Origin of the sequence: Plantactinospora siamensis (assembly GCF_042434095.1) — a bacterium.
Classification (GTDB): Bacteria; Actinomycetota; Actinomycetes; order Mycobacteriales; family Micromonosporaceae; genus KBS50.
Genome location: NZ_JBHLUE010000026.1, coordinates 451,196 through 564,312, shown reverse-complemented (window position 1 = coordinate 564,312; position 113,117 = coordinate 451,196). Strand labels below are relative to the sequence as shown.

General features: G+C 74.3%; 96 protein-coding genes (1 of these 96 cut by a window edge). 48 read left to right on the top strand and 48 right to left on the bottom strand.

All coding sequences use genetic code 11. The annotated features are described in order from the left end of the window. The 4 genes from ACFFHU_RS27870 to ACFFHU_RS27855 form a co-directional block, all read right to left on the bottom strand. On the bottom strand, nt 1–1,016 hold the 5' portion of the coding sequence (locus tag ACFFHU_RS27870) for a glutathionylspermidine synthase family protein (RefSeq protein WP_377343330.1). It extends 307 nt beyond the left edge of the window; the window shows 1,016 of its 1,323 coding nt (coding positions 1–1,016); it begins with the start codon at nt 1,014–1,016; the stop codon falls past the left edge of the window. After that, on the bottom strand, nt 1,016–1,396 hold the full coding sequence (locus ACFFHU_RS27865) for a hypothetical protein (protein ID WP_377343329.1): 381 nt from the start codon (nt 1,394–1,396) through the stop codon (nt 1,016–1,018). The genes ACFFHU_RS27870 and ACFFHU_RS27865 overlap by 1 nt, the downstream gene beginning before the upstream one ends. An 81-nt stretch (nt 1,397–1,477) precedes the next feature. Further along, on the bottom strand, nt 1,478–1,780 hold the full coding sequence (locus ACFFHU_RS27860; RefSeq protein ID WP_377343328.1) for an STAS domain-containing protein: 303 nt from the start codon (nt 1,778–1,780) through the stop codon (nt 1,478–1,480). Next, nucleotides 1,780–6,030, bottom strand: coding sequence for a SpoIIE family protein phosphatase (locus ACFFHU_RS27855; protein ID WP_377343327.1), 4,251 nt, complete (start codon nt 6,028–6,030; stop codon nt 1,780–1,782). Before ACFFHU_RS27855 ends, ACFFHU_RS27860 begins: the two co-directional genes overlap by 1 nt. A gap of 209 nt (nt 6,031–6,239) precedes the next feature. Between ACFFHU_RS27855 and ACFFHU_RS27850 the strand changes: the two genes are divergently transcribed. The 5 genes from ACFFHU_RS27850 (at nt 6,240) to ACFFHU_RS27830 (ending at nt 10,577) form a co-directional block, all read left to right on the top strand. After that, nucleotides 6,240–6,662, top strand: coding sequence for an alpha/beta hydrolase (locus ACFFHU_RS27850; RefSeq protein ID WP_377343326.1), 423 nt, complete (start codon nt 6,240–6,242; stop codon nt 6,660–6,662). A gap of 171 nt (nt 6,663–6,833) precedes the next feature. After that, nucleotides 6,834–7,511 (top strand): DUF4232 domain-containing protein, encoded by a 678-nt coding sequence (locus tag ACFFHU_RS27845; protein ID WP_377343323.1) that lies wholly within the window; start codon nt 6,834–6,836, stop codon nt 7,509–7,511. Nucleotides 7,512–7,579: 68 nt separating this feature from the next. Continuing rightward, nucleotides 7,580–9,010 (top strand): MFS transporter, encoded by a 1,431-nt coding sequence (locus ACFFHU_RS27840; protein ID WP_377343322.1) that lies wholly within the window; start codon nt 7,580–7,582, stop codon nt 9,008–9,010. A 31-nt stretch (nt 9,011–9,041) separates the two neighbouring features. Then, on the top strand, nt 9,042–9,857 hold the full coding sequence (locus ACFFHU_RS27835; RefSeq protein WP_377343321.1) for an SAM-dependent methyltransferase: 816 nt from the start codon (nt 9,042–9,044) through the stop codon (nt 9,855–9,857). A gap of 9 nt (nt 9,858–9,866) precedes the next feature. Then, nucleotides 9,867–10,577 (top strand): pentapeptide repeat-containing protein, encoded by a 711-nt coding sequence (locus tag ACFFHU_RS27830; RefSeq protein WP_377343320.1) that lies wholly within the window; start codon nt 9,867–9,869, stop codon nt 10,575–10,577. Nucleotides 10,578–10,865: 288 nt separating this feature from the next. Here the strand turns inward: ACFFHU_RS27830 and ACFFHU_RS27825 are convergent, their stop codons facing one another. Beyond that, complete coding sequence (locus tag ACFFHU_RS27825; RefSeq protein WP_377343319.1) at nt 10,866–12,452, bottom strand: DHA2 family efflux MFS transporter permease subunit; 1,587 nt, start codon at nt 12,450–12,452, stop codon at nt 10,866–10,868. 235 nt (nt 12,453–12,687) lie between these two features. Next, the gene (locus tag ACFFHU_RS27820) at nt 12,688–13,110 is read right to left on the bottom strand and encodes a VOC family protein (RefSeq protein ID WP_377343317.1); all 423 of its coding nucleotides are present in this window, start codon (nt 13,108–13,110) and stop codon (nt 12,688–12,690) included. Between the two features lie 198 nt (nt 13,111–13,308). Here ACFFHU_RS27820 and ACFFHU_RS27815 point away from each other — a divergent pair, with 198 nt between their 5' ends. Beyond that, nucleotides 13,309–15,393 (top strand): glycoside hydrolase family 3 protein, encoded by a 2,085-nt coding sequence (locus tag ACFFHU_RS27815; protein ID WP_377343316.1) that lies wholly within the window; start codon nt 13,309–13,311, stop codon nt 15,391–15,393. Nucleotides 15,394–15,516: 123 nt separating this feature from the next. Here ACFFHU_RS27815 and ACFFHU_RS27810 read toward each other — a convergent pair whose 3' ends face one another. Genes ACFFHU_RS27810 through ACFFHU_RS27800 form a run of 3 tightly spaced genes read right to left on the bottom strand, consistent with a single transcriptional unit; the run spans nt 15,517 to nt 18,185 of the window. Beyond that, entirely contained in the window at nt 15,517–16,341 is an 825-nt protein-coding gene (locus ACFFHU_RS27810; RefSeq protein WP_377343315.1) for an SDR family NAD(P)-dependent oxidoreductase, read from the bottom strand. Further along, on the bottom strand, nt 16,338–16,850 hold the full coding sequence (locus tag ACFFHU_RS27805) for an EXPERA domain-containing protein (RefSeq protein WP_377343314.1): 513 nt from the start codon (nt 16,848–16,850) through the stop codon (nt 16,338–16,340). The genes ACFFHU_RS27810 and ACFFHU_RS27805 overlap by 4 nt, the downstream gene beginning before the upstream one ends. 9 nt (nt 16,851–16,859) lie before the next feature. After that, nucleotides 16,860–18,185 (bottom strand): cytochrome P450, encoded by a 1,326-nt coding sequence (locus ACFFHU_RS27800; RefSeq protein WP_377343313.1) that lies wholly within the window; start codon nt 18,183–18,185, stop codon nt 16,860–16,862. 104 nt (nt 18,186–18,289) lie between these two features. Here ACFFHU_RS27800 and ACFFHU_RS27795 point away from each other — a divergent pair, with 104 nt between their 5' ends. The 3 genes from ACFFHU_RS27795 to ACFFHU_RS27785 all read left to right on the top strand — a co-directional run bounded on the left by ACFFHU_RS27795 (nt 18,290) and on the right by ACFFHU_RS27785 (nt 20,581). Continuing rightward, nucleotides 18,290–18,808 carry a hypothetical protein gene (locus ACFFHU_RS27795; RefSeq protein WP_377343311.1) on the top strand — a complete coding sequence of 173 codons (519 nt, stop codon included), beginning with the start codon at nt 18,290–18,292 and terminating at the stop codon, nt 18,806–18,808. An 81-nt stretch (nt 18,809–18,889) separates the two neighbouring features. After that, nucleotides 18,890–19,183 (top strand): hypothetical protein, encoded by a 294-nt coding sequence (locus ACFFHU_RS27790; protein ID WP_377343310.1) that lies wholly within the window; start codon nt 18,890–18,892, stop codon nt 19,181–19,183. Nucleotides 19,184–19,381: 198 nt separating this feature from the next. Next, nucleotides 19,382–20,581 (top strand): molybdopterin molybdotransferase MoeA, encoded by a 1,200-nt coding sequence (locus ACFFHU_RS27785; RefSeq protein WP_377343504.1) that lies wholly within the window; start codon nt 19,382–19,384, stop codon nt 20,579–20,581. 150 nt (nt 20,582–20,731) lie between these two features. On the opposite strand, the gene ACFFHU_RS27780 is transcribed toward ACFFHU_RS27785, so the two are convergent. Continuing rightward, nucleotides 20,732–22,015, bottom strand: coding sequence for an aminotransferase class V-fold PLP-dependent enzyme (locus ACFFHU_RS27780; protein WP_377343309.1), 1,284 nt, complete (start codon nt 22,013–22,015; stop codon nt 20,732–20,734). Between the two features lie 281 nt (nt 22,016–22,296). Here ACFFHU_RS27780 and ACFFHU_RS27775 point away from each other — a divergent pair, with 281 nt between their 5' ends. The 7 genes from ACFFHU_RS27775 to ACFFHU_RS27745 all read left to right on the top strand — a co-directional run bounded on the left by ACFFHU_RS27775 (nt 22,297) and on the right by ACFFHU_RS27745 (nt 30,443). Then, nucleotides 22,297–22,755: a VOC family protein gene (locus tag ACFFHU_RS27775; RefSeq protein ID WP_377343307.1), complete on the top strand. Its 459-nt coding sequence runs from the start codon at nt 22,297–22,299 to the stop codon at nt 22,753–22,755. Continuing rightward, nucleotides 22,752–23,378, top strand: a complete 627-nt coding sequence (locus tag ACFFHU_RS27770; protein ID WP_377343306.1) for an O-methyltransferase — start codon at nt 22,752–22,754, stop codon at nt 23,376–23,378. Before ACFFHU_RS27775 ends, ACFFHU_RS27770 begins: the two co-directional genes overlap by 4 nt. Nucleotides 23,379–23,441: 63 nt before the next feature. Then, on the top strand, nt 23,442–24,686 hold the full coding sequence (locus tag ACFFHU_RS27765) for a cytochrome P450 (protein WP_377343305.1): 1,245 nt from the start codon (nt 23,442–23,444) through the stop codon (nt 24,684–24,686). Continuing rightward, entirely contained in the window at nt 24,683–25,948 is a 1,266-nt protein-coding gene (locus ACFFHU_RS27760) for a condensation domain-containing protein (protein WP_377343303.1), read from the top strand. Before ACFFHU_RS27765 ends, ACFFHU_RS27760 begins: the two co-directional genes overlap by 4 nt. Nucleotides 25,949–26,137: 189 nt before the next feature. Then, on the top strand, nt 26,138–27,199 hold the full coding sequence (locus ACFFHU_RS27755; protein WP_377343302.1) for an ATP-binding cassette domain-containing protein: 1,062 nt from the start codon (nt 26,138–26,140) through the stop codon (nt 27,197–27,199). Continuing rightward, nucleotides 27,196–27,999, top strand: a complete 804-nt coding sequence (locus tag ACFFHU_RS27750; protein WP_377343301.1) for an ABC transporter permease — start codon at nt 27,196–27,198, stop codon at nt 27,997–27,999. Before ACFFHU_RS27755 ends, ACFFHU_RS27750 begins: the two co-directional genes overlap by 4 nt. A gap of 74 nt (nt 28,000–28,073) precedes the next feature. Then, complete coding sequence (locus ACFFHU_RS27745) at nt 28,074–30,443, top strand: lantibiotic dehydratase (RefSeq protein ID WP_377343300.1); 2,370 nt, start codon at nt 28,074–28,076, stop codon at nt 30,441–30,443. A gap of 154 nt (nt 30,444–30,597) precedes the next feature. Here ACFFHU_RS27745 and ACFFHU_RS27740 read toward each other — a convergent pair whose 3' ends face one another. The 9 genes from ACFFHU_RS27740 to ACFFHU_RS27700 form a co-directional block, all read right to left on the bottom strand. Further along, on the bottom strand, nt 30,598–31,779 hold the full coding sequence (locus ACFFHU_RS27740) for a cytochrome P450 (protein WP_377343299.1): 1,182 nt from the start codon (nt 31,777–31,779) through the stop codon (nt 30,598–30,600). Between the two features lie 145 nt (nt 31,780–31,924). Further along, nucleotides 31,925–32,860 (bottom strand): thioesterase family protein, encoded by a 936-nt coding sequence (locus ACFFHU_RS27735; protein ID WP_377343298.1) that lies wholly within the window; start codon nt 32,858–32,860, stop codon nt 31,925–31,927. Between the two features lie 192 nt (nt 32,861–33,052). Then, the gene (locus tag ACFFHU_RS27730) at nt 33,053–34,237 is read right to left on the bottom strand and encodes a cytochrome P450 (protein ID WP_377343297.1); all 1,185 of its coding nucleotides are present in this window, start codon (nt 34,235–34,237) and stop codon (nt 33,053–33,055) included. Next, the gene (locus tag ACFFHU_RS27725) at nt 34,234–35,550 is read right to left on the bottom strand and encodes a hypothetical protein (RefSeq protein ID WP_377343296.1); all 1,317 of its coding nucleotides are present in this window, start codon (nt 35,548–35,550) and stop codon (nt 34,234–34,236) included. Before ACFFHU_RS27725 ends, ACFFHU_RS27730 begins: the two co-directional genes overlap by 4 nt. 476 nt (nt 35,551–36,026) lie before the next feature. Further along, nucleotides 36,027–36,746 (bottom strand): class I SAM-dependent methyltransferase, encoded by a 720-nt coding sequence (locus ACFFHU_RS27720; RefSeq protein ID WP_377343295.1) that lies wholly within the window; start codon nt 36,744–36,746, stop codon nt 36,027–36,029. A gap of 17 nt (nt 36,747–36,763) precedes the next feature. Continuing rightward, a complete protein-coding gene (locus ACFFHU_RS27715) occupies nt 36,764–37,771 on the bottom strand; it encodes an alpha/beta fold hydrolase (protein WP_377343294.1) in 1,008 nt (335 codons plus the stop codon). Further along, nucleotides 37,768–38,043, bottom strand: coding sequence for an acyl carrier protein (locus tag ACFFHU_RS27710; protein ID WP_377343293.1), 276 nt, complete (start codon nt 38,041–38,043; stop codon nt 37,768–37,770). Before ACFFHU_RS27710 ends, ACFFHU_RS27715 begins: the two co-directional genes overlap by 4 nt. Then, complete coding sequence (locus ACFFHU_RS27705) at nt 38,025–39,665, bottom strand: amino acid adenylation domain-containing protein (RefSeq protein ID WP_377343292.1); 1,641 nt, start codon at nt 39,663–39,665, stop codon at nt 38,025–38,027. The genes ACFFHU_RS27710 and ACFFHU_RS27705 overlap by 19 nt, the downstream gene beginning before the upstream one ends. Next, nucleotides 39,662–40,804 carry an acyl-CoA dehydrogenase family protein gene (locus tag ACFFHU_RS27700; RefSeq protein WP_377343291.1) on the bottom strand — a complete coding sequence of 381 codons (1,143 nt, stop codon included), beginning with the start codon at nt 40,802–40,804 and terminating at the stop codon, nt 39,662–39,664. Before ACFFHU_RS27700 ends, ACFFHU_RS27705 begins: the two co-directional genes overlap by 4 nt. Before the next feature lie 781 nt (nt 40,805–41,585). Between ACFFHU_RS27700 and ACFFHU_RS27695 the strand changes: the two genes are divergently transcribed. Next, a complete protein-coding gene (locus ACFFHU_RS27695) occupies nt 41,586–42,566 on the top strand; it encodes a ParB/RepB/Spo0J family partition protein (protein ID WP_377343290.1) in 981 nt (326 codons plus the stop codon). 37 nt (nt 42,567–42,603) lie between these two features. Then, nucleotides 42,604–43,422, top strand: coding sequence for a DUF7064 domain-containing protein (locus ACFFHU_RS27690; RefSeq protein WP_377343288.1), 819 nt, complete (start codon nt 42,604–42,606; stop codon nt 43,420–43,422). Nucleotides 43,423–43,603: 181 nt separating this feature from the next. On the opposite strand, the gene ACFFHU_RS27685 is transcribed toward ACFFHU_RS27690, so the two are convergent. After that, the gene (locus ACFFHU_RS27685; protein ID WP_377343287.1) at nt 43,604–44,707 is read right to left on the bottom strand and encodes an XdhC family protein; all 1,104 of its coding nucleotides are present in this window, start codon (nt 44,705–44,707) and stop codon (nt 43,604–43,606) included. A gap of 80 nt (nt 44,708–44,787) precedes the next feature. Between ACFFHU_RS27685 and ACFFHU_RS27680 the strand changes: the two genes are divergently transcribed. Then, the gene (locus ACFFHU_RS27680) at nt 44,788–46,380 is read left to right on the top strand and encodes a GMC family oxidoreductase (protein WP_377343285.1); all 1,593 of its coding nucleotides are present in this window, start codon (nt 44,788–44,790) and stop codon (nt 46,378–46,380) included. Here ACFFHU_RS27680 and ACFFHU_RS27675 read toward each other — a convergent pair. From ACFFHU_RS27675 to ACFFHU_RS27665, 3 genes are read right to left on the bottom strand one after another with little or no spacing between them, the layout of a single operon-like run. Next, a complete protein-coding gene (locus ACFFHU_RS27675; protein ID WP_377343283.1) occupies nt 46,349–49,117 on the bottom strand; it encodes a molybdopterin-dependent oxidoreductase in 2,769 nt (922 codons plus the stop codon). The genes ACFFHU_RS27680 and ACFFHU_RS27675 overlap by 32 nt on opposite strands. After that, a complete protein-coding gene (locus ACFFHU_RS27670) occupies nt 49,110–49,949 on the bottom strand; it encodes an FAD binding domain-containing protein (protein ID WP_377343282.1) in 840 nt (279 codons plus the stop codon). The genes ACFFHU_RS27675 and ACFFHU_RS27670 overlap by 8 nt, the downstream gene beginning before the upstream one ends. Before the next feature lie 30 nt (nt 49,950–49,979). Next, complete coding sequence (locus ACFFHU_RS27665) at nt 49,980–51,425, bottom strand: 4-hydroxyphenylacetate 3-hydroxylase family protein (RefSeq protein ID WP_377343280.1); 1,446 nt, start codon at nt 51,423–51,425, stop codon at nt 49,980–49,982. A gap of 217 nt (nt 51,426–51,642) precedes the next feature. On the opposite strand from ACFFHU_RS27665, the gene ACFFHU_RS27660 reads away from it, so the two are divergent. Together ACFFHU_RS27660 and ACFFHU_RS27655 are read left to right on the top strand one after the other, a co-directional pair. Further along, the gene (locus ACFFHU_RS27660) at nt 51,643–52,908 is read left to right on the top strand and encodes a cytochrome P450 (protein ID WP_377343278.1); all 1,266 of its coding nucleotides are present in this window, start codon (nt 51,643–51,645) and stop codon (nt 52,906–52,908) included. Further along, nucleotides 52,905–53,957, top strand: a complete 1,053-nt coding sequence (locus tag ACFFHU_RS27655) for a phosphotransferase family protein (RefSeq protein WP_377343275.1) — start codon at nt 52,905–52,907, stop codon at nt 53,955–53,957. The genes ACFFHU_RS27660 and ACFFHU_RS27655 overlap by 4 nt, the downstream gene beginning before the upstream one ends. Here the strand turns inward: ACFFHU_RS27655 and ACFFHU_RS27650 are convergent. Continuing rightward, nucleotides 53,943–54,299 carry an acyl carrier protein gene (locus tag ACFFHU_RS27650; protein ID WP_377343273.1) on the bottom strand — a complete coding sequence of 119 codons (357 nt, stop codon included), beginning with the start codon at nt 54,297–54,299 and terminating at the stop codon, nt 53,943–53,945. The genes ACFFHU_RS27655 and ACFFHU_RS27650 overlap by 15 nt on opposite strands. A gap of 100 nt (nt 54,300–54,399) precedes the next feature. On the opposite strand from ACFFHU_RS27650, the gene ACFFHU_RS27645 reads away from it, so the two are divergent. Further along, nucleotides 54,400–56,043, top strand: coding sequence for an AMP-binding protein (locus tag ACFFHU_RS27645; protein WP_377343270.1), 1,644 nt, complete (start codon nt 54,400–54,402; stop codon nt 56,041–56,043). A 175-nt stretch (nt 56,044–56,218) separates the two neighbouring features. On the opposite strand, the gene ACFFHU_RS27640 is transcribed toward ACFFHU_RS27645, so the two are convergent. The 4 genes from ACFFHU_RS27640 to ACFFHU_RS27625 are packed head-to-tail and all read right to left on the bottom strand — an operon-like array spanning nt 56,219 to nt 63,988. Further along, complete coding sequence (locus tag ACFFHU_RS27640; RefSeq protein ID WP_377343267.1) at nt 56,219–57,412, bottom strand: cytochrome P450; 1,194 nt, start codon at nt 57,410–57,412, stop codon at nt 56,219–56,221. A 41-nt stretch (nt 57,413–57,453) separates the two neighbouring features. Beyond that, entirely contained in the window at nt 57,454–58,242 is a 789-nt protein-coding gene (locus tag ACFFHU_RS27635; RefSeq protein ID WP_377343265.1) for a thioesterase II family protein, read from the bottom strand. Continuing rightward, a complete protein-coding gene (locus ACFFHU_RS27630; protein ID WP_377343264.1) occupies nt 58,239–59,447 on the bottom strand; it encodes a saccharopine dehydrogenase NADP-binding domain-containing protein in 1,209 nt (402 codons plus the stop codon). The genes ACFFHU_RS27635 and ACFFHU_RS27630 overlap by 4 nt, the downstream gene beginning before the upstream one ends. Next, nucleotides 59,444–63,988: a non-ribosomal peptide synthetase gene (locus ACFFHU_RS27625; protein WP_377343263.1), complete on the bottom strand. Its 4,545-nt coding sequence runs from the start codon at nt 63,986–63,988 to the stop codon at nt 59,444–59,446. The genes ACFFHU_RS27630 and ACFFHU_RS27625 overlap by 4 nt, the downstream gene beginning before the upstream one ends. A 354-nt stretch (nt 63,989–64,342) precedes the next feature. On the opposite strand from ACFFHU_RS27625, the gene ACFFHU_RS27620 reads away from it, so the two are divergent. After that, nucleotides 64,343–65,176: an acyl-CoA thioesterase gene (locus ACFFHU_RS27620; protein WP_377343261.1), complete on the top strand. Its 834-nt coding sequence runs from the start codon at nt 64,343–64,345 to the stop codon at nt 65,174–65,176. Nucleotides 65,177–65,185: 9 nt separating this feature from the next. On the opposite strand, the gene ACFFHU_RS27615 is transcribed toward ACFFHU_RS27620, so the two are convergent. Beyond that, the gene (locus ACFFHU_RS27615) at nt 65,186–66,424 is read right to left on the bottom strand and encodes a cytochrome P450 (RefSeq protein ID WP_377343259.1); all 1,239 of its coding nucleotides are present in this window, start codon (nt 66,422–66,424) and stop codon (nt 65,186–65,188) included. 102 nt (nt 66,425–66,526) lie between these two features. Between ACFFHU_RS27615 and ACFFHU_RS27610 the strand changes: the two genes are divergently transcribed. From ACFFHU_RS27610 to ACFFHU_RS27585, 6 genes are read left to right on the top strand one after another with little or no spacing between them, the layout of a single operon-like run. Beyond that, on the top strand, nt 66,527–67,279 hold the full coding sequence (locus ACFFHU_RS27610; RefSeq protein WP_377343257.1) for an SDR family NAD(P)-dependent oxidoreductase: 753 nt from the start codon (nt 66,527–66,529) through the stop codon (nt 67,277–67,279). A 28-nt stretch (nt 67,280–67,307) separates the two neighbouring features. Continuing rightward, on the top strand, nt 67,308–68,483 hold the full coding sequence (locus tag ACFFHU_RS27605) for a pyridoxal phosphate-dependent aminotransferase (RefSeq protein ID WP_377343256.1): 1,176 nt from the start codon (nt 67,308–67,310) through the stop codon (nt 68,481–68,483). After that, complete coding sequence (locus ACFFHU_RS27600; RefSeq protein ID WP_377343255.1) at nt 68,480–69,094, top strand: tryptophan 2,3-dioxygenase family protein; 615 nt, start codon at nt 68,480–68,482, stop codon at nt 69,092–69,094. Before ACFFHU_RS27605 ends, ACFFHU_RS27600 begins: the two co-directional genes overlap by 4 nt. Beyond that, complete coding sequence (locus ACFFHU_RS27595) at nt 69,075–72,752, top strand: non-ribosomal peptide synthetase (protein WP_377343254.1); 3,678 nt, start codon at nt 69,075–69,077, stop codon at nt 72,750–72,752. The genes ACFFHU_RS27600 and ACFFHU_RS27595 overlap by 20 nt, the downstream gene beginning before the upstream one ends. Nucleotides 72,753–72,795: 43 nt before the next feature. Next, entirely contained in the window at nt 72,796–73,560 is a 765-nt protein-coding gene (locus ACFFHU_RS27590) for a thioesterase II family protein (protein ID WP_377343253.1), read from the top strand. A 4-nt stretch (nt 73,561–73,564) separates the two neighbouring features. Further along, nucleotides 73,565–75,814: a non-ribosomal peptide synthetase gene (locus ACFFHU_RS27585; RefSeq protein ID WP_377343252.1), complete on the top strand. Its 2,250-nt coding sequence runs from the start codon at nt 73,565–73,567 to the stop codon at nt 75,812–75,814. 405 nt (nt 75,815–76,219) lie between these two features. On the opposite strand, the gene ACFFHU_RS27580 is transcribed toward ACFFHU_RS27585, so the two are convergent. Beyond that, nucleotides 76,220–77,977 (bottom strand): (2,3-dihydroxybenzoyl)adenylate synthase, encoded by a 1,758-nt coding sequence (locus ACFFHU_RS27580; protein ID WP_377343250.1) that lies wholly within the window; start codon nt 77,975–77,977, stop codon nt 76,220–76,222. A 72-nt stretch (nt 77,978–78,049) separates the two neighbouring features. Here ACFFHU_RS27580 and ACFFHU_RS27575 point away from each other — a divergent pair, with 72 nt between their 5' ends. Further along, a complete protein-coding gene (locus ACFFHU_RS27575; protein WP_377343248.1) occupies nt 78,050–78,640 on the top strand; it encodes a nucleotidyltransferase family protein in 591 nt (196 codons plus the stop codon). A gap of 45 nt (nt 78,641–78,685) precedes the next feature. Then, the gene (locus tag ACFFHU_RS27570) at nt 78,686–79,357 is read left to right on the top strand and encodes a nucleoside/nucleotide kinase family protein (RefSeq protein WP_377343247.1); all 672 of its coding nucleotides are present in this window, start codon (nt 78,686–78,688) and stop codon (nt 79,355–79,357) included. An 83-nt stretch (nt 79,358–79,440) separates the two neighbouring features. Here ACFFHU_RS27570 and ACFFHU_RS27565 read toward each other — a convergent pair whose 3' ends face one another. Continuing rightward, nucleotides 79,441–80,601, bottom strand: a complete 1,161-nt coding sequence (locus ACFFHU_RS27565; RefSeq protein ID WP_377343245.1) for an MFS transporter — start codon at nt 80,599–80,601, stop codon at nt 79,441–79,443. Nucleotides 80,602–80,804: 203 nt separating this feature from the next. Next, on the bottom strand, nt 80,805–81,461 hold the full coding sequence (locus ACFFHU_RS27560) for a class I SAM-dependent methyltransferase (RefSeq protein WP_377343242.1): 657 nt from the start codon (nt 81,459–81,461) through the stop codon (nt 80,805–80,807). Between the two features lie 141 nt (nt 81,462–81,602). Between ACFFHU_RS27560 and ACFFHU_RS27555 the strand changes: the two genes are divergently transcribed. Continuing rightward, complete coding sequence (locus tag ACFFHU_RS27555) at nt 81,603–82,490, top strand: SGNH/GDSL hydrolase family protein (protein ID WP_377343241.1); 888 nt, start codon at nt 81,603–81,605, stop codon at nt 82,488–82,490. Nucleotides 82,491–82,582: 92 nt separating this feature from the next. Here the strand turns inward: ACFFHU_RS27555 and ACFFHU_RS27550 are convergent, their stop codons facing one another. After that, nucleotides 82,583–83,458 (bottom strand): alpha/beta fold hydrolase, encoded by an 876-nt coding sequence (locus ACFFHU_RS27550; protein WP_377343240.1) that lies wholly within the window; start codon nt 83,456–83,458, stop codon nt 82,583–82,585. Nucleotides 83,459–83,857: 399 nt separating this feature from the next. On the opposite strand from ACFFHU_RS27550, the gene ACFFHU_RS27545 reads away from it, so the two are divergent. Next, the gene (locus ACFFHU_RS27545) at nt 83,858–85,336 is read left to right on the top strand and encodes a glycoside hydrolase family 10 protein (RefSeq protein ID WP_377343238.1); all 1,479 of its coding nucleotides are present in this window, start codon (nt 83,858–83,860) and stop codon (nt 85,334–85,336) included. A gap of 65 nt (nt 85,337–85,401) precedes the next feature. Here ACFFHU_RS27545 and ACFFHU_RS27540 read toward each other — a convergent pair whose 3' ends face one another. After that, on the bottom strand, nt 85,402–86,529 hold the full coding sequence (locus ACFFHU_RS27540) for a lectin (protein WP_377343236.1): 1,128 nt from the start codon (nt 86,527–86,529) through the stop codon (nt 85,402–85,404). A 101-nt stretch (nt 86,530–86,630) separates the two neighbouring features. After that, the gene (locus ACFFHU_RS27535; protein WP_377343234.1) at nt 86,631–88,454 is read right to left on the bottom strand and encodes a family 43 glycosylhydrolase; all 1,824 of its coding nucleotides are present in this window, start codon (nt 88,452–88,454) and stop codon (nt 86,631–86,633) included. A gap of 229 nt (nt 88,455–88,683) precedes the next feature. Between ACFFHU_RS27535 and ACFFHU_RS27530 the strand changes: the two genes are divergently transcribed. Next, nucleotides 88,684–89,199, top strand: a complete 516-nt coding sequence (locus tag ACFFHU_RS27530) for a potassium channel family protein (RefSeq protein ID WP_377343233.1) — start codon at nt 88,684–88,686, stop codon at nt 89,197–89,199. 92 nt (nt 89,200–89,291) lie between these two features. Beyond that, nucleotides 89,292–89,951, top strand: a complete 660-nt coding sequence (locus ACFFHU_RS27525; protein ID WP_377343231.1) for an AMIN-like domain-containing (lipo)protein — start codon at nt 89,292–89,294, stop codon at nt 89,949–89,951. Nucleotides 89,952–90,075: 124 nt separating this feature from the next. On the opposite strand, the gene ACFFHU_RS27520 is transcribed toward ACFFHU_RS27525, so the two are convergent. After that, nucleotides 90,076–90,366, bottom strand: coding sequence for a hypothetical protein (locus tag ACFFHU_RS27520; RefSeq protein WP_377343230.1), 291 nt, complete (start codon nt 90,364–90,366; stop codon nt 90,076–90,078). A gap of 28 nt (nt 90,367–90,394) precedes the next feature. Between ACFFHU_RS27520 and ACFFHU_RS27515 the strand changes: the two genes are divergently transcribed. From ACFFHU_RS27515 to ACFFHU_RS27505, 3 genes are all read left to right on the top strand, one after another. Next, nucleotides 90,395–90,829: a DUF5753 domain-containing protein gene (locus ACFFHU_RS27515; RefSeq protein WP_377343228.1), complete on the top strand. Its 435-nt coding sequence runs from the start codon at nt 90,395–90,397 to the stop codon at nt 90,827–90,829. Beyond that, a complete protein-coding gene (locus ACFFHU_RS27510) occupies nt 90,820–91,011 on the top strand; it encodes a DUF397 domain-containing protein (protein ID WP_377343226.1) in 192 nt (63 codons plus the stop codon). The genes ACFFHU_RS27515 and ACFFHU_RS27510 overlap by 10 nt, the downstream gene beginning before the upstream one ends. 182 nt (nt 91,012–91,193) lie before the next feature. Further along, nucleotides 91,194–91,385 (top strand): DUF397 domain-containing protein, encoded by a 192-nt coding sequence (locus ACFFHU_RS27505; RefSeq protein ID WP_377343226.1) that lies wholly within the window; start codon nt 91,194–91,196, stop codon nt 91,383–91,385. Between the two features lie 184 nt (nt 91,386–91,569). On the opposite strand, the gene ACFFHU_RS27500 is transcribed toward ACFFHU_RS27505, so the two are convergent. After that, nucleotides 91,570–92,058 (bottom strand): universal stress protein, encoded by a 489-nt coding sequence (locus tag ACFFHU_RS27500; RefSeq protein WP_377343225.1) that lies wholly within the window; start codon nt 92,056–92,058, stop codon nt 91,570–91,572. A 209-nt stretch (nt 92,059–92,267) separates the two neighbouring features. Between ACFFHU_RS27500 and ACFFHU_RS27495 the strand changes: the two genes are divergently transcribed. The 3 genes from ACFFHU_RS27495 (at nt 92,268) to ACFFHU_RS27485 (ending at nt 95,459) form a co-directional block, all read left to right on the top strand. Then, entirely contained in the window at nt 92,268–94,109 is a 1,842-nt protein-coding gene (locus ACFFHU_RS27495; protein ID WP_377343224.1) for a GAF domain-containing sensor histidine kinase, read from the top strand. Between the two features lie 233 nt (nt 94,110–94,342). After that, complete coding sequence (locus tag ACFFHU_RS27490; RefSeq protein WP_377343221.1) at nt 94,343–94,795, top strand: pyridoxamine 5'-phosphate oxidase family protein; 453 nt, start codon at nt 94,343–94,345, stop codon at nt 94,793–94,795. Between the two features lie 79 nt (nt 94,796–94,874). Next, complete coding sequence (locus ACFFHU_RS27485) at nt 94,875–95,459, top strand: CYTH domain-containing protein (protein WP_377343220.1); 585 nt, start codon at nt 94,875–94,877, stop codon at nt 95,457–95,459. Nucleotides 95,460–95,570: 111 nt separating this feature from the next. Here ACFFHU_RS27485 and ACFFHU_RS27480 read toward each other — a convergent pair whose 3' ends face one another. Beyond that, nucleotides 95,571–96,152, bottom strand: a complete 582-nt coding sequence (locus ACFFHU_RS27480; RefSeq protein ID WP_377343219.1) for a DoxX family protein — start codon at nt 96,150–96,152, stop codon at nt 95,571–95,573. A gap of 159 nt (nt 96,153–96,311) precedes the next feature. Between ACFFHU_RS27480 and ACFFHU_RS27475 the strand changes: the two genes are divergently transcribed. Then, nucleotides 96,312–97,334 (top strand): Acg family FMN-binding oxidoreductase, encoded by a 1,023-nt coding sequence (locus ACFFHU_RS27475; RefSeq protein WP_377343217.1) that lies wholly within the window; start codon nt 96,312–96,314, stop codon nt 97,332–97,334. A gap of 96 nt (nt 97,335–97,430) precedes the next feature. Then, a complete protein-coding gene (locus tag ACFFHU_RS27470) occupies nt 97,431–98,072 on the top strand; it encodes a hypothetical protein (RefSeq protein WP_377343216.1) in 642 nt (213 codons plus the stop codon). 6 nt (nt 98,073–98,078) lie between these two features. Here the strand turns inward: ACFFHU_RS27470 and ACFFHU_RS27465 are convergent, their stop codons facing one another. Beyond that, nucleotides 98,079–98,759: a TetR/AcrR family transcriptional regulator gene (locus ACFFHU_RS27465; RefSeq protein ID WP_377343214.1), complete on the bottom strand. Its 681-nt coding sequence runs from the start codon at nt 98,757–98,759 to the stop codon at nt 98,079–98,081. 68 nt (nt 98,760–98,827) lie between these two features. Between ACFFHU_RS27465 and ACFFHU_RS27460 the strand changes: the two genes are divergently transcribed. From ACFFHU_RS27460 to ACFFHU_RS27445, 4 genes are all read left to right on the top strand, one after another. Next, nucleotides 98,828–99,412 carry a TIGR03086 family metal-binding protein gene (locus ACFFHU_RS27460; RefSeq protein ID WP_377343212.1) on the top strand — a complete coding sequence of 195 codons (585 nt, stop codon included), beginning with the start codon at nt 98,828–98,830 and terminating at the stop codon, nt 99,410–99,412. A gap of 91 nt (nt 99,413–99,503) precedes the next feature. Next, complete coding sequence (locus ACFFHU_RS27455) at nt 99,504–100,277, top strand: arsenate reductase/protein-tyrosine-phosphatase family protein (protein WP_377343211.1); 774 nt, start codon at nt 99,504–99,506, stop codon at nt 100,275–100,277. A 13-nt stretch (nt 100,278–100,290) separates the two neighbouring features. Then, nucleotides 100,291–100,686 (top strand): VOC family protein, encoded by a 396-nt coding sequence (locus tag ACFFHU_RS27450; RefSeq protein WP_377343210.1) that lies wholly within the window; start codon nt 100,291–100,293, stop codon nt 100,684–100,686. 281 nt (nt 100,687–100,967) lie between these two features. After that, on the top strand, nt 100,968–101,090 hold the full coding sequence (locus ACFFHU_RS27445; protein ID WP_377343209.1) for a 50S ribosomal protein L36: 123 nt from the start codon (nt 100,968–100,970) through the stop codon (nt 101,088–101,090). A gap of 82 nt (nt 101,091–101,172) precedes the next feature. Here ACFFHU_RS27445 and hpnH read toward each other — a convergent pair whose 3' ends face one another. The 7 genes from hpnH to hpnC are packed head-to-tail and all read right to left on the bottom strand — an operon-like array spanning nt 101,173 to nt 109,318. Then, nucleotides 101,173–102,171 carry an adenosyl-hopene transferase HpnH gene (hpnH, locus tag ACFFHU_RS27440; protein ID WP_377343503.1) on the bottom strand — a complete coding sequence of 333 codons (999 nt, stop codon included), beginning with the start codon at nt 102,169–102,171 and terminating at the stop codon, nt 101,173–101,175. A gap of 8 nt (nt 102,172–102,179) precedes the next feature. After that, nucleotides 102,180–103,061: a hypothetical protein gene (locus ACFFHU_RS27435; protein ID WP_377343207.1), complete on the bottom strand. Its 882-nt coding sequence runs from the start codon at nt 103,059–103,061 to the stop codon at nt 102,180–102,182. Then, complete coding sequence (gene shc, locus ACFFHU_RS27430; RefSeq protein WP_377343205.1) at nt 103,058–104,989, bottom strand: squalene--hopene cyclase; 1,932 nt, start codon at nt 104,987–104,989, stop codon at nt 103,058–103,060. Before shc ends, ACFFHU_RS27435 begins: the two co-directional genes overlap by 4 nt. Then, nucleotides 104,990–105,967, bottom strand: a complete 978-nt coding sequence (locus ACFFHU_RS27425; protein ID WP_377343204.1) for a polyprenyl synthetase family protein — start codon at nt 105,965–105,967, stop codon at nt 104,990–104,992. Further along, nucleotides 105,964–107,502, bottom strand: a complete 1,539-nt coding sequence (locus ACFFHU_RS27420) for a hydroxysqualene dehydroxylase (protein ID WP_377343203.1) — start codon at nt 107,500–107,502, stop codon at nt 105,964–105,966. The genes ACFFHU_RS27425 and ACFFHU_RS27420 overlap by 4 nt, the downstream gene beginning before the upstream one ends. Beyond that, a complete protein-coding gene (gene hpnD, locus ACFFHU_RS27415) occupies nt 107,499–108,509 on the bottom strand; it encodes a presqualene diphosphate synthase HpnD (protein ID WP_377343202.1) in 1,011 nt (336 codons plus the stop codon). Before hpnD ends, ACFFHU_RS27420 begins: the two co-directional genes overlap by 4 nt. Further along, nucleotides 108,506–109,318, bottom strand: coding sequence for a squalene synthase HpnC (gene hpnC / locus ACFFHU_RS27410; RefSeq protein ID WP_377343201.1), 813 nt, complete (start codon nt 109,316–109,318; stop codon nt 108,506–108,508). Before hpnC ends, hpnD begins: the two co-directional genes overlap by 4 nt. A 137-nt stretch (nt 109,319–109,455) precedes the next feature. Here hpnC and ACFFHU_RS27405 point away from each other — a divergent pair, with 137 nt between their 5' ends. Next, nucleotides 109,456–110,787: a PucR family transcriptional regulator gene (locus tag ACFFHU_RS27405; RefSeq protein ID WP_377343200.1), complete on the top strand. Its 1,332-nt coding sequence runs from the start codon at nt 109,456–109,458 to the stop codon at nt 110,785–110,787. On the opposite strand, the gene ACFFHU_RS27400 is transcribed toward ACFFHU_RS27405, so the two are convergent. Continuing rightward, a complete protein-coding gene (locus ACFFHU_RS27400) occupies nt 110,740–111,537 on the bottom strand; it encodes an SDR family NAD(P)-dependent oxidoreductase (RefSeq protein WP_377343199.1) in 798 nt (265 codons plus the stop codon). The two genes, ACFFHU_RS27405 and ACFFHU_RS27400, sit on opposite strands and share 48 nt — an antisense overlap. A gap of 177 nt (nt 111,538–111,714) precedes the next feature. Next, complete coding sequence (locus ACFFHU_RS27395) at nt 111,715–113,010, bottom strand: MFS transporter (protein ID WP_377343198.1); 1,296 nt, start codon at nt 113,008–113,010, stop codon at nt 111,715–111,717. Between the last annotated feature and the right edge of the window lie 107 nt (nt 113,011–113,117).

Sequence of the window (113,117 nt, the reverse complement as noted above, 5' to 3'; positions counted from 1 at the left end):
TCGTCGCCCTCGAAGTACGCCGGCAGCAGGTAGCGGCTGCGCACCGGATCGTCGCGGAACAGCTCCCACAGCACCGGCAGGATGCCCTTGTTGCTCCACATGAGCTTGTACGGCGGCTCCACCCACACCGTGCCGCCGGACTGCTGCAGGCTCCACAGGGCGGTCTTGCCGAACGGCTCCTCCAGCATCCACTCCCACGGGTAGAGCTTGAAGACCACCCGCATCGGCTCGCCGTCCGAGTCCAGGAAGCTGCCCATCGGGGCGAGGGTGTCGGCGTCCAGCATGGCGTACGACTCGTTGAGGGTCTCCAGCCGGATGTCCTCGATGTACTGCATCTTGACCCGGTAGCCGGCCTGCTCCGCCGCGGCGGCCACCAGCGCGGTGTTCATCCGGTCCTCGCCGGACGCCTCGGCCGCCGTATGGACGAAGTGGACGGTCTCCACCTTCCGGTTGCGCCGCTTTCCGAGCAGCTCGAGGTTGCGGCGCCAGGCCGCGACGAGCGCCTCGAAGGCGTTGTTCCACTGGTCGCCGCGCACGGTGGGGTTGAGCAGCAGCCAGTTCCACTGGGCCCCGGTCGACTCCGGCAGGCAGGTGGGGGTGTCGGCGTTGTATTCCAGCAGCTTGGGATGGGCGAGAGTGGGGTCCCGGGCCAGCAGGGCCGGGTCGTTGCCCCAGCGCAGGTCCATCCGCCCGTACACGCTGGGGTGGTAGCCGGTCGGGTCGTCGTCCGCCCAGCTGCGCACGATGGCCGGCACCGCGAACGGCGGGATGCCGAGGCGGTCGAACAGCTTCTCGGCGATGATGTGGTCACCGGCCTGGATCAGCATGGCGGTCAGCTCGTTACAGGCCGCGGCGAGGTCCTCGGTGTCCCGCTCGGTCACCTGATAGTAGGCGTTCTCCACCCAGTAGGAGATCGTGCCGCCGTCCGCCACGGAGGTGTCGGCGTAGACGACGCCGTCCTGCTTGATGGCCTCTTCCCACAGGGTGCGGCCCGGGCACGGGTGTCGTTCGAGCATCAGCTGCCGCCCCCGTGGTGACCGCTGCTGCTGCCCTTGCCGAATCCCCCGCTGCTGATCTTGGTGCCGCCCACGTTGCCGGTCTTCGGCATCCCGGCCGCCGCCCGCGCCGCCTGGTCCGACGGGTTGATCCGGGTCCGGGTGTAGTCGCCGGGCACGCTCGACCCGACGCCGTAGCGCCGGGAGGCGAGGTAGTACCAGTACGCGGACGAGCGGTCCTCGCAGAACGCCGGGTCGACCACCCGGCCGTTGCGGTCGATGCAGTTGACGTACCGGTCCGACCGGCCGCTGCCACAGCCGGCGAGCCCGGTGGCCAGGAAGGCCGAGACCGCCGCGGCGAGAAAGGCGGGCGGCCGGGTCGAGTCCCGGTGCGGTGACATCAGCTCCCCCGAAAGATATGACAGCCGTACGGGGCACCTTGGTATCACATGCCGGCCAGCGCCGCGCGAGGAGGACGAGGGTTACCGCTGGAGCACCTGGGTGAGGTCCGACAGGCCGGAGACGGTCAGCACCGGCGCCAGCAGCGGGGTGGCCACGATCCGCAGCCGGTCGGTGTGCGCGAACAGCGCGGCCAGGCCGGCGCTGTCGATGTATTCCGCCCGGGTGAGGTCCACCACGAACTGGGCCTCTCCGGCCCGGGCGGCCGCGTCGGTCAGGGCCGCCGCGAAGGTGTCCACGTTGCTCATGTCGATCTCACCGACAACGGCCAGCACGGTGGCGCCGTCGGAACGGCTGCCGGTGGTGAGGGTCAGCGGCGCGGTCATCAGGAAATCCTTGCCTGCATGTCGACGGTGGTCCCGGTGGTGCCGGTGGTGATGGTGACCCGTTGCATCATCGCCCGCATCAGCAGGAGACCGCGACCCCGCCGGGAGTTGGCCTCGGGCCGCGGCGGCTTCCAGCGGCCGCTGTCGATGATGGTGAGGTGGACGTCGTCGGCGGTGGCGCTGGCCCGCAGCCGGATCCGGCCACCGGGACTGTTGCTGTGGCCATGTTCGATGGCGTTGGCGCACGCCTCGCCGGCGGCCACCAGCAGGTTCTGCACCGTGCCGGGGTCCAGCCCGCACCGGCCCAGCCAGCCGCGCAGCTCGCTGCGGACCTTGGCCAGCCGGGTCGCCTCGGCGGGGAACTCGAACTCCAGCGGCTCGGGATGGCGATAGACCAGCAGCGCCACGTCGTCGTCGTAGCCGCCCGGCGGGGTGAGCCGGGCCAGCACGTCGCCCGCGAGCTCCTCGATGGGAGCGGTCCGGCCGGCCTGGATGGCCGCGACGACCTCGGCCACCCCGTCCGTCAACGGCCGGCGGCGGCGCTCGACCAGCCCGTCGGTGTAGAGCAGGAGGGTGGCCCGCGGCGGCAGGAAGCATTCCGCCTGCGGGCGGTCCACCCCCCGGTTGACCGCGAGCGGCCGCGAGTGCCCCTGGTCGAGCAGCAGGGTGCTGCCGTCGGGGTGGGCCACGATCGCGGGTGGGTGGCCGGCGCTGGAATAGCACAGCTTCCGGGTGGCCGGATCGAGCACGCCGCAGAACACCGTCGCGCAGGCCGCGCCCGGCAGCGCGGCGGCGAACCGGTCCAGCGCCAGCAGCGTCTGGGCCGGCGTGGTGTCCTGCAGCAGCAGCGCCCGGCAGGCGCTGCGCAGCTGGCCCATCACGGTGGCCGCGCGCAGGCCGTGGCCGACGCAGTCGCCGACCACGATGCCGATCCGACCGTCCGGCAGCTCGACCGTGTCATACCAGTCGCCGCCCACCTTCAGCGGCCGGGTGGCCGGCTCGTACCGCACCGCGAAGCCCAGCGGCAGCTGCGCCGGGCCGAGGATGGCGCGTTGCAGGGCCAGCGCGGTCTCGCGCTGCTGGTCGATCTGGTGCAGGCGGTGCAGGCCCTGCCCGAGGTGCCCGGCCAGCAGCGCCAGCAGCGTCTCGTCCTCCGAGGTGAACGGCCGGGTGCTGCCCCCCTCGATCCAGATCACCATGGTGCCGTCCGGATGTTCCAGCGCGATGCCCGTGCCCGCCGTACGGTCGGTGGCCGGGGTGAGCGGCGGACCGTCCCGCAGCGCGGTGAGGATCCGCCGCCGCTCCTGGGTCAGGCCCTCCCAGCGCAGCCCCGGGTCGGTGCCGGTGACCACGGGCGCCTTCGATCCCCGGAAGACGGCGGCCAGCACGTAGGCAGGCTGCCACAGCTCCCGCAGCTCGTCGAGGACGCCCGGCAGGAGGTCCTGGACGCTCTCCGCCCGGGCCAGCCGGAGGCTGAGCGCGGCCACCGCGGTGTCGCGCTGCACGGCGTAGTGCTCGGTGGTGACGTCGCGCAGCGTTCCGACGATGACGCGGCGGCCGGTGTCCGGGTCCTCGACCTGGTTGAACGCGGCCGCCACCCACAGCCGGTGCCCGTCGCGGTGGGTCACCGGCACGGTGTACGCGCCGTGCTGCTGGTTGAGCAGCAGGGCGAACGCGTCGACCACCTGCTGGTGGGCCTCGGGGTCATCCTCGCTGGCCGGCCACCACGGCTGGACGGCCGGATAGGGCAGCCCCTCGGGGCCGTAGCCGAGGATGTCGGTGAACTTCGGGTTGATCTCGATGACCGCGCCGTCCTCGTCGCAGACGAAGAACGCCTCCTGCAACGAGTCCACCAGCGCGGTCCGCCAGCGGGCGTGATGGCTGCGCAGCCGGGCCAGCTCGACGTTCGCCCGCACCCGGGCCAGCAGTTCGCCGGCCAGGAACGGCTTGACCAGGTAGTCGTCCGCGCCCGCGTCGAGTCCCTCGATCGCCGCCTCCTGACCGGCACGCGCGGACAGCAGCAGGACCGGCGTGCTCATCGTGCGGGGATCGGCGCGCAGCGCGGCCACCAGCTGCAGCCCGTCCATGCGCGGCATCATGACGTCGCTGACGATCAGCTCCGGACCCTCCGCCCGGGCCGCCTCCAGCGCGGCCTGGCCGTCGACCACCGCGGTCACCCGGTGGCCCGCCGAGCGCAGCAGCCGGGTGAGGTAACCGCGCATGTCCGCGTTGTCGTCGGCGATCAGGATCCGCGCCGCCGCGCCGGCGCCGGTCCGGTACGGGCCGTCCGGATCGCCCAGCTCCGTACGGGTGGCGCTGGCGGCCTCGGTCGCGCCGGTCCCGGCCCGGCCCGGGTCGCCCGCCTCGACCTCGCCCGCGCCGCCGGCCGCGGACCCGTCCGCGCCGCCGGCCTCGGACCCGTCCGCGCCGTCGGGCAGCCACCGCAGGGCCTCCTGCAGGAACGGATCGGCCGTGGCGGAGACGGCGCCGGTGTCGGCGGCCGGGGCGAGGGCGTCGGCCGGCAGGTGGGCGCTGCCGAACGGCAGCCGGATGGTGAACGAGGTGCCCTCCTGCACGCCGCTGTGCGCCGTGATGGTGCCGCCGTGCAGGCCGACGAGCTCCTTGACCAGGGCCAGGCCGATCCCGCTGCCCTCGTTCGAGCGTGACTGGGTGTTCTCGATCCGGTGGAACCGCTCGAACAGCCGCGGCATCTCCGCCTCGGGAACGCCGATCCCGGTGTCGGCGATGGTGACCACCGCGTCCCGCCCGTCGGCCCGCACGGTGACCGTGACGCCGCCGTCGAAGGTGAACTTGAGCGCGTTGCTCAGCAGGTTGAGAACGACCTTCTCCCACATGCCCCGGTCCAGGTAGACCGGTTCGGGCAGCGGCGGGCAGTCCACCTCGAAGCCCAGCTCGGCCCGTTCGATGGCCGAACGGAAGACGCTGGCCAGCTCGGCGGTGGTGGCCGAGAGGTCCACCGGCTCGTAGCGGGCCTGCATCCGGCCCGCCTCGATCCGGGAGAAGTCCAGCAGCGTGTTGACGAGCTTGCCCAGCCGCAGCCCGTTGCGGTGCATGGCCTCCAGCTCGTCCCGCATCCACCCGTCGGCGCCGTCGAGCCGGCCGCGCAGCTCCGCGAGCGGTCCCATGATCAGGCTGAGGGGGGTGCGGAACTCGTGGCTGATGTTGGAGAAGAACGTGGTCTTGGCCCGGTCCAGCTCGGCCAGCTCCTCGGCCCGCCGCTGCTGCGCCTGGTAGCTGCGGGCGCTCGCGAGCCCGGCGGCCACGTGGGTGGCGGCCAGTTCGAGGAAGCCCCGGTAGCCCTCGTCCAGCGGCCGGTACCGGTTCAGCGCGGCCACCACGAAGCCGTGCGGCGCGTCGCCCTGGCGCAGCAGCGGCACCAGCATGGCCTGGGTCGGCGGGTCCGGCCAGTCCCCGCTGGGCAGTTCGGCGAACGCGTCGCCGTCGAGCTGCACCACCTCCGACTCGCCGCGGGCCACCGCCGCGGTCGGCCAGACGCCGCCGGGCTCATCCAACCGCAGCGCGCCGGGCGCGGCCGGGTGCCCGGCGGGAACACCGGTCGAGCCCGCAAGCCGGGCGGACCCGTCCTCGTCGAACAGGTAGGTGAGGGTGAACGGCAGGTCGCGCCGGTTGCCGGCGAGCTGCCGGCTGGAGAAGGCCAGGGTCTCCTGCTCGGTGCGGATCACGCTCGGATCGGAACCGAGATCCCGCAGCGTGGTCATCCGGCGTTCCCCGATGACCCGCTCGGTCTCCTCACTGACGACGCAGAGCATGCCCACCGCCGTCCCGTCATCGTCCCGCAACGGGCTGTAGGAGAAGGTGTGGTACGTCTCCTCCGGGTAGCCGGAGCGCTCGAGGAACAGCAGCAGCGCCTCGTCCCAGGTGGCCTCCCCGGTGGTGAGCACGGTGTCGATCCGCGGGCCGATGTCACCCCAGATCTCCGCCCACACCTCGCTGGCCGGACGGCCCAGGGCCCAGGGATACTTCCGGCCCAGCGTGTCGCGCCGGTACGCCGCATTGCAGAAGAACGTCAGCTCGGGTCCCCACGCCATCCACATCGGGAACCGCGAGGCCAGCAGGATGCTCACCGCGGTCCGGAGGCTCTGCGGCCAGCCGGCCGGCGGCCCGAGGGGGCTGGCCGCCCAGTCCAGCACGGCCAGGTCGCGACCAACCTCGCCGCCCAGGGTGAACACCTCACCCTCGGCCGGCGGCCGATGCTCGACGTCGCCCATCGCGCGGTTTCCCCCTCCAGCTGGCCACCCGGTGACCGGATCACGGGCGTGGAACCCACGGCGGCCCAGCTGCTCCGTAGCACAGCGGCGACCCCGGTCGGTCGCCCGTGTCACCGCCCGTACCCAGAGCCGGGGCCGCCCAATCCCGGGCCGGGAGGCGCGGTGGCCGGCTGGCCTGCGCCGACCCGGTAGCGGCGGCCCGTGGGCGCGTGGCCGGATCCCGCCGCCCTGACCACCTCCGAGCGCGCGATCGAGGCGCCGCGGCCACCGAACGGGCCGCGCGGCGCCGGGCGGCCGTGGCGCCGCACTTCGGCCCGTACTACGCCTGGTACGTCGGGCAGTGCGCCGCCTGGCCGGGCCCCGCGCCGGACCGGTACCTCGGGCCGTGGCGGCGCGCCGCCCGTCCCGGCGGGCTCGTCGTCGGGATGCGGTACGACCCGGTCGCCGACTACGCCGGCGTGGCCCGATTCGCCCGGCTCATCGACGGCGGCCTGCTCACCGTCACCGACGGGCGGGGGCACCTGAGCCTCGGGCAGAGCGACTGCGCGCGGCTCGCGGTCAGCGCGTACCTGGTGACGGCGCGGCGCCCGGCGGACGCCATCGCCTGTACGGCCGATCGGCAGCCCTTCTGATCCGGTCCCGGCCGGTGCGGCCGGGGCTCGCGGACGCGGCCGGTGGGTCCCACGGGGGTGGGCCCACCGGCCGTCGCCGTCCGGGCCGACCCGGTCGATCGAGGGTCGGCCGGTGCGCGCATGATGGTCGGCGACAACCGACCGGCGTCGATGGCGGGAGTGGGAAGCCACATGCGGAGATTCCGGCCGGTGGCCGTGCTGATGATCGCGGTTCTGCTCGCGGCGGCCGGCTGCGGGTCCGGCGGCGGAGCTACCCCGACCACCCCGAGCGGCGCCGCGACCACGGCGGGCGCGGACAGCGGCGGACCGGGCCCGACCGGCTCCCCCGCTCCGACCGGCATCCCCAGCACGGCCGGGGCGTCGACGGAGCCGTCGAACGCGCCGAGCGGTCCCGGCGGCGGAGCGGCGGCACGGTGCGCGCTCCGGCAGCTACGGGTCACGATCGGTCAGGCGGACGCCGGCGCGGGCCACTGGGGACTGCCGCTGGTCTTCACGAACAGCGGTGGGACGGCCTGCGAGCTGAAGGGATATCCGGGCGTGGCCGGGCTGAACGCCGCCGGCCGGCAGGTCACCCAGGCCCGCCGGGAGGCGTCCGGCTACCTCGGCGGGCTGGCCGGCAACGCCACCCCGCCGCTGGTGCGGCTGGCGCCCGGCGCCAGCGCCGCCGCGCTGCTGGAGGGGAGCAATGTCCCGCGCGGCACCGCCACCGACTGCCCGCAGTACGCCGGGCTGCTGGTCACGCCCCCGGACGAGACCCACTCGGTCCGACTGGACACCGGCGCCCGCGGGTGCGATGGCCTGCATATCCATCCGGTGGTGCCGGGCACGGACGGCACCGGCCAGCGCTGACGCCGCCGCCCGCGTACCGGCACGGGTGCGGGCGGACGATGTCGGACCGGCGGGTTAGCGTGCCCGCCATGAGCCGTCCCCTCCCCGACCGCCGGGCCGCGCGCCCATCGCCCTGGCTGCCCCGGCTGGGCCGCGGCGCCTGGCTGGCGCTGGGCATCAACGCGCTCTCGTGCCTGGGCAGCGGTCTCACCCTGCCGTTCCTGATCGTCTACCTGCACCAGGTTCGCGGGTTCGGCCTGCCCACGGCGGGCCTCATCCTTGCGCTGTCCGCGGTCGTCGGTCTGGTCACCACCCCGCTGACCGGGCCGCTGGTCGACCGGGTCGGTTCGTCGCGGGCCTTGGTTGCCGGCCTCGTCACGGGCGGCCTCGGCATCGCGCTGTACGCCCTCGCCACCACCGTTCCGCTCGCGGTCCTCGCGGCGGTGGTCTACGGCTGCGCCAGCGGCCTGATGTGGAACGGCTTCGCCACGCTGCTCACCTCGTTGGTGGCTCCGGCCGAGCGCGGGTCGGTCTTCGCGCTGCGCTACATGAGCGCCAACGTGGCGTTCGGGGCCGGCGCCCTGATCTCCGGATTCGTGACCTTCTCGGCCCGGCCGGGGCCGTACGTGGCGATCCTGCTGGTGGACGCGGCGTCGTATCTGCTCTTCGCCGTGGCGCTGATCCGCCTGCGGTCCCTTTCGACCGGGCCGCCGGCGCCGGCCGGGCAGGACCGCGCGACGCCGGCCGGGCGGGAGCATGCCGCGCCGGGCGGGCCGGAGCACGCGGCGGCGGCCGGGCGGGAGCGCGGCGATCCGGCGCCGGCGGGCGACCGCCGGGAGGGCTACCGCGAGGTGCTGCGCGACCGGGCGTTGCTGGCGGCCCTGCTGGTGCACAGCCTGCTGATGGTCTTCGCGCTGTCGCAGACCAACGTCACGTTCGCGGCGTGGGTCACCGGGGACGGCAGCGGGTCGACCCGGGTCGTGGGCCTCGCGTTCAGCGTCAACATCGCGGTGCTGCTCCTGGCCCAGTTGCCGGCCATCCGGCTGGCGCGCGGGCGGTCCCGGTTCGCCGGCGCGGCCGGGGCCGCCGGGCTCTTCGCGGCCGCCTGGGTGGTGTTGGTCCTGCCCACCACGCTCGGACTGACCGGTCCCGGGCACGACCTGCTGCAGATCGCCTCGCTCGGCGTGTTCGCGCTGGGCGAGGCCATGTTGTCGCCAACACTGCCGGCCCTGGTCAACGACCTCGCCCCGGAGCGCCTCCGCGGCCGCTACAACGCCGTGTTCAGCCTCTCCAACCAGGTCGGCCCGGTCATCGCACCGGTCCTGGCCGGCCTCGCGCTGGGCCATGCCCTCGGCCAGCCCTACCTCTACGCCCTGGCCGTCGCCTGCCTGGCGACCGGCGGCCTGGCCCTGCTGGTGCGCCGGCCCATCCCCCGCTCGGCCGACCTCGGTACCGTCGGGGACCGGCGCCGGCCGGCCCGGCCGGTGGCGGACGGCGCACCGGCCGGCGCGGCCCGATGAGCACGCCCACGACGATCAGGCAGGGAGCACGATGGAACCCATCCCGGACCTGGACACGCCGAGCCCGGCGCGGGTCTACGACTACTTTCTCGGCGGGTCGCACAACTTCGCGTCCGACCGAGCCCTGGCCGCCCGGATGCAGCAGGCCATGCCCGACATCGGCCAGATCATGTGGGCCAACCGGGCGTTCCTGCGGCGCGCCGTCCGGGCGCTCGTCGAGCTGGGCATCCGGCAGTTCGTCGATCTCGGCTCCGGCATCCCGACCGTCGGCAACGTCCACGAGATCGCCCAGCAGGCGGCCCCGGACACCGTCGTGGCCTATGTGGACATCGACCCGGTGGCGGTGGCGCAGAGCCGGGCCATTCTCGCGGACAATCCGCGGACGGTCGTGCTGCACGCCGATCTGACCGACCCGGACCGGGTGCTGGCCGACCCGGCGCTGCGCGGCCTGATCGACCTCGACCGGCCGGTGGCGGTGCTGCTGGTGGGCGTCCTGCACCAGCTCGCCGACGCCAGTCCCGCCGAGGTGATCGGGCGGTACCGGGACCGGATGGCGCCCGGTGGCTATCTGGCGCTCTCGCACGCCTCCTCGGACGAGCGGCCTGACGCGCTCGCCCTACGGGACACCTACAACCGGGGGTACGCCCGGGCGGCGCAGATGACCCTGCGCAGCCGGCCCGAGATCGAACGGCTCTTCGCGGGCTTCGTGCTGATCGAGCCGGGTCTGGTGCAGCTGCCGGAATGGCGGCCCGACTGGCCGGTCGATCCGGCCGACGACACCCGGCGCTTCTCCACGTACTGCGGGGTGGGGCGCCTGGATGAGGTCGTTCGGGCGGCGGTCGGCTAGGTTCCGTGGATGGCTGCGCGCTCGTCGGGTAGGCACGGTGGTCGGGACGGCAGCGGGCGACGACCCCCGGCGGCGCCGCGGCTGCCCTCCGCCTGGGCGCCGGCGCCGGCCGCGGGACCCGCCCTGGCGGAGGAGGCCGACTTCCACCGGCTGGATTTCCGGGATCTCGAGCTGGCCGGGCGGACGGCGGACGGCGCGGCGTTCGAGCAGTGCCGGTTCGCCGGCTCGGACCTGAGCGGGGTCCGGCTGGGCGGCGCGATCTTCACCGACTGCCTGTTCGAGAACGCCAACCTGGCGAACGTCCGGGCCGAACGCTCGGCCCTGAACCGGGTTCGGGTGGGCACGTCGCGGCTGACCGGAGTGCACTGGATCAACGGCTCGCTGCGCGACGTCGCGTTCGTCGAGTGCCGGCTCGACCTGTCGTCGTTCCGGTTCAGCAGGTGCGCCAGAGTGGTCTTCGAGGGCTGCAACCTCACCCGGGCGGACTTCCAGAACGCCGATCTGAGCGGGACGAGCTTCACCCGCTGCGACCTGACGGCCGCCCAGTTCTCCCAGGCCACCATGGCCGGCGCCCGGTTCGTCAACTGCACCCTCGCCGGCATCGGCGGGGTGACGAGCCTACGCGGGGCGACCGTCGCGCCGCAGGATCTCGCGGCCCTCTCGCACACCCTCGCGGGGGCCCTGGGAATCCGCATCGAGAACCCGGCCGACGACGACTGATCCCGCCGGCGCCGGAGGCGCCGGCGACGGCCGACACCCCGCACGGGGCGCCGGCGCTATCGGCAGCCGACGAACCGGGCCGCCTCGATCGGCGCCGCCCGATGGTCGGGCGGCCCGATGGTCGCGCCGCCCGATGGTCGCGCCGCCCGATGGTCGCGCCGCCCGATGGTCGCGCCGCCCGATGGTCGCGCCGCCCGATGGTCGCGCCGCCCGATGGTCGCGCCGCCCGATGGTCGCGCCGCCCGATGGTCGGGCGGCCCGACGAACCGGGCCGCCCGACCGGGCGGGTCAGTGGATCATGACGGGCGTCGCGCTGCGCTCGCCGCCGTCAGCGGGCGGCTCCTCCACCAGCGGCGACGCCTGCCGCTTGCGCGGGAGGAACGCGATCGGGATGAACGTGGCCAGCACCAGCGCGAAACCCACCCAGAAGGTGGTGGCGAACGAGCCGGCCGCGAAGTCCAGCCCGCGCTGGATCACCGCCGGCGGCAACGGCAGCTTGATCCCCTGCTGAACGGCGATGGCCGCCGCCGCCTCCGTGACCGGCTTGCCGGTGCGCGGGTCGGTGAAGCCGGGGATCGGCGTCGACCCGTTGAGCCGGCTGGTGAGGATCACCGACATGACCGCGGAGCCGATCGAGCCACCGATCTGCTGGAGGATGTTGGTCAGCGTGGAGCCGCGCGCCACCTCCTGGTTGCTGAGCGTCCGCAGCGCCGAGGTCATGATCGGCATCATCGTGCCGCCCATGCCGAGGCCCATCACGAACAGGGAACCGCACAGCAGCCAGTAGGAAGTGTCCGTGTCCACCTGGGTGAAAGCGAAGAACCCGACCGCGATGAGCGCCATGGCGAACGGCACTGTGCGACCGACGGGGACCCGGTCGGACAGCGTCCCGGCCAGCGGCATCGTGAGCATCGCGCCGATGCCCTGCGGCGCCATCAGCAGGCCGGCGTGCAGCGTTGACTCGCCGCGGATCTGCAGGAAGTAGCTCGGGAACAGCAGGCCCGCGCCCATGAAGGCGATGATGAACACGAACAGCGAAATGGTCGAGATCCGCAGGCTCCGGTTGCGGAACAGCCGCAGATCGAGCAGCGGATGCCGGACCCGGAGGGAATACAGGATGAAGCCGGTCACCAGGACGGCGCCCAGCAGCATGGTCACCCACACCTTGGTGGCGGTGATCGTGCCGGCCTCCGGCAGCGACGAGACGCCGTAAAGGAACAGGGCCAGGCCGGGCGACAGCATCAGCATGCCGAGGAAGTCGAACGACTCGGACGGCTCGGGGTTGTCCTTGGGCAGCGCGATGAGGGCGTACAGCAGCGCCACGGCCCCGATCGGGACGTTGATCAGGAAGATCCAGTGCCAGTTGGCGGCCTCGATGAGCCAGCCGCCGAGGATCGGCCCGCCGATCGGACCCAGCAGCATCGGGATGCCGAGCACGGCCATCAGCCGGCCGATCCGCTGGGGACCGGCCGCCCGGGTCATGATCGTCATGCCGAGCGGCATGAGCATGCCGCCGCCCAGCCCCTGCAGCACCCGGTAGAGGACGAGCTGGCCGATCGAGTCCGCGGTGGCGCAGAGCGCCGAGCCGGCCGTGAACAGCAGCAGGGCGAGCATGTAGAGCCGCTTGGTGCCGAACCGGTCGGCGGCCCAGCCGCTCAGCGGGATCACCGTGGCCAGCGCCAGGGTGTAACCGGTCATGGTCCAGGCGACCTGGGCGTACGTCGCGTTGAACTCGGTCTGGAACGTCGGCAGCGCGACGCTGACCACCGTGACGTCCAGGATCGACATGATCGCGCCCAGCACGACCACGCCGGCGATCTTGAGAACTGCGGCATCGAGCTTGTCGGGTGGTGCCGCCGCGGCGGGCGCGGTCACATGAGCCTCCAGTGGGCTGCCGGCGGGAGATCGACATGGTGCCCGTCGAGCAGGGCCGGTGTGGAGCACGGCCGAGCGGCGCGTAGTGGCGTCCCCCGTCGCCACTGCTGGCCTGTGCAGCATGACAGCGACCGCCCGTCCCACCCCCGCCGGGCCGGGCGGGGGTGTGCTGAATCACGTCTGTCGCTGCGGAGTCGGACGGAACGTCCCCGCACCGGGTGGACCGACGGCGCGATCACCCGACGAACAGGCAGAACGGGTGGCCCGAAAGGTCGGCGAAGACGTACAACGGCTCCGCCGGGTCATCGGTGCGGTCCAGCAGGAGCCGGGCGCCGAGGGCCTCCGTGCGCTCGCGCTGCCGTTCCAGCTCGGCCACGTCGGGGACCGTGAGGTCCAGATGCATCTGCATCGGAACGTCGTGCTTCGGCCAGGTGGTCGGGGTGAGGCTGTCGACCTGCTGGAAGGCCAGCTCCGGGGACCCGGTGGAGTCCACGAGCACCAGCCAGCCCTCGTCGTCGGCGGCCGTGTCGGCGGCGCCGTCCGCGGGCGGCTCGTCGCCGGGCCGGTAGCGCAGCCCGAGCAGCTCCCGGTAGAACTCGGCGAGCTCCCGGACGTTCGTGGTGTCGAGGACGGTGTGCAGAAGCTTGGGGTACGTCATGGACCCTCCAGTCCCATCGTGCGGCCGATCGACCCACCCTAGGGTCCGGATCCGACAGATCTGTCCGGCGAGCAGGAATGCTGGTCGCTGATCGGGGTCGAACGGAACGCCGGCTCCGTCACCGGCGGCCCGGAGATATGTTCACTTCTGGGTGATTGGAAAGCGACAAAGAACCGCATTCGGGTTCAGAGGGGCAGGGTGCGAAGAGTCGACCCGCGGATGGTGGGTCACCGCTGGCTGGAGGACATCGCCATGTTCCGTCGGGTTCCCGTCGTACGGGCCTCCCTCGCGCTCGCCGCCCTGTCCGGTCTCCTGATCTCGGCCGGCGCATCGGCCGCGGCCGGCATGTCGGCCGAGCGATCGGCCGCGGCTGGCATGCTGCTCGGCCGATCGGCCGCGGCGGCGTCCATCGGTTACCGGGCGGACGCCGGACCGCCCGGCCGGGACGGCGGACCGGAACCGGGCGGTAGAGCCGCTCCGGACGGTGAAGCCGGTCCGGATGGCGCCCCCGGCTCGGACGGCGGGCGCCCGGGGCCGGGCGAGCACCCCGGCATGGGTGGCTCCGTCGAACGGCGGGTCCGGGAGGCCATGGCCCGGATGAGCCTGGCCGAGAAGATCGGCCAGCTGTTCGTCCTCCAGGTGTACGGGGACACCGCCACCACCACGAACCCGACCGACGTGGCGGCCAATCAGGCGCTGTACGGCAGCGACGTGCGCAACGGCGCCGAGTTGGTGGCCCGGTACCACCCGGGCGGGATCATCTACTTCACCGCCAGCAACAACCTGAACAATCCGCAGCAGGTGGCGCTGTTGTCGAACGGCCTGCAGCGGGCGGCGAAGGCCGACCACGGCGTGCCGGTGCAGATCAGCACCGACCAGGAGGGCGGGTTCGTCACCCGGGTCCCGCCGCCGGCGGTGGTCTCCCCCGGCAACATGGCGATCGGGGCCACGTTCGACCGCGACCTGTCCTACTCGACGGCCGCCTCGACCGGCACCCAGCTGCGGGCCATGGGGATCAACATGGACCACGCCCCGGTGGTGGACGTCAACACCAACCCCCGGAACACCGCCGACGGAACCCGCTCGTTCGGCGACCGGACCCGGATGGTGTCGGCGCTCGGCGCCGCGGCCGTCCTCGGGTACCAGACCAGCGTCGCGGCCACGGCCAAGCACTTCCCCGGCCTCGGCGACGCGGAGGCCAACCCGGACACCGGCATCGCGGTGGTCAACGAGACCCGCGAGCAGATTCTGCGGACCGACATCCCGCCGTTCCGCGCGGCCATCGCCGCCGGCGTCAAGTCCATCATGCCGACGGCCGTGATCGTTCCGGCCCTGGATCCCACCGGGACGCCGGCCCTGTTGTCCAGGCCCATCATCACCGGGTTGCTGCGGGACACCCTGGGATACGACGGGGTGGTGGTCACCGACGCGCTGCGCGCCTCGGCGCTGGCCGACATCCCGCAGCCGCGGGTGATCCTCGGCGCCATCAACGCGGGCGACGACGAGCTGCTGCTGCCCACCAACCCCCCGGCCGCCATCGCCACGGTGACGCAGGCCGTCCGCGACGGCAGCCTGAGCGAGCGGCGCATCGACGAGTCGGTCTACCGGATCCTGCGGATGAAGGCCGAACTGGGCCTCTTCGACGACCCGTTCACCACCAGCGAGGCGGTGGATTCCCTGGTGGGCACCGCGGCCGACCAACAGACGATGGCCGAGGCCGCGCACCGCTCGATCACCCTGCTGCGCAACCGCGCCGGCGTGCTGCCGCTGCCGGCCAACTCCGGCCGGCACGTGCTGGTCACCGGCTGGGGGGTGGCCGCGGTCCCCGGACTGGCCACGCAGCTCACCGGCAAGGGCCTGGTGGCTACCCCGATGTGGACCGGCTCACCGAACGCGGGAACCATCCGGCAGGTGGTGGCCGCGGCACGCGCCAGCGACGTCACCGTGGTGCTCACCAACAACGCGTGGGGCGACACCAAGCAGCAGGACCTGGTCAAGGCGCTGCTCGCCGCCGGCGTGCCGGTGGTGCCGGTGGCGGTCGGCGGTCCGTACGACATCGCCTACTTCCGGTCGGCCCGCACGTACGTGGCGGCGTACGGCTACCGGGACGTCTCGCTGGCCGCGCTGGCGAACACCCTGGTCGGCACCGAGCCGGTCGGCCGGCTGCCGGTCACCATCCGCACCCCGGACGGCAAGCGGGTCATCTACCGGTACGGCTCGGGCATCGGCTACCGCGACTGCACCGGCCCGGACTGTCCACGCCGGTCGCGGGTCGGCCGCTGACGACGGGCCAGCCCGGGCGAGCGGCCAGGGGTCAGGCCGGGCCCGGGCGGTGACCACGGGGTCAGCCCGGGCCCGGTCCGGTGACCAGGGGGTCGGCCCGGCCCCGGGCCGGTGGCCGCAAGGTCAGCCCGGGCCCGGGCCGGTGACGTCCGCCGAGGCGCGGGCCATCACCGAGATGGCGGCGCGGCGCGGGAGCAGCCGGGACAGCACCGCCGCCGAGAGCCGCATGCCGAGGCCGGGCACCACCCGCGGGCCGTGGCCGAGGCCGCGCAGCGCGGCCGCCGCGACCTGATCGGGGGTACGGGTGCCGGGCGCCGGCCGGCCCTTGGCGCCGGCCAGGTTGGGGGTGGCCACGGCGCCCGCCACGCAGGCGAGCACGTCGACGCCGGTGCCGCGCAGCTCCGCCCACAGTCCCTCGGCGAGGATCGTCCCGAAGGCCTTGGTGGCGGCGTACACGCTGATCGGTGGGGCGCCCTGGAGGCCCGCGAGCGACGACATGATGATGAGCCCGCCCCGGCGCCGGGCCAGCATCGGCGGCAGGAAGTGGTGGGCCAGCTCCAGCGGCGCCCGGCAGTTCAGGTCGACGGCCCGCCGGGTCTGCTCGGGGTCCAGGTCGGCGAACCGGCCGATCGGCGCGTACGCGGCGTTCGCCACCACCAGGCCGACCTCGCGGCCGCGAGCCGCCTCGGTCACCCGGCGCAGTCCGTCGGCGGTGCCGAGGTCGGCGGCCACCGGCTCGGCGCGGGTGGGCAACCGCCCGGCCAGTTCCGCCAGCGGCTCCGACCGGCGGGCCACCAGGATCAGGTTGAGCCCGCGCTCGGCCAGCTGTCGGGCGAACGCCGCGCCGAGGCCCTCCGACGCGCCGGCCACCAGCGCCCACGGCCCGTACCGCGCGGCGAACCCGGCCGCGCCACCGACGCGGGACCGGCCGGCGGGCGCGGCCGTCACGCGGACACCGGCTCGGGCCGGGTGAACGGGCGGTCGCGGCGCATCCGCGCGATCAGCAGGAGCGGTACGAGCAGCCACGGCGCGTTGGCGGCCAGCACGATCCCGAAGTGCGGCGTGGCGGTCACCCCGTACCGCTCGTCCATCAGGATGATCAGGACGTTGGCCAGCATGGTGCCGGACCAGACCAGCGCCGGCACCCGGATCCAGTCCCGGCCGCGGACGAAGGCGTACAGGGCGAAGGCGTAGAAGGGTCCGAAGAAGAGGACGTCGATCCAGATCGTCATCCGCCAGAACGGCGGCCGGGCCATCAGCAGCGGGTCGTAGTGGTTGCCCCACCAGTGCACGAGATCGATCAGCGGCGGTGGCGGCCACAGTGGATAGTCGAAGTGCGTCGGGTCGGCCACCACCAGCTGTTCCAGGTCGACGATGTACGTGATGAACAGCAGGTTGACCGCGAAGAACGCGAGGAAGACAAGATCGTACGGTCGCCGGCGCAGCGGTAGGGGCATGGCCGGATCCTAGATCGTCGCGGGCCCGAGGACGCGTACCCGCAGCCGTCCCGGATTGGGACCCGGCGTGGCCCGCGGGCGGAGGCGGTGGTCCGGCGCCGGCAGGGCCAGCCGCACGTGCCGCAGCAGGATCGCCATGGTGGCCGCGGCCAGCACCTCGGTCAGGCCCGCGCCCAGGCAGGTGTGCGCGCCCACCGAGAACGGCGCGTACGCGTCCCGGCGGCGCATCCCGGCGAAATCGCGGTCGAGCCGGAAGCCCTCCGGATCGGTCCAGTGCTCGCTCAGGTGGTGCGGAACGGTCGTGGCCACCAGGACCCGGCTGCCGCGCGGGACGACGAAGCCGCCGAAGTCGAACGGGCGCACGACGGTCCGCGCCGACGCCGGGGCGCTCGGGTAGCTGCGGAGGGTCTCCAGCACCAGGCCGTGCAGCGCCGGCATCCGGCGGAGCGTGTCGAACGACGGCGGGCCGCCGGCCCGGTCGACCTCGGCCAGCACCTCGGCGTGCACGTGCGGGTGCCGCAGCACCGCGTAGAGCATGAAGCCGTACAGGTATGCCACGGTGTTGATGCCGCCGAAGTAGCCCTGCAGCGCCATCCCGGCCCGCACCCGCGGCGGGTACGGCCGGCCGTGCTCGTCCGCGGCGGCCACCGCCTGGTCGAGCAGGTCCGGCGGCCCGTCGTGCGGATGGGCCGCGCGGTCGTCCACCGCCGCCTGCGCGAAGGCCAGGATCCGGCGGCGCGCCGCGCGGTACGTGGGCAGCCGCAGCGCGGCCGGCGGCAGCTTCCCGGTGACCGTGACGTCGAGGACCAGCTCGAAGGCGCGGCGCAACAGCTCGAACTGGGCGGTGGCCGGCGTGCCGGTGAGCACCACCGAGAGCTGGTCGGCCGCGAGTCGCTGACACTGATCGACCACCGGCACGGTGCTGCCGGCGCGCCAGCCGGTGACCCGCCGTTCGGTCAGCTCGGCGAAGGCGTCCCAGCGGGCCCGCAGCAGCTCCCGGGACAGCCCCAGCCCCAACCGGCCGCGCAGGTGGCGGTGTGGCCGGCCGGCGAGGGCGTGCACCCGCATGCCGAACTGGTCGTCGAGCCCGCCCATGGTGTCCGCTGTGGAGAAATGGTCGTCGCCCCGGGTGCGCAGGAAGCGGTTGGCCTCCGTTCCGGCCATGATGACGAACGCCTGGTTGAGGGCGCGGACCCGGTAGATCGGTCCCAGCGCCCGGTACTGCCGGACGAAGAACGCCTGGACGTCGCCCCGCATGCTCAGCGCGTTCCCGAGCAGCGGCAGCCCGGGGGCCAGCGGCGGAAGCGGACGGGAATCGGCGGCGTACGGCGGCATCGGGCATCCCTCGCGCGGACCGGACTCGAACGCGTTTCACGATATCCGGGCGCCCCCGGGGTGGCGCTGGTGGGCCGGGCCGGCGGCCCGCTACCGTACCGGCGATGACTGCCGAGCCGTGCCGAGCGCTGCCGGGTAGCTGGCGGATCCTGGCGACCACCTTCCCGCTCTGGTTGAGCGGGAAGCGGTCGGACCCGATGATCACCTACACGGTGCTGCCGGGCGATCCGCTCGCGCTGCGCGACGACGTCAGCTGGACCACCCGCCGGGGCCGGCGCCGGCACCTGATTGGCATCGACCGCTACCGGCCGGGCCCCGATCGGTTCGTCTGGCGCGGCGCCGGGATGCTGCGGCCGCTCACCAGCGTCTGGACCGTGCACCACCTGAGCGACGACGGGACGATCGCCGTGCTCGCCTTTGGCCGGTCGCTGTTCACCCCGGCCGGGCTCGACGTGCTCGGCCGCGCGCCGGAGCGGGTCGGGCTCGGCCGCGCGCCGGAGCGGGTCGGGCTCGGCCGCGCGCCGGGTCTTCTCGGGCGACCGTCCGCCGGCGAGCTGCGGCTGACCGCCGACCAGTACGCCGGGCTCACCTGGCTCGGCGAAGCCGGCCGGCGGCCCGGCTGACCGTGGCGATCCAGATCCTCCACCGGGAACCCGGTCGCCGCAACGCCGGCCGGTGACCGGCCGGATGAGAGGATGCCCGCCATGAGCGACGAGGCGGCGGTCGAGGTGACCGCGCTGGCGATCAACGTCACCGTCCCGGAGGCGCTCCGCTGGACCGACACCCGCCGCGGCCAGGAGTTCACCCTGACCTCGCTGAACGTCCGGCTGCTGCCCGACGGCCGCCTCGCGGCCAAGGCGTACGGCCGGCCGACCGGCGGCGGCCGCGGCACGTACGTCTCGTTCGCCGTCCCCGACCGGCCCGAGCTGCGGGCCCTCGTGGCCGCGGCGGCCGACCGCGCCGGCGCGCTCTGGGCGGCCCACCGCGGTCTGGGCTGAACCGCCCGCCCCCGGGCGCGGCATCGCCCGTCCACGAACGCGCGCGGCATCGCCCGCGGGGCCACCGCCCGGCAGCACGGCCCGCCGGTCGCCCGCGTTCCACCCGACAGGAACGTCCACGAACGCGCGTGGCTTCGCCCGTCCACGTGCGGGGCCGGGGCCGGTACGGTCGGCCTCGTGACAGTCGCTGCGCCACCGATGGCGTGGACCGAGGCACGGTCCGCGGCCCACGCGGCGGGGCTCGCCGCCCGGCCCGGCCCGGTCTCGGTGCCGCTCGCCGAGGCCGACGGGCTCACCCTGGCGGCCGCGCTGACCGCCCGCACCGACCTGCCGGCGTTCCCGGCCGCCACGGTGGACGGCTACGCCGTCCGCGGCCCCGGCCCGTGGTCGGTGGCCGGCCGGGTGCTGGCCGGCGCCGTCCCCGAGCCGCTGCGGGCGGGCACCGCCGTGCAGGTGGCCACCGGCGCCATGGTGCCGGCGGGCACCGAGCAGATCATCCGGGCGGAGGAGGCCCGGCGCCGGCCGGACGGTCGGGTGGACGGGCGGGGCCGGCCCGAGCGGGAGTGGCGCGAGCCCGGCGCCGAGGCGACGTGCGGGGACGAGCTGGCTCCCGCCGGGACGCCGGTGACGCCGGCGCTGATCGGCCTCGCCGCCGTGTGCGGCCACGACTCGCTGCCGGTGATCCCGGCGGTCCGGGCGGCCGTGCTGGTGTTCGGCGACGAGCTGCTCACGGCCGGCCTACCGGGGCGGGGGCGGGTCCGCGACGGTCTCGGACCGCAGCTGCCCGGCTGGCTGCGCCGGCTGGGCGCCCTGCCGGCGGCCGGCTTCGCCCCGCTGGGTCCGGTGCCGGACAGCCTGACCGCGCAGGCGTCGGCGCTGGAGGCCGCGTTGGCGCACGCGGACCTGGTCTGCACGGCCGGCGGCACCATGCGCGGGCCGGTCGACCACCTGCGGCCGGCCCTCGCCGCGCTCGGCGGCCGGTACGTCGTCGACCGGGTGGCCGTGCGGCCGGGCTTCCCGATGGTGCTGGCCGAGGTCCCCGCCCCGGACGGCCGGCCCCGCTTCGTGGCCGGGCTGCCCGGCAACCCGCAGTCCGCCATCGCGGCGCTGGTGTCGCTGGTGGCGCCGCTGCTGCGCGGCCTCGCCGGCCGACCGGAGCCGCCGCTGCCCACCGCGCGGCTGGCCGAGCGGGTTCCCGGCCGCGGGACGTTCGCCCGACTCGTGCCCGTCCGGGTGGAGCGCGGCGTGGCCGAGCCGGTCGGGCACACCGGCGCGGCTATGCTGCGCGGGCTGGCCGGGTCCGACGGCTTCGCGGTGATCCCGCCCGGCACGGACGGCGAGGCTGGCGCGGGCGTGCGCTGGGCGCCGCTGCCGCTACTGCCGGGGCAGCGCCCCTGACCAACCCGGCACCGGCCGGCGCAACGCCGGCGGCACGGCGACGCCACCGGTCGGCGCGACGCCGGCGGCACGGCGACGCCACCGGCGGCACGCCACCGGCGGCACGGCGAGGCCGGCGGCGGGGCGACGCCGGTGGCGCGGCTCGGCCGGTCAGTCGCGGCCGAAGTACTCCTGCGCCCGGCGGACGCCCGCGGCGAGCGCGTCGACCTCGTCGGGCGTGTTGTAGAGATAGAACGATGCCCGGGTGGTGGCCGGCACCCCCAGGGCGCGGTGCAGCGGCCAGGCGCAGTGGTGCCCGGTGCGGACCGCGATACCCAGCTCGTCGAGGTACTGGCCCACGTCGTGCGGGTGGATGCCGTCGACCACGAAGGACACCGTGCCACCCCGGTCCGCGGTGGTGCCGGGCCCAATGATCCGGACCCCGGGCAGCGCGCCGAGGGCGGCCAGGGCCCGCCCGGTCAGCGCCTCCTCGTGGGCGGCCACCCGCGCCATGCCCAGCTCGGTGAGATAGTCGCAGGCCGCCGCCAGGCCGGCGGCCTGAGCGGCCAGCGGCACGCCCGGCTCGAACCGGTGCGGCGGCGGCAGGAACGAGGAGCGCTCCATCGTCACCACCTCGATCATCGAGCCACCGGTCTGGAACGGCGGCAGCATGTCCAGCAGCTCGGCCCGGCCGTACAGCACCCCGGTCCCGTACGGCGCGAGCATCTTGTGGCCGGAGAAGCACAGGAAGTCGGCACCCAGCCCGCGCACCTCGACCGGGAAGTGCGGCACCGACTGGGCCGCGTCGACCACCACCAGGGCGCCCACCTCGTGGGCCAGCCGGGCGACCGCCGGCACCGGCGAGACCGCGCCGGTCACGTTCGACTGGTGGGTGAGCGCCACGATCCTGGTCCGCGCGGACAGCAACCGCCCCAGGTCCGCGAGGTCCAGCCGGCCCTGCGGGGTCACCCCGAGCCAGCGCAGCACCGCGCCGGTACGCAGGCAGAGCTGCTGCCAGGGCACCAGGTTGGCGTGGTGCTCCAGCTCGGTCACCAGGATCTCGTCGCCCGGGCGCAGCCGCAGCCGGTCCGGGCCGCCGGCGATGGTGGCGTTGCCGATGGCGTACGCGAGCAGGTTGACGGCCTCGGTGGCGCTCCTGGTGAAGACCACCTCCCCGGCGTCGGCCCCGATGAAGGCCGCCACCCGCTCCCGTGCGCCCTCGTACACGTCGGTGGCTTCCTCGGCGAGCAGGTGCGTGCCGCGGTGCACCGCGGCGTTGCGGGTGAGGTAGAAGTCGCGCTCGGCGTCGAGCACCCGCAGCGGCTTCTGGGACGTCGCCCCGGAGTCGAGATAGACGAGCGGCCGGTCCCCGCGGGTCCGCCGGGTCAGGATCGGAAACTGGGCGCGGACGGCGGCCACGTCCAGGCCCCGTACCGCCGTCTCTGCCTGGGTCATGCCGTGCTCCCCTCCGCGGACCCCGGCCACCCGCCGCGGCCGGGTCCGGCGCGGACCGGGCGCGTCGTAGCTGTCCTACCTCGGCGGCGATCCGGCTGTCCATCCGGCCCGCCGGCCGCCGGAACGTTGGCCGCGGCCCGCGCCGGGGGCGCGGACTCGCGCCGGGCACGCAGGCTCGCGCCGGGCACGCGGGCTTGCGCCGGGGCATGCCGGGCGCGCATCGCGCCCGGCGGGGCCGGCGGGGTGTACTGCTGGGGCGTGCCGGCGAGGAGGGGGACGGGATGTACAACCCGGACGACGGATACCCGCGGGTGGTGCCGGAGCTGGTCTACCGGGACCTGGCCGCGGCGCTCGACTGGCTGTGCGCGGTGTTCGGCTTCCGGGAGACGCTGCGGCACACCCGGGACGACGGCAGGGTCGACCATGCCGAGCTGGACACCGGCGGCGGTGGGGTGGTCATGCTGACCACCGCCGGCGACCGGCTGCGGAGCCCGCACGGCGATCCGCGGGTGTGCGCGAAGGTCATCGTGCTGGTCGACGACGTCGACCGGCACTTCGCGGCAGTGACCGGGGCCGGGGTCGAGACGCTGCACGAGCCCACCGACAAGCCGTGGGGGCTGCGGCAGTACCTCGTGCACGACCGCGAGGGACACCTGTGGGAGTTCAGCCAGCACGTGCGCGAGGTTCCGCCCCGGGACTGGGGCGCGCAGGCGCGGCCGGAGCGGGGCGCGGCCGCATGATCGTCCGGCCGACGATCGAGCGGTACGCCCGGGACCACACCACCCCGCCGTCACCGCTGCTCGAAACGGTGGCGGCCACCACCGAGCAGGCGGCGGAGCACCCCGAGATGATGACCGGCGCGGTCGAGGGCGCCCTGCTGGCGATGCTGGTCGCGCTGCGCCGGCCGCGGCGCATCCTGGAGATCGGCACGTTCACCGGCTATTCGGCGCTCAGCATGGCCGAGGCCATGCCGGCCGGCTGCCGGCTCGTCACCCTCGAGGCCGACGCCCGGCACGCGGACCTGGCCCGCCGGCACATCGCCGCATCGCCGTACGCGGACCGGATCGAGGTGCGCGAAGGCCCCGCCCTGGACACCCTGGCCGGCCTGAGTGGACCGTTCGACCTGGTGTTCATCGACGCCGACAAGCCGTCCTACATCCGCTTCCTGGAGGCCGTCCTCCCGCTGCTCGACCCGCTGGGCGTCGTGGCCGTCGACAACGTGCTGCACTTCGCCATCACCCCCGATGCCACCGACGCCGCCGCCATCGAGGCCTTCAACGCGTACGTGGCGAGCCGGGCCGACCTCGTCCAGGTGGTGCTCACGGTGCGCGCCGGGCTGATGCTGATCCGCCGTGCGGACTGAGCCGCCGGGGTGGAAGACCGCGGTCCTCGACTGCCCGGGCCCGGCCTGACAGGCTGCGGAAACATGAGGTCACCCCGCCGGGCGGCGGAAGAACCGCCCTCCTGCCCGTTCGATCCGGGTGATCCGGACGACCCGGCCACCGTGGCGGATCCCTATCCGTGGTACCGCTCACTGCGCGCGCAGGCCCCCGTCACGTACGTCCCGAGCCACGACCTGTGGCTGGTGTCCCGGCACGGCGACGTGGTCGAGGTCCTGAACAGTCCTGATCGGTTCTCCTCGCGGCTGGGCATGGGCGCCGTGCACCGCCTGCACGCGCCGCAGTCGGTGGACTACCGCATCGGGGCGCCGGGAGTCCGGGTGCTGATCGCGACCGACCCGCCGGAGCACACCCGGCTGCGACGCGCGGTGATCGCCCCGTTCCGGCGCTCGGCCATCGTCCGGATGGTCCCGCGGATCGAGCGGATCGCCGCGGAGCTGGTGGGCAACCTGATGGCCAACGCCGAGCGGGGCACGGCCGACATCTGCCGCGACCTGGCCGCCCCGCTGCCCGTGCTGGTGCTGGCCGAGCTGCTCGGGGTGCCCACCGGGATGCGTGACGAGTTCCGGGAGTGGGCGTCGGTGATCACGGACGACCTCGACCTGGCCGGCGCCGCCGACACCCGGCTGGGCCGCGGCTATGACATGTTCCGGTACTTCTACGCCGAGATCCGCCGCCGGCGCACCGAACCGAGCGACGACCTGCTGAGCGTGGTGGCCGGCACGGACGCCGCCGGGCTGACCGACCACGAGGTGATGGCGTTCTGCGCCTTCCTGCTGGTGGCCGGGATCGAGACCACCACCAACCTCTTCACCAACCTGGTCGACGTGCTGGTCCGGCGGCCCGCGCTGCGGCAACGGCTGTGGTCGACGCCCGATCTGGCCGACGCGGTCGTGGAGGAGGCGCTGCGGTTCGACACCTCCGTGCAGGGGCTGTGGCGCGCCACCGTGGCGCAGGACCGGTTGGGCGGGGTCGTCCTGCCCGCCGGCGCGCGGCTGCTGATCCTGTTCGGGTCGGCCAACCGGGACGAGCGGGCGTTCGCCGACCCGGACGCCTTCGACCCGCAGCGTTCGCCGAACCCGCACCTCGCCTTCGGGTACGGGCACCACCGCTGCCTGGGCGCCGGGCTGGCCAAGGTCGAGCTGGTGGCCGCGCTCCAGGCGCTGGTGGGCGCCACCGGCGGCCTGGCGGCGCGCGGGCCGTTCGTGCGCCGCAACAGCCTCGTGCTGCGCGGCTTCGCGGCCCAGCCGGTGACCGTATGGCCGAGGTGAGCCGGGTTCCGGCCTCGGTGGCCCAGCGCCTCCTGTGGGTGCTGGAGCAGTTCCGCGGCGCGCACGGGTCGGCGAACTGCCCGATCGTGCTCCGGCTGCGCGGCCGGCTCGACGTGGACCGCCTCACCGACGCCCTGACGGCGCTGACCGCCCGCCACGCGAGCCTGCGGACCACGTTCACCGGCCGGGGCGCCCGGCTGACCCAGCTGGTCCACGACCCCGGGCCGGTACGGCTGCACCACCGCGACCTGGACCCGGCCGACCCGGCGCGGGCGCTGCACGCCGCGGTGGCCGACGAGGTGAGCCGGCCGGTCGACGCCGAGCGGTGGCCCACCCGGATCACCCTCTTCCGGCTCGCCGACGACGACCACGGCCTCTGCGTGAACCTGCACCACGCGGTGACCGACGGCGCCTCCTGCGGGCTCATCGTGCGGGACCTGCAGGCGCTCGCCGGCGGCGGTCCGCCGCTGCCGGCGGTGCGCTGGCAGTATCCGGAGTTCTGCCGGTGGCAGGCCGGGTGGTTGGCGAGTCCCGAGTCGGACGAGGACCGGGCGTACTGGGCCGGCCATCTCGCCGGGGCCCGGGTCCCCCGCCTGCCGCTGCGGCCGGCGCCCGCCGGAGCGCCGTGGGCCAGCGCCAGCAGCACCGGGACGATCGACGCGGCCACGGTGGCCGCCCTCACGGACCTCGCCCGGCGGCACCGGACCACCCTCGCCTCCGCCACGCTGGCGGTCTACTACCTGGTCCTGCGCGCGCACACCGGCGACGACGACCTGGCGGTCGCCTCCTTCCTGGCCAACCGGACCCGGCCGGAGCTGCGGCACACCGTCGGGCTGCTGGCCAACATGGCCGTGCTGCGGACCCGGCTCGGCGACCGGGACGGGTTCGCCGAGGTGCTGCGGCGCACCCACCGGACGGCGATGGACGCGTTCGTCCACCAGCGACTGCCCTACCAGCTGTTGCGCGGCGACACCCTCGCCGAGCCGGGCCGGCGACCGGACGACGTCATGTTCCAGCTCGTCCCGCAGCTGCCCGGTGGGCTGCGCGTCGCCGGCGCCGAGGCCGAGATCGTGGTGGTCAACCAGCTCGGCAGCCGGTTCGAGTGCGAGTTCCAGCTCTACCCGCAGCACGGCGCGCTGCGGGCGGTGCTGTGCTACAACCGCACCCGGCTCGACGACGCGCTGGCGGCGCGGCTGGTCGGTGACTACGTTGCCACGGCCGCGGCGGTGGCACGCGGGGACGGCCATCCGGTCCCGAGCTGACCCGCGGCGGCCCTTCCCGGGCGGCCGATCGGCGCCTCGACTGTGGAACCGCCGCAGTTGGCCGGCGATGCGGAAAAATGTAAACCATTCATCAACGTCAGGATGATGGATTTTCGGGCACTACCCACCGGGGAATCCATCTGGTTAGGTCGGAGTTCGTCGCCGTTTCCCCGAGAAAGGGTTCCCACGGTGCCGACGCTCCCATCGGACGTGCCCCAGCCCGCCATTCTCGTCGAGGGACTGACCAAGTCCTTCGGCGACGTTCAGGCGGTGCGCGGCATCGATCTGTCCGTGCCCCGGGGCACGATTCTCGGTCTGCTCGGCCCGAATGGCGCGGGCAAGACCACCACCCTGCGCATCCTCACCACGCTGCTGCCCCCGGACGGCGGCCGGGCCGAGGTGAACGGCCACGACGTCGTACGGGAGGCGGCCGAGGTCCGGCGCTCGATCGGGCTCACCGGGCAGAACGCGTCGGTGCTGGCGGCGCTGACCGGCCGGGAGAATCTCGAGTTCATCGGCCGGCTGTTCCACCTGGGCGCCGCGCCGGCCCGCAGCCGGGCCACCGAACTGCTCGAACAGTTCGGCCTGACCGACGCGGCCGACCGGCTGGCCCGGACATACTCGGGCGGCATGCGGCGCCGGCTGGACCTCGCGGCCAGCCTGATGGGCCGGCCCGCCGTGCTCTTCCTCGACGAGCCCACCACCGGCCTGGACCCGCGGTCCCGGCTGGGCATGTGGGACACCATCCGGTCGCTGCGCGCCGGCGGCACCACGGTGCTGCTCACCACCCAGAACCTGGACGAGGCCGACGAGCTGGCGGACGAGATCGTGGTGATCGACCACGGCGTGGTCATCGCGGCCGGCACGGCCGAGAAGCTCAAGGGCCGGGTCGGCGGCGACGTGCTGGAGTTCACCGTGCCGGAGCGGGCCCGGCTCGCCGAGGCCGCGGCCGTGGTCGCGGCCCGGGCCGCGGGCGAGCCGTCCGTCGACACCGAGACCGGCCTGGTCAGCGTGCGGGTCGGCGACCGCGGTTCGGAGGCGCTCATCGACGCGGCCCGCGGGCTCGACAGCGCCGACATCCAGATCCGGGGGCTCATGCTGCGCCGCCCGTCCCTGGACGACGCGTTCCTGGCGCTGACCGGCCACGCGGTCGAGAACCACAGCACGGCGGAGCGGCCCGGCCGGGGCCGCGGAGGCCGGGGCGGACGCCGCAGGCGCGGCCCCGACGACGGTACGGGGGTGCGGTCATGACGGTGCTCACCGCGGCGGATCGGCCGGGGGCGTCCGCGTCGCTGCGCTGGCTGCTCGGCGACACGCTCACGTTCGCCAGGCGCAACCTGCTGGTCTGGGCGCGGGTCCCGTCGTTCCTGGTCATCACGGTGATCCAGCCGGTGATGTTCGTGCTGCTGTTCCGGTACGTCTTCGGGGGCGCCATCCCGGTGCGCGTCCCCGGCGGCTACGTCAACTTCCTCATTCCCGGCATCATCGGACAGAGCGTGGCCTTCGCCACCTTCGGCACCGCCGTGGCCCTGGTGCAGGAGAAGCAGCAGGGGGTGATCGACCGGCTGCGGTCGATGCCGACGGCCCGGTCCGCGTACCTGGTCGGGCGGCTGGTGGCGGACGCCGCACGGGTGTTCCTGATGATTCTCATCCTCGTCGGGGTGGGTTACGCGGTCGGGTTCCGGTTCACCAACGGATTCGGCCCGGCGGTCGGCATGGTCGTCCTGGCCACCGTCTTCGCCGTCGTGGCCTGCTGTGTCTGGGCGTACGCCGGCTTCGCCATGGGCACCGCCGAGTCGGTGCAGGCCTTCGGCCTGGTGTGTCTGTTCCCGCTCGCCTTCGTGAGCTCGGCCTTCGTGCCCGTCGACACGATGCCGGGCTGGCTGCAGGCCTTCGCCGACAACCAACCGGTCACCGTGCTCATCGACACGATGCGCGCGCTCGCGCTGGGCGGTCCGGTCGGTGAGGACCTGTGGAAGAGCGGCCTCTGGCTGGCCGCGGGCCTCATCGTGTTCGTGCCGCTGGCCGTGCGCGCGTACAACCGAGCCTGATCCCCCGGGCCGGTCCGGACGGGAACCGGCGCGGTGGCAGCGGCTCCCCCTGCCCAGTTCACGGGAGATTCCGGATGAACAACCCCTCCGTACCGACCCAGACCGGGACCGCGACGCCGATGGCCAGGCTGCGGGACGCGCCGCCGGCCGCGCCCGCCCTGGCGCCCGGGCACTTCATCCCGCTGCCGGGTGGATTCGAGCTGTGGTCACAGGGCGTGCTCCGCAGCGGCGGGTTCCCCATCGCCGGGCTGCTCGACCTCGGCGACCACGAGTACGCGGCGGCCGCCGACCGCTGGCTGGCCGAGCCCGGCGACGACACGCGGCGGGGCCTGGCCGCCGCGGCGGCCCGCGCGACCGTCCGGCAGGCCGAGCTGCTCGGCCGGATCGCCCGCCGGCCCGACTTCCTGGAGGCGGTCGGCTGGCAGAACCCCGACGTCGTCGAGCCCATGATCGTGCGGCTCGGGCAGCTGGGCGCCGACGCCCCGAACAACCACCGGCTGCGCAAGCGGCAGCGGATCGTGGCCAAGTACTGGGCGCGGTACTGCGCGAAGAACGAGACCATCGGCTTCTTCGGGCCGGTGAGCTGGTTCGACTTCCGCGACGGCGGCGAGCCGCTGCGGATGCGGCCCGGTCCGGCCCTCATCGCCCGCGGCGAGCTGCACCTGGAGACGTGGGCCGTGGACGCCCTCGCGGCGCGGCTGACCGCCGATCCGCAGGTGCGACCCTGGGTCGCGCCGCGCCGCCACCCCATCGTGCACCTCGCCGGGGCCCGGGTGCGCACCCTGGGCGGCCCGGTCGATCTCGACGAGGAGGAGGCACGGGTGCTGGCGCTCGTCGACGGCCACCGGCTGCCGGCGGAGATCGCCGCCGAATGCGGCGTCGAACCGAGCGTGCTGCACAAGACGCTGGAGTTGCTGGCGGCCAGGGAGCTGCTGATCTGGGACCTTGAGCCGCCGCTCGTGCAGCATGCCGAGCGCGAGCTGCGCGGCCGGCTCGACCGCATCGGCGACGCCACGGTCCGGGGCCGGGCGATCGCGGCGCTCGACCGGCTCGAGTCGGCCCGCGACGCGCTGGCCGACTATCGCGACCCGGATCAGCTGCGCCGGCTCAACGAGCGGCTGGAGCACGAGTTCACCGCGCTGACCGGGGTGGACCCGGCGCGCCGGCCCGGACAGTCCTACGGCGGGCGGCGGCTGGCCTACGTGGACTGCGCCCGCGACGTCGCGCTGTCGTTCGGTCCCCAGGTGTTGCGGGCGATCGCCGAGCCGCTGTCGCTGCTGCTCACCAGCGCGCGCTGGTACGTCCACGAGGCGGCGGAACGGATGCGCCGTACCCAGCTCGCGGCGTTCGACGCGATGGGCGTCGAATCGACGAACTACATGCAGCTGGTGCTGGGCTGCGCGGACACCTTCCTCACCCCCGGCAACCGGCCCCAGGACCAGGTGGCGCGGGAGTTCGTCGCCGGCTGGCGGGCCATTCTCGGCCTGGACACCGACGCCCGGGTGGTGACGCACCGCAGTGACGCGCTGCGCCAGCGGGTGGCGGAGGTGTTCGCCGGCGGGTACCCGAGCTGGGGCTCCGCGCACACCCACAGCATCGACCTGCTCCTCGCGGCGCGCGGAGCGGCCGAGTTGGCCCGCGGCGCGTTCCAGCCGGTGCTCGGGGAGTTCCACATCGCCTACTGCCCGTTCGAGACCCCGTGCTTCAGCTGGCCGCATCCGGACCGCGAGGAACTGCGGGCGATGCTGGCCACCGTCATCCCGGCCAGCAGGGTGATCCTCAGCCCGGTCAAGGACTACCCGCGGGTGACCGCCCGGACCTATCCGTGGCTCAACGACGCCCGCGACTGGCGGTTGTGCGTGTCGGCGTACCCGCCCCGCGGCGACGAGCGGCTGCTGCCGCTGTACGGGCTGGAGGCCCGCCGGGACGGGGACCGCCTCATGCTCGGGTTGCCCGGCGCGGCCGAGCGGTTCGAGGTCATGGACGTCGGCGGCGCGTGGCTGACCTGGGATCTGGTGGACGCCTTCAAGCAGGTGGTCGGGACGCGGCCGCACACCCCCAGGGTGGTCGTGGACGACCTCGTCATGTTCCGGGAGACCTGGTCGTTCCCCATCGACGGGCTGGACTGGATCTCGGCCCGCAGCGATCCCGAGCACTTCGTGGCCGCGCGGCGCTGGCTGCGGGCCCACGGGCTGCCGGACATCGTGTTCGCCTCGATCAGCTCCGAGCCGAAGCCGATCTTCGTGGACTTCCGCAGCGAGGTCCAGGTGGGCAACCTGGCGCAACTGCTGCGCGCCGCCGGCGCGACGGCGGGCGCGACGGTGACGATCAGCGAGATGCTGCCCGCGCCGGACCAGTCGTGGCTGGCCGACGCGGCCGGCAACGTCTACACCTGCGAGCTGCGGCTGTTGTTCGCGGACCGGGCGCCCGGCCCGACCGGGTGAGCCGGGGCGGTTCGTCTCGACCGGGGCGGCCGGCCCGCCATCGGGTCAAGGGGCCGCGGGGGAACCAGTTGCGGCGGGCCGCCACCGGCGGCGCGGCGACCGGCCGCCGAGCGTTGCGCGTCGGCGGCCGGAAGGCGGTGGGGATGACCGGGGGCTATTCGGCGAAGGTGACCGGGAGCGAATCGAGGCTGCGGACCGACGTGGCGCGCAGCCGCACGGGCGTACCGGCCAGGCGCAATGGCGTGGGCGCCTCGTGCAGGCCGGTGACCAGCCCGCGGAGCGCCGCCCGGCCGAACGCCTGCCCGACGCAGCCGTGCATGCCCCAGCCGAAGCCGAGGTGCCGGTTCGGCTTGCGATCGAGCACCAGCTCGTTGGGCTCGGGGAACTCCTCCGGATCGCGGTTCGCCGCGGCGAGCAGCGCGATCACGCCGTCGCCGGCCCTGATGGCGACGTCCCGGATCTTCGTGTCCTGGGTGGCCACCCGGCTGGTGACCTGGGCGGGGCCGTCATAGCGGATCAGCTCGTCGATGCCGGTGTCCAGCAGGGCGGGATCGCGCAGCCGGTCCAGCACGTCGGGCCGGCGCAGCAGGGTCAGCGCCACGTTCCCGCAGGCCGCGAAGATCGCGGCGAAGCTGCCGTTGAAGAGCAGGCCCAGGTTTTCCTTCATCCGGTTCGTGGAGAACTCGTTGGTGTCGGCGCTGTTCTTCAGCACCGCCACCGCGCCGCCCCGGTCGGCCGCGGCCCCCCAGGCGTCTTCGATCAGGGCGCCGAGCTGCGCCCGGCCGTCCTGGCCGACCTTTGAGTTCTCCGGCTTGACGTCGGCGTTGTAGCCCTGCGCGATGGCCTCCGACACCCGCTTGAAGGTGCCGGGCTCGGGCTCCCGCAGGCCCAGGAGCTCCGCCGTGATCGCGGCGGCCAGCGGGGCCGCGACCTCGGTCATCCAGTCGAAGACCGGCCGCGACGCCAGCGCGGCGAAGAGCCGGTCCACGTCGGCGCGGATGGACCCGGCCAGCTGGTCGATGTCCTGGGAGTGGATGGAATTGACGATCAGCCGGCGCAGCGCCTTCTCCCCGGCCGGATCGAGGCCGTCCGACAGCGCGGACGCCTGGAGGTTCTGCCGCGCCTCGGACGCCGTCCCGCCGATCTGCTTCCGGTCCTGGGTGAACCGCTCGTGATCGTTGAGCACGTCCCGGCATTCGGCGTAGCGCGTCACCAGCCAGGACTGCATGCCCTCGCTCCAGAGCACGGCGTGGCGCTGCTGCAGCCCGGCGTAGAAGGGATATGGATCTTCCAGCATGGCGGGGTTGTCCGGACCTAAACCTGGCGCAGAGGTCATGATGTCGTCCCTTCGGTTCACCGTCGCGCGGCCACCGGCCGGCGCGGTTGTGCGTTCGCGCGGATCACGGGGCGCCGCACGGGCACGCGGCCGCCGTGGCGACCGCGTGCCCGTCAGCGAAACCCCCGTCCGGTCGTCGGACCGCTCAGCCCTCCCGCAGCGCGAACCACGACTTGTGCAGGCGCTCCATCAGCTTCGGGTCCGAGAAGTCGTGGTACGTCAGCTGCGCCTGGGCGGTGGCGAGCAGGTCACCGCTGCGGGCCCAGAGCCTCGTGTCGGCGCCCAGCACGCCCTGCCCGGCGTGCGCGCCGGTCGCGTCCGCGAGCAGCCACTGGTCCTCCGGGTGGAAGGTGTGGAAGTCCACGGTGAGGTTCAGCGTCGGGGCGATGAACCGCAGCGGCGGCGTGAAGGGGTCCGCCACCACCGGGAACATCATCCCGGCGCAGATGATCAGATAGCGGCAGGCGTCGACCCAGGGGTCCTTCGCCCCCTCCCCGTTGGCGATCCGCTGCCAGCCGCGAATGTGCGCGTCCCGTCGGGGCGTGAAGCGGCGCTCGATGAGCTCCTCTTCGGACAGGCCGCTCAGGTCCGGGTACGCGTGGGTGGGCTGCATGCCCTTGACCATGCGGAACTCGAGCATCTTCCAGTACGGCTGGTCGCCCAGCAGCTGGGCCGCGTCCGGATAGAGCAGGGTGCCCGGCATGTCCTCCGGCTCGGTGACCTCGGGGGCCTCCTGCCAGTTCTCGTTCGGTCCCGGCAGGTCGGTGGGCGCGGCGGTGGCCAGCGCGACGAGGATGTCGTTCCCGTTCTGGGTCATCCGCACGAGGTGGGAGTCGGCCCGTTCCGTGACGCTCAGGGTGGTCACTTCGAGATCGACCGACCCAAATGTCGCCTCGTGCAGGTAATGGCAGGTCAAGCTGACCGGCCGTGCCATGTTGCTGGCCGATTGGGCAGCCCGCAAAGCGATCCCGGACAGGTATCCGCCGACCGGCGCCCACAGCTTCCAATCTTCGGATACGTTGCCGCGGTACTTACCCTCGGCGGTTTGTTCGACGGCAGTTTGCTGCTCCAAGGACTCCATGTTGGGTTCCTATCACGAGGCTGACACCGGTCGGTAGCAGCGCGGATGGACGAGGACGGGCCGTGCCGGGACAGGGATTGGCGTTGCCGGAAACAATGGTGATGAACAGCTGAGCGAAACGGCTGACGGATCCGAATTCAGCCGTACCGAAAGGCGCCGCCGCACCGGGCCGCGGACCCGGTGCGGCGGAATTCAGCGGACGGAGATCGGGACCTGGGTGGGGCCCCGGCGGTTGAGCAGGATGTTCCATTGCGGATCTGCGGTCAGGGTGAGGTCCGGGAACCGGCGCGCCAGCCGGCCGAACGTCTCCTGCCCGAGCAGCCGCGCGAGCGCGGCGCCGAAGCAGGTGTGTATGCCGCGGGCGAACGAGAGGTGGTCCTGCGGGCGGTTCCGCCGCAGGTCGAGGTCGTCGGCGGTGTCGCCCCACCGCTCGGCGTCGTGGTTGGCCGCCGCGATCGACATCACGACCGCCGCCCCGGCCTGGATCTTCTCGCCGTGCAGCTCGGTGTCCCGCAGCACACCACGGACGGCGATCTGCAGCGGCGCCTCGTACCGGAGCAGCTCCTCGGTGGCGTCGTTGTCCAGCGACGGGTCATCACGCAGGACGCGGGCCTGGTCGGGGTGGCGGGCGAGTTCGAGCGCCCCGAAGGCGAGGTGGTTGGTGGTCGGCTCGGGCGCGGCCACCTGAAGCAGCAGGACGTGCTCGACGGCCTCCTCCGGGGTGGGGTGGTCGTCGCCGTCCGCGGCCACCAGCCGGGAGATGACGTCGTCGGCCGGGTGCGTCCGCTTGTGCGCGCAGAGGTCCGTCAGGTACGCCCGCATCTCGTCACTGGACCGGACGATCGCCGCGGACACCTCCGGACTGGCGATGGGCTCGGTGATGTTGACGATGTCCGAGGTCCAGGCGTGCAGCTGGGGCCGGTCCGCGACCGGCGTGCCGAGCAGCTCCGAGATGGCCAGGAACGGCAGCGAGCCGGCGAACGCCTCGATGAACTCGGTCTCGCCCTTTTCCCCGATGGCGTCGAGCAGCTCGTCGACCAGCCCGGCCGCGCGCGGCCGGAACGCCTCGATGTGCGCCGGTGTCAACGCCCGGGCCATCTGCCGCCGCCACCGGGTGTGCTCGGGCGGGTCACGGAACAGGATGTTGGCGATGCTCTCGTAGGGCACGCCGTTCTGCGCCGGCCCCGCGCTCAGCTTGCGGTGGTCGACGGTGAACCCCTCGCGGTCGCGCAGGACCTCGTCGATGTCGTGGTGCCGGGTGAGCAGCCACAGGCCGTCCATGATCTGGTACGCCGGCGCGGACTCGCGCAGCTCCTTCAGCACGGGGTACGGGTTGGCCACGAACTCGGGGTCGAGCGGGTTGTAGCTGACCGTCATCGCGGCTCACCCACCTTCTCGGCCTTGCGGGGCAGTCCCGCCGCCGCGAGATCGTCGGCGTAGCGCGCGAACTCCCACTTCGGGTGGATCTGCTCCAGCGAGGGGATCAGCTCCATCGCCGCCTCGACGTAGATGTCCGGATTGATCTCGATCATCTCCCGGGCCAGTTGCCGCGCGTACCCCTTGTTGCCCTCCCGCTGGTGGTACGCGGTCAGCCCGACCCGGCAGAGCAGGTTGTCCGGCTTCTCGTGCCGCACCTTCTCCAGCAGCTCCATCGCCTCGGTCTTGCGTCCGGCGCCGTAGTTGATGTAGGCGAGCGCCATCAGCAGCCCGGGCGGCGGGTTGGGGTCCAGCCGGAGCGCGCGTTTGATGGAGCGGCTCGACTCGAGGCGTTGATGGCCCTCGGCCAGCGCCATCCCGCGCATGGCGTGCGGCCAGGTCAGACACGGGTCCAGGGCGACCGCCCGGTCCAGGTGCTTGACCGACTGACGCCAGTTGCCCTCCATCAGCTCGACGATCCCGAGCAGGGCGTGGCAGCTGCCGGCGTTCTGGTCGATCGAGAGGCCCTTGGTGGCCAGCTCCCGGGCCCGGTCGATGTTCGACCGGTCCAGCGTCCACCCCTGGGCGAACTCCTGGGTGTACGTGCCGGCGAGCAGCCCGTACGCGGTGGCCAGCTTGGGGTCCTCGTCGATGGCGCTCTGCAGCAGGGCGCGCGCCTTCAGCATGTGCTCCTTGCGCAGCTGGCGGAGGTGGTAATAGCCCCGCCACAGGGCCTCGACCGAGATGAGGCTGCTGGGCGGCTTCACAAACCGCTCCAGCTCGGAGGTTTCCAGCTTGTAGCCGACCGCCTCGAGGATCCGCTTCACGATCTCCGTCTGGACGGCGTACGTGTCGGTCAGCTCGGAGTCGAAGCTGTCCGACCACAGCGACCGGCCGTCCTGGGCCTCGATCAGGTCGGCCTTGATCTGGACCCGGTCCTCCTTGCGTTCGATGGATCCGCGCAGGACGTACCGCACGCCCAGTTCGGTGCCGAGCCGGGCCGGGTCCACATTGCGGCCCTTGTAGCTGAAGGCGGTCTCGAAGGAGATGACGAAGACGTACCGGCTGCTGCGCGACAACGCGTTGGTGAGCTCCTGGGTCACGCCGTCGGTGAGGTATTCCTGCTCCTCGTCCCCGCTGACGTTCTCGAACGGCAGCACGACGATCGAGGCGCCCTTGGGCACCGTCGGATTCCTGGGCGGCTTGCTTATCCCGAGGGCGTCGATGACGAGGCCTCGCAGGTACGGGCGAAAATCCACGTTTATTCTGGCCATCCGCGCCTCCGGTCAGCTGTCAGCGAGGTGCTTCCCCGCATTCCTCGTGATCCTCCGTGGGTCCACCGACGGCGCGATGCAGCCCATCGTCACAGGAAACGTGATGCCGAGGACCGGTTCTCGAATGGGGGTGGCAGGCGGCACCCCGGCATGGCGATACATTGATCCTGGCCATAGAGCCGGCCCGGTCGCAACCGATCAGCTCGACGCGCGAGTGCGGAAAAACCTCAGTCGCCCCGGCCGGCACGACGTGCGGCGCGACCGCCCGCACGGCGCGACCGCCCGCACGGCGCGACCGCCCGCACGGCACGGCCGCCCGCACGGCACGGCCGCCCGCACGGCACGGCACGGCCGCCCGCACGGCCGGATTGCGGCCGGCGCGTAACGGGCGGCTGAAGCGCCGTCGGCGGCCGGCGGGTACGGCGCGGCCGGCGTCGACCCGTGGCCGGGCCGCGGCCGGCGTGCGGCGCGGTCGCTCAGGCCCTGGTAGCGGTGATGAGGTACGGCGTGCCGTCGGAGATGCCGAGGTCCGGCCGCGGCTGCGCGGCCACCTCGGTGAAGCCGGCCGCGGCGAGCGCATCCAGGATCGGCTCGGGCCGGTCGAGATGCATGAACGGCAGCTCGCCGCGGGTTTCGGCGGTGTAGTGCTCGGCGAAGACGGCCGGCACGTCGCCGTCGTCCCAGTCGGTGAACCAGAAGCCGTCCACGGCCACGAACCGACCGCCGGGCCGCAGCAGCTCGCGCCAGTTGGCCATGGCCCGGGCCGGCTCGCGCAGCGTCCAGAGGAAGTGCCGGCAGGTGAGCGCGTCGAAGCGGGCCGGCGGGAAGCCCGGCGCCACCGCGTCGTCGAGCCGGGCGTCGACGGTGAGCCCGCGGGCCGACGCGTTGGCGGCCAGCTCGTCGAGCATGGCCGGGGCGAGGTCGATGGCCGTCACGCGGTGCCCGAGCGAGGCCGCGGCCAGCGCGAGGTACCCGGTGCCGCACGCCACGTCGAGGACGTCGCAGGGCGGGCCCGGCAGGACCGCGGCCAGGGCGTCGACCCACCGCTGGTACGCCGCCGAGCCGTATTCGGCCACGTTGCCGTCGTGGGTCTCGTAGCTGGACGCGGCCGTGCTCCAGAAGGTGGTGATGTGCGCCTGCGCATCGGTGGGGTCCTGCAGCGCCGGATGCCGGCCGCTGCCGCCTGACTCGCCCATGCCCGTTCCTTCGCTCGTCATTCGCGGGGAAGGTGCAACTCCGGCCCATTGTGGCAGAACGCGCCCCCGTTTCGGGCCGGCGTGACCGGCGCGTCGGCCGGCCGCCCCGCCCCGGTGGCGCTGCCCAGGAAGTCGGCCACCAGGCGCAGGAAGCCGGGTTGGTCGCCGCGGTGGACCTCGTGGCCGCTGCCGGGCAGTTCCCGGGCCGCGGAATGCCCGGGCAGGCACCGCCGGACCTGCCCCCAGTGCTCGTCGTCCAGCATGCCGCCCCGGCGCGGATTACCGCGCAGCAGCAGCGCGGGCACCGTCAGCCGGGCCAGCAGCGGGATGAGCGGCCCGGCGGCGGCGCCATCGGAGATGACGCTGCGGTAGACGTCGGGGTCGGTGTCGCACACGTCTCCGAGCAGGCTCTCGCGATCCACCGGATCCCAGTCGCGGCAGATGAGGGCGATCCGCCGCGCCACGTACTCCCGGGGTTTGCGCATCATCCCCAGGAAGTCCCGGACCACCGGCTGGTCCGCGGTGCCGGACATGTCCGGCGGCAGCTCCTCCAGGACGAGCCCGCCGAGGGCCGGCGGCGCCCGGTCGGTGAAGGCGCCGGTGGCCAGCGCGAGCGCGGCGGCCGCGCCCCAGCAGTGCCCGATCAGCCACGGCGCGTCGAGACGCAGCGCGGCGATGAGCTCGCGCAGGTCGGCGGCGACCTCCGGCAGCCCGTACGCGCCGACCGGCGGCCGCACGCTGGACCCGCTGCCGCGCAGATCCACCGCGTACGCCCGCATTCCCGCGGCGGCCAGCGCCGGCGCGACCCGGGACCACGTCGTCCACGAGCTGCCGTTGCCGTGCACCAGGATCACGGCCGGCGCGCCCGCGCCGAACCCGGCCGAAGCGCCGAACCCGGCCGAAGCGCCGAACCCGGCCGAAGCGCCAAACTCGGTGAGCGCGCCGGGGCCGGCCGGCCAGGCGCGGTAGTGGAACCGGCCCGCGGAGAGGTCGACCCGGTGGGATTCCCCGGCGGCAGCGATCACGTGGCCTGCCTGGTCGGCTGACCTCCGGTGGCCCGGACCATGGCCGCGATGCTGCGGACGTCCCGGAAGTTTCCGGCGTACAGCTGCTCCGGCGGGATCTGCGAGCCGAGCTCGTCCTCGATGAAGCCCAGCAGCCGGGCCGTCTTGAAGGAGTCGAGCACGCCCCAGGCCAGCAAGGGGGTGTCCTCGGTGAGTTCCCCGTTGGCGTCGCCGTCGAGGAACTCGGTGCGGATGAACGCGAGCAGGTCGCACGTCAGCTGGTCTTCGCCCACCTCGGCGCCCTTTCCACCGGCTCGCCGGCCGGCTGGTCATGGTCGTACCGGCTCAGTGCCACCCGATCCACCTTCCCATTGCCGGTGCGCGGAAGCCCAGCGACGATATGGAACCGGTCGGCGATCATGTACGGCGGGAGATGCTCCGCGCTGTGCCGCTTGAGCGCCAACACGCCCGGCGTCCGCCCCGGCGCGGGAACCACGAACGCCTCCAGGCGTACCTCGGCCCCCGCGCCCGTCGTCACGACGGCGGCCTCCTCGACGTCCGGGTGCGCGGCGAGCGCCGACTCCACGTCCCCGAGCTCCACCCGGTATCCCCGCACCTTCACCATGAGATCGCGCCGGCCGACGTAGTCGAAGGCGCCGCCCGGGAGCACCCGGACGATGTCCCCGGTGCGGTACGGACCCCGATGCCGCTCCCGTCCCCAGTAGCCGAGCATCACGGTGGGGCCGTCCACCCACAGCTCACCCTCCTCCCCCACCGCGGCCGGCCGGCCGTCGCCGCCGACGGCCCACACCCGGTCCCCGCTGGCCGGCACGCCGATCGGCGCCGGCCGGTCCCGGCCCAGGTCGGCGGGCGTGACCTCACGGAACGTGCAGACGTTCGTCTCGGTCGGCCCGTAGAGGTTGAGCAGCCGGGCGCCGGTCCAGCCGGCGAGCCGGCGTACCTGGGCGATCGGGAAGGGTTCGCCGGCGAACAGCACCGCGCGCAGCGCGGCCGGCGGGGGCCGGTCCAGCAGGCCGCCCTCGCGGATCATCAGGGTCAGCGCCGAGGGCACGGAATACCAGACGCTGATCCGGTCCCGGTGCAGCAGCTCGACGAGCCGCCGCGGCGCGTACGCGAGCTCGCTCGGGATGAGCCGGACCATGCCGCCGCGGGCGAACGCGGCGTAGAGGTCCAGGACCGACAGGTCGAAGGTCAGCGCGGCGTGGTTGGCGAACCGGTCCCGCGGGCCCGCGTCCAGCTCCGCCGCGGCCCAGTCCACGAAGGACCGGGCGTTGCGGTGGCTGATGCACACCCCCTTCGGCACGCCGGTGGAGCCGGAGGTGTACAGGATGAAGGCCGGATCGTCGTCGTCCACCCGCGCGTTGACCGGCTCGACCCGGCCCGGCGGAACCGCGGCGGTGTCCAGCCAGGGCAGGCCCGGCCCTGGCTCGTCGCCGGCCATTCCCGCCGTCGGCGCCCCGGCGCCGGCCAGCCGCACGGCCCGCGGCCCGGCGCCGGCCAGCTCGGGTGGCCACGGCCCGGCGCCGGCCAGCTCGGGTGGCCACGGCCCGGCGCCGGCCAGCTCGGGTGGCCGCGGCCCGGCGCCGCAGATCAGCCGGGCGGCGCAGTCCCGGACCAGGACGGCCGCCCGGGCGGCCGGGGTGGCCGGGTCCACCGGCACGTACGCGGCGCCGAGCCGGAGGACGGCCTGCATGGCCACGACCACCGCCGGCGACTTCTGCGCCCAGATGGCCACCCGGTCGCCGCGGACCACACCGGCGGTACGCAGCCGGGCGGCGACCACGTCGGCCCGCCGGTCGAGTTCGGCGTAGCTGAGCGTGCCCCCCGCGCCGGACAGGGCCGGCCGGTCCGGATACCGCGCCGCCGCGTCGACGACGAGCTGGTGCAGGCTCATAGCCCGGCTCGGTTGACGAGGATTTCCCGCTGGATGTCGTTGCTGCCGGAGAAGATGACGCCGGGGACCGAGTCCCGCAGCTGGGCCTCGATGCCCGGGTCGGCGAGATAGCCGGCGCCGCCGAAGACCTGCACGGCGTCCAGGCTGTTGGCCACCGTCGCGTCCGAGACCGCCAGCTTGGCCATGGCCGTCGCCGTCGGGTCCGCCCGGCCCTGGTCGAGCAGCCAGCAGGCGCGGTAGAGCAACAACCGCGCCGATTCCAGCCGCTGCATCATGGTGGCGATCCGGTGCGACACCGCCTGGAACGCGCCGATCGGTCGGCCGAACTGACGCCGCCGCTTGGCGTGCGCCACGCAGCTGTCCAGCTGGCGGCGCATCTGGCCCAGGTAGATGGCGAACAGGCAGCTGCGTTCCCAGCCCATGGAGTGCTGGAAGATGGCGCTGCCCTGGCCCTCGGCGCCCAGCCGGTAGCGTGCCGGCACCCGGCAGCCGGCGAACTCCACCCGGGCGGCCGGGCAGGCGTGCAGGCCCATCTTCGTGAACGGCTCGCCGACGGTGACGCCCGGCAGCCGGCGGGGCACCGCCAGGGCGGTCTGCCCGAGGAACCCGGCGGTCGGATCGGAGGTGCCGTACACCACGAAAATGTCGGCCGCCGGGCCGTTGCTGACGTACGACTTCACGCCCGTCACGACGTACGCGTCGCCGTCCCGCGCCACGGTGGTGCGCAGGGCGCTGATGTCGGATCCGGCCTCGTCCTCGGTCATCGCGTTCGCGGCCACCAGCTCCGCCCCGACCAGGCCGGGCAGCAGTTCGGCCCGCGTCGCGGCGTCGGCGAAATCGCGCACCGGTACGGCGCAGGCCAGCAGGTGCGCGCCGATGGCGAAGGCCAGACCGGTGTCCGCTCCCCCCTCGGTGAATGCCTCGAGGCACAGCGCCGTGTCGAGGGCGCCGAGGCCGCCGCCGCCGTACTCGGCCGGCAGGCACAGGCCGGTCATGCCGAGCCGGCCCGCGTCGGCCCACTGGTCCCGGGAGAACGGCCCGAGCGATCCGCGCGGCGAAACATCCGACATTTGCTCACGTACGCCCGCGAGCACCTCGTCGTAGCGCTTACGCTGCGCCGCACTCAGGTCGAAATCCATACGGGCACCATCTCGTCCGGGGCGGTGGGCCGGGTTCCAGAAGGTCGGCCGGCCGGTCCTGGCGACCCACGAGCCGAGGGCACGGTCGGCGGCCGGGCCGTTGGCAATGTGTCACAGCCGCGAGCGGGGTGTCGAGGGCGCCGGCGTCGCGCCGACCGGCGGCGGCCAGCCCGCCGGTGCCCCGGCGGGCTGGCCCGGCGTACCGGCCCCGGCGCCTCGGCGGCCCGGCCCCGGGCGCCTCGAGCGGCGCGGACCCGGCGGCCCGGTCCCGGCGGCCCGGTCCCGGCGGCCCGGTCCCGGCGGCCCGGTTCCGGCGGCCCGGTTCCGGCGGCCCGCTCCCGGCCCCCGGCGGCCCGGTCGCGACCTCGGCGGGCCGGTCCCGGTTACGGCGCGTCGAGCGGCCCGGACCCGGTGGACCTCCGGCGCCCCGGCCGTTCGGCCGGCGGCCGGCGGCCGGCGGCGCGAGCTGGGACGGAGCCACCGGAGCCGGCGCGCCGAACCGGCCGGCGGGCGCGCCCCGGGACCGCCCGCGGCGGCCGTCCCGGGCCGCCGGCGTAACGGGCGAACACCGACCACGATCCGTAGTCGAGTGATGCCCATCCATCTGTACGCACCGTGTTGACATCCATACTTCGTGGGAAGAATGTTCGTGATACCGGTACGGATCAGGGGATGCGCCACCCACCGGGACTCACCGTGGAGGGGGGAACTCACCATGGAACAACGCGTCGAGGAGGAGCCCGTCGAGGAAGAATGTCCTCGCCCCGGGCCCGTGCTCGTCATGTCCGCGCCACCCGCGCGGCTGACCGGCGAGTCAGTGCGGATCAACATCGAGGACCTGCAGCCCGCCGATTCGCCGCGCCTGCAGGGCGAGGACATCGAGCACATCCGCTCGCTCGCCGAGCTGCAGGACGAACTGCCGCCCATTCTCGTCCATCGCCGGACGATGCGGGTCATCGACGGGATGCACCGGCTCAAAGCCGCGATTCTCCGGGGCGAGCGCGCCATCGTGGCCACCTTCTACGACGGCAACGACGCCGAGGCATTCGTGATGGCCGTCCGGGCGAACGTGCAGCACGGCCTGCCGCTCTCGCTCGCGGACCGGAAGGCGGCCGCGCTGCGGATCGTCCGTTCCAACCCGCACTGGTCCGACCGCGCGATCGCCCAGGTCTCCGGGCTCTCGGCGAAGACGGTCGCGGCCATCCGGTCGGACTCGGTGGCCGCGGTGGCGGAGGTCTGCCACCGGATCGGCCGCGACGGCCGGGTCCGTCCGCTCAGTACGGTCGATGGGCGCCGGTTCGCCAGCGAGCTGATCGCGCTGAATCCGGAGTCCTCCTCCCGGGAGATCGCCCGGAAGGCCGGCATCTCGCCCAGCACCGTCCGCGACGTCCGGGACCGCCTCCGCCGCGGCGACGACCCCGTACCGACCCGGCGGCCGACCGGGCACCACACCGAACGGTCCACCCGCGAGCGCCGGCTGCAGGAACGGATCAAGACCGAGCAGCTGCCGGCGCTGCGGTGCCGGGACGACATCCTGCAGAACCTGAGCCGGGATCCCGCCATCCGGATGACCGAACACGGGCGCGCCATGCTGCGGTGGCTGCACTCGGAGAGCAAGCAGGTGGACAAGGACTGGGGGCTGTTGGCCACCCGGCTGCCCGAACACTGCATGTGCCTGGTGGCCGATCTCGCCTGCTCCATCGCCGAGGCGTGGCTGGAGTTCGCCAGCGAGATGCGCCGCCGCGACGCGCTCGAGCCGTAGCCCCGCCCGACCCGGCCCGACAGGATGGGGGCGGACCATGACAGACCCGCATCAGGCCCGCTCCGACCGCCTGTGGGGCGAGTCGTGGTACTTCGACTTCGCCGCGGTGGATGGCTCGCTGGGCGGCTTCGTCCGGGTCGGCGACTACCCCAACCTCGGCCGACGTTGGTTCTGGGCCTACCTGACGACCGGCGGGCGGGCGGTCGGCCACGCCGTCGACCGCCCGCTACCCGGTCCCCGGGACGCCCCCTGGCGGACCGACGACCCCGCCCTCCGGCTGCTGATCCGGCCCGGACCCGACGGGTGGCGGCTCACCGCCGAGGGCGTCGGGTTCGCCATGGATCTCCGCTGGCAGGCCCGCGCGGCCGCCTACTCGTACGCCCGGGGCAGCCGGCTCGAGCAGCCGGGCTGGGCGGTCGGCGACGTCGACGTCGGCGGGCAGTCGCTCCGGCTGGACGGCCCCGGCCAGCGGGACCAGTCCTGGGGCATCCGGGACTGGAGCCGGCTGGGCTGGACCTGGTGCGCCGGGTGGCTGTCCGACGGCACCCGGTATCAGGCCACCCGGCTGGACGCGCGCGGCCGGGTGCCGCCCGACGGGTACCTCATGGCGCCGGACCACCGCCCCGATCCGGTACGACGGATGGCGGTCCATCCCGACGGGGTGCGGATGAACGACACCCTGCTGGAGTTCACGGACGTCGGGCGGGTCACGGTGGACCTGCCGCCGTCGGCCGGCGGACCGAGCCAGCTCCGCCGAGCGGTGACGCTGGTCCGGACGGCGGGGCGGCAGCACGGCGTCGGGTGGCGGGAGCGGAACGTGCCCCTGCGCACGGCCCGGCCGGCATCGCTCGACTGAGCGTTCTCCACAGTCGGCCGCCCCGCACGGTCCGGCCGGACCGACGAGGGTCGCGCCGGTTCCGGCCGGATCGACGAGGGGCGCGCCCGTCTCGGCCGGGCCGACGGGGGTCGCGCCGGTCCCGGCCGGGCCGGCGTCGCCCAGACCGCCGCGCCGGCGCTGGAGATACGGCCGGCGCCGGTCAGACCGTGACGCCGTGGATGCGGCCGCGCGTCTCACTCAACGGCTGGCCGGTCCCGCCCCAGCGCGTCTGGATCAGTTCCGCGGCGATGGCCACGGCCGTCTCCTCGGGGGTACGCGCGTGCAGGTCCAGCCCGATCGGCGAGTGCAGCCGCGTCAGCTCCTCCTCGCTGACGCCGGCCTCGCGCAGCTTGCCGAGCCGGTCGTCGTGGGTCCGCCGGCTGCCCATCGCCCCGATGTAGCCGGCCGGCGTGCGGAGCGCCACCTGGAGCAGCGGCACGTCGAACTTCGGGTCGTGGGTCAGCACGCAGATCGCGGTCCGGGCATCCACGGCGGTCTCGGCGAGGAAGTTGTGCGGCCACTTGACCACCACCTCGTCGGCGTCGGGGAACCGGCGGGCGGTGGCGAACACGCCGCGCGCGTCGCACACCGTCACGTGGTAGCCGAGGAACTTGCCGACCCGGGCGACGGCCGAGGCGAAGTCGATGGCGCCGAACACGAGCATCCGCGGCGGCGGCGCGAAGGCCTGCACGAAGACCGACACCTCCGTCATCCGCCGCTGCCCGTCGAGGCCGTAGTGCCGTTGCCCGGTGACGCCCTGCGCCAGCATTCCGCGAGCGTCGTCGTCGATCGCCCGATCCAGCCCGGACGAGCCGAGCGAGCCGGAGGTCCGGTCGTCCCAGATCACCCGCCGGGCGCCCACCGGGCCGGCCCCGGTGACCACCGTGGCCACCGCCACCGGCTCGCGCCGGCGCACCGAATCGGCGATGGCCGGCAGTTCCGGAAAAGTGCGCCGATCGACGGGCTCCACATATACGTGCAGAATTCCTCCGCAGGTGAGCCCGACGGCGAACGCGTCGTCATCGCTGAATCCGTACTTTTCAAAAAATGACTCGCCGGTTTCGATCGCCTGTTTCGCGACCTCGAAAACCGCGCCCTCGACGCACCCGCCGGAAATGCTCCCCACGACCTCGTCATTGGGCGAGACCGCCATGGCCGCGCCGGGCAGTCGGGGTGCGCTCCGGAATGTGTCGACGACGGTCGCCAAGCCGAAGGTCTTACCGCTGTCGTACCACCCGAGAATTGGTTCGAGAACGTCACGCATCGCTGTTTCCTTCGGTCGGCAACGCGGATAGGACAACAGTACGCTCGCGCCGGAAAGCGGCAAGCACGAGAATGCGCACCATGGCCGTACCGCAATTTGACAACGCCCTGCCGACCGCCGCCGACGTGGTGGTCGTGGGGGCCGGAGCGGCCGGCGCGGCGGTCGCCGCCCGGCTGTCCGAGCTGGACTCGGCGAGGATCCTGCTGGTCGAGGCCGGACCGGACTACCGGGCCGCGCAGACCCCGCCGGCGGTGCGGGACACGGATGTGGGCCGGGCGCTGGCCCTGCGCTCGTTGCGCTGGCCGGACCTGCGCGCGCGGCTCACCGAGGCGCAGCCGCCGCGCCCGTACGCCTGCGGGCGCGGCGTCGGCGGCGGCTCGGCGATCAACGGTCAGCTCGCGGCGCGGGGCACGCCGGCCGACTTCGACGCCTGGGTGGCCGCCGGCTGCCCCGGCTGGTCCTGGCCGGACGTGCTGCCCACGTTCGTCGGGATCGAGGACGATCTCGACTTCGGCGACGGGCCCGGCCACGGCGCCGGCGGTCCGGTGCCGATCTCCCGCGCGCCCGCCGGGCGGCGCGGCCCGCTCAGCGCGGCGCTCTACACGGCGGCGGTGGACCGCGGTCACGCCGAGCGGCCCGACCTCAACGCCGGGGAGGGCCCGGGGATCTCGCCCACCGCCTGGCATCGCCGGGGCGGCGCGCGCGTCTCCAGCAACGACAGCCATCTGGAACCGGCCCGGGACCGCCCGGGCCTGCGGGTCGCCGGCGGCCGTACGGTGGCGCGGGTGCTGTTCTCCGCCGGTCGCGTCCGCGGCGTGGAGGTGGCCGACGGGCGGCGCCGGACGGTCGTCGCCGCCCCCGCCGTGGTGCTGTGCGCCGGCGCCGTGTACTCCCCCGCCATCCTGCTGCGCTCGGGAGTCGGCCCCGCCGACCAGCTCGACAGGCTGGGTGTCGAGGTGGTGGCCGCGGTCCCGGGCGTGGGCGCGCGGCTGAGCGACCATCCCGCCGTCCTGCTGGATTTGCGGCTGACCGGCGACGCCGCCGAGCGGGCCCGGCGCACCGAGTCGGGCTGCTGCCTGCTGCGGCTGCCGTCCGGCCCGGGCGCGGGTACCGGGCCGCCCGCCGGCGCGGACGCCGGGGCCGGCGCGGACGCCGGCCATGACATCCAGCTGCTGCCGTTGGACCGCACGGTCGGCCCCGCCGCGGCCGGGCTGCTCGTCTCGCTCATGCGGCCCGCGTCCCTCGGCGCCGTGCGGTTGCGCAGCGACGACCCGGCCGATGACCCGCAGGTCGACCTCCGGCTGCTCACCGAGCCCGCGGACCTGGGCCGGCTGGGCGAGGCCGTCCGGTACGCCGCCGACCTGCTCGATCACCGGGATCTGCGGGCGGTGGTCGCCGACCGGCCCGCGCCGCCGGCGGGCGACCTCCGCCGGTGGCTGCGGGAGAGCTGCCGGGCCCAGTACCACCCCTCCGGCACCTGCCGGATGGGCCCGGCGACCGACCCCGGTGCCGTGGTGGACGAGGAGGGCCGGGTGCACGGCGTGGACGGCCTGTGGGTGGCGGACGCCTCGGTGCTGCCCGTGCCGTGCGGCGTGCCGCCGTACCTGAGCACGGTCATGCTGGCCGAGCGGCTGGCCGCCGCTATCCGGCGCCGGCTCCGGCCAGCGCCGTGAGGATCCGCTCCGGGGTCAGCGGGGTACGGTCCACCCGCGCTCCCACCAGCGCCAGGGCGTCCGCCACCGCGTTGAACACGCAGGGCAGCGCGCCCACCGCGCCGCCCTGGCCCATTCCCTTGTGGCCACCGGGTGTCGGCGAGGGGGTCTCGATGTGCGCGCAGTCCACGACGGGCGCCTCGGCCGCCGTCGGCACCGGGTAGTCGGCCAGGCCCAGGGTCAGCGGACGGCCGCGCTCGTCGTACCGCACCTCCTCGAAGAGCGCGGCGCCGATGCCCTGCAGGACGCCGCCCGCGATCTGCCCCTCGACCACCTTCGCGTTGATGATCCGGCCGCAGTCCTCGGCCACCACGTACCGCTCGACCCGCACCAGCCCGGCCTCCCGGTCGATCTCCACCAGGCAGCCGTGGCAGGCGTTGGACCAGGTGACCGGGGGCGCCTTGAACCGGCCGACGGCCTCCAGCGCCCCGCCGGCCCGGTCGCGGCGGGCCACCTTGGCCAGCTCCGCCCAGGAGATCGCGGCCGCCGGGTCGGCGCGGTCGGCGAGCGCGCCGCGGCGCGGCTCGATCCGGTCGGCCGGGACGCCGAGCGACGCGGCCGCCAGCAGCCGCGCCGCCCCGAGCAGCTCGGCCGCGGCCGCCCGGCAGGCCCCGCCGGTGATCACCGCGGTGCCGCTGGCCCCGGTGCCCCGCCCGTACGGGGTGGCGCCGGTGTCGCCCTGCACCACCCGGACGTCGTCCACACCCAGCCCCAGCTCGCCCGCCACCACCTGGGCCATGGTCGTCTCCACGCCCTGGCCGCCGGAGCCGGTGGCGAGGAACGCGGTGACCGTGCCGTCCGGCTCCACCCGCAGCCGCGCGGTGTCGGTGGAGATCGGGTCCATCGTGCCGATGCTGGACGGCTCCACGCAGAGCGCGAGCCCGAGTCCGAGCAGCCGGCCCTGCTCCGCGAACAGCCGGCGCTGCCGCCGCCGCGATTCGGTGTAGTCGAGCCGCCGCGCGACCTCCTCCAGCGTGTCCGCCGGCGTCACGTGGTCGATGGTGATCCGGGTCGGCATCGAGTACGGCAGCTCGTCGGAGCTGAGGACGTTGCGGCGGCGCAGCTCCAGCGGGTCGAGCCCGACCGCCCGGGCGACCTCGTCCAGCATCTGCTCGCGGGCCACGGTGGTGAAGGCCCACGGGCCCCGGTACGCCCCGCGCGGGCAGGTGTTGGTGCGCACCGAACGGAACCGGAAGGCGTGCTGGGGCACCCGGTAGGGCCCGGTGAAGATCATGCCCACGAACGGGCCGGCCTTGGCGATCACCCCGGTCGGGTACGCGCCGGTGTCCTCGAGATGGTCGAGATGGGTGCCCAGCAGGTGACCGTCCTCGTCCAGCGCGAAGGTCCCGGTGCCGAGGTCGCTGCGGGCGTGGGTGGACGCCGTGAGGTTCTCCCGGCCGTCCTCGATCCATTTGACCCCGCGGCCCAGCACCCGGGCCGCGAGCGCCACGGTCAGCTCGTCCCGCCCGGTCCAGAACTTCAGCCCGAAGCTGCCGCCCACGTCCCGGGCGGTGACCCGGATCAGCTCGGCCGGCACCCCGGTGACCCGGGAGATCGCCAGCTTCGCCTCGTGCGGGTTCTGCGTGGAGATGTTGGCCCACAGCTCGCCGGTGTCCGGGTCGTACAAGGCCGCCACGCCCCGGGTCTCCAGCGGCGCGTTGGCCTGGCGTTGCTGGCGGCAGGTGGCGCGGACGACGTGCGGCGCCTCGGCCAGCGCGCGCCGCAGCGCCGGCCGGACCGGAGACGCCAGCTCGGCGCAGAGGTTCGAACCGGTCTCCGGATATACCAGCGGGGCGTTGTCCTTCGCCGCCCGCTCCGGGTCGACCGCCGGCTCGACCGGCTCGATCTCCACCTCGATCGCGTCCAGCGCGTCCTCCGCGAGGTACCGGTCCCGCGCCACGACCAGGGCCATCGGCTCGCCGGCGAAGTGCAGCCGATCCTCGGCCAGCGGCAGCAGCCGCGGATCGTCGTCGTCCAGCCGCGGCGTCGGCTGCATGGGACCGGCCTGCGGGTTGAGGTCGGCCGCCGTCAACACCGCGACGACGCCATCGAGGTCCCGCGCGGCGCTCGGGTCCAGCCGGCGGATCCGCCCCGCCGCCACCGGGCTGCGCAGGAAGGCCGCGTGCAGCATCCCGGGCCGGTTCACGTCGTCGACAAACTCGCCCCGCCCGGTGAGCAGCCGCAGATCCTCGCGCCGCCGCGACGCCGCCTCCACCGGCGCGTGGCCGGTCGCCGTGGCGGCCCGGGCGACGGCGCGCACCACGTTGGTGTAGCCGGTGCAGCGGCACAGGTTGCCGCACAGCCCGGCCCGGATCTCGGCGTCGGTCGGCGCCGGCCGGTCCCGCAGCAGCTCGGAGCCGCGCATGAGGATGCCCGGCGTGCAATATCCACACTGGATCCCGTGCTCGGCCCGCAGGGCGTCGGCCAGCGGCGCCACCGCCTCGTCGGGGCCGGTCAGGCCCTCCGCGGTGCGGATCCGGGCCCCGTCGGCCTGCACCGCGAGCAGCGTGCAGGACAGCACCGAGGCCTCATCCAGCCACACCGTGCAGGCGCCGCAGACCCCCTGCTCGCAGCCGACGTGCGTGGCCGTCAGCCCGCACTCGGTACGCAGGAAGTCGGCCAGCGTGGTCCGCGGGTCGGTGCGGGCGCGCCGACGCCGCCCGTTCACGGTCAGCTCCAGGTCGACGTGCTCAGCCATCGGACTCCGCCCTCCGTACCCGCGCCGCCGCCCGCCGGACCGCGGCGCGGGCCAGCATCCGCCGGGTGTCCCCGGGCACGCCGCCGGTGTCCGGCGGATCCAGCCCGGCCACCGCCGCGGCCGCCACCTCCGCCGGATCCGCCCCGCCGGCCAGGGCCTGCTCGGCCACGGCCGACCGGACCGGGGCCGGCGCCACGCCGAACAGGACCACCCGACCGACGTCCGCGCCGCGGACCACCACGGCGCCGGCCAGGCCGAAACCGGTGGCCCGCGGGGACACCCGGGCCACCGCACCGACCACCGGTTGGGGCCAGACCGGCCACTCCACCGCGGCGAGCAACTCGGTCCCGGTCAGCGCGGTGGAGTGCGTACCGAGGAAGAACTCGGCCGCCGGGACGTGCCGGACGCCGGCGCCGCGCAGCTCGAGCCGGGCGTCGAGCGCCACCGCCACGGCCGGGTACTCGGCCGCCGGATGCGCGTACGCCAGCGCGCCGCCCAGGGTGGCCCGGTTGCGCACCTGGACCGGCCCGGCCAGCGCGGCCGCCTCGGCCAGCAGCGGGGCGGCCGCCCGCACCTGCCGATCGTCCTCGAGCCGCCGGAGCCGGGTCAGGGCGCCGATCCGCAGCCCCGCGTCGGTCCGGGTCACGAAGTCGAGCTCGGGCGTCCGGTTCAGGTCGATGATCCGGCCGGGACGCACCGCCCGGCTGGTCATGAGCGGCATCAGCGCCTGCCCGCCGGCCAGCAGCCGAGCCCGGCCGCCGTGCTCGGTGAGCAGGGCGACGGCCTCCTCGGCGCTGGTGGGGGCGTGGTAGGCGAAACGGGCGGGCTTCACGTTCGGGTCGACCTCCCCGGGCCGGCGCCGTCAGTCGATCGAGTACGAGGCGAGAAACTCCTCCACGTCCGCGACCGCCTGCTCGTAGCCGTAGTTGCGGTAGGCGTACCCCTTCGCCACGAAGGGGGCGCCCGCGTAGAACATCTCGTACTGGTGATGCCGGCCGGCGAACTCCGACCCGACGGCGTCCCACACCAGCTTGAAGAGCTTGACCCGGTCCTCGGCGGCCACCCCGGGCGACCGGACGTAGCGGTCGAGGTCACCGCGGATGCCCGGCGCCGCCATGTCCCGCACGCTCGCCGGCAGCTGCAGCACCCCGCCGCCGGCCAGGTCGCGCACGATGGCCAGCACCCGCGGGTACAGCTCGGCCTGCAGTCCCATGGCGCCGTAGAGGGCGCGCGGATCGGGCCGCCACATCCCGTTCCCGTCCGGGGCGGCCCGGTACTCGGCGGCCAGCACGGCCGACTCCACCACGGAGGCGAGGCTGGCCAGCTCGCCGAGCTTCTCCTGGACGCCCGGGATCCGGTCGGTCTCGTTGACGGCCGCGATCTTGCGGGCCAGGCCGAGGATGAACCGCAGCTTCGCCACGAACCGGATCTGGGCCTGGCTGTTGCCCAGGACGTGCGCGCCGGTGTCGAAGAACTGGCGGCGCAGGCCGGCCACGTCCCGGTCGACGAACACCCGGTCCCAGGGCACCAGGACGTCGTCGAACACCACGAGGGCGTCGGTCTCGTCGTAGCGGCTGGACAGCGGGTAGTCGTACCCGCTGGTGGCGCCGGTGGCGTACGAGCGCCGGCAGTGCAGCCGCATCCCGTCGGTGGCCAGCGGCAGCAGGAAGCTCACCGCGAAGTCCCGGTCCTGGTCGGTGAGCGGCTTGATGCACGAGACCAGGATCTCGTCCGCCACCGCGGCGCCGGTGGCCAGCATCTGCGCGCCCCGGACGACGAGTCCGGCGGGCCGTTCCGCGACGACCCCCACCTGGATGAACTCGTCATCCCAGCCGTGCGCCGTGCCGGCCCGGGAGAATTGCGGCGGGATGATCGCGTACGTGACGAACAGGCTCTCGTCGAGCAGCCGCCGGTAGTGGGCCGACACGTTGGCCGCCAGGTCGCGCGGGCCCGCGGCGAACGCCCCGGGGCAGGAGGCGAAGCCGGCCAGGAACGCGCCCACGTGGTCCGGCCCGCGACCCACCCAGCCGTGCGTGTGCCGCGCCCAGATCTCGATGGCGTGCCGCCGGGCCGCCAGCTCGTCCCGGGACCGTGGGATCGCGAAGACCCGGTTGGCCTCCCGAGATGTCTCCGGGGCGACGTACGTCATGTCGGTGAGCGGGTCGGCGGCGAGGTCGTACAGCTCGGCGACGGTCCTGGCCACCGGCGCGAAGGCGGGATGGCCGGTCACGTCGGGCACCAGCGAGCCGTCGAGGTAGATCTCGCGGTCGTCCCGCAGGGACGCCAGGTATTCGTCGCCCTTGCGCATCGGGGCCTCCTCAGCGCTGTGCGCCACCGGCTGAGGCCGCACGATAACGCGCAGCGATCGATCGCCGGAAGGGATCGGCCGACCCCCGCCGGCCGGCCACCCGCGGGCCGCGGCCGGCCACGCGCGGCCGTGGCCGGCCACCGCGGCTGGTTGCTGCCGCCGGTGATCGGCGGCCATTCTCGATCGGCGTTGCCGCGTCGTCAGGGAGGACGTTCCCGTGCTCGGACTGGCCCAACGCGCGGTCGAGGCGAAGTGGCCCATGGTGGCGCTGCGTCCGGTCGCCGGCCGCTACCACCCGTACGATCCGGCGTTCATCGCGGATCCCTACCGGCACCTGGACCGGCTGCGCGCCACGGCGCCGGCCTACTACAGCAAGGTGACCGGCTCCTACCTGGTCAGCAGCCACGCCGTGGCCACGGACGTGCTCGGGGACCGCCGCTACACCTCCAACCGCATGCTCGACTCGTCGTTGCGGAACCGGATGTTCATGCGGCTGGGAAAATTCAGCCCCACCGAGAAACAGGCGCTGGACAACACCCTGGCCAACGTCTCGGCGGACACCCACCAGCGGATGCGCAACGCGATCAGCCAGGACTTCGGCAAGCGCCGGATCACCGCGCTGCTGCCCCGGATCGAGTACTGGGTGGACCGGCTGCTCGACGAGGCGGCCGCGCGCGGCCGCATCGAGCTGATCGACGACTTCGCGGCCAAGCTGCCGATCCTGGTGGTGGCCGAGCTGCTCGGCTTCCCGCCGCGGGACCGGCGCCGGCTCCAGGAGTGGTCGGACAGCTATCTCGTGCTGGTCGATCCGATGATCAGGGGCGCCGGGATCAAGCGGATGAGCGGCGCCTTCCACGAGTTCGACCCGTACATCGCCGACACGCTGCGGCGGAAGCAGGCCGACCCGGACGATGACCTGATCAGCCGGCTGCTGGAGCGGCACCGCGCCGGCGAGTTCGACGACGCGCAGCTGCGTACGCTGATCATGATGCTCATGATCGCCGGGCACGAGGTGATCACCAACCTCCTCGGCAACGCCGTGGCGTCGCTGCTGCGCTTCCCCGAGCAACGGCGCCGGCTGTGCGCGGAGCCGGAACTGATGCCCACGGCCATCGAGGAGTTCATCCGGTTCGAGTCGCCGATCCAGGCGGTGTGGCGGATCGCCGCCGAGGACCTGGACATCGAGGGTGTGCACGTCCCGGCCTGGCGGGCCGTCACCGTGCTCATCGGGGCCGCCAACAACGATCCCGGCCAGTTCCCCGAGCCGCGCCGGCTCGACCTGGGCCGCGCCGACAACCGGCATCTGGGCTTCGCCCTCGGCGCGCACTACTGCGCCGGCCCGTGGCTGGCCCGGATCGAGGCGGCCGCGGCGCTGTCCCGGTTCCTGGAGCGCTTCCCGAACTTCCGCGGCGACGCGACCCGGTTGCGGTGGAAGCCGGCCGCCGGCCTGCGCGGCCTGTACGAGCTGCCGCTGGCGCTGTGATCGCGCTGCGTTCGGTCGAGGAGCTGACCCCGGACTGGTGCTCGGCGGCCCTGGCCCGGCGGATCGGGCCGGCCCGGGTGCGGACCGTGGCCGCCAGCCCGCTGGGGACCGGCCAGATGGCCGACACCTACCGGCTGCGGCTGGGTTACGAGCCGCCGGCCGCCGGCCCGGCCAGCTGCGTGGTCAAGCTGACCGCCACCGCGCCGGCGAGCCGCACGGCCGCGCAGGTGATGCGGGCGTACGAGGTGGAGACGCGCTTCTACCAGCAGCTCGCGCCGCGGCTGCCGGTGCGTACCCCGTACTGCCACGCGGCCCGCTACGACGCGCGGACCCGGGCCTTCACGGTGCTGCTCGAGGACGTGGCCGGTCGCGCGGTCGACCAGGTCCGGGGATGTACGGCCACGGAGGTGGACCGGGCCGTCGACGAGCTCGCGGCGCTGCACGGGCCGATGTGGGCCAGCCCGGCCCTGTCGTCGCTGGCCTGGCTGCCGCGGCACGACGGACCGGGCGCCGCCTGGATGGCGTCGCTGGTCCGCCGCGTCCATCCGCGCTTCCTGCGCCGGTTCGGCGCCCGGCTGCGGCCCGAGGTGATCGACCTGCTGGGCGGCTTCGTGCCGCGGGTCGAGCGGTATCTCCGGGACCGGCCGGGCCCGCGCACCGTGGTGCACGGGGACTTCCGGGCGGACAACCTGGTGCCGGGCGGCCGGGGCCGGATGACCGTGCTGGACTGGCAGACCGCGGCCCACGAGCCCCCGGCCACCGACCTCGCCTACTTCCTGGGGGCGAGCGTCGAGGTCGAGCGTCGCCGAGACCTCGAGCGGTCGGCGGTACGACGGTACGTGGCCGCCCTGACCGGGTACGGCGTCTCGCTGTCGGTCGACGACTGCTGGCGGGACTACCGCCGGTACGCGTTCGGCGGTCTGGTCATGGCCATCGTGGGCTCGACGCTGGTGACGCCGACCGAACGGGGTGACGACATGTTCGCCACCATGACGAACCGGCACGGCGCGCACGCCATCGATCTGGACTCGATCTCACTTCTCCGCTGATCCCCGGTCGGCCCCCTGCCGCAACAGTTCGAGGACCAGATCCTCGATCTCCTCGACCGTGGTGATGTGCTGGACCTGCGCCTGGTCGAGCGGCGGCAGGTCGAACTCGTCCTCCAGCGCGAACCCCAATTCGAGCAGGGCCAGGGAATGGTATTCAAGGTCGTCGACCAGGTGGGTCGGGCCGGCCTTGACGCCGTCCGAATTCGGCGCCACCTGCAGGACGATCGACCGCACCCGGGCACGAACCTCCGGATCGGACGAATTGGCGTCAATGCTCATCGAGTCCTCGCCACCGTTCTCATCGTCGGTCGGGTCACGCGCCCACTGCGACGGCTGCCGCACTGCGCATGATGACTCAGGCGTGGCTGATCCGACATCCTGAACACCTGTCGCACCGGTTCCCGGTTGCCGCCGAAGGCCGCGAACAAAGGGAGTATCCACAGTGAATTCCAACCCACTGACCTCGTGGATCGACGTGCCGGCAGCGTACCGGGGAATTCGGTTCTGGCGGAACGACGGCTGGGAGTCGTGGTCCTACCCGGACCTGGCCGCCTACGCCCGCCGGATCGCCGGCGGCATCGCCGCGGCCGGCGTGCGGCACGACGACCGGGTCCTGCTCATCGAGCGCGCCGGTCCCGACTTCGTGGCCGCGCTGTACGGGATCATGCTCGCCGGGGCCGTCCCGTGCCCGGTGGCGCCGCCGCACCTGTTCCAGAACGAGCTCCAGTACGCCCGGCATCTGGACGCGGTCAGCCGGGCGGCGGACCCGACGCTGGTGATCACCACGGCCGCCCTGGCGGAGCGGCTCACCTACGGCGGATACGAGACGCAGGTCCGCACGGCCGCGCAGCTCGGCGCCGGCGACGAGGGCGTCCCGGCCGCGCCGGCCAGCGCGGCGCTGCTGCAGTTCACCTCCGGATCGAGCGGCCGGGTGAAGGGCGTCCGGGTGCCGGTCTCCGCGCTGGCCGCGAACGTGTCGGCCATCCGGTCCTGGCTGGAGATGGGCGAGGGCGACGCCACGGCGTCCTGGCTGCCGGTGCACCACGACATGGGGCTGATCGGCTGCCTGCTCACGCCCGTCGTCCAGCAGCGCGACCTGTGGCTGCAGGAGCCGGCGGACTTCGTCCGGGATCCGGCGCGCTACCTGGCCTGCTTCAGCCGGCCGGGCGCGGCCATGACCGCCATGCCGCCGTTCGGGCTCGACTACATCGCCCGCCGGCTGTCCCCGCAGCTGCTGGCCGGCTGCGACTTCTCCGGCTGGCGCGCCCTGATCATCGGCGCGGAGCGCATCGACGTGGCCGTGCTGGACCGGTTCATGGCGCTGATGGGCCCGTTCGGGTTCGACCGGCGCGCGCTGCTGCCCGCGTACGGGCTGGCCGAGGCGACCCTCGCCGTCACCGGGCTGGCGCTGCGCGAGGAGGTGGCGACGGTCCCGGTCGCGCCCCAGCTGCTCTCGCTGGGCGAGCCGGTGCGGTCGGCCGGCGCGGACGTGCACGCGGTGGTCGGCTGCGGGCGCCCGCTGGACGGCGTGTCCGTCACGGTGGTGGACGAGGACGGGAACCCGCTGCCCGACCGCCACGTCGGCCAGATCGTCGTCCGCGGGGCCTCGGTGGCGCAGGGGTACGTGGCGGCGAACACGACCGGCCTCACCGAGTGGCGCGACGGGGCGCTGTGGAGCGGCGACGCGGGCTTCCTGGACGACGGGCAGCTGTTCGTGATCGGTCGGCTGGGCGACGCCATGAAGGTGCGCGGCCGGACCGTGTTCGCCGAGGACCTCGAGAGCGCCCTGGTGGAGGCCGGCGTGCCGCGGCTGCGGGTGGCCGTGCTGCTGGGCGCCACGGCGGCCGGCGCCACCGGCGTGATCCTGCTGGAGCGGCCCGAGCAGGACTGGATCGCCGCCGCGGCGGCGATGGCGCAGCGGGTCACCGAGGGCATGTCGACGGTGATCCTCGACGTGCCGCGCCGGTCGATCTACCGCACCACCAGCGGCAAGCCCAAGCGGCGTGACATGTGGGCCGCGTACGTGGCCGGGAACATCGAGGGAGCGGGGCTGCTCGCCGCCCCGGTCGGCGGAATGGGCGACTGACGGTTCCGCTCAGTCGCCCACTCCGCGCGCGCCGGGCTCCGTCGACGTCCCGCCGTACAGCCGGGCGGCGGGCCCGGACCGCGGCCAGTCCGTCGCCGCCGGACCGCCGAGCGGCGCCGGACCACCGCGCGGCGCCGGACCACCGCGCGGCGCCTGACCACCGCGCGGCCGTGGGTCAGGCCGGGGTCAGCCGCAGCGGCACGCTCAGGTACGAGCGGAAGTTCGGGATGTGCCGGCGGACGGCCGGCCCGCCGGGCTCCATCGCGGTGAAGTGCCCGGCGATGAACCGGAGCACGGACGCGGCCTCGGCCCGGGCCAGCGCGGCCCCGAGGCACAGGTGGATGCCCCCGCCGCCGAAGCTGACGTGCGGGTTGGGATGCCGGGTCACGTCCAGCTCGGCGGGCCGGGCGAAGCGGTCCTCGTCGTGGTTGGCCGAGCCGAGCGCCAGGATGAGCACCCGCCCGGGCCGGATCACCCGCCCGCCGATCTCGACGGGTTCGTGCACCACCCGGCTCTTCACCTGCACCGGGGCGTCGAACCGCAGCAGCTCCTCGACCGCCCTGCCGGCGAGGTCCCGGTCGGCGCGCAGGATCGCCAGCTGGTCCGGGCGGGCGGCGAGCGCCGCGAGGCCGCCGGAGAGCAGGTCCGTGGTGGTGGAGAAGCCGGCGAAGAGCAGGAACACCACGTTGTCGATGAGCGCCCGCCGGGTGGCGGTGGCCTCGTCCACCTCGCACAGCCGGGACACGACGTCGTGGGCGGGCGCCCGCTGCTTCTCCTCGAACAGCGCCGTGACCCGGTCCCGCATCCACCGCAGGGCCGCCACCGTCTCCGCCCGCTCGTGTTCCGGAAGGTAGGTGGCGAAGGCCTGGGACAGGATCCTGGCCGGCTCGCGTACCTCGTCGAGATGCTCCGGGTCCATGCCCACGAAGTCGGCCAGCACCCGGATCGGCAGCTTGTCGGCCAGCTGGGTGACGGCGTCCAGCCGGCCATCCGCGAGGGCCGGCGCGAGCAGGTCCCGGACGATCCCGTCGATGCGCCGCCCCCGGTCCCGGACGGCGCGGGTGGTGAACTCGCGGCCGAGAAGCCGGCGCAGCACCGTGTGCGCGGGCGGGTCGCGGTTCAGCATGACGTGCCCGAAGAAGTCCGCGAGGTCCCCGCCGCCCAGGGCGATGCGGTGGTACTCCTCGGCGAACTCCGCCCCGAGCCGGGCGTCGTTCACCAGCCCGGCCACGTCGGCGTACCGGGTCACCACCCACTGCGCCGGGCCGCCCCGGCACAGCGGCCCCTGCGCCCGCAACCGCCGGTAGGCCGGATAGGGGTCGTCGAGCAGGGCGAGCGCGGACGGGTCGTACTTCGGCGGCAGACCCACGGGTCCACCTCCTCTCCAACTCGGCCCGGTCCGACCGGCGCTCACGCCCGCGGCGGCGCGCCGGCCCCGTCGAGGTACGCCGTCGCAGCCCGGAGCACGGCGTCCCGCTGCGGGGTGAGATAGAAGTGGTCGCCCGGAAAGACGTGCAGCGTCATCGGTCCGGTGGTCCGCTCGGTCCACGGCCGCATGTCGTCCGGGGTGACGTCCGGGTCGTCGGCCCCCACCAGGGCCACCACCGGGGTGCTCAGCCGGCCGGGCGACGGCCGGTATCGGGCCACCGCGCGGTAGTCGCTGCGCAGCCCGGCGAGGACGGCCGTGCGGGCGTCCGGCTCGTTGATCAGCGCGGCCGGGGTGGCGCCCAGCCGGCGCAGCTCGGCGATCAGCGCGTGGTCGGTGAACTCGGTCAGCGCGCTCCGCCGCGGCCTTCCCGGCGCCGGATGGCTGGACACGAACGTGGCGACCGGCCGGACGCCCAGCCCCTCCAGCCGGAGCGCCGTCTCGTACGCCACCACCGCGCCCATGCTGTGGCCCAGCAGCGCCACCCGGCGGCCCGCAGCGGTGCAGCCGCGGGTCCGCAGCGCCGCCAGCACGCCGTCGGCGAGCCGGTGTACGTCGTCGACGCACGGCTCGCGCAGCCGGTCGAGCCGCCCCGGGTACTGCACCGCGGTCAGCTCCACGGTGGGCGGCAGCCGCTCACCCCAGGCGCCGAAGAAGGTGGCCGAGCCGCCGGCGTGCGGGAACGCGATCAGCACGGTGCGGGCCTCGGGGCGCGGCTGGACGCAGCGCAGCCAGGTCCCGCTGGCGTAGCGCCGGGCGTCGCGCGCGTTCACAGCGCGCCCTCCTCCATGCCGTCCACCGGATCGATGGCCGCCCCGGCCGTCGGCCCGGCCGGCACGGCCGGCCGGGTCGATCCGGCGGACGGCGCGGCGCACGGCGCGGGCGATCCCGCGGACGGCGCGGCGCACGGCGCGGGCGATCCGGCGGACCGCGCGGGCGGCCCGGCGCACGGCGCGGGCGGCGCTGATGCCGGCCGACCGGCCTCGACGGTGCGGAACTCGGTCACGGCGTCGGCCATCCGCAGCCGCCGCCCCGCCCACCCGGGATCCAGCGCGTCGGCGGCGAAGTGCAGCCCCGGCGGAACCCGGCCGTCCAGCACGGCCAGCGCGGTGGTGGCCGCGGTCGCCCCGGTCAGCTCGCTGGAGCCCCGGCCGGTCACGATCAGCGTGGGCCCGGCCGGATCGCCGCGGGACTGGAACACCAGGCGCTGGTAGCGGGTGCGCCCGAAGAGGTCGAGCTCGCTGGCCCGGACCACCGCCTCGGCGTCGACCGCGTCGGCGCCCGCCCCGGCCAGCGTCTCGCGCAGCCGGACGCCGGGCAGCACCGTGTAGCAGACCAGCTCGGCCAGGCGCAGCCGGCGAGCCAGCCGTTCCATCTCCGCGCTGAGGTACGGGACCCCGCGCGCCGGCTCGGAGAAGTACGGCACCTCGCCGTCCAGCACCGGCGCGCCGGCCCGCTCCACCCGCCGCCCGTCGCGCCACACCGCGAAGGTGCGGCCGACCGAGCCGGTCACCGCGGCGAGGTAGTCGGCGGCCCCGCCGAGGGAGAACCGGTCCTGCCCGCCCACGTAGCACACGAGCCGGTCGCCGTCGCCGGTCACCACCCGGCGGGGCAGCAGCGCGGTCAGCCCCGGCAACATGCCGGCGGACAGCACCACCGGCCGGTCCGGGCGAGCGCCGGAGAGCAGCTCGTGCACCGGCTCGTCGCCGCCCGGGTCCACGTAGGGCACGCCGGCGGCCACCGCCGCGGCCGCCACGGCGGCCCGGCTCGGCGGCGGGGACGCCGTGCAGTTGACGACCAGGCCGACCGAGGCGCAGAACCGCCGGACCGAGTCGGGCCGGTCCACGTCGAGCACGGCGTCCGCGCGGCCGGGGTCCCGGCCGGCGACCACCACGGGCCCCAGCCCCCAGGCCCGCAGCTGCGCCACGGTGGCCCGCCCCACCGAGCCGTACCCGCCGAGGACGCCGATGGCGGTCATGGGCCTTCCCGCAGCTGCGCGGCGAGGGTCAGCACCGACGGGCCCTCCAGCAGCACCCGGAGCAGCCCGTTGTAGGACATCGGGCCGGCCTCGGGCACCTGCTCGGTCAGCAGCCGGGCCAGCTGCGAGGCGATCAGCGAGTCCCCGCCGAGGTCGTAGAACCCCGCCGTACGCCCCACCGCGGGCAGGTCGAGCACCTCGCCGTACAGGGTCGCGAGGCGCCGTTCGAGGTCGTCGACCGGCTCGTCCGCGGCCGGCTCGGCCGCACCGGCGGAGCGGGGAACCAGGCCGCGCAGCCGCTCCCGGTCCACCTTCCCGTTGGCGGTCAACGGCAGCCGGTCCACGACCTGCACCATCCCCGGCACCATCGCGGCCGGCAGCCGGGCGGCCACCGCCGCGCCGACCTCCGGGGCGCGCAGCCGCGCCCGGTCGGTCTTCACCTGGCAGCCGTACACGTACAGGCCGATGTCGGTGAACGCGTCGTCCGGCCCGGGAAGCGCGAACACCAGGTCGTCGCCGAGCAGCCGGAGCCAGTCCGGATGCGGCACGAACGTCTGGTCGCGGCCGCGCCGCAGGTCGGCGAAGTCCTCGGCGGCGCCGTCGCCGAGCATCAGCTCCATCGAGGTCATGATCTGGTAGTGGTCGCGGGTCATCTCGGCGAACAGCAGCCACCCGCCCGGGGCGAGCAGCTCGCGCAGCGCCTGGAGGGTCCGGCCGACGTGCCGGGTGGCGTGGAAGACGTCGCCGAGGATGACGGCGTCGAACGAGTTCGGCGCGAACCCCTGGGCCCGAAAGTCCGTGTCGATGTCGAGGGTGGCGTAGCGCACCCAGGGGTACGCGCCGAAGGTCTCCCGGGCCCGGTTGAGGAAGAACTGGGAGAGGTCGGTGAACACGTACTCCACGTCGAACTCGGCCAGCGCCGGGATGACGTCCAGGCTGGTCCCGCCGACGCCGGCGCCGACCTCCAGCACCCGGAACGGCTTGGCGCTGGTGCGCGCGAGGGTGGTGGCCGACTCCCGGAGGATGAGGTTGGCCCAGCGGTTGAAGAGGGTGACGTTGTACAGCGACTCCCCGATGTCCACCCGGCCCTCGGGGAACAGCAGCTGCACCGCGTCGGCGCCCTCGCCGCGCAGCACCTCCGGGAGGCTGCTGGTGCACGCCTTGAAGTAGTCGTGCACCTTCGCCGAGCCCGGGTCCAGGTCGGCGACCAGGTCGTCCACCTCGGCCCACGCCGCCGCCAGGGCGTCCGCCTCGACGTGCCGCTCCGCGCGGTACCGGTCGGTGTCCTCCTCGATCAGCAGGTCGTGCCCGACCAGCGCCCGCACCCAGCGGCGCAGCACCCGGTGATGCCGGGGCGGCGCCCCGGTCGCGGCCACGATCTGCGCCATCGAGTGGGTGTCCGCCGGCCGCCGGAACAGGCCGTCGAGCTGGAAGGTCCGCAGCATGCTCAGCAACGCGATGCGGTCCAGCCGGCGCAGGTAGTCGACGTACCGCTCCCGGTCGACGTCCGCGGTGCTCTGCTCGGCCACCGCCGCGGCCGCCTCGGTGACCGCGGCGGCGACCTCGGCGCCGCCCGGGTCCGGCCGGACGCCGGGCTCCACGAACGCCACCAGCCGCCGGTCGGTGCGGGACACCTCGTCGACGATCACGGCCGCGTTCGCCACCTGCGGGTCGGCCAGCAGCGCGGCCTCCACCTCGGCCAGTTCGATCCGGTGCCCACGGATCTTGACCTGGTCGTCGTCCCGGCCGAGGAACTCGATGTTCCCGTCCGGCAGGTACCTGCCCAGGTCGCCGGTGCGGTAGAGCCGCTCCCCCGTGCGCGGATGCCGGACGAACCGCTCGGCCGTGCGCACCGGATCGCCCAGATAGCCCTCGGCCACGCCCGCGCCGCCGATCCAGATCTCGCCGGTGACGCCGTCGGGGCAGTCCTGCCAGCGCCGATCCAGCACGTACATGTGCTGGTTGGCCAGCGGCTTGCCGTACGGGATGCTGCGCCAGCCCTCGTCGACCCGGTCGATCGGGTAGCAGATCGACCAGATCGAGCCCTCGGTGGCGCCGCCGAGGCTGACCAGCGCGAGATCGGGGACGAAGCGCCGGATCCGCTCCGGCAGGCTCACCGGGATCCAGTCCCCGGACAGCAGCGCCAGCCGCAGCGACGAGACGTCCGCGGTCGGCGCGGTGGCCAGGAAGTCGGTCATCATCTGCAGGTGCGCGGGGACCGAGTTCCACAGCGTCACCCGGTGCGCGGCGATCAGCGCGGCCCAGTGCGCCGGCAGGCCGCGCTGCTCGTGCTCCGGCACCACCAGGCAGCCGCCGACCGCGAGCGGCCCGAACAGGTCGTACACCGACAGGTCGAAGCCGAGGTTGGTCAACCCGAGGACGGTGTCGTCGGGACCGACCCCGAACCGCCGGTTCACGTCCTCGATGGTGTTCAGCGCGGCGCGATGGCCGATCTGCACCCCCTTGGGCGAGCCGGTCGAGCCGGACGTGTAGATGACGTACGCGAGGCCGGCGCCCGGCCGGGCCAGCGCGGCCGCGCAGAACGCGGCGAGATCCACCTCGGCCCCCGCCCCGGCCGACTCGTCGATGGCCACCACGTCCAGCCCGTCCGGCCAGGCGCCGCCGGCGCGGAGCCGGTCCTGCGTCACCACGGTCCGGACGCCGGCGTCGGCCAGGATGCGGTCGCGCCGGACCACCGGCTGGTTGGTGTCGATCGGCAGGTACGGCGCGCCGGCCAGCAGCACTCCCAGCACGCCGACGAGCTGGCCGGGTCCGCGGTCGGCGATCACCGCGACCGGGGTGGCCGGGTCGCCGGGCCGGTCGGCCAGCGCGGTGGCCAGCCGGGCCGCCCGGCGCAGCACCGTGCCGTAGCTGAGGGATCCCCACGAACCGGCCACGGCCGGGCGATCCGGGTCGCGCAGGGCCTGCCGGACGAGCGGCTCGTGCAGCAGCCGCGCCGTCGGCGGCTCGGCCGTGGTCTCGTTCGCGGCCCGACGCCGGTCCGCCTGGTCGGCGGGGAGCGGCAGCAGGGCCGGCCGATCCCAGGCGCCGGCGTCGTCCGCCAGCGTCCCCAGCAGGCGTTCGAAGGCGGCGAACATGTCGTCGATCAGCCCGTCCGGGAAGACCCCCTCCCGGACGTCCCAGTTGACGATCAGGGCGCCGTTGGCCACCAGCGCCTGGCAGTCGATCCACACCTGCGGGGTCTGCGTCAGCCCGTACACCAGGGTGGCGTCGCGCCAGAACTCCGGCTCGCGGTTGTCCAGCGCGATGGCGCTGGTGAAGACGATCGGCATCAGCGCCTCGGCCCGGCCCCGGCGCGAGCCCAGCTCCCGCAGCACCTCGACACCGGAGAACGCCAGGTGGCCCATGTCGGCCCACAGCTGCGCCTGCAACGCCTGCGCCGCCGCGGCGAACGAGTGTCCCGCGTCGGGCCGTACCTCGAGGATGTCCACCGAGGTGAAATCGCCGACGATCCGGTCGACGCCGGGATGCACCGGCAGCCGGTTGAGCATGGTGACGCCCAGCGAGAACCCGGGCTGCGGCGTCCACCGGCCGATCGTCTCGGCGTACGCGCCGAGGACCACGCCCGAGGGCGTCAGGCCGTGGCCGCCGGTGAACTCCTGCAGCCGCCGCCAGCGGTCGGGCGCCAGCCGCGTCTCCCACCTGCGGAAGTCGGCATGCCCGCGCCGGCGCACGTCGGTCCGCGTCGGCAGCCGCGGCGCCGGCGGAAGCCCGTCGATCCGCTCCCACCAGTAGTCGCGCGCCCGCCGGCGCACCCGGCGTTCCCCGAGCCGCAGCTGGGCCGCGAGGTAGTCCCGGAAGGACACCTCCAGCTCCGGCAGCGGCTGGCCGTGATAGAGCCGGTGCCACTCGTCGAGCAGCAGCTGGACGCTCATGAAGTCGGCGATCAGCAGGTCGAACGAGAGGTGCAGCACGGACCGCTGCGGCGTCAGCGACAGCCGCACGTCGAACATGGGCCAGCTGCCGGGCTGGTACGTGCGGCGGCACATATCGGCGCGTACCGCGGCCACCCGCTCGGCCGCGACGGCCGGGGCCACGGAGCGAAGGTCGGTCACGGTGGGTTCGAACCTGCCCGGATCGCGCCTGACCTGCTGGAACCCGCGCTCGTCGACCACGGCCCGCAGCATCGGGTGCCGGTCGATCAGCCGTCGCCACGCGGCGGCCAGCCGCGGCGGATCGACGTCGGCCAGCTCGGCCTCCAGATAGACCTGGCAGCCCACGCCGCCGTAGTCCAGGCCGTCGCTGCGCCCCAGCAGGTACGCGGTCTGCACGTCGGTGAGCGGGAACGGATCCTCGGCGTGGTCCGGGTCGGCCCGCAGCAGGTCGGCGTCGACGTCGTCCCGGAGGTACTCCAGCAGCGCGTCGCGGTGCTGCCGCAGGACGGCCCGGTCCTCGTCGGTCAGCGCGCCGGACGGCGCCCGGTACCGCAGCCGCCCGGCGTCCGCCCACAGCTGGACACCGGCCGCCGCCAGCCGGTCCACCACGTCGACGAGGTGTGCGTCCGCGCTCTGCTGTGTCACTCCCCGGCCTCCTCGGCACGCTCGTGGCCGGCCCGGACGCCGGTGCGCGGGGTCGTCCCGAACGGCGCCGGACGCCCGTACCGCTGGCAAGGTCGTTGCCACGATGGCGCGCCGCGACGGACGGTCGCAAGCGGTCGGGTTGACCTCGCCCGGCGCCGGCCCGGCCCGGGCCGCGCGCCCTCGCCCGGGACGGGCGGGTGACGTAGCGTCGGCGATCGGGACCACCCCCGCGCCCGGCGACGGCGGTGTCCGAGTGCGGAAGTCACGCAGTTAGTCGGCGCGGCGGGAACAGTTGGTCGGCGCGGCGGGAACCGGACGGCGCGCCGGGATGTCGCTACGACGGACGGGAACCGGGTGGGCGATCTGGAGCGGGACACGGCCGTCGAGCGCACCGGCGAGGGCCGGTACCGCGCCGTCGTCTCCACCGACTGGGCGCTGCTGGGGCCGGTGGGCGGCTACCTCGCCGGCATCGCGCTGCGGGCCGCCGGCGCCCACTCGGGCCTGCCCCGGCCGGCGAGCCTGAGCTGCCAGTACCTCTCCCGGGCCCGCTTCGACGCCGTCGACCTGCGGGTCGAGTGCCAGCGCAGGTCGCGCAGCGCGGCGGCCCTCACGGTGCTGATGACCCAGCGCGGCACGCCGGTGCTGAGCGCCCAGGTGTGGGCGATCGCCGACGACATCGCCGGCCCCGAGCAGCGGCTGTCTCACCCGCCGGACGTGCCGGCGCCGGAGCAGCTGGCCGAGATCGTGCTCGACCCGCAGGTCGCGCAGCGGACCACCGCCGCCGCCACGGCCACCGGCACGTTCTGGCGCAACCTGGAGCTGCGCTGCGTCGACGACCGGAGCCGGCCGGAGGAGCCGCGGGTGCACAGCTGGGTACGGTTCCGGCCGCGCGCCCGCTTCGCGGACCCGTGGGTGGACGCCTGCCGCGATGTGATCAGCATCGACACCGGCATCCTGCCGGCCGTGGCGATGGCGCTGGGCGGCGGCGGCCGGTTCGTGGCGCCCAGCATGGACCTGTACGTGGCCTTCCACTCCCCCGCGGCGGCCGACGACTACCTGCTCGTGACGGCCCGGGGCACCGCGGCCGGCGCCGGCCTGCTCAGCGGGACGGCGCAGACCCGGTCGCCCGACGGGACCCTGCTGGCCAGCGGCGCCGCGCAGTTCCTGTGCCGGATGCTGCGCGCCTGAGACTGCTGATCACCGCGCCGAGCGGCGCGGCCGGAACACCACCGGCAGGCTGCTGTGGCCGAAGAGGAAGTTCGAGTAGATGCGGCGCGGCGCCCCGGTCACCTCGATGCCGCCGACGAGGTCCCGCAGGCAGTCCAGCAGTCCGGACAGCTCGGCCCGGCCCAGGAAGGCGCCGAGGCAGAAGTGCGGGCCGTGGCCGAGCGCCAGGTGCCGGTTGGGCCGGCGCCCCAGCCGGAACGACCCCGGGTCGGCGAACTCGGTCTCGTCGAAGTTCGCCGAGGTGTTCCACAGCGTCACGATGTCGCCGGCCCGGACGCGTACCCCGGCGATCTCGACATCGGCGGTGGCCCGGCGGCCGAAGTGCATGGCCGGGGTGGTCCAGCGCAGCGCCTCCTCGGTCGCCGTGGCAACCGACGCGGAACCGTCGAGCAGCGCCCGCCACTGGTCGTGGTGCCGCGCGAGCGCCAGCACGGTCCCGGTGGCGGCCACCCGGCTCGACTCGTCGCCGCCGATGATGAGGCTGTAGCAGTTGTAGACGACCTCGTCCTCGCGCAGCGGGCTCCCGTTGATCCGCGCGGTGGCCAACGCGCTCACCACGTCGTCGCCGGGATTCCGCCGCCGCGCGGCCACCAGGTCGGCGAAGTAGAGCAGGATCTCGTTGCGCGCGGCGACCGACTCCAGCGGCGAGGTGGTGCCGGTGTCCGAGCTGAGCGCCAGCTTGTTGCAGCGCAGCAGCATCGGCAGGTCGGCGGCCGGCAGGTCCAACAGGTCGCCGATCGTCGCCATGGGCAGCTGCTCGGCCACCCGCGGGACGAAGTCGACCTCGCCCGCGTCCAGCACCTCGGCCACCAGCCGCCGGGTACGGGCCCGGATCCGCTCGTTGATCCGGGCCACCACCCGGGCCGAGAACGAGCGTTGCAGCACCGCCTTGATCTCGCGGTGCCGGACGCCGTCGGTCACCGCCAGCATCTTGCCGGCGGCCGAGTCGCCGCCGGCCAGCAGCGTGGCCAGCACCGTTCCGCCCTCGGACCAGAACCGGTCCGCGTCGCGGTAGACGGCCAGCACGTCCGGGTAGCGGGACAGGGCCCAGAAGCCGGGCGCGTCGCCCCGGGCGGGATGCCAGTGGACCGGGCTGCGGTCGCGGAACGCGCGCCACATGTCGGGCAGGTCGTCCCGCTGGAAGGTGTGCGGATCGGTGAGGTCGATCAGGTCCAGGTCACCGATCGGGTGCGCGGCTGCACCGCTCATGGCGTCCATCGTGCGTGCCGGGTTGGCGGCTCACAACCTCGACGCTCGGACGAACGACCGGGCAAATTGACTGCGCTGGCCGAGTCGGCGAGGGTCGCCAGAATGGGACTGGTCGTGGCGGTCACCGGAGCCGGATCGGGGCTCGGGCGTGCCCTGGCGGTGCGGCTGGCCGCCGACGGCACCCGGTTGCTGCTGGTGGGCCGGCGGGCGGAGCGCCTGCTGCGCACCCGCGAGGACTGCCTGGCCGACGGCGGCAAGCCCGGCGACATCGTCACGCTGCCGGTCGACCTGGCCGAACCCGGCGCCGCCGCGGCGGTACGGGACGCCGCCGTGGCGGCGTTCGACGGCCTCGACGCGCTGGTCAACAACGCGGCGCAGGCCCGGTTCGGGCCGCTGGACGACACCGACGTCGACACGTTCGTGCGGCTGCTCCGGGTCGACCTGGTGGCGCCGGCCGCGCTCATCCGGTGCGTGGCGCCGTTGCTGCGCCGCAGCCGGGGCACGGTGGTCAACGTCGGCTCCATCGGCGGGCTGCTCGCGGTGCCCGGGCGCTCCTACTACGGCGCCGCGAAGGCCGGACTGCACCACCTGACCCGGTCGCTGGCCCGGGAGCTGGCGCCCGAGATCCGGGTCAACGCCGTGCTGCCCGGCGCGGTGGACACCGAGATGTACGACGACCTCGGCATCGACGACGACGCCGTGGCGCGGCTGCGCGCGGAGATGGTCCGCACGACGCCGTTGGGCCGGATGGGACGCCCGGAGGACGTCGTGCCCTGGATCGTCATGCTGCTCGGCCCGGACGCGACGTGGATGACCGGCAGCCTGCTGGTGGTCGACGGTGGACGTTCGTGTTGAAGGATCGCTTCCCTTTCGAGGTGCCGACATGCTCTGCGACAACGACCGCACCCAACGGAGCCGCCGCCTGCCGGTCTCCTGCCTGCACGAGATCCACCGCCTGGTGACCGACCATCCGCGGGATGCCATCGCGCTGCACGTGGGCGAGCCGCACGTGCGGATGCCGGCCGAGGCGGTGGAGGGTTACGTGCGGGCGCTGCGCGACGGGCGCACGTCGTACACCGACGCCCCGGGGCTGCCGGTGCTGCGCGCGGCGCTGGCCGAGCGGCTGCGCGACAACGGCGCGCCGGCCCCGGACCGGGTGTTCGTGACGCCCGGCTCGTGCCAGGCGATCAGCGCGATCTTCCAGTCCATCGCCGTCGACGGCGGCGAGGTGATCCTGTCCCGGGTGCACTGGCCCATGCACCTCCAGCAGATCCTGCTGGCCGGCCTCGAGCCCCGGTTCGCCGCCATGCCGGACGGCGGCCGGCCGTTGACGGAGCTGCTCGACGAGGCGGCCAGCGAGCGGACCGTGGCACTGCTGATCAACTCCCCCGCCAACCCGTCCGGGCACGTGTGGGGACCGGAGGACCTCGCCCAGATGTACGCCTGGGCCGCCCGGCGCGGCGTCTGGATCATCAGCGACGAGGCGTACGAGGACTTCGTGTACGAGGGCGAGCCGTGCCGGATCGCCAACCTGGACCTGGCCGTGCCGCCGGACGAACGGATCGTGTTTTCGGTGCACACGTTCTCCAAGGGCTTCTCGATGACCGGCTGCCGGCTCGGCTACGCCACCGCCCCACGGGCCGACCGCGCCGAACTGCTGGCCCGGGTCCAGGAGGCCACCCTGGTGGCGCCGGCCACCCCCGTGCAGTACGCCGGGCTGGCCGCGCTGCGGGCCACCGATCACCTGACCGCGCACCACGGGTACGTGCGGGCCACCCGGGACGCGGCGGTGAAGCTGCTCGCGCCGCTCGGAGTCGTCCACACCGAGCCGAGCGGCGGCTGGTACCTGCTGCTCGACCTGTCCGACCACACGGACGACACGTACGCGTTCTGCCACCGGCTGCTGGCCGAGACCGATGTCGGGGTCGCGCCGGGACGGGGTTTCCTGCCGCCCGACGATCCGCTGGCCGAACGCCTGGTGCGGGTCACGCTCTGCGCCGAGCAGGAAGCAACGCTGACCGGCGTGCAGCGGCTCGTCCGGCTCCTGCGGTCGCCATGAGCGCGGTCCGCAGCTACGACGAGTACGTCGGGTTGGACGCGCTGCTCGGCGCCGCGCGCCCGGTGGCCGCCGGCGGCAGCCCCGAGGTGTCCGCGGCGGAGCGCTTCTTCATCGTCTGCCACCAGACCAGCGAGCTGTGGCTGTCGCAGGCGCACCGGGACCTGCGGCTGGCCGCCGACCTCGTCGACCGGCGGGACCTGGACCGGGCCCTGCCGCCGATCCGGCGCGCCAAAACCGTCCTGGGCCTCATCATCGCCACGGCGCGCGACATGGCGCAGCTGAGCCGGGCGCACTTCGACGCGTTCCGCCCCGCGCTGGCCGGAACCAGCGGCGCCCAGTCGGCGCAGTTCACGCTGCTGCTGAAGGGCATGGACAACCCGTACGTCTTCCAGCTGAGCAGCCGGTTGCAGGACTGCGACCCGCGCGAGGTCCGGCGGGACCGGCTGGTGCAGGTCTGGGACGAGCTGGACGAGTTCCTGGCTCGGGCGGAGGAGTGGCGCCGGCTGCACATCGAGCTGGCCCGGCACTTCGTCGGCGGCCGGCGCGGGACCGGCGGGACCAGCGGGGTGGCCTACCTGGAGGGACGGGCCAATGCCCTCGCCGTCGGCTGACCGACCCGGGCGGGGCCCGGGAACCACGGCCGCGCCGGCCGATCGACCCGGGCCGGGTCCCGGGACCACGGCCGCGCCGGCCGACCGACCCGGGCCGGGTCCCGGGACCACGGCCGCGCCGGCCGACCGACCCGGGCGGGGTCCCGGGACCGCGGCCGCGCCGCTGACCGGACCGTGGCTGCGGGAGACCGTGGCCCGGCTGCTGTCGGTGCCCCCGGCGGAGGTGGACGACCGGGCCAACCTGTTCGAGCTGGGGCTGGAGTCGATCGCCATCATGCGGGTGGCCAACGCGTGCCGGCGCGCGGGCGCGGCGGTGAAGTTCAGCACGCTGGCCCAGGCGCCCACGATCGAGCAGTGGACGGCGCTGCTGGCCGACCAGGCCGGCCAGGCCGGGTCCGCCGGGTCCGCCGGGTCCGCGGGGTCCGCCGGGTCCGCCGGGTCCGCCGGGTCCGCCGGGTCCGCGGGGGCCGCGAGGGCCGCCGGGCCGGCCGGCGCCGCGGCGGTGGCACGGGGGCGCGGGCCGGCGCCGGCCGCGGACCCGGACGCGCCCTTCGCCCTCGCGCCGATGCAGCAGGCGTACTGGATCGGGCGGCAGGAGGGCCAACCCCTCGGCGGCGTCAGCGCGCACTTCTACGCCGAGTTCGACGGGTCGGCGGTGGACCCCGAGCGGCTGGAGCGGGCGGTCCGGGCCCTGTTCGCGCGGCACGAGATGCTGCGCGCCCGGTTCCTGCCGGACGGCCGCCAGCAGGTGCTCCCGCGCTCGCCGTGGCCCGGGCTCGGCGTGCACGACCTGCGCGCGGCCGTGGACGCCGACGCCGAGTTGGCCGGGCTGCGTGACCGGCTCTCCCACCGGCGCTTCGCGATCGACGCCGGTGACGTCTTCGACGTCCAGCTCTCCCTGCTGCCGGGTGGCCGGACCCGGATGCACGTGGGCATCGACATGCTGGTGGCCGACGCGCAGAGCTACCAGATCATCCTGGCGGACCTCGCGGCGCTGTACCGCGCCCCGGAGGCGCCGCCGGTGCCGCTGGGCTACTCGTTCGCGGATTACCTGGCCGCGGACGACGAGCCGGCGGCGGTGACCGACGACCGGTCGTACTGGCTGGACCGGCTCGACGACCTGCCCGGGGCGCCGCAACTGCCCGTGCTGCCGGAGGCGGCCGGCCGGGGCCACGCCGGGGTCGACCGCCGGTTCCGGGAGGTTTCGGCGGCGCTGCGGGACCGGCTCGCCCGTACGGCCCGCGCGCACGGCCTCACGCTCGCCACGGCGCTCTGCGCGCTGTTCGCCGAGGTGCTGGGCCGCTGGACGGCGGAGCCGCGGTTCCTGCTCAATCTGCCGACCTTCGACCGCCGGGAGCACAACGACGACATCGCCCGGCTGGTGGGCGACTTCACCAACGTCACCCTGCTGGCCGTCGACACCTCCGGGCCGGCGACCTTCGCCGACCGGGCGGCCGGGATCCAGGACCAGCTGCGGTCGGACCTCGCGCACTCGCGCTACTCCGGCGTCTGGCTGCTGCGCGACCTCGGCCGCCGCGACCCCGGCACCTGGCTGCGGGCGCCGGTCGTCTACACCAGCGTCATCGGCATGGGCGAGCTGTTCGGCGCCGATGTGCGCCGCTGTTTCGGTGAGCCGGTGTGGACCTCCTCGGAGACCCCGCAGGTGTGGCTCGACCACCAGGTCATCGAGGAGGCCGACGGCGGGCTGCTGATCAACTGGGACGTCGCGCGGGGCGTCTTCCCGGCGGGACTCGTGGATGCCATGTTCGACGCGCACGGCGCGGCCCTGGCGTGGCTGGTCGACCACGACGACTGGCACGCCCCGCTGCCGCTGCCGCTGCCCGCGGCCCAGGCGGCCGTCCGGGAGCGGGTCAACGACACCGGCGCCGAGGCGCCCGCCGGGCTGCTGCACGCGGCGTTCTTCGACCGGGCCCACCGGGATCCGGACCGGCTGGCCCTGGGCTGGGGCGCGGCCGGCTCGATGACGTACGGCGAGCTGGCCGGGGCCGCGCTGCGGATCGCGGGCCTGCTGCGCGCGCACGGGGTGGGGCCGGGGGACCCGGTGGCCATCACCGTCGAGAAGGGACCCTGGCAGGTGGCCGCCGTGCTCGGCGTGCTCGCCGCGGGCGGGGCGTACGTGCCGGTGGGCTGCGAACAGCCGGTCCGGCGGCGGGACGCCATCTACGCCGGCGCCGGCGTCCGGTGCGTGCTCACCGGCGCGGACCGGCAGGCCGAGCCGTCGTGGCCGGCGGGGCTGCCGGTGCTGGACGTGACCGCGCCGGCCGAGCCGATCGCCGCGCCCGTGCCGGTCTCCCCCGACGAGCTGGCGTACGTGATCTACACCTCGGGGTCGACCGGCGAGCCCAAGGGGGTGGAGCTGACCCACCGGGCCGCGCTCAACACGGTGACCGCCGTCAACGAGCGCTTCGGGGTGGGCGGGCACGACCGGGTGCTCGCCGTGTCGGCGCTGGACTTCGACCTCTCGGTCTATGACATCTTCGGCCTGCTGTCCGCGGGCGGCGCCGTGATCGGGGTCGAGGAGCGGGACCGCCGGGAGGCCCGGGCCTGGGTGCTGGCCGCGCGGCGCTGGGGGGTGACCATCTGGAACTCGGTGCCGGCCCTGCTGGAGATGTTCCTGGTGGCCGCCGGCGGCGTCGCGGAACCGGTCCTCCCCCGCCTGGCGCTGGTGTCCGGGGACTGGGTCCCGGTCGACCTGCCCGGCCGGCTGCGGGCGTTGCGCCCCGATGCCCGATTCGGCGCGCTCGGCGGCGCCACCGAGGCCGCCATCTGGTCGAACCTGCTGGAGGTCGACCGGGTCGATCCGGGCTGGCCGGCCATCCCGTACGGTTTCCCGCTGCCCCGCCAGCGCTTCCGGGTGGTGGACGGCCGCGGGCGGGACTGCCCGACCTGGGTGCCGGGCGAGCTGTGGATCGGCGGCGCCGGGGTCGCCCGGGGATACCGCAACGACCCCGGGCGTACGGCCGCGGCCTTCGTCCGGCACGACGGCCGGCGGTGGTACCGCACCGGCGACCGGGGCCGGTACCTGCCGGACGGAATGCTCGAGTTCCTCGGCCGGACGGACTCCCAGGTCAAGATCAAGGGAAACCGGATCGAGCTGGGCGAGGTGACGGCCGCGCTGCGCCGGCACCCCGGGGTGACCGACGCCGTGGCCCTGGCCGTGGGGGCCCGCCGCGACCAGCTGGCCGCGGCCGTCACGGGCGAGCCGGACGGCGGGCTGGCGGGCCTGCGCCGGACCGCGGCCGGGCTGCTGCCGCCGTACATGGTGCCGGAGACCGTGGCGGTGCTGACCCGGCTCCCGCTCACCGGCAACGGCAAGGTGGACCGCCGGCGGCTCACCGCGCTGCTGGAGCGGGACGAGGCAGCCGCTCCGGCCGAGGCGCCGCGGACGCCCACCGAGCAGGTCCTCGCCGAGCTGTGGGAGTCCGTCCTGTCCCGGCCGGTCGGCCGCGGCGACACGTTCCTGGAACTGGGCGGCGACAGCCTGACCGCCACCGGGATGCTGGAGGCGGTCCGGAAGCGGTTCGGCGTGGTGGTGTCGCTGCTCCAGCTGTTTTCCGCGCCGACGGTGCCGGGCCTGGCGGCGCTGGTCGACGCCGAACGCGCCGGCCCGGCCGGGGCCGAAGAGGGCGAGATATGACCGAGCCGGGTACGGCCGGCGGGCCGGTCGAGGAGTTCGCGCGGTGACCGGGGTGGCCGCCGGGGCCTACCTGCGCCGGTACAGCCAACCGCCCGCCCCGACCACCCATCTGGTCTGCTTCCCGCACGCCGGGGGTTCGGCCGCGGCCTACCGGGGGTGGACGGCGCTGCTGCCGCCGTCGGTCCGGCTGACCGCCATCCAGTACAGCGGGCGGCAGGACCGGATGCACGAGGTCATGCCGGCGTCGATGGACGAGCTGGCCGACGAGGTCGCGCTGGCCCTGTCCCGGTACGCGGACCCGCTGCTGCTGTTCGGGCACAGCTTCGGCGCGACCGTGGCGTTCGAGGTGGCCCGGCGGCTGCAGCGGTGGGGACCGGGTCCGGTGGAGCACCTGGTGGTGTCCGGCCGGCCGGGTCCGCGGGCGCAACCGCGGACCGCGAAGCACCTGTGGACCGACGACGAGATCTGGGACGACATGCTGCGTCTCGGCGGTGTCGACCGGGAACTGGCCGGTGTCCCCACGCTGCGCGAGCTGGTGCTGCCGGCGCTGCGCCGGGACTACCTCATCATCGAGACCTACGGGCCGGCGCCGGACGCGACGGTCTGCTGCCCGATCACCGCGTTCCTCGGCGCCGACGACCCGGAGGTGGACCGCGGCCAGGCCGAGGCGTGGGCCCGGTCCACCACCGGCGCCTTCCGGCTGCGCGTCTTCGAGGGGGCGCACTTCTACCTGTCGGCCCGGCCGGCCCGCGTGGTGGCGGAGCTGATGTCGCTGACGCGGCCGACGCCGACTCCGGGGAGGGATTGAGGCGATGGGATCAGCGGCAACCCGATCCGCGCCGCCGGCGCTGGATGCCGTCTGCCGGGCCGCCGCGAGCGGTCCGGACGCCGCCGGCTCGCGGGCCGGCACGCTGCTCCAGGTGGCCCTGGCGGTGGCCGCGGGCGCGCTGGCGCGTACCGACAGCGTGCCGGTCGCGGCGCGGGTCGGCGCGGGCCCGTGGCGCCGGCGGGACGTCGACCTGGCGTCGTGCCGGACGCTCGCCGACGCGGTCCGGGCGGCCGAGGGCGCCGCGGTGGTCGAGGTCTCCGGGCCCGCCGCCGGGGTCGCCGGGGTGGCGTGGACCGACGACGGTACGCCGGGCTCGCTCACCGTGCGGCTCGGCGTTGACGCCCCGGCGGCCGGCCGGCCGGGGCCGGTCGCCGACATGCTGTGCCGGGTGGCCGAGCAGGTCCTGGCGGACCCCGACCGGCCGCTGTCCCGGGTGGACCTGCTCGGGGCCGCCGACCGCGCGCGGCTGGCCGGCTGGGCCGGCCGGGACACCGCGGTTCCGCCGGTGGGCGCGGCCGAGCTGTTCGCCCGGCAGGCGCGGGCGCACCCCGCGGCCACCGCGCTGGTCTACCGCGACCACGAGGTCAGCTACGCCGATCTGGAGGCACAGGTCGACCGGTTGGCCCGGCACCTCGTGGGGCTCGGCGTCCGCCCGGAGGTCCTGGTGGCCGTGGCGGTCCCCCGGTCGGTCGAGCTGGTGGTGGCGTTGCTGGCCGTGCTGCGGGCCGGCGGCGCGTACCTGCCGCTGGACGTCACCTATCCCACCGAGCGGCTGGGGTTCATGCTCGACGACGCCCGGCCGCCGATCCTGCTGACCACGGCGGCGAACGCCGTGCATCCGGCCTGGCACGACCGGCCGATCCGGCTCGTCCGGCTGGACGACGAGGGCGACAGCGCGGCGATCGACGCGAGCGCGAGCCATCCGGTGTCTGCCGGGGGCGGCGCGCCGGGGGATCCGATGTACGTCATCTACACCTCCGGCTCGACCGGGCGGCCCAAGGGCGTGGTGGTGACCCACGCGGGCGTGGCGAGCCTGGCGGCCACCCAGGCCGCGGCCGTGGGCGCCGGTCCGGGCGACCGGGTGCTGCAGTGGGCCTCGGTGAGCTTCGACGCGGCGTTCTGGGACCTGTCGCTGGCCCTGTTCGCCGGGGCCACGCTGGTGCTGGCCGACGACGACGACCTGCTGCCGGGCCCGCCCCTCGCCGAGACCCTGACGAAGCACCGGATCACCCACGCCACCCTGCCGCCGGCCGCCGTCACGGCGTTGCCGGAGGTGCCGCTGCTGGTCGGCGGGACGCTGATCTCCACCGGTGACGTCTGCACCCCGGCCATCGTCCGGCGCTGGGGCCGGCGGACCCGGGTGATCAACGGGTACGGCCCGACGGAGACGACGGTGGGCGCCACGATCACCGGTCCGCTCCGGCCGGGCGGCAAGCTGTCGGTCGGCCGGCCGTTCGTCAACGCCCGTATCCATCTGCTGGACCACCTGCTCCGACCGGTGCCGCCGGGCGCGTCCGGGGAGATCTGCATCGGCGGGCCCGGGGTGGCCCGCGGGTACCTGAACCGGCCTGAGCTGACCCGGGAACGGTTCCTGCCCGACCCGTTCGGGCCCCCCGGCGGCCGGCTGTACCGGTCGGGTGACCTCGGCGTGTGGGACGACGACGGCGAGCTGCACTTCCTGGGTCGGGTCGACAACCAGGTGAAGATCCGCGGCTTCCGGATCGAGCTCGGTGAGGTGGAGGCGGCGCTGCGCCGGCACCCGGCCGTCGACCAGGCCGTCGCGGTGGCGCGCAACGAGGATCCCGCGGACCGGTACGTGGCCGCGTACGTGAACCCGGCCCCGGGCGCCCGGCTCGACGGCGCCGAGCTGCGCCAGCACCTGCGCGCCGCACTGCCCGAGCACATGCTGCCGGCCGCCATCACCGTGCTGGACGCGTTCCCGGTCACCCCGAACGGCAAGATCGACCGCGCGGCCCTCCCCGACCCGTTGCCGGCGACCTCGGCCGACGCTCCCGGCAGCGACCGGGAACGGCTGCTGTGCGGACTGTTCGCCGAGGTGCTGGGACTGGCCAGCGTCGGCCCCCGGGACAACTTCTTCGCCTGCGGCGGCCACTCGATCGCGGCCGTGCGGCTGGTGAGCCGCATCCGCGCGGAGCTCGGGGCGGACCTGCCGGTGCGCCAGGTGTTCGAGCACCCGACCCCGGCCGGGATCGCGGCCCTGCTCACCGACTGAGCGCGCCGGGCGGGGCATCCGGCACGGCATCCCGACAGCTGGAACGGATTGCTGCGGCCCACCGGACTCCGGCTCGGCCCCGACGGCGGCCCTGGTTGGACGAACCCCGCTGGTCAGAGGGTTGCCGGCGACGCCGGCTGCCCGGGAATCGCCGCCCTCATCCCCCATGGCCGCACCGTCTCCGCTCCCTTTGCTCTGCTGCCCTCCACGCGCCGGCAGTTGTCCGATTATCGGACGCGGAGTGGGGCGTGGGAGGCAGCAGAGCAAAGGGCGCGCGGGCAATGCGGTCGAGGGGCCGGCGCGGCCACCGACCGTGATCGTCGGCCCGACCGTGGCGGGCTGAATGGCAGGTCACGGCCGGCTGTCCGACCCGCGGCGGAGTCGACGGGCGCGGGTCCGGCTCGGTCAACCCCTCCCAGGATTCGGGAGACCGCTCGACGGCGCCGACAGGCTCTGCCGCAGCCGGTTCTTGTCGATCTTGCCGACCGTGGTGCGCGGCAGGCTGTCCACCACCTCGAAGTGGTCCGGCAGCTTGTATCCGGCCACCCCGGCCTCCCGCAGGTACTCCCGCACGTCCCGGAGCGTCGGCACCGGCTCGGCGCAGACCGCGAAGACGCACGGGACCTCGCCCATGACCGGGTCCGGCACCCCGACCACCGCGACGCGACGCAGAGCGGGATGCAGGTGCAGGACGTCCTCCAGTTCGGCCGCGGTGATCTTCTCACCGCCCTTGTTGATGACGTCCTTCAGCCGGCCCTCCACCACCATGTTGCCGTCCGGGGTGAACCGCACCAGGTCGCCGGTGCGCAGGAACCCGTCGGCGGTGAAGGCCGTGGCGTTCACCTCGGGCGCCCGGTAGTAGCCGCGGATCGTGTACGGGCCGCGGGTCAGCAGCTCGCCCACCTCGCCGGGGGGCACGTCCGCGCCCTCGGGGTCCACCACCCGGATCTCGTCGGCCTCGGCCAGCGGGCGGCCCTGAGTGTGCACGATGACGTCGATCGGGTCGTCGAGCCGGGTGTACGTGAGGATCCCCTCGGCCATCCCGAACCAGTGGGTGAGCCGGGAACCCATCTCGGTGTAGATGCCGCGGGCCAGCTCCGGAGACAGGTGCGCGCTGCCCACCTGGATAAGCAGCCCGGACAGGTCGACGTCGAAGAATTCCAGCGCGTCCCGCCACATCTGCACCATCGGCGGCATGAGCGTGGTGAGCGTGACCCGCTCGCTTCCGATCAGCTCGAAGACCTCGTCCGGGCTGGGGTTCGGCGGCAGCAGCACCTTTCCGCCGACCGCCAGCGTGCCGAGCAGGCCGGGGCAACCCAACGCGGCGTTATGGGCCACCGGCAGCGACGCCAGATAGCAGCCGTGCTCGTCCATGCCACAGGCCCGGGCGGTCGCCGTCAACTGGTACGCGTAGTCGTCGTGGGTCCGTGGAATCAGCTTGGGCAGCCCGGTGGTGCCGCCGGAGAGCAGGAAGAAGGCCACATCGGACGGATCGGGGCCCGGCAGCTCGCGCGGCTCGGCGAGCAGCAGGTCGGCGTAGCCGGTGAAACCGTCCGGATCGCCCACCACCACGACGTGGCGCAGCGCGGGCGCCTCCCGGCGGACCTGGCGGGCCAGCTCCGGGTAGCGGAACCCCTGGTGCTGGTCGGCCACCACGTACGCCACCGCGTCCGAGTGCCGGATCAGGTAGCCGATCTCGCGTTGCCGGTGACCGGGCAGGCCGTACACGGGGATGGCGCCGAGCCGGTAGCAGCCGATGCTCACCACGGCGAACTCCGCGATGTTCGGCAGCTGGACCACGACCCGGTCGCCGCGGGCCACGCCCAGGTCGGCCAGCCCGGCGGCGAACCGGTCGGCCAGGTCGTCCAGCTCGGCGTACGCCCACCGGCGGCCGGCCGGATCGACCACCGCCACCGAGTCGCCGCCGGCGACCACCGCCACCGAGTCACCGCCGGCGACCACCGCCACCGAGTCACCGCCGGCGACCACCGCCACCGAGTCGCCGCCGGGGCTGGGCCGGAGCAGATCTCCGAGCACCCGTCCGCGCCAGTAGCCCGCGGCCCGGTACCGGGCCGCGAAGTCGGGCGGGAACGGGACGACGCCGTCCAACTCGTCGCACCTCCCGTCGGGAATGGTGACCACGATCCGCACCGGCGGAGTCACCGCGAATCTAGCGGCCGACGCGGTGGGCGAGGAAGCGCGCCGACCGGCGGCGTACCTCGATATCCTCCGGGCATGGAGCCGGCCGATGGTCCGCACGTGGCCGGCCTGGTCCTCGCCGCCGGCGGCGGGCGCCGCTACGGCATGGCCAAGGCGCTGGTGCGGTATCGGGGTCGGCCTCTCGTGCGGCATGCGGTCGAGGTGGCCGAGGCGGGCGGCTGCGCCCGTACCCTCGTGGTGATCGGCGCGGAGGCGGCGCGGGTCCGCGCGGCGGCGCCCGAGCTGACGTACGCGGAAAATCCGGACTGGCCGACCGGGATGGCCTCGTCGTTGCGGGCCGGCCTGGCGGCGCTGGCCGGCACGCCGGCGACGGCGGCCGTGGTGCTGCTCGTGGACATGCCCGGGGTGACGCCCGACGCGGTGCGCCGGGTGGCCGGGCACGCCGGTCCGGACGTGCTGGTGATGGGCGGCTACGGCGCTCGGCGGGGCCATCCGGTGCTGCTCGGTCGGGAGCACTGGGCCGGGGTGGCGGCCACGGCCGTCGGTGACCACGGCGCGCGCGACTACCTGCGGTCGCACGCCGACCTGGTCCGGGTGGTGGCCGTCGGGGACGTGGCGGACGACGTCGACGTGGACACTCCGGAGGCGCTGCTGCGGTTCACCTGACGGGCCGGCCCGGCCGCCCCGGCGACCCGGCCGGATACTTGCCGGGTGATCCTCGCGGACCTGGTCGACCGGGCGCGGGCGCTGACCGCCGGCGGCGCCCGGGCGCTGCTGGGCATCGCCGGCGCCCCGGGCTCGGGCAAGAGCACCCTGGCCGCGGAGTTGCTCGCGGCCCTCTCGCCCGATCCGCCGCCCGGGCTGCCGGCCGGCGAGTGGGTGGCGCACGTGCCGATGGACGGCTTCCATCTGGCCGACGTCGAGCTGGACCGGTTGGGCCGGCGGGCCCGCAAGGGCGCGCCGGACACGTTCGACGCCCTGGGGTACGCCGCGCTGCTGCGCCGGCTGCGGACCGCAGGCGACGGCACCGTCTACGCGCCCAGCTTCGAGCGCGACCTCGAACAGCCGCTCGCCGGCGCCATCCCGGTGCCCCGGTCCGCCCGGCTGATCATCAGCGAGGGCAACTACCTGCTGCTGGACGAGCCGCCGTGGACCGGGTTGCGGGACCTGTTCGACGAGGTCTGGTACGTCGACCTGGAGCCCGGGGAGCGGCTGCGCCGGCTGGTGGACCGGCACGTCCGCTTCGGCAAGACCCCGGCGGCGGCCCGCGCCTGGGCCACCGGCACCGACGAGCGCAACGCCGCGCTGATCACCGCCACCCGCGACCGCGCCGACCTCGTCGTACCCTCGGATCTCGTGCGGCGGCTCGGCGACGCGCCCTGACGGCGGCCACCCGGTGCGGCGGCCACCGCCGGCGCGCGCCGGCCACCCGGGACGGCGGCCGCGGCCGCACCGGTCGGCGGTGGTCAGCCGGCCGGGCGCGCCAGGGAGCGGGCGGAGATGGCGGCGGAGAGCAGGGCAGCCACGAGCATGGCCCAGAACACCGACGGGTAGCCGGCCAGGCTGGCCACCAGGCCCGCCAGCGGGCCGCCGCCCACCAGGCCGAGGTCCCAGAACGAGGTGAAGGCGCCGAGGGCCGCGCCCTGGTGCGCCGGCTCCGACCGGTTGATCACCATGAGCGCGAGGGACGGGAAGAGCAGCGACAGGCCCGCCCCGATGACCAGCCCGCCGAGGATGGCCACGACGAGGTTCGTGGCGACCGCCACCAGGAGCAGGCCGACCGCCTCCACCAGCGCCGACCAGAGCGCCACCCGCGCCGCGCCGAGCCGGTCCGGCAGGCCGCTGACGAAGAGGCGCACCCCGACGTAGGTGAAGCCGAAGGCGTTGAAGGCGGCGATGCCGTTGTCGATGCCCCGCGCCGCGAGGTGCAGCGCGGCGAAGGCGGCCAGCGCCGCGTACCCGAAGCCGGCGAGCGAGAGCGCGATGCCCGGCGCGATGGCGCTGCGCGGCAGCAGCTCCGGCCGACCGGCGGCGGCCGGGGCCCGCTGCGGACTCGGGCGGCTCAGCACGAGCACCAGCCCGGCCGCGGCGGCCACGGCCAGGCCGATCCAGACCGCCGGATACCCGCCGGCCTCGCGCAGCAGCACGGTTCCGAGCAGCGCGCCGAGGGTGATGCCGAGCCACATCCAGATGCCGTAGAGGCCGACGATACGGCCGCGCCGGTCGGCCGGGGCCATCGCCACCAGCCAGGCGGCGCCGCCGGTGTAGACGGCGCCCTCGCCGATGCCGTGCACGATCCGGACCGCGATCAGCGCCGGCACGTTCCCGGCGACCAGATATCCCAGGCCGGCCAGGACGCAGCAGAGCGCGCCGACGAGCATGACCGCCCGATGTCCGTGCCGGTCGCCGAGGCGACCCGCGATGGGCCGGCAGATGACCGCGGCCACGGCCACCGCGGCCACCACCACACCCACCTCGATCCGGCTGCCGTGCAACTGGTCGAGGATGAGGAACGGGAGCACGGCGAGGGACGCGCCGATCCCCAGCAGGCAGCAGAAGATGGCCCCGAACAGTGGCAGGTAGGGACGGTAGAACGTGAGGGTGCCGCGGGACGCGGTCGCGGTCATGGGGTGGACTCTCCTCGGCGGGGCACGTGGGGGGCGAGGGCGAGCGGGTACGGGCGCACGGCGGCCGCTGCCGGCCCGCAGCAGGCATTCGACTCGGTGGATCAGACTGCCACAAGCGGTACGGCGGCGGTAGCCGCGCCGGGCCGGCTCGGCCGGCGGCCTCTCCGGGTCACCGCCCGTTCCGGGTCGCTGGCGCCGGCCGGCTACGACGGTCGGCGCGCCAGCAGATAGGAGCGTTGGCTGGGGTGTTCGACGTCGGCGTACGGCGCCCGGTCGACCCGGGCCGCGAGGTGCAGGCCGGCCCGGCTCAGGGCCGCGGTCTCGTCGGCCGGGTCGAGGTAGCGGAAGGTCAGCTCGACCGGCCGGTCCCACCAGGTGGTAAAGCTCGTGGCGTCGCCGGGTTCGGCGTCGGCGTCGCTGGTGTGGAAGGCCAGCAGGGCGTGGCCGCCCGGCCGGAGCACCCGGGCGAACTCGGCGTACGCGGCGGCCCGGGCCGCCCGGTCGAGGTGGATCAGGGCGTACCAGCAGACGACCCCACCGGCCACTCCGGACCGTACGGGCAGCGCGGTCATGTCGGCGGCGGCGTACGGCAGCCCGGTCTTGGCGCGCGCGACCCGGCACATCCCCGGCGAGAGGTCGAGGCCGACCGCCGGGGCGCCGCGCCCGGCCAGGTGCGCGGTGGCGTGCCCGGGCCCGCACCCGACGTCGAGGACCGGGCCGCCCGCGGCCAGTTCGACGAGGGCGTCCAGCAGGGCCCGGTCGAGCGGCTTGCCGGGCAGTTCCTGGCCGATCTCGGCGGCGTAGCGCTCGGCCACCGTGTCGTAGCTGCGGCGCGTGCCGGCTGCCTCGGTCGGCGTCATGATCTCAAACTAGCGTGTGCCCCGGCAGGGCCGGAACCGGTCTTGGCGGCCGGCAATGAAACAACGCTGTAAATATTGACGCATGACGTTAGCCGCGGACAGAATCACGGCACCCCGTGATCTTCTGCCCTGGGAGGCGCCATGATCCGTCCTCGCCCGCCGTTCCACCGGACGGCCGCCCGGATGGTCGCGTTCGCCGCAGCCACCGCCGGTGCGTTGCTCGCCGTCACCCCGCCGGCCAGCGCCGCGGTGCCCGCCGGCCGCTACGTCTCGCTGGGCGACTCGTACGCCGCCGGTCCGCTGATCCCCTCGCAGGTCGACCTGAACTGCCTGCGCTCCAACCGCAACTTCCCGTCCCTGGTCGCCGCGTCCGCGGGTTCCTCCTCGTTCGCCGACGTGAGCTGCTCCGGGGCCACCACCGACGACATCCTCAGCGGCGGCAGCGGCGAGCTGGGCATCTCGGTCCCGCCGCAGGTCAGCGCCGTCAACTCGGCCACCGCGCTGGTGACCGTGCAGATCGGCGGCAACGACATCGGCTTCTCCAGCATCATGACCACCTGCGCGCAGGACAGCGTGAACAGCCCGCTGGGCTCGCCGTGCAAGAACCGGTACACCGCCGGCGGCACCGACCAGCTGCGGGCCAGGATCGACGCCACCGCGCCGAAGGTGGCCGCGGTGCTGCGGGCCGTGCACTCGGCCGCCCCGAACGCCCGGGTCGCGGTGGTCGGCTATCCCGCGATCCTGCCGGACAGCGGGTACGGCTGCTGGCCGGTGGTCCCGATCGCCTACCAGGACGTGCCGTACCTGCGCGGCGTCGAGAAGGCGCTCAACGCGATGTTGGCGAGCACGGCCGGCGCCAACAACGCCAGCTACGTCGACACGTACACGCCGTCGATCGGGCACGACAGCTGCAAGAGCAGCGGCACCCGGTGGGTCGAGGGGCTGGTGCCGCAGAACTCGGCCGCGCCGTTCCACCCGAACGCCGCCGGCGAGCAGGGCATGGCCAACGCGGTGCTGGCCCAGCTCTGATCCACGTACGCCGGAAACCGGCCCCGCCGCTCACGGCGGGGCCGGATCATCCGGCCGCCGGCAGGCCCCGGGGCCGGCGCCCGGGTGGCGGGTCAGGACTCTCGCAGGAACTCCATGAGTCGCGCGGTGAGTTCGGCCGGCCGCTCCTCGAAGAGCCAGTGGCCGGAGTCCTCGATGACACCGCCGGTCACGGTGGTGGCGTACCGCTCGACCTGGCTGGGCACCGCCTCCGCGAGGCTCGCCCGGGCACCGAGGGCGAGGACCGGCATCGTGAGCTTCGTCCTGCCGTTCTCGGCGTTGTCGGCCACATCGCGCGGCAGCGCCCGGAAGTAGCCGAAGCTGGCCCGCAGGTGGGCGTCGTCCCGCAGGTGCCGGGCGTACTCCCGGACGTCGTCGGCGCCGATGCCGTCCTTCTGGACGGCCATCGAGTCGATGAACCGATCGACCCACCGCTCCTCGCGGCCGGCCACCGTCTCTTCCGGCAGGCCGTTGGCAACGCTGAAGAGGCCGATGTTCCAGAAGCCCGGACCCCGCGAGGTCAGCGTCGGCAACTGGTACAGGCTCTGATCCGGGATGGGCGCCTCGGTCAGCACCAGCCTGCGCACCTCGTCGCGGTGCGCGGCGGCGTACGCGTACGCGACCATGGTTCCGATGTCGTGTCCGACCACATTGACGTCGCCGTCCAGGCCGAGCTGGGTCAGCAGCCCGTGCACGTCGGCGGCGAGCGTCTTCTTGTCGTACCCGTCGGCCGGGGCGTCGCTGCCGCCCGCCCCCCGAAGGTCGGGCGCGATGACCGTGTGGTGCCGGGCAAGCTCCGGCAGGACCTTGCGCCACATGTACCACGTCTGGGGATAGCCGTGCAGCAGGAGCAGCGTGCTGCCCCGACCACCCCGGACGTAGTTGATCGTTACAGCGCCCACCCGCGCCGTCTGCTCGGTGAAGGACTCCGGAACCCGCCCGCCACCCATCGCCCCTCCTTCGATGACTGATGCGGCCGTGGGCTACCCGACCCCGGGGCTTCTACACCCGTTCACCGGTGCTCACCCGGCCACCGGCGCCGCCGCCGCGACGGTCGTATCATTCGACGCCTCTCGATGCTTGACATTGCGGTCGTCGGGTGTGAACCTCACGATCGGGACCACGGCACACGCGACGGCGTACGGGCAGCGCCGGTCCCGCCATGGGCCGGTTACGGTGCCAGCCGCTGAGCCGGCGGCCTTCGACGCACCCGACCAGCCAGGCCGTCCCCGACCACCCGTGCGGGAACAGACGTACGCGGTTCGGACGGCCCGCACTCATCATCCGCACCGGAACGCCGGTGGGAGTTCCAAATGTTAGCGCTAACAGCATGCAGCGGAAAGGCAGCAATGAGATCACGAAACGCCAGAGCACGTCTCTGGACCGGGATCGGGGCGGCCGCCACGCCACTCGCGGCCGTGGCCGCGCTGGCCGTCGCGGTGGCCGCGCCGGCGCAGGCCGCGACGGCGGTGAAGACCCTGGCCGAGGCGCAGGGCCGGTACTTCGGCACGGCCATGACGTCCGGAGACGTCACGAACAGCGCCGAGAGCTCGGTGGCGGCGGCCCAGTTCGACATGGTGACGCCGGGCAACGAGATGAAGTGGGACGCCACCGAGCCGTCCCGGGGCTCGTTCAGCTTCAGCCGGGGCGACCAGATCCTCAACTGGGGCCAGTCGCACGGCATGCGGGTACGCGGCCACAACCTCGTGTGGCACTCGCAGCTGCCCTCCTGGGTGAACAGCCTGCCGACCAACCAGGTGCAGGCGGCCATGGAGAGCCACATCAACGGCGTGGCCGGCCACTACCGCGGCAAGGTGTACGCCTGGGACGTGATCAACGAGCCGTTCAACGAGGACGGCTCGCTCCGACAGGACGCGTTCTACAAGGCCATGGGCAGCGGATACCTGGCCGACGCGCTGCGTACGGCGCACGCGGCCGACCCGGACGCCAGGCTCTACATCAACGACTACAACATCGAGGGCGTCAACGCGAAGAGCAACGCGCTCTACTCGCTGGCGCAGCAGATGCTGGCCCAGGGCGTGCCGTTGCAGGGCATCGGCCTGGAGAGCCACTTCATCGTCGGTCAGGTGCCGTCCTCGCTGCTGCAGAACATGCAGCGGTTCGCCGCGTTGGGCCTCGACGTGGCCGTCACCGAGCTGGATGACCGCATCCCGCTGCCGGCCAGCAGCGCCAACCTGCAACAGCAGGGCACCGACTACGGCAACGTGGTGAAGGCGTGCCTCGCCGTACCCCGGTGCGTGGGCATCTCGCAGTGGGGCGTGGACGACGGTCACTCCTGGATCCCGGGCACCTTCCCCGGGTACGGCGCCGCGATGTTCTACGACGCCAACTACCAGCCGAAGCCGGCGTACAACGCCACGGTCGCGGCGCTGAGCGGGCCGGCCAGCCCGCCGCCCACCACCGCGCCGCCCACCACGGCGCCACCGACCACCGCGCCCCCGACGACCGCTCCGCCCACGACGGCGCCGCCGACCACCGCGCCCCCGACCACCACGCCGCCCGGCGGGGCCGGGTGCACGGCCACCTACCAGGTCACGAACAGCTGGCCCGGCGGCTTCCAGGTCAGCGTCGCGGTGACCAACGGCGGGTCGAGCGCGATCAACGGCTGGACCGTGCGCTTCACGCTGGCGAGCGGGCAGACCATCACCAGCCTCTGGAGCGGGGTGAACACCGGCACCAGCGGCTCGGTCACGGTGCGCAACGCCGCGTACAACGGCACCGTGGCGGCCGGCGGCGCGACCTCGTTCGGATTCACCGGCACCGGCAGCGCGGCCCCTGCGACCGGTGTCAGCTGCACGAGTTCCTGACGAAGGGCGTTAGGAAGGGCCCCTTCCTATACAGAAAGCGATAAGAAGGGGCCCTTCCTTTCAGGTCAGCTGCGCAGGCTCCAGCGTTGGTTGGCGCCGCCGCTGCAGGACCAGAGGATGATCTTCGTCCCGTTGGCCGTGCCGTTGCCGCTGGCGTCGAGGCAGAGACCGGACTGCACGCCGCGGATCGTGCCGTCGGAGTTGACGTTCCACTGCTGATTGGTCTGGCCGTTGCAGTCCCAGATGATCACGGTGGTGCCGTTGGTGGTGCCCTTGTTATTGGCGTCGAGGCACTTGGCGCCCAGCACCTGCAGTTGCTTGCCGGAGGTGTAGGTGAAGCGCTGCGGGGTGCCGCCCCAGCAGTCGTACAGCTGCACCTGGGTGCCGTTGGTGGTGCTGCCGTTCGGCACGTCGACGCACCGGCCGGACTGGGCGCCCACGATCTCCTGCCCGCCGGTCGGCGGTGGCGGCGTCGAGCCGCCCGGCGAGCCGATGCTGCCGGACACGGCCTGCAGGGCGCCGTACCAGACGGCGGCCATCTTGTCGTAGCCCGTGGCGGTGGGGTGGATGCCGTCGGTCAGGTCGGCGGTGGTCAGCGCGCTGTGCATGTCGACCAGGTGGACGTGCTTGCCGGCGTTCACCTTGCTCTGCACGATCCCCGGGATGGCGGCGTTGAACGTGCGGACCGCCGATTCCTGGCCCGAGTTGGCCAGCGGGATGATCTGCGCGACGAACACCTCGGCGGTGGGCGCCGTGCCGGTGATGTGGTCGATCAACGTGGAGAGCCGGTTCGGCGCGGTGGAGACGTTGTAGTTCTGCAGGATGTCGTTGGTGCCGATGTGCAGCAGCACGGTGTGCGGCTGGTAGGTGTTCAGCCAGCCGGTGATGTTGGCGTCGATCTGGTCGATCCGCCAGCCGGGGTGGCCCTCGTGGTCATGGTCGCCGAGACTGCTCGGACCGTTGTACTGCGACCCCACGAAGTCGATGGTGTAGCGGCCGTTGGCGAGCCGTTGCCAGAGGCCGATCCGGTAGCCGCCGGGCACCTGGGTGCCCTCGGTGATCGAGTCGCCGAGCGGCATCACCCGGACCCCGCCGTTGGATTCGGCGCTGGCCGGACCCGGGCCCGCCGCCACACCAGCCACCGCGAGAGCCAGCGCGGCCCCCGCGGCGAGCAATCCTGCCCTGGTACGCATCATCTCTTCCTCTCTCGGGCGGGCCGGCGCCGGCGGCGGAGGGTCTCCTCCACCGCCGGCGCCGGCGACCGGGCCGCGGCCGGTGGCCGCCGCCCGCGGAATCAGGGGCTGGTGCAGCTGAGGGACGGCGTCGACGGCGAGCCGTTGGCCAGGAAGCCGAAGGTGGTGGAGGCGTTCGCGCCGAGCGAGCCGTTGTAGGACGCGTTGCGGACGGTCACCGTGGATCCGCTGATGGTCGCCGTGCCGCTCCAGACCTGGCTGATGCTCTGGCCGTTGCCGAGCGTCCACTTGACGGTCCACCCGTTGATCGCCGCCGAGCCGGCGGTCACCGTCACCTCGCCCTGGAAGCCACCCGACCAGGAGTTCGTGGTGCGGTAGCTGGCGGCGCAGGCGCCGGTGGCGGGCGGGTTGCTGGTGGGCGGCGGGCTCGACGGGGGCGCGCTCGACGGCGGTGCGCTCGACGGCGGCGGGCTCGACGGGGGCGGGCTCGACGGCGGCGGGCTGCTCGGCGGCGGACTGGACGGCGGCGGCCCGCCGTCGCTCGGAGTGAACTGCCAGTAGTCGACGTTGAGGAGGAACCCGCTACCGCCGGTGAAGCGCAGGTACAGGTCATGGGTGCCGGTGGCGCCGCTGACCGGGCAGGTGGTGTCGGTCCAGTTCTGCCAGCCGCCCGTGCCGGCGACCCGGCAGCTCCCCACCAGCGGGCCGGTGGCACTGTCCAGCCGCAACTCGATGGTGCCGCCACTGTTGGCCGAGGCCACCCGCGCGGTGTACGAGTTGGCGCCCGTACCGAACGCGACGCCCTTGACCTTGATGTAGTCCCCGTTCTCGATGTTGCTGACGTTCCGGCCGCCGCCGGTGGTGGCCTCGGTCTCCACCCCGGACTCCCAGGCGATGCTCTCGGCCTCCTGCCGCAGGTACGGATTGACCGTGCCGATCTGCGGCGCGCCCGTCGTGCTCATGTTGATCGTCGGGAACGTGCCGTCGGCGTTGTAGGCGAACTTCTCCACGGCCACCGACCGGGTGAATCCGCCGCCGCCGGACAGGGCGCCGTTGTGATAGAAGAAGTACGACCCGCCGTTGAAATCGATCACGCCGGGATGGTTGGTGAAGCTGCTCCCCTGGGTCGGCATGATCGTCCCGCGGTACGTCCACGGTCCCGTCGGGCCCGGCGCAGTGGAGTACGCGATGAACTCCGAGCAGCACTTCGCGGCGAACACGATGTAGTAGAGGCCGTTGCGCTTGTAGACCCACGGCCCCTCCTCGAAGAGGGTGGGCCGGTTGGCGTCACCGGTCCGGGTGCCGAAGCCGGCCGTGGTGAGCGGGATCTTCGTGGGGCTGCCCGAGTAGGACACCATGTCGGCGTTCAGCTTGACGTACCACAGATCCGGGTTGCCCCAGTACAGGTATGCCTGGCCGTCGTCGTCGATGAACACCGTGGGGTCGATCTGGCCGTTGCTCACCAGGGGATGCCCGATGGCGTCGGTGAACGGTCCGGTGGGGCTGTTCGACACCGCCACCCCGATGCCCATCTGGCCGGTGGCGCGCACGGTCATCGGCACGTACCAGTAGAACTTGCCGTTGCGGTAGATCGCCTGCCCGGCCCACGCGTCGGACCTGGCCCAGCTGAAGCTCGCGATGTTCAACGGCGAACCGTGGTCGGTCCAGTTGACCATGTCGGCCGACGACCAGACCCGCCACTCCTTCATGTTGAACCACGTCGAGTTGTCCTCGTCGTGCCCGGTGTAGAGATAGACCCGGCCGTTGTAGACCATCGGCGCCGGGTCGGCCGTATAGATGGTCTGCACGATGGGGTTGTCCGCCCGGGCTATCGCCGGGAGCAGCCCCAGCACGGCGAACAGGGTCACGACGAGGGCGATCCTGCGTCTGGTCGCCCGGTTGATCCTGGGTGTTATCGCTAACATGCCGGAGCCTCCGGATGAATACAACTCATTGATTTCGATGTCCAGAGATCGGATGTTAAGCGTTTGATTCATTACTGTCAATGGAGCGCTCCCACGGGTCCGGGCCGGCCGCGCGGCTCGACGGGACCTGGGCACCGCTCGACCGGGCCGGTCGGCCCTGCCGGTCCGGGCGGCCGATGGCGTTCGATGGGACGGACCGCGCAGTCGGGTCCCGAGGGGGGAGGCCGCGATGGCGAACGCACGCCGTAGGCCCGCGTTCCGGCCGCTGCGGGCCCGGATCCGGCACCGTCCCCGCCTCACCTGGTCGCAGGCGCTGATTCTGGTGGCGGCGGTCTCGCTCACCGCCGTGGCCGGGGCTGCCCTGCTGGTGCTGCGGACCGATCCCGGGCAGTTCCCCGACCTCGGCACCGCGCTGTGGTGGGCGGTGGCCACGGTCACCACCGTCGGCTACGGGGACGTGGTGCCGGTCAGCACACCCGGCCGGCTCGTCGGCGCGGCTCTGATGTTCGTCGGGATCGGCTCGTTCGCGTTCCTCACCGCGGTGGCCGCGTCCGCCATCGTGGTGGGCGAGGTGGGCGACGAGGAACGGCGGATCGAGCGGGCCGAGGCCGACATCCGCGTCGCGGTCGAGGCCGTCCTCGTCCGGCTGACCGAGGTCGAGAACCGGTTGCGCATGTTGACCGTGCCCACGGAGGCCGGCGCGGAAGATGCGGCGGCCTCGTCGCGGGGACCGCTCAGCCGGTAGGCCGACCGGCGCCCGGGGCGGGTCCAACGTCCCTGCCCGTCGCCGCCCCGCCGCGACATCCTGGAGGGAGAGCGACCACGAAGGAGCGCACGATGAAGCGCCTGATCTCGTCGGTCGCCGGGCTCGCGCTGGCCCTCGCCGTGGCCGGCTGCGGCAACGGCGGAACCGGCACACCGACGACACCCACCACCGCCGGCTTCAACCCGCCGGCCACCGCCGCCCCGGCGGCGCCGCCGGCCACCGCCGCCCCGGCGGCGCCGCCGGCCACCGCCGCCCCGGCGGCGCCGGTACGGGAGCTGCCCTCGCCGACCGCCACGACGAGCGGCTGGACGACCGGCGCCGTGACCGTCCGGCACGCGGTGGCGGTCCCGCCCGTACCCACGCTGGTGGGCATCCGGACCGCGCGGCATCCCGCCGAGGGCTTCGACCGGACCGTCTTCGACGTCTCCGGCGCGCTGCCGGGCTACCAGCTCCGGTACGTCGCGCGCCCGGTCGCAGACGGCACGGGTCGACCGTTCGCCATGCCCGGCCGGCGGTTCCTGCAGATCCGGTTCGAACCGCTCGCCGCCCACGACGAGGCCGGAACGCCCACGGTCACCCGTACCGGCACGCCGGGCTGTCCCATGCTGCGCGGGTACGTGGTGACCGGCGACTTCGAGGGGGTGGTGACCGTGGTGCTGGTGTTGAGCGACACCGCCGCCTACCGGGCCGGCGAGCTGCCCGGACGGATCTACGTCGACGTGGCCACCTGAGCGACCTCGCCGGCCGAAGCCGGGCCGACCAGGGCCGGCTCAGCCCAGGCACGGGGCCGGCCCAGCGCAGGGCCGGCCCCGTGCAGGGCCGGCTCAGCGCAGGGCCGGCTCAGCGCAGGGCCGGTCAGGGACGGCGTCGGTGGCCCAGCGTCTCGCGGACGTCGTCGCTCATCCGGCCCAACGTGTCGGCCAGGGTGTCGGCGAGCATCCGGCCGACCTCGCGCACGTCCGCCCGCACGGCCTCGTCCTCCACCGCCCGCCCTGTGGCGTCGAACGCCTCCTGAACCCGGTCGCGCAGCGTCTGCGTGGCGCCGTGCAGATCGCCGTCACCGGCCTGCGCGTAGTGCTGCTTGAGCCGCTGGCCCAGCGCGTCGAGCCGCTCGGAGATCTCCCGCCAGGCGCTGTCGTCGGTCATCGTGCCCTCCCCGTCCAACTTGGTCTCGGTGACGCCGTCCAGCACGGCGCGGAGCCGACCCTGGAGCCTATTTCAGGAGGGCAACCTCGGCGCCTCGGGCGGCACCACCTGGTTCGTGGCGGTGCTCGACTACACCGTCCTGGAGCGACCGGTCGGCGGCGCGAAGGTGATGCGGGACCAGCTCCTGCACCTGCTGGCGGTGGGCGACCGGCCGCGGGTGCACCTGCACGTCGTGCCCAGGGGCATCGGCGCGTACCCCGGGCTCAACGGCGCGTTCGTGCTGGCCACACCGGCCGAGGGCGACGACGTCGCGTACCTGGACAACCAGTTGCGGGGCTCGATCGTTGAGCGGACGCCAGACGTACACTGGCTCAAGCGGCAATGGGAATCTGTCCGGGCGGAGGCGATGCCGCATGGTCAGACCATGAACATGATCTCGGAGGCAGTCAAACAATGGACCTGACCGGCGCCCGCTGGCGCAAGAGCACCCGGAGCAGCGGGAACGGCGGCAACTGCGTCGAGGTCGCCGCCAACCTGACCGGGATCGTCGGCGTGCGGGACAGCAAGGACAGACAGGGCCCGGTGCTGACGTTCAGCCCCGCCTCCTGGACCAGTTTCGTCAAGGGCCTGCCCGAGCAGCGCTGACCGGAACAATCCCGACCCCCGGTCCGCCTCGCGGCGGGCCGGGGGTCGTCGTATTCCAGCCTGGACAACCAGTTGCCGGGCTCGATCGTTGAGCGGGCGTCGGCCTAACACTGGCGTAACGGCAATAAAATCTGTCTGGACCGAGGCGATGCCGCGGGCACGATCTCGAAGGCGGTCGAATTATGGACCTGACCGGCGCTCGCTGGCGCAAGAGCACCCGGAGCAGCGGGAACGGCGGCAACTGCGTCGAGGTCGCCGCCAACCTGACCGGGATCGTCGGCGTGCGGGACAGCAAGGACAGGCAGGGCCCGGTGCTGACATTCAGCCCCGCCTCCTGGACCAGTTTCGTCAAGGGCCTGCCCGAGCAGCGCTGACCGGAACAATCCCGACCCCCGATCCGCCTCGCAGCGGACCGGGGGTCGTCCCATCCCGGGCCTGCGGCGGCCGGACCCGACCGCCGGGCGACCGTTCGTCCCGGGTCCGCGGTGCCCGGAAGCGACCGCCCGAGGACTGCTCGACCCGGGCCCGCGGCGGCCGGGAGCGACTGCCGGGCGACCGTCACAGGGCCGGTACGTCGCGCCGGTGTCGCCGGGCCACCTTCACCGGGCTGCCGAGCAGCTCGGCGGCCTCGGCCCGGGGCACCACGACGAGCGGGCAGCGGGTGTGCCGCGCGCAGTACCTCCGCGTGCCGCCGCCCAGGCCGCCGCTCGTGCCGATCACCAACAGATCCTCGGCGTGCGCCGTCTCGGTGAGCGCCCGGCCGGGCAGGTCCATGGCGTACACGGCCGCCACCGGCACGTCGGCCGGCACGCCGCCGCACACCTCGGCGAACAGCAGCCGCACGACCTCCTCCGCGGCCTCCCGCTGGCAGTCGTGCACCGGCAACGGGTGCACCGCCGCGACCGTGGTGGAGTACGCGCAGACCACGGTCAGCGGCAGGCCGTACCGCCGTGCGGCGCCCACCGCCCAGGCCAGCGCCCACCGGCTGCCCTTCGAGTCGGTCACCCCGACGACGACGCGCGGCCCGGCGCCCTGGATCGCGGTCATGGCGTCCTCCCTCCGACCCCTGCTATTACGGTGCCTGCTGCGGGCGCTTCTGTTAAGAGCCGGTTGGGGGAGCCGGCCGGGACCATGGTCCCGGCGCCCCCGGTCGGCCGGCCCTGGCCGGCTTCGGCGGCTCGTGGATCTGGCCCCGCGTTCCGGCTCGTGATACCAAGGGGATGCCCGTGCCTGGACCGAGACCGAGGAGGCCAGCGGTGACCGTCCGTTCGTCGCAGGCCGCCGGACTGCCCGAACCCGCGGGCCCCACCCGGCCAGTTGACGCTGCCAGGGCCGCCGACGCCGCCGGACCGCCCGGGCCCCAGCGGCCGGAGCTGGAGCGGCCGGAGCAGGAGCGGCCGGCCATCACCTTTCCCGACCTGCCGCGGCTGGAGCTCGACCAGCTGCTGACCCAGCTGGTCGACCGGGCTCAGGAGGTGATGGCCACCCAGGGCCGGCTGCGCGGGCTGCTGCGCGCCAACCAGCTGATCATCGGGGATCTGGCGCTGCCCACGGTGCTGCGGCGGATCGTGGAGGCCGCGCGCGACCTGGTCGGCGCGCGGTACGCCGCGCTCGGGGTGATCTCCCCCGCCGGCGGCCTCACGGAGTTCGTGCACACCGGGATGCCGCCGGACGTCGCCACCGCGATCGGCCACCTCCCGCAGGGCAAGGGCCTGCTGGGCGCCCTCATCGAGGACCCGCGCCCGATCCGGTTGCGGCGGATCGCCGACGACCCGCGCTCCTCGGGCTTCCCGCCACACCACCCGCCGATGGACAGCTTCCTCGGCGTACCGATCCAGATCCGGGACGAGATCTTCGGCAACCTCTACCTGTCGCAGAGCACCAACGGCGAGTTCAGCGCCGAGGACGAGGAGCTGGTCACGGCGCTGGCCGCCACGGCGGCCGCGGCCATCGACAACGCCCGCCTGTACGCGGCCTCCCGGTCCCGCGGGGAGTGGCTGCAAGCCTCGGGAGCGATCACCCGGCAACTGCTCGCCGCCGACCCCACCGACCTCAGCCCACCGCTGCGGGCCATCGCCGAACGCACCCTGCAGATCGCCGGCGCCGACCTGGTCACGGTCGTGCTGCCGGACCAGGACCACGGCGAGGAGCTGGTCTTCGAGGTGGCCGTCGGGGCCGGGGCCGACTCCTTCCTCGGCCACCGCGTCGGGGTCGCCGACTCGCTTTCCGGGCAGGTGTTCCGCACGGGCGAGCCGCTGCGGATCGACACGCCCGCCGAGCAGATCGGCGCGGATCTGGCGGACGCCGCCGTCGACCTCGGCTCGGTGCTGGCGGTGCCGCTGAACGGCTCCGACCGGATCCACGGCGTGCTCTGGGCGGCGCGGAAGCGCGGACGCCCAAGCTTCACCGCCGACGGCCTGCGGATGGCCGCGAGCTTCGCCAACCAGGCCGCCGTGGCCATCGAGCTGGCCAGCGCCCGGGCCGATCAGCAGCGCGCCGCCATGCTGGACGACCGGGACCGGATCGCCGCCGACCTGCACGACCATGTCATCCAGCGGCTGTTCGCGGCCGGCCTGTCCCTGCAGAGCGTCGCCGCCCAACTCGGCTCCGGCCGGGCCGCCGACCGGATCACCGGCATCGTGCACGACCTCGACGACACCATCAGCCAGATCAGGACGACGATCTTCCAGCTCAACCAGCCGCCCGGCACCCGCGCGTCCGGCGTACGCGGCCGACTGCTCGCCGTGGTGGCGGAGGTGGCGCCGGCGCTCGGCTTCGAGCCGGCCGTCCGGTTCTCCGGCGTCCTGGAGAACAGCCTCAGCGACGAGATCGTCGAGGATCTCTCCGCCGTCCTCCGGGAGGCCCTCACGAACGTGGCCCGGCACGCCCGGGCCCGCGGCGCCGAGGTCGACATCGCCGCCCGGCCCGACACACTGACGCTCGACGTCCGCGACGACGGGATCGGTATCGGGGCGGCCACCCGGTCGAGCGGGCTGGCCAACCTGCGCCGGCGGGCCGAGCGGCACGGCGGGACGCTGCGGATCGACGCCCGGCAGCCGACCGGCACGCACCTGTGCTGGTCGATCCCGCTCGGCTAGGTCGCGGCTGACCAACCGACCGTCCAGCCCGGACTCCTGGACGCCCGGACCGCACCATGCTTGATCAGCACAACATCGGCGTACCCGGGGGATACGACCGACCACAACCCCCCAACTACGCCGATAACGTGTTGATCACCGCCGGTCGGGCCGGCCGCCCCACGCGATTGTCCCGACCCGCTCGGGACCTTCGGCCCTCGCAGCCGCACCCGGGCTGGGCGACCGTGGAATGCGTGACCAGCTCCGATGCCCGTGCCGCGGCCCAGGCCGACGGCCCGGCCGAACTCGACCGGGCCGAATGCCTGCGGCTGCTCGCCGCCGGCGTGGTGGGTCGGGTCGTCTTCACCGAGCGCGCCATGCCGGCCGTTCACCCGGTGACGTACGTGCTGGACGGCGAGGAGGTCGTGTTCCGCACGGTGAGTGGCGGGAAGCTGGCGGCGGCCCGGCGGCACGCCGTACTGGCCTTCGAGATCGACCAGATCGACCCGGCCGGCGGGACCGGCTGGAGCGTCCTGGGCATCGGCCCGGCGTACGAGGTGCTCGACACCCGCCGGCTGGCCGAGCTCGCCTTCCGGCTGCCGGCCACCGGCGCCGCGTCGGCCCGGGACGGCCGGATGATCGCCGTACCCCTGCAGCACCTCACCGGTCGCCGGCTGAGCGTCGACCCTTCCGCTCCGGCGCGGTAGCGGGTTCCCGACCCCCGTGGATGGGCCTCTCTGGAGGCGTATCTTGAGGGACCCGGACAAGCGAAGTAGGCAGGACCGCATGACGCCGCAGAAGGACTCGATGCCAGCCGAGCCCGTCCGCGAGGGGAAGTACGCGCGGGCCGAGCGGGAGCGGCGGTTCCTGCTGGCCAGAGCACCGTTGCCGGCCGCGGTCACCGCCAGCCGCCGCATCACCGACCGGTACCTGGCCGGCACGCGGCTGCGGCTGCGACGGGCCGAAAGCCTCCCCGGCGGCGCCTGCGAGCTCAAGCTCACCCAGAAGGTGCCCGCCGAACGGCCAGGCCACGTCCAGGGACTGATCACGAACATCTACCTGTCCCCGGCCGAATACGAGCTGTTCGCCCGCCTGCCCGCCGCAACGCTGTCCAAGACCCGGCTGAGCGTCCCACCGCTGGGCATCGACGTCTTCGACCCGCCGCTGCACGGTCTGATCCTGGCCGAGGTCGAGTTCACCACCGACGAGGCGGCGCGCTCCTTTGTCCCGCCCGCGCAGAGCGTCGCCGAGGTCACCGACGACACCCGCTTCACCGGCGGCTCTCTCGTGCACGCCCGCCGCGACGACCTGCTCAGCTGGCTCGCCGACTATGGCATCAGGCCGGTCCCGGCCGGCCCGCCGAGCCCCTGAACTCACCGGCCTGCCGAACCCGTGAACCCAACCGATCCACAGGTGTTGACAACTGCTCCGCCACGCAGACGAGGGTGCCCGGGCGGAGCCGGGCACCCTCTGGCGAGAGGTTCAGATGAGCCAGCGGTGACGCTGGACGAAGGGCAGCTTCGCCCACCAGCGACCGATCCCCCAGGTGTGGCCGGCGTACGCGTACGCGAGGACCGCCAGCACCACGGCGTAGCTGAAGTGGTAGTCGGTGATCGGGTTGGTGGAGCCGCTCGGCTTGCCGGCCGCGGTGTGCTGGGCGAGCGGGAACTCGGCGAACCACATGAGGGCCATCATCAGCGCGCCGGAGACCGCCGCGATGCGCAGCCCGACGCCGGCGATGAGGGCGATGCCGATGCCCAGCAGGCCGAGCATGAACGCCCAGTTGGCCCACCAGGTGCCGGCCATCGAGTGGAACGCGGACTGGAAGGGGCCGACGTCGACCGACTTCAGGAAGCCCAGGGTCGGCGATCCGCCGTGGATCCACGCCTTGGCCGACGGGGTGGCGTACCCGAGGCCGAAGGTCTTGTCGAGGAACGCCCACAGGAACACGAATCCGGTGGAGATGCGCAGCACGGCGAGTGCCCGCGCCGCGGTCGCGCTCAGCATCGAGCCCGGCGCCTCGGCGAGCTCGGGATGCGCGGTGTGGTTCCGGGTGATGCTCATGATGTCCTCCCGCCGATCGTCTCTGTCACCTTTCAGCGTGGTCGCCCGGGCGCCCGAGCACCCGGGTCCAAGCTCCCGACCGGAACGGGACCAACGTCCCGCGCCGGGACGGGCCGACGGCGGTGGTCGCGGACCCGGCGTCGGCGCGACGCTCGCGGCATGGAAGAACTTCTCTGGTACGAGTCGAGCGGCGAAGCCGGCCCCGCGCTGCGCCGGTGCCTGCTGGCCGCCACCGCCGCGCCGTCGGTGCACAACACCCAGCCGTGGCTGTTCGGCGTCTCCCGGAACGGCTTCGTGGACGTGCTGGTTGATCGGGACCGGCAGCTGCGCGACGCCGACCCGGAGGGTCGGGAGCTGCTCCTGAGCGTCGGGGCGGCGCTGTTCAACCTGCGGGTGTCGATCCGGGCGCTGGGCCGGGCCGCGCTGGTGCGGTTCCGACCCGATCCGGAACGGTCGGACGTGGTCGCGCGGGTCACGATCGGCCCACCGGCGCCGGCCGCGGCGGAGCTGGCCGCGCTGGCGGCGGCCATCCCGCACCGGCACACCAACCGGCGGCCGTTCGCCGACGAGCCGGTGCCGGACCGGCACCTGGAGGAGCTGCGCCGGGCGGTGCAGGCCGAGGGCGCCGAGCTGCTCGTGGCCGACCCGCCGCTGACCGCCGGGATCCTGGCCCTGACCCGCACGGCCGACCATCGGCTCAGCGCGCGGCACGCGTACCGGGCCGAGCTGGCCGCGTGGACCACCCCGGGCGGGGTGGGTCGGCGGGACGGGGTGCCCCGGCAGGCGTTCGGGCCGCGGGACGTGCACGGCGCGCTCCCGCTGCGGGACTTCGGCGCCGCGCACGGCGACGCCACGTCGGTGGTGCGCTTCGAGCGGGACCCGACGCTGCTGCTGGTGCGCACCGCCGGCGACGGACCCGCCCGGTGGCTGACCGCGGGACTGGCGCTGCAGCGGCTCTGGCTGACCGCCACCGTACGCGGCCTCGCGGTGACGCCGCTGAGCCAGGCCATCGAGGTGCCCGCGCTGCGGACCCTGCTCGACGAGAGCGCCTCGGACCTGGTCGTGCAGACGGTGCTGCGCATCGGCCGGGCGACGGTGGGCATGGCGGCCACGCCGCGGCGGCCGCTGGCGGAGGTGCTCCTGCCCGGCTACCGGGGGTCGGCCCCGGCATCGGACCGGTGACCAGGGGCGGTGATCCCGAACGGACACCGGGTCCGGCGTCGCGGTCAGCCGCCCTCTACAGTCACGGTGCCAAGACGTGCCAGAGGAGAAAATTGCATGGCCCACGCCGTACTGCCGTCCCGACTCGTGGCGGCCGTCGAGGATGAGCGGTCCGGGGCGACCGACGTCACCCGGAACGTGATCGACGCCCTGTTCGAGGTCCTCGATGACGGCACCGCGCTGGACGCCGCGCTCGACCTGATCGAAAGGCGCCTCACCTGGTGCGCGCCGGCCTGGCTGGTGGCCCGGACCGCCCGCCGGCCCGATCGGGTGCCGGCCCTGCGCGCGCTGCTGTACGGGATCGACCGGGACGTCGACCGGAGCATCGCCACGGCCGTCGAGCTGCTGGCCCGCCGCGGTGGCCCGGTCCGTACCGTCGCGGGCAGCATGCTGGTGGACACGGTGGTGGGACGGCTGCCGGAGCCGGTCGGGACGGCCGAGCCCACCGGGTTGGTCGGCGCGGACGCCGTCGGCCCGACAGCGATCTTCAACAGCATCGGTACGGCGAGCCTCGCGCGCACCATGCCCACCATCGTGGTCACGACCTCGATCAAGCTGGTGCCCGAGGCACCGTTCGCGCGGCTGTCCGGCGCCATCTTCGAACGGATCGCCCTGGACCGGTTCGAGGCCGTGGTGTTGGACGGCGAGGTGCTCACGCCGGCCGAGGCCGGCCGGCGGGCGGCCGCGCTGGCGAACTGAGCCGCGTTACGCCGTTCCGCCCGGCCGGGCCGGTCGCTCGCGGGTCGCTCCCGCCCGGTCCGCACGGGCCCGGGCCGTTCCCGCCGGCTCGGGTGCGAACGCGGCCACGGCCGCGTGCATGGCCCGCCGGGCGCGCGGACCGGCCGCCGGATCGGCGAGCAGCTGGATCTCCTGGTTGGCCGACATCGCGATCCCGTTGATCGTGGTAGCCAGGTCACGGGCGCGGTCGGCCGGCAGGTCCGGGCGCGCCGCGTGGGCCTCGTCGGCCAGGAACGCCAGCCACCGCGTCACGGCGGCGACCGTACGCTCGCGCAGCGGGCCGGCCTGGTTGTCCAGCTCGACCGACGCCGTGGTCAGGAAGCAGCCGCCCGGGAACGGGCAGTCGACGAGGTAGTCGACCCAGTCATCGAGCAGCGCGAGCAGCCGGTCCCGGCCCGGCGGGAGCGCCAGCGCCGGTTCCACCACCACGGCCCGGAAGGTCGCCACCGCGCTGTCGAACGCGGTCTCCAAGAGCCGACCGCGGGAGGCGAACGGGGCGACCACCCCGGACTTGCTCATCCCGAGATCGACGGCCAGGTCGCGGACGGTGACCCCGGCGAGGCCGAGCGTGGAGGCCCGGTCGACGGCGGCCCGCACGATGCGCGCGCGGGTCCGGGCCGCCTCCCGGGCTGAACTGCGTGGTGACATGCCGCCATGTTAGTGGACGGCCGTCCGCTATATGGTGGACGCCTGTCCACTATCGCAGGGGAGGCGCCGTGTCCGCGCGGATCGACAACTACGCCCTCGACCGGCTCGCCACCGAGGGCACCCGGGCCCGACTCGCGCCGCTGACCGTGGCCGACCTGGACCGTCCGACCGGGACGACCGGCTGGGACATCCGGGGGCTGCTGTCCCACCTGGTCGGCGGGAACATTCGGTTCGCCCGGGCGCTGCGCGGCGAGCCGGCCGACTGGCCCAGCCGCGACCTGGAGCCGGTCGCGTCGCCGCTGGCGGAGTTCGACTCCACCGCCGCCGACCTGGCGACCACCGTCGCCGCGCTCGACGACCCGATGCGCCCGACGCTGCTGCCCGCCGGCGAGCCGCCCGCCGTCTTCGCGGTCGGCGTGCACGGGGCCGACATGCTGGTCCACGGCTGGGATCTGGCCGTGGCCACCGGCCAGGACGCCACCCTGGACCCGGAACTGTGCCTGGCCGCGCTGCGGGTCGTGGAGAAGTATCCGCCGTCCTTCTGGGGTCCCGGGCGCTTCTTTGCCCCGCGCGTGCAGACGGGGTCGACCGATCCGCAGGACCGGTTGCTCGCGTTCACCGGCCGGGATCCCCGGGCGCATGCCGGCCGGTGATCGCCGCGACCCTCCGCCTCGCTGACCGGCCGGGGACAATCCATCAAATTGGCTTGATGCATCAGTTTGACTTGATGTATCGTCCCGAGGCATGGCGATGCCGACCCGGACCCCTCCGGCGTTCGTGCGCCTCGCGGCCCATCCGCTGCGCTGGCGGTTGCTGACCGAGCTGGCCGCCGGCGATCACCGGGTCCGAGACCTGGTCGCGCTGGTCGGTGAGCCGCAGAGCCTCGTCTCCTACCACCTCCGGCTGCTGCGCGACGGAGGGTTGGTCTCGGCCACCCGCAGCAGCTTCGACGGCCGCGACAGCTACTACCGCCTCAACCTGGACAACTGCGCCGCCGCCCTGGCCGACACCGGCGCCGCGCTGCACCCGGCGCTCGGCCGCGAGCCGGCGGCGGCGCGGGGCGTCCCGGCGACCCTGCGCCGCTCGCCCCCGATCGAGGTGCTGTTCGTCTGCACCGGCAACAGCGCCCGGTCGCCGGTGGCGGAGGCGCTGCTGCGGCACCACAGCCAGGGCGTGGTGGCGGCGACCAGCGCCGGCGGCCGACCGAGGCCCCGGCTGCACCCGGGCGCCGTACGGACGCTCCGCGACGCGTACGGCATCGACATCGCCGGCCAGCGGCCGCGGCACTGGGACAGCCTGGCCGGCCGCCGCTTCGACTACGTGATCAGCCTGTGCGACAAGGCTCGCGAGTCCTGCCCGGACCTTCCCGGCCGGCCGCGGCGGCTGCACTGGAGCGTCCCCGACCCGGCCACATCTGATGCGCCGGAAGCGGCGGACGATCTCGTGTTTCAGCGCGTCACCGCGGACATCGACGGCCGCGTCCGGAACCTGCTGCCCGTTCTCGCTGCCAATCCCTGAGGGAGGAACAGCCGTGACAGACCACACCCGGTACGCCAGCGTCCGGTACATCGTCGACGACGTGCAGGCGGCCGTCGACTTCTACACCGGCCACCTCGGCTTCGTCCTGAACATGAGCGCCGCGCCCGCGTTCGCGGACGTGTCCCGCGGCCCGCTGCGGCTGCTGCTGTCCGGGCCGGCCAGCTCGGGCGCCCGCGCCACGCCCCCGGCGGCGGCCGGCGCCGGTCGCAACCGCATCCACCTCATCGTCGACGACCTCGACGCCGAGATCGACCGGCTGCGCGCCGCCGGCCTGTCCTTCCTCGGCGACCCGGTGTCCGGTCCCGGCGGGCGGCAGATCCTGCTCACCGACCCCGCCGGCAACCTCATCGAACTCTTCCAACCGGCCGGCCGAGCGGCCACCTCCTGACCTCGACGGTCCGGGCGCACCGGCGCAGGCGAGTGGGCCGCCCTGGTAGGCCAGCGACGAACCGGTCGAATAGCCCAGAAGCTCCGCCGGCGGCGCCGGGCTCCATCCGAAAGTCATGCCTGAGAGTCATAATCATGACTCTCAGGCATGTTCGTCTCCCCCGGTATCGCCGCCAAGGGGGCCACGCTGGGTAGCGGCGACCCGCCGTGTCGTCGGGAATCCCGCCGGGTCCGCCGGCGTTCCTTCCCGCGTACGGCACGATACGCAGGGGAGAGCCGAACATGAAGGTACGCAGCTCGTTGCGCTCGCTGAAGCGCAAGCCCGGCTCCGTGGTGGTCCGCCGGCGCGGCCGGGTGGTCGTGGTGAACCGCACCAACCCGCACTGGAAGGGCCGGCAGGGCTGAGCTCAGCGCGCGGGCCGGCCGGCACCACGCCCGCCGGCCGGCCACCGCCGCCGGCCGCGGTGGGCGGGCTCAGTCCGTCAGGTCACACGCTCACGGCGGCGCGCAGCGACTCCCGGAGCGACCCCATCGTGGCGACCACCGCGGTCGGCTCGTACCCGCAGTGCGCCATGCAGTTGGCGCAGCGGTCGTCCCGGCCGCGGCCGAAGCTGTCCCAGTCGGTGGTCTCGATGAGCTCCCGGTACGTCTTGGCGTACCCGTCGGCCAGCAGGTAGCAGGGTCGCTGCCAGCCCAGCAGGGAGTACGACGGGATGCCCCACGGCGTGCACTCGAGATCCCGGCGGCCCTCCAGGAAGTCGAGGAAGACGGGCGAGTGGTTGAGCCGCCACTTCTTGCGCCGGCCGCCCGCGAACGCCTTGGCAAACAGCTCCCGCGTCTCGTTGACGGCGAGCCAGTGGTCCTGCTCGGGCGCCTTCTCGTACGCGTACCCGGGGCTGATCTGCATGTTGTCGACCTTCAGCTCGTCGTTGAGGTAGTCGAGCACGTCGATGACCGTCTGCGGGCTGTCGGTGTTGAAGAACGTGCTGTTGGTCATCACCCGGAAGCCGGCCGCCTTGGCCTGCCGGATCGCCTCGACCGCCTGGTCGAACACGCCGTCCTTGGACACCGACAGATCGTGCCGCTCGCGCAGCCCATCGACGTGGACCATCCAGGAGAAGTTCTTGTGCGGCGCGAACCGGTGCAGGTGCTTGGGCAGCAGCACGGCGTTCGTACACAGAAAGACGATCTTCTTGCGGTCCAGCAGCTGCCGGACGATCTCGTCGATCTGCGGGTGCATCAGCGGCTCGCCGCCGGCGATGGAGACCATCGGCGCCCCGCTCTCCTCGACCGCGCCGACCGCCTGCTCCACCGGCATGCGCTGCTTGAGCAGCGTGTGCGGCTGCTGGATCTTGCCGCAGCCGACGCACTTGAGGTTGCACGCGAACAGCGGCTCCAACTCGACGAGCAGCGGATATTTCCGGGCCCCCTTCAGCCGCTGCTTCAGCACGTATCGACCGAGCCGGACGGATTGACGGAAAGGCATTCCCATCTCTAGCTCACCCCCCTGGGCAATGTGAACTGCATGTTCTCGGTGCCAGAACCGGGGGGAAGAACGGTGACCGGGCCGAGCCCGGCGAGACTCGCCACGATGTTGTCCACTTCAGCCGGTGGTGCGGACGCCCCGGCCACGATGCCGACCCGGCCGGCCGCGGGGAGCCAGCCGAGGTCGACGGCTTCGGCGTCCGCCACCGACCGGGCCGCGACGCCCGCGCGCTCGGCCGCCTCGACCAGGCGCGCCGAGTGGGACGAGTTCGCGCGGTCGACGACAAGCACGAGGTCGCACTCCCGGGCGACGGTCCGGACCGCCTGCTGCCCGTCGGTGGTGTCGGCCACGCCGGCGCAGCAGGACCGCGGCGGCGCCAGCCGGACCTCGCGGCCGCCGGTCGCCGCGGCCCACTGCCGCAGCGCCGGCGCCGCGGTCCGCAGGGTCAGCAGCCCGCGTACGCCCCGCAGCAGCGTGCCGGGTGACCACAGCGCCGCGCCCACCGCGTCGGTCACCACCCGCGCGGTGGCGAACGGCCGGTCCCCGGCGGCCGCGCGGAGCCGGTCGGTCTCCATGTCCACGGCCAGCGCACCGGTTCCGGCCAGCCGCGCGCGCTCGGCGCCGGTGACGACCCGGTCGCTGGTGTGCACCGGTCCGACGTGGACGGCGAGGCCGAGCCGGCGCAGCGCGCCGGCCAGCAGCGGCGCGGAGGCGTCCGGGGCCACCACCACGTCCCCGGGCCGGACCGCCGGGTTCAGCCCGCCGGCCAACCCGGCCACCAGGAACGCGTCGCCCGCCGGCAGCGCCGTCCGGGCACCCATGCCGAGCCGGACCGCGCCGGGCACGGCCCAGCGCTCCACGGCGAGCGGCGTGCCGATGACCGCCCTCATGCCGGCCCCTCGCTCGGCGCCGGCCCGGCCTGGGACAGGTAGCGGCCGAGGGCGCTGATCGGGAACACGAGCCGGTACAGGTGGTAGTTGATGTAGAAGTCGCCGGGAAAGCCGGTGCCGGTGAACTGCGGCTCGTCCCAGGACCCGTCGGCGTTCTGCGTCGACACCAGCCACGCCACGCCGCGCTCGATCGCCGCGCCGCCGGCGGTCGCCGTACCCGGTGGGCTGGCGGCCAGCAGCGCGAGCAGCGCCCAGGCCGTCTGCGAGGCGGTGCTGGCGCCGCGGCCGATCCACCCCGGATCCCGGTACGAGCGCAGGTCCTCGCCCCAGCCGCCGTCGGCATTCTGGTGCGCGACCAGCCACGCCACGGCCCGCCGGATCGGCGCCGAGCCCGGGTCGACGCCGGCCGCCACCAGCGCCGGCACGACCGCGCCGGTGCCGTACACGTGGTTGGCCCCCCAGCGGCCGAACCAGGACCCGTCCCGCTCCTGGTGCGCCAGCAGCCACCGGATTCCCCGCCGGGCCGGCTCGCCGCCCGCCTGGCCCACCCCGGCCAGCATCTCCAGCACGTGCGCCGTGACGTCCGCCGACGGCGGGTCGATGACCGCGCCGAAGTCGCAGAACGGCAGCCGGGTGGGCAGCTCGCCGGTGTTGTCGGCGTCGAACGCGGCCCAGCCGCCGTCCCGGCTCTGCATCCCGACGGTCCAGGCGACGCCGCGGTCCACCGCGGCTCGGATCGCCGCCGGGTCGTGGTGGGCGACGCGGCGCAGACCCAGCACGATCTCGGCGGTGTCGTCGGTGTCCGGGTAGCAGTCGTTGGCAAACTCGAAGGCCCAGCCGCCCGGGGCCAGGCCCGGCCGGCGGACCGCCCAGTCGCCGCGGACCGTCACTTCCTCGCCGAGCAGCCAGTCCGCGGCCCGGCGCAGTGCCGGATCGTCGGCCGGCACCCCGGCGTCGAGCAGTGCGGTGACCGCCAGTCCGGTGTCCCAGACCGGCGACTGGCAGGCCTCCAACCGGCGCACCATGCCGTCCGGGCCGGGCTCGCGGATCAGGAACCCGTCCAGCCCGGCGAGCCCGCGCGCCATGGCCGGATGGTCCAGCGGGTAGCCGAGCAGGTGCAGGGCGAGCAGCGAATAGACCCACGGGGGCTGGATCCCGCCCCAGCCGCCGTCGGCCTCCTGCCGGGCCAGGATCCAGGCCGCGGCCCGATCCATGGCGGTCCGGCGCAGACGCCGGTGCGGGTGCCGCGCGTACGCGTGCAGCACCCGGTCCAGCCGCTGGAAGGCCCCCCGCCAGGTCCATGGCGGCGCCGCGGGCGCGGGGCGCGCGCCGGTCCGCAGCTCGTCGACGCCGAACGGCAGCGGCCGCACCGGGCGGAACGCGTTCACCACGGTCAGCGGCACCACGGTCTGCCGGGCCCAGCAGGCCCAGTCGTAGATGTTCAGCGGGAACCACTTCGGCAGGAGGATCAGTTCGGGCGGCATGTCCGGCAGCTCGTCCCAGGACCACAGGCCGAACAGCGCCAGCCAGATCCGGGTGAACACCCGGGTGTTCTCCAGGCCGCCGGCTGCCCTGATCCAGTCGCCGGCCCGGCGCAGGTGTGCGGCATCGGCCGGGTCGCCGGCCAGCCGCAGCGCCACCCACGCCTCCACCGTGGTGGACAGGTCCGGGGGGCCGCCGGCGAAGGTGGCCCAGGTGCCGTCGGCCCGCTGCTGCGACCGGATCCAGCGCGCCGCCTCGGCGGTCTCCGCCGCCCGCCGGATGCCGAGGAACTCCCGCAGCAGCAGGTCCTCGGCGTCCATCGTGACGTTGGTGGCCAGCTCGCCCTTCCACCAGCCGGCCGCGTCCTGCAGGGAGCGAAGGTGGCGGACCGCGTTGTCCAGCGCCCCGGCCGTCGAGGGCCGGGCGCGCACCTCCTGCGTGGTCACTCACACCTCCCGGTCGACGATGAAGCGGCCCAGCGCGAGCAGCTCGGCGCGTACCGGATCGGGCAGCTCGACCCCGGCCAGCGCGGCCTCCCCCTCGCTCATCCGGCCGGCCGCCTCGGCCAGCGCCCAGCGGCGGCCGCCGGCCCGGTCGATGGCCTCGGCCCGCCGCTCCAGGTCGGCGGGGTCGATCAGCGCGATCGACGGATCCCGGCCGAGCGCGTACGCGACCGGCAGCGACTTCTTGCCGGCGCGCAGGTCGGAGAAGACCGGCTTGCCGGTGACGGCCGGATCGCCCCAGATCCCGAGCACGTCGTCGACCAGCTGGAAGGCCAACCCGACCCGGGCGCCGTACGTCTCCAGCGCGGCCACCGTGTCCGCCGGCGCGCCGGCCAGCACCGCGCCGATGGCCGCGCTGGCCGCCATCAGCGCGCCCGTCTTGCCGGCCGCCATGTCGAGGCACTCGGTGACGCTGACGTCGTCCCGTTCCTCGAACGCGAGGTCCTGGACCTGCCCCCGGATCAGCTCGCGGGTCGCCCGGGCCAGCAGCAGCGCGGCCGGCACGGCGGTCGGCAGCCCGCTGTCCAGCAGCACCTCCTGGGAGAGCCCGAGCAGGGCGTCGCCGGACAGGATGGCGCTCGCGGCGCCCCAGACGGCCCAGACCGTCCGGCGGTGCCGGCGTTCCTGGTCGTGGTCCATCAGGTCGTCATGCAGCAGCGAGAAGTTGTGCACCAGCTCGACCGCCACCGCGCCCGGCAGTCCCGTCTCCGCTCCGGCGCCGGCGGCCTGCGCCGACAGCAGCGCCAGCGCGGGCCGGACGGCCTTGCCGCCGCCGGAGTCGGGCCGGCCGTCGGCGTCGACCCACCCGAGGTGGTACGCCGCCTGCAGCCGGGTCGTCGGGTCGAGCCGGTCGATCGCCGCCCGCATCGCCGGGGTGATCGTGTCGCGGCTGCGGTGCAGGCTTTCCAGCGTGGTCGTCATGTCGCCACCCCGTCCATGGATCTGGCGCTGCCCGATGCAGCGCGCCGCAAGCGGTCAACCCCGGCCGGCGCCCGCCGCCGGGTCCCGGCCCGAACCGCGTTCCGGCGCGACGGATCGAGGACTCCGGCCGCGGCCGTCTCGCCGCTGCGCACCGCGCCCTCCATGGTCGCGGGCCAGCCGGTGGCGGTCCACGCGCCGGCCAGCCAGAGCCCGGGCAACGCGGTGGCCGCCGCGGGGCGCAGCCGGGCGGTGCCGGGCGCCGGCCGGAACGTGGCGTGCCGCTCGCGGGTGACGAAGAAGTCCCGCACCACCGCGCCGCGGGCGGCCGGCAGCAGCGCCGCGAGCGCCGGCAGCATCCGGGCCCGCAGCCGCGCCACGGGTACGTCGATCAGCTCGTCGGCGGCCGACAGCGAGACGGCCACGTACTGCCCCTCGGTCAGCCCCGACTGGACGGTTCGATCGAAGATCCATTGCAGCGGCGAGTCGATGGCCGCCACGAACGGCTGGTCGAGCACCGTGCGGTCGTACACGACGTGCACGTCGACGATCGGCGAGGCGCCGAGCCGGCCGCCGGGTGGCAGCACGCCGGGAGGCAGGATCCGGGCCGCCGCGTCCGGCGGCACCGCGCAGACCACCTGGTCGACGTGCCGGCTCTCGGTCGCCGGCACGCCGCGCCGTTCGGCCGCCGGGCCGGGCCGGACGCCAGGGCCCGTGCCAGCGCGGGTGCCCGTGCCGGCGTCGAGGCCCGTGCCGCCGCCGGGGCCCGTGCCGCCGCCGGGGCCGGTGGCCAGCTCGACGTCCCAACCGGCCGCGGCGGGGCGTACCGAGATCACCCGGGCGGAGGTGCGGACCTCGACGCCGGCGGCCGACAGGGCGCGGGCGGCCGCCGTACCGTGCAGGTCACCCAGCGGGACCACCGGCCAGCCGAGGTCGGCCGCGGACGCCGTGCTGAGCAGGCCGGTCTGGAAGACCTTGGCCGCGAGCGCCAGCGATGCACGCCCGGCGGTGGCGTTGAGGGTGGCGATGCCGACCAGGTCCCACAGCGTCTCGACGGCCCGCCGGCTCTGCCCGTGCGCGGCGAGCCAGGCCCCGAAGCTCTGCTCGTCCGTGGCCGGCGCGTCGAGGTCGACGCGGCGCAACGCCAGCGCCGCGGCGGCGAAGCGCAGCCGCTCGATCGGGCTCAGCGGCGCGTAGCCGAGCAGGGAGCGGGCCAGGTGGGCCGGCGCCGGCCAGGGACCGCGGCGCAGCCAGACCGGACGCCGGCCGGGCGCCACGATCGGGATGGCCAGCCGCCGCTGCAGCGTCACGCCCTCGGCCACGCCCAGCCGGTCGAGCAGGCCAAGGTACGCCGTGCAGCAGCGCAGGAAGACGTGCTGCCCGTTGTCCACGGCCAGGTCGCCGCGCCGGAACGAGTGGGTGAGCCCGCCCAGCCTGGGCCGGCCCTCGATCAGGGTGACCCGGGCGCCGCCGTCGGCGCAGCGCAGCGCGGCGGTGATGCCCGCCAGTCCCCCGCCCAGCACGGCCACCGCGGTCATGACGGCTCCTCGCTGCGCTCAGAGCCGCCATGAGGCTCTTCCGCGCTGAGCCGGATGATGAGCTCGCTCCGCTCGCTCATGCGGCACCCCCGGGGGGCCGACCGCCCGGCGAGTGCCGCGCCCACCGGGGCCGATCGCCCGGCGAGTGAGCGCAGGGCCACCCCGGCCTTGGCCCGGCCGGACAGCGAGAGCCGCTGACCGAAGACCAGGCTCGGCTCGGCCTCGATGCGGGTCAGCAGCTGCCGGTAGATGCCCGCCATGGCCAGGCAGGACGCCCGGCTGCGCCAGTCCAGCAGCGGGGCCAGCCGCAGCCCCTCGCGGTACCAGTCGTTGGCCCGGGCGCAGCCGTACCGGATCACCGCGCTGAGCCCGCCGTCGCGGTCGACCAGCGCGCCGTGCTCGTCGAGCGCGAGTTCGACGCCAAACCGGTCCAGGTCCTCCTGCGGGAGGTAGGTCCGGCCGTTCATCAGGTCCTCGCGGATGTCCCGCAGGATGTTGGTCTGCTGCAGCGCGATGCCCAGCTGGTCGGCGTACCGGGCGGCCGCCGGATGCGGCCGGCTGCCGAAGACGCCCAGGCAGAGCCGGCCGACCGCGCCGGCCACGCAGCGGCAGTAACCGACCAGCTCCTCGAAGGAGGCGTACCGGCGGCCGGTCACGTCCATCTGCACGCCGTCGATCAGCTCGCCGAAGGCGTCCAGCGGGATCGGGTAGCGCCGGGCCGCGTCGGCCACCGCCACGAGCACCGGATCGGCGCTGCTGGACAGCGCGGCCAGCTCGGTCCGCAGCTCGGCCAGCGCGTTCACCTTCGCCTCGACCGGCAGGTCGCCGTCGCCGATGTCGTCCATCCGGCGAGCCAGCGCGTAGACCGCGCAGAGCACGGCGCGCTTGTCCGGCGGCAGCAGCCGGATGCCGTAGTAGAAGTTCCGGGCCTCGACCCTGGTGATCTCCGCGCACCGCGCGTACGCCTCGGCCAGCGTCGTGGTCGTGCTCATCAGGCGGTAGGTCATCGGCCCAGCACCTCCTGGATCAGGTGCCGCGCCAGGTCGGCCCGGCGCGGGCGAGGGGCGCCGGCCAGCACGTCGTGGTCGGCCCGGCGGAGCGCGTCGACGGTGGCCAGGCCGCCGGCCAGGAAGCCACCGACGGCCAGCCGGGCCCAGCCGGTCAGGTCGGCCACGAGCGGGGCCCCGCGGCGGAACAACTCGGCCGCGCGGTCGGTCTCGAAGGCCAGCAGCCGCCGTACCGGCGCCGGCGTCGACGTCCCGTCGAGATCGGCCGGGCTGACCCCGAATCGGCTCATGTCCTCGGCCGGCAGGTAGATCCGGCCGGCGCGGCGGTCCTCGGCCACGTCCTGCCAGTGCTCGACCAGCTGCAGCGCCGTGCAGATGGCGTCCGAGCACGCGACCCGGGCGGCCGTGCCGACCCCGAACACCCCGAGCACGATGCGGCCGACCGGATCGGCCGACAGGGCGCAGTAGGCCCGCAGCTCGTCGTACGTCCGGTAGGCGGTGATCCGCTGGTCCTGGCGATTGGCCTCGATCAACCGGTGGAACGGTTCGGGGGGCAGGTCACAGGCCCGGACGGTGGCCGCCAGTCGGGCCAGCACGGGCGTCGCGGGGTGGCCGCCGGCCCAGATCAGGTCGAGATCCGCGGCGAAGGCGTCCAGCGCGGCCAGCCGGTCGCCGGGAAACTCGTCACCCAAATTATCGACAGTACGGGCGAAACCGTACACAGCCGTCAGATGCGCGCGAAAACGGCGCGGCAGGATCCGCAAAGCTACCGGAAAGTTCTCCGCGCGAAGCCTATCCTCGATGTTCACCGGCTGTGTGGTTCCACCCGTCCCCTTGGCCACCTCTTGATGCTGCTCCGGTGGGGGGACCACGCTCTGCACAGTCACGGGTAGTAATCGCCCGGCTCTTTGTCACGAACGTACAAACCGCGTCGGTTAGGTACAGAATGCGTCCTTCTGACTCCGTCGATCACCGTGCTGAACCGTTCGGCTCGCTCGGGCGCAGCCCCGAGCTCGACGCGTATCTCGACCGGATCGGGCCGGGGCCGAGGCTCCGCGAGATGCTGCCGGTGCTGTTCCGGCGGCTGCCCGAGATGCTGACCGAGGTCCGCAGCGAGCTCGCCGGCAGCTGGCCGGACTACGCCGAGTTCATGGCCGAGGAGCAGGCCGAGGTGACCAGCGCGGCGAAGGCCTTCATGCTCTGGCTGATCGACACGGCCGAGCGCGGCGCCGACGGGCCGCGGGAGGGGCCGATCGGCAACCAGGTTGAGCTGTTCGAGGAGATCGGCCGGGCGCAGTGGCGCAAGGGTCGCGAGGTGTCCGCGCTGCTGTCCGCGTACCAGCTCGGGGCCCGGGTGGCCTGGCGGTACGTCTCGAGCGCGGCGCTGGAGACGGGCGTCGAGCCGGACCTGCTCGCGGCGCTGGCCGAGGCCGTCTTCGCGTTCGTCGACGAGCTCTCCTCGGCCTCGGCCCGCGGCTACGTCATGGAGCAGTCCCAGAGCGCGGCCGAGCGCGAGCTGCTCCGCGACGAGCTGGTCGAGCTGCTGCTCTCCGACCGGTCCGACACGACCGCCGTACGCACCGCCGCCTCCCGGGCCGGCTGGACCCTGCCCCGCGAGGCCGCGGTGATCCTGCTGGCGGTCAACAACCCGATGGGCCACGAGGTGCTCAACCGGCTCGACGCCTCCTGCCTGATGATCCGCCGCCGCACGCTGCTCGGGGCGATCGTCCCGGACCCGGTCCGGCCCGGCCGCCGGCAGCGGCTCACCACCGCGCTGGCCGGCACGGGCGCGGTGGTGGGGCACCCGGTGCCGGTGGAGCAGTTGCCGATCAGCGTGCAGTTCGCCGAGCTCACCGCCCAGCTGCGGGCCGGCGGCATCCTCACCGAGGATCCGGTCTTTGTCGAGGACCACCTGGACGCGTTGATCGTGCACCGGGACGCCAAGCTGCTGCGGGCGCTGCGCGAGCAGGCGCTGGCGCCGCTGGCCCAGGTCGCGCCGGCCGCCCGGGAACGGCTCTGCGAGACGCTCAGCGCCTGGCTGCGGCACATGGGCGACCGCCAGGCCATGGCGGCCGAGCTGCACATCCACCCGCAGACCGTCCGCTACCGGATGGCCCAGCTGCACGACGCGTTCGGCCCCACCCTGGAGGACCCGGCCACCCGGACCCGGCTGATGCTGGCCCTGGCCTGGGGCAACGTCCCCGAGGTGGCCCGCCGGGCGGTGGGTGGATCACGCCCCGCGGTCGCGCTGCACCACCGGCGGCGCAAGGCCGGCTGAGGCTGCGCCCCCGCCGCCGAATCGCGCCCCCAGCCGGCGGTACACGCCCGGTAGCGTCGAGCGCACCGCGACGGGGCCGCGTAGCCAACCCGGCACGTACGCCTCCGGAAGGTCCCGGGAGATCATTTCGACGATCCGGTCGGCCACCCGACCCGGTGGCACGGGCCGCGGTCGCTCCCGCTCGTACGGCCGGCCGCGCCGGTCGAAGAACGCGGTCCGCACCACCCCGGGGACCAGCACCCCGACCTGTACGGGCCGGTCGCGCAGCTCGAACCGGAGGCTCTCGGCGAAGGTGTCCAGCCCGGCCTTGCCGGCGGCGTACACCGCCTCGCCGGCCACGCCCATCCGGCCGGCAATCGAGGTCACGAAGAGCAGGTAGCCCGGCCGGTCGGCGAGGCCGGGCAGCAGCGCCCGGGTGAGCTCGACGGGCGCGCCGAGGTTGACCGCGAGCAGCCGGGTGGCCGTCTCCGGCGGCATCTGAGCGAACGGGCCGGCCCAGCCGACCCCGGCGTTGTTGACCACGATGTCGACCCGACCGGCGGCGGCCAGCGCGGCCTCGGCCAGCCGCCCACCCGCGCCCGGTTCGGCCAGCTCGGCGACCAGCGGGGTGGCGTCAAGCTCGGCCAACGCCGCGGCGTCCCGGCCGTGGGCCAGCACCCGGGCGCCGGCCGCGGCGAGCCGCCGGGCCACCTCCCGCCCGATGCCCGACGACGCCCCGGTCACCAGCGCCACGCTCCCCGCGATCCGCACCCGCCCACCCTAGAAGGAAGGGCCCCTTCCTATCGCTTTTTGCATAGGAGGGGGCCCTTCTTAACGCCGGCGGCCGGCAGCCCGACGGCCGGCGGCTGGGCCCAGCGGCCGGCAGCCGGGCCCAGCGGCCGGCAGCCGGGCCCAGCGGCCGGCGGCCCGGGCCGGCGGCCCGGTGGGTCACCGGGCGAGGTGGCCGCGCACGGCCTCTCGCTCGTGGTCGATGGCGTCCGGGGCGCCGCCGAACTCGTCGGCCACCTCGCCCGCCACGTCGTCGGCGTCGCCATGCCCACCCTCGGCCATCGAGGCGTCGGCCCGGGCCAGCATCCGGTGCCCGGTGGACAGGTTCGCCACCCCGGCCAGCACGGCCACGGCGCCCACCACGAACGGCACGTGGATGTTCCAGTGCTCGACCATCTTGCCCGCCGCGAAGGGCGCCAAGCCGCCGCCGATGAACCGCACGAAGCCGTACGCCGCGGAGGCGACCGGCCGCTCGACCGGGGCGACCAGCATGACCGCCTGGGTGGTGAGCGTGTTGTTGATCCCCGCCGCGATGCCCGAGGCGATCACGCAGGCGATGACCGCCCACCGGGTGTCGGTGAACAGCCCCAGCAGGAGCAGCAGGAGCGCGAAGACGCTCAGCGCGCCGTACAGCGAGGGGGCCGTGCCGAACCGGGCCTGCAGCCAGGGGGCGCCGGTGATCGAGAAGAAGGCCAGCAGCAGGCCCCAGGCGAAGAACACGAAGCCCAACTGGACGGCGCCGAGCTTCATCGGGTACGGCGCGTAGCCGAGCATGGTGAAGAAGCCCCAGTTGTAGAGCAGCGCCGTGAGGCTCATGGTGAGCAGGCTGCGGTGCCGCAGCGCCTTGAGCGGTTCCAGGATCGAGCTACGCCGCGCCGGGCGCGGCGTGGAGTCCAGCAGCGTGACCGTGGCCAGCAGCGCGATGGCCATCAGCACGGCCACCCCGAAGAACGGGCCCCGCCAGCTGATGTCGCCGAGCAGGCCGCCCACAAGCGGGCCGGCGGCGATGCCGAGCCCGAGCGCGGCCTCGTACAGCACGATCGCGCCGGCGAAGCCGCCGGACGCCGAGGCGACGATCACGGCCAGCGAGGTGGCGATGAACAGGGCGTTGCCGAGGCCCCACCCGGCGCGGAACCCGACGATGCCGTTGATGCTGCCGGACAGGCCGGCCAGCGCGGCGAAGACCACGATCAGGCCGAGGCCGACGATCAGCGTCCGCTTGGGTCCGATCCGGCTGGCCACCCAGCCGGTGAACAGCATCGCCACCGCGGTGACCAGCAGATAGCTGGTGAACAGCAGGCTGACCTGGCTGGGCGAGGCATGCAGCTGCACCGAGAGCGCCGGCAGGATGGGATCGACCAGGCCGATGCCCATGAAGCTGACGACGCAGGCGAACGCGACCGCGTACACCGCCTTGGGCTGCTTGAACAGCGTGTTGCCGGCCGCACCGGACACCGGACCACCTCCGCGGGAAAGCCCGGGCCCCGGCCGCCTGGCGGCCGGCATGACCACCCGGGTACCGATCCAGATTAGCTGCATAATGCAGCTATGCACCGGCCCCA

What these genes read in the sequence shown, in the direction of transcription:
- ACFFHU_RS27865 (WP_377343329.1), bottom strand. Translation starts at nt 1,396, where the DNA reads ATGTCACCGCACCGGGACTCGACCCGGCCGCCCGCCTTTCTCGCCGCG.
- ACFFHU_RS27860 (WP_377343328.1), bottom strand. Translation starts at nt 1,780, where the DNA reads ATGACCGCGCCGCTGACCCTCACCACCGGCAGCCGTTCCGACGGCGCC.
- ACFFHU_RS27855 (WP_377343327.1), bottom strand. Translation starts at nt 6,030, where the DNA reads ATGGGCGACGTCGAGCATCGGCCGCCGGCCGAGGGTGAGGTGTTCACC.
- ACFFHU_RS27845 (WP_377343323.1), top strand. Translation starts at nt 6,834, where the DNA reads ATGCGGAGATTCCGGCCGGTGGCCGTGCTGATGATCGCGGTTCTGCTC.
- ACFFHU_RS27840 (WP_377343322.1), top strand. Translation starts at nt 7,580, where the DNA reads ATGAGCCGTCCCCTCCCCGACCGCCGGGCCGCGCGCCCATCGCCCTGG.
- ACFFHU_RS27835 (WP_377343321.1), top strand. Translation starts at nt 9,042, where the DNA reads ATGGAACCCATCCCGGACCTGGACACGCCGAGCCCGGCGCGGGTCTAC.
- ACFFHU_RS27830 (WP_377343320.1), top strand. Translation starts at nt 9,867, where the DNA reads ATGGCTGCGCGCTCGTCGGGTAGGCACGGTGGTCGGGACGGCAGCGGG.
- ACFFHU_RS27820 (WP_377343317.1), bottom strand. Translation starts at nt 13,110, where the DNA reads ATGACGTACCCCAAGCTTCTGCACACCGTCCTCGACACCACGAACGTC.
- ACFFHU_RS27805 (WP_377343314.1), bottom strand. Translation starts at nt 16,850, where the DNA reads ATGCCCCTACCGCTGCGCCGGCGACCGTACGATCTTGTCTTCCTCGCG.
- ACFFHU_RS27800 (WP_377343313.1), bottom strand. Translation starts at nt 18,185, where the DNA reads ATGCCGCCGTACGCCGCCGATTCCCGTCCGCTTCCGCCGCTGGCCCCC.
- ACFFHU_RS27795 (WP_377343311.1), top strand. Translation starts at nt 18,290, where the DNA reads ATGACTGCCGAGCCGTGCCGAGCGCTGCCGGGTAGCTGGCGGATCCTG.
- ACFFHU_RS27790 (WP_377343310.1), top strand. Translation starts at nt 18,890, where the DNA reads ATGAGCGACGAGGCGGCGGTCGAGGTGACCGCGCTGGCGATCAACGTC.
- ACFFHU_RS27785 (WP_377343504.1), top strand. Translation starts at nt 19,382, where the DNA reads ATGGCGTGGACCGAGGCACGGTCCGCGGCCCACGCGGCGGGGCTCGCC.
- ACFFHU_RS27780 (WP_377343309.1), bottom strand. Translation starts at nt 22,015, where the DNA reads ATGACCCAGGCAGAGACGGCGGTACGGGGCCTGGACGTGGCCGCCGTC.
- ACFFHU_RS27775 (WP_377343307.1), top strand. Translation starts at nt 22,297, where the DNA reads ATGTACAACCCGGACGACGGATACCCGCGGGTGGTGCCGGAGCTGGTC.
- ACFFHU_RS27770 (WP_377343306.1), top strand. Translation starts at nt 22,752, where the DNA reads ATGATCGTCCGGCCGACGATCGAGCGGTACGCCCGGGACCACACCACC.
- ACFFHU_RS27765 (WP_377343305.1), top strand. Translation starts at nt 23,442, where the DNA reads ATGAGGTCACCCCGCCGGGCGGCGGAAGAACCGCCCTCCTGCCCGTTC.
- ACFFHU_RS27750 (WP_377343301.1), top strand. Translation starts at nt 27,196, where the DNA reads ATGACGGTGCTCACCGCGGCGGATCGGCCGGGGGCGTCCGCGTCGCTG.
- ACFFHU_RS27745 (WP_377343300.1), top strand. Translation starts at nt 28,074, where the DNA reads ATGAACAACCCCTCCGTACCGACCCAGACCGGGACCGCGACGCCGATG.
- ACFFHU_RS27740 (WP_377343299.1), bottom strand. Translation starts at nt 31,779, where the DNA reads ATGACCTCTGCGCCAGGTTTAGGTCCGGACAACCCCGCCATGCTGGAA.
- ACFFHU_RS27735 (WP_377343298.1), bottom strand. Translation starts at nt 32,860, where the DNA reads ATGGAGTCCTTGGAGCAGCAAACTGCCGTCGAACAAACCGCCGAGGGT.
- ACFFHU_RS27730 (WP_377343297.1), bottom strand. Translation starts at nt 34,237, where the DNA reads ATGACGGTCAGCTACAACCCGCTCGACCCCGAGTTCGTGGCCAACCCG.
- ACFFHU_RS27725 (WP_377343296.1), bottom strand. Translation starts at nt 35,550, where the DNA reads ATGGCCAGAATAAACGTGGATTTTCGCCCGTACCTGCGAGGCCTCGTC.
- ACFFHU_RS27720 (WP_377343295.1), bottom strand. Translation starts at nt 36,746, where the DNA reads ATGGGCGAGTCAGGCGGCAGCGGCCGGCATCCGGCGCTGCAGGACCCC.
- ACFFHU_RS27705 (WP_377343292.1), bottom strand. Translation starts at nt 39,665, where the DNA reads ATGAGCCTGCACCAGCTCGTCGTCGACGCGGCGGCGCGGTATCCGGAC.
- ACFFHU_RS27700 (WP_377343291.1), bottom strand. Translation starts at nt 40,804, where the DNA reads ATGGATTTCGACCTGAGTGCGGCGCAGCGTAAGCGCTACGACGAGGTG.
- ACFFHU_RS27695 (WP_377343290.1), top strand. Translation starts at nt 41,586, where the DNA reads ATGTCCGCGCCACCCGCGCGGCTGACCGGCGAGTCAGTGCGGATCAAC.
- ACFFHU_RS27690 (WP_377343288.1), top strand. Translation starts at nt 42,604, where the DNA reads ATGACAGACCCGCATCAGGCCCGCTCCGACCGCCTGTGGGGCGAGTCG.
- ACFFHU_RS27685 (WP_377343287.1), bottom strand. Translation starts at nt 44,707, where the DNA reads ATGCGTGACGTTCTCGAACCAATTCTCGGGTGGTACGACAGCGGTAAG.
- ACFFHU_RS27680 (WP_377343285.1), top strand. Translation starts at nt 44,788, where the DNA reads ATGGCCGTACCGCAATTTGACAACGCCCTGCCGACCGCCGCCGACGTG.
- ACFFHU_RS27675 (WP_377343283.1), bottom strand. Translation starts at nt 49,117, where the DNA reads ATGGCTGAGCACGTCGACCTGGAGCTGACCGTGAACGGGCGGCGTCGG.
- ACFFHU_RS27665 (WP_377343280.1), bottom strand. Translation starts at nt 51,425, where the DNA reads ATGCGCAAGGGCGACGAATACCTGGCGTCCCTGCGGGACGACCGCGAG.
- ACFFHU_RS27630 (WP_377343264.1), bottom strand. Translation starts at nt 59,447, where the DNA reads ATGACCGCCATCGGCGTCCTCGGCGGGTACGGCTCGGTGGGGCGGGCC.
- ACFFHU_RS27615 (WP_377343259.1), bottom strand. Translation starts at nt 66,424, where the DNA reads ATGAGCGGTGCAGCCGCGCACCCGATCGGTGACCTGGACCTGATCGAC.
- ACFFHU_RS27610 (WP_377343257.1), top strand. Translation starts at nt 66,527, where the DNA reads ATGGGACTGGTCGTGGCGGTCACCGGAGCCGGATCGGGGCTCGGGCGT.
- ACFFHU_RS27605 (WP_377343256.1), top strand. Translation starts at nt 67,308, where the DNA reads ATGCTCTGCGACAACGACCGCACCCAACGGAGCCGCCGCCTGCCGGTC.
- ACFFHU_RS27600 (WP_377343255.1), top strand. Translation starts at nt 68,480, where the DNA reads ATGAGCGCGGTCCGCAGCTACGACGAGTACGTCGGGTTGGACGCGCTG.
- ACFFHU_RS27595 (WP_377343254.1), top strand. Translation starts at nt 69,075, where the DNA reads ATGCCCTCGCCGTCGGCTGACCGACCCGGGCGGGGCCCGGGAACCACG.
- ACFFHU_RS27585 (WP_377343252.1), top strand. Translation starts at nt 73,565, where the DNA reads ATGGGATCAGCGGCAACCCGATCCGCGCCGCCGGCGCTGGATGCCGTC.
- ACFFHU_RS27575 (WP_377343248.1), top strand. Translation starts at nt 78,050, where the DNA reads ATGGAGCCGGCCGATGGTCCGCACGTGGCCGGCCTGGTCCTCGCCGCC.
- ACFFHU_RS27565 (WP_377343245.1), bottom strand. Translation starts at nt 80,601, where the DNA reads ATGACCGCGACCGCGTCCCGCGGCACCCTCACGTTCTACCGTCCCTAC.
- ACFFHU_RS27560 (WP_377343242.1), bottom strand. Translation starts at nt 81,461, where the DNA reads ATGACGCCGACCGAGGCAGCCGGCACGCGCCGCAGCTACGACACGGTG.
- ACFFHU_RS27555 (WP_377343241.1), top strand. Translation starts at nt 81,603, where the DNA reads ATGATCCGTCCTCGCCCGCCGTTCCACCGGACGGCCGCCCGGATGGTC.
- ACFFHU_RS27550 (WP_377343240.1), bottom strand. Translation starts at nt 83,458, where the DNA reads ATGGGTGGCGGGCGGGTTCCGGAGTCCTTCACCGAGCAGACGGCGCGG.
- ACFFHU_RS27545 (WP_377343238.1), top strand. Translation starts at nt 83,858, where the DNA reads ATGAGATCACGAAACGCCAGAGCACGTCTCTGGACCGGGATCGGGGCG.
- ACFFHU_RS27540 (WP_377343236.1), bottom strand. Translation starts at nt 86,529, where the DNA reads ATGCGTACCAGGGCAGGATTGCTCGCCGCGGGGGCCGCGCTGGCTCTC.
- ACFFHU_RS27535 (WP_377343234.1), bottom strand. Translation starts at nt 88,454, where the DNA reads ATGTTAGCGATAACACCCAGGATCAACCGGGCGACCAGACGCAGGATC.
- ACFFHU_RS27530 (WP_377343233.1), top strand. Translation starts at nt 88,684, where the DNA reads ATGGCGAACGCACGCCGTAGGCCCGCGTTCCGGCCGCTGCGGGCCCGG.
- ACFFHU_RS27525 (WP_377343231.1), top strand. Translation starts at nt 89,292, where the DNA reads ATGAAGCGCCTGATCTCGTCGGTCGCCGGGCTCGCGCTGGCCCTCGCC.
- ACFFHU_RS27520 (WP_377343230.1), bottom strand. Translation starts at nt 90,366, where the DNA reads ATGACCGACGACAGCGCCTGGCGGGAGATCTCCGAGCGGCTCGACGCG.
- ACFFHU_RS27510 (WP_377343226.1), top strand. Translation starts at nt 90,820, where the DNA reads ATGGACCTGACCGGCGCCCGCTGGCGCAAGAGCACCCGGAGCAGCGGG.
- ACFFHU_RS27505 (WP_377343226.1), top strand. Translation starts at nt 91,194, where the DNA reads ATGGACCTGACCGGCGCTCGCTGGCGCAAGAGCACCCGGAGCAGCGGG.
- ACFFHU_RS27500 (WP_377343225.1), bottom strand. Translation starts at nt 92,058, where the DNA reads ATGACCGCGATCCAGGGCGCCGGGCCGCGCGTCGTCGTCGGGGTGACC.
- ACFFHU_RS27485 (WP_377343220.1), top strand. Translation starts at nt 94,875, where the DNA reads ATGACGCCGCAGAAGGACTCGATGCCAGCCGAGCCCGTCCGCGAGGGG.
- ACFFHU_RS27480 (WP_377343219.1), bottom strand. Translation starts at nt 96,152, where the DNA reads ATGAGCATCACCCGGAACCACACCGCGCATCCCGAGCTCGCCGAGGCG.
- ACFFHU_RS27475 (WP_377343217.1), top strand. Translation starts at nt 96,312, where the DNA reads ATGGAAGAACTTCTCTGGTACGAGTCGAGCGGCGAAGCCGGCCCCGCG.
- ACFFHU_RS27470 (WP_377343216.1), top strand. Translation starts at nt 97,431, where the DNA reads ATGGCCCACGCCGTACTGCCGTCCCGACTCGTGGCGGCCGTCGAGGAT.
- ACFFHU_RS27465 (WP_377343214.1), bottom strand. Translation starts at nt 98,759, where the DNA reads ATGTCACCACGCAGTTCAGCCCGGGAGGCGGCCCGGACCCGCGCGCGC.
- ACFFHU_RS27455 (WP_377343211.1), top strand. Translation starts at nt 99,504, where the DNA reads ATGGCGATGCCGACCCGGACCCCTCCGGCGTTCGTGCGCCTCGCGGCC.
- ACFFHU_RS27445 (WP_377343209.1), top strand. Translation starts at nt 100,968, where the DNA reads ATGAAGGTACGCAGCTCGTTGCGCTCGCTGAAGCGCAAGCCCGGCTCC.
- hpnH (WP_377343503.1), bottom strand. Translation starts at nt 102,171, where the DNA reads ATGCCTTTCCGTCAATCCGTCCGGCTCGGTCGATACGTGCTGAAGCAG.
- ACFFHU_RS27435 (WP_377343207.1), bottom strand. Translation starts at nt 103,061, where the DNA reads ATGAGGGCGGTCATCGGCACGCCGCTCGCCGTGGAGCGCTGGGCCGTG.
- ACFFHU_RS27425 (WP_377343204.1), bottom strand. Translation starts at nt 105,967, where the DNA reads ATGACGACCACGCTGGAAAGCCTGCACCGCAGCCGCGACACGATCACC.
- ACFFHU_RS27420 (WP_377343203.1), bottom strand. Translation starts at nt 107,502, where the DNA reads ATGACCGCGGTGGCCGTGCTGGGCGGGGGACTGGCGGGCATCACCGCC.
- hpnD (WP_377343202.1), bottom strand. Translation starts at nt 108,509, where the DNA reads ATGACCTACCGCCTGATGAGCACGACCACGACGCTGGCCGAGGCGTAC.
- ACFFHU_RS27405 (WP_377343200.1), top strand. Translation starts at nt 109,456, where the DNA reads ATGCGTCCTTCTGACTCCGTCGATCACCGTGCTGAACCGTTCGGCTCG.